This window comes from Pseudomonas hormoni (assembly GCF_018502625.1).
In the GTDB taxonomy this organism is placed as follows: domain Bacteria; phylum Pseudomonadota; class Gammaproteobacteria; order Pseudomonadales; family Pseudomonadaceae; genus Aquipseudomonas; species Aquipseudomonas hormoni.
This window is the reverse complement of record NZ_CP075566.1, coordinates 4311730-4426289: the sequence shown is the minus strand read 5'-3', so window position 1 is coordinate 4426289 and position 114560 is coordinate 4311730. Positions and strand designations below refer to the sequence as shown.

The window sequence follows — 114560 nt, the reverse complement described above, 5'->3', positions numbered from 1 at the left end:
CTCGACCCGGCTTTCCGCCTCGGTGCGAATGCCGCCGTTGGCCACCACCAGGGTTTCGCCATCGGGCATCCACGACACCTGATGCGGACCGATGCCGTGGGTGGAAATTTCGCCGCTGTGCACGAGGCGCTCGCCTTCAAACTTATACACACCGAGCAAGCCGCGACCTGGATCGGACGTGTCGTTTTCGGTCGCGTACAGCCATTCGCCGCTGTGGTGAATCACCGCGTGACCGTAGAAATGCCTGTTCGGTTGCGAGGCCACGGTTTGCAACAGCGTGCCGTCGCGCAGGTCGATCAGGTAGCTCTCGGTGCCTGGGCGACGGGCGACAAACAGCGCAATCGGCAGCGTCGGGTGATTGATGATGTCGTGGCAACGCTGACCGACCCGGGTGGCGAACACCTGTGTACCGTCCAGCCGATATCCGACGGCGTAATGCTTGCCGTCCGTATCGTCCCGCGCCGAGAGCAACAGCGGGCTCTTGTCCTTTTGCTTGAACAGCGTCCAGCCGCCCAGTGTCACTGCTCCCAGCAGCAAACTACCTAACGTCAGAGCCTGTCGTCGCAGCATGGCACTCGCCCTCATCAGTCACCGTCGTTGGCGTTGAAGCCCAGTTGGATGCCCAGCGCCTTGGCCAGCTCGCCTTCGTGCAGGCGATGGACGACGTTGAGGCTGTCGTAGATGTCGTTGAGCTGCTGGCGACCGGCATCGTCGTTGAGCATTTCGGTCAACGAGCGCTGGTTGCTGGCGAACAGTTTCAGGGACGCTGCATAAGCGGCGTCGATCTTGTCGGCCAACGGTTTCTGCTCGCTCGGCAACAAACCGCGCAAGCCTTTGTTGTCGACACCTTCCCAGACCGTTTTGGCGGCGGCGAGGCTGGCTTCGAGGCCGGTCAGGGAAGACTGGCTGCGCCATGCATCGGCCTGGAACGGTTGCGGCACGCCTTTGGTCTGGCGGCCCATCGGCGTACCGAGTTTTTTCTTCAGGCTGTCCAGGGCGGTGACTTGCACGCGCAGCAGATCGGCGATGGCTTCGTGGGAATCGGCGTAGCGCTGGTTCGGAAATTTGCTCATCTGCGCGAGCATGCCGTCGGTGTTGTTCCAGCTTTTCAGAATGTCTTCGGCCAACAGTTTCTGGCGCTCGCCAATCGCTTTCAGCAGCGGGCAGTACTTGGCTTTTTGCGCGTCGTTGGCCACGTCCGGCTTGCTGTCGAACAGGATGTATTCGTAGGCGGAGAGACCTTGAACCACAACACTGGATTTGGCCAGGGCGGCAGCATCGATCTGCGGCTGGGCGTCGACCAATTGCTCGACCTGACGGCCGACAAGGTTTTTCTTGTCCGGCCAGAACTGCACCTGCCAGGCGCGATTGCCTTCGGCCAGCGGACCGATCAGCAGCGGCTGCAGCTCGGCCCAGGCTTTCTGCGCGTGCAGGAAGTCGGCGCGGGCGGTGTCGAGGTTTTCCTTGCCTTCGCAGTAGGCCAGGGCGCTGACAGCCAGTTGGCGGTCGGCTTCGACCCAGCGCGTGTAGGTCGGCAGGATTACCGACTTGGCGATGGCTGCCGACGTGACAGCCTGCGGGTCCTGCGGTGAGCAGGCGCCGAGGGCGAGTGCGGCAAGGCTGGTGAATAACAACTTGGGACGGAACATGTCGGGCTCCCGATTCTTTATAAGTGTTTAAAGAGAATTCAAAAACGCCAGCAACGCTGCGCGCTGCTCGGCGTTGAAAGACAAAACCTGTTGCTGCGCGGCCTGCGCCTCGCCGCCATGCCAGAGCACGGCTTCGAGCAGATTGCGGGCGCGGCCGTCATGCAGGAATTGGGTGTGGCCACTGACCGCCTGCGTCAGGCCGATGCCCCACAACGGCGGGGTGCGCCAGTCGCGGCCACTGGCCTGGAATTCGCTGCGGTTGTCGGCCAGTCCGTCGCCCATGTCGTGCAGCAGCAGATCGCTGTAGGGGCGAATCACTTGATTGGCCAGTTCAGGTTCTGCCGCGTTGGCGGCGGTGGTGTATTTCGGCGTGTGACAGGACTGGCAGCCAGCCTGGAAAAACAGAGTCTTGCCGGCCAACACTTCAGGCGTGCCGACATCGCGGCGGGCGGGTACGGCCAGGTTGCGGCTGTAGAACAGCACCAGACGCAAAATGTTGTCGCTGACTTCCGGTTCGCCGTCCGGGCCGTTGCCGCTTGGGGCCTGCTTGCAGGCGGTTTGAGCGTCGGTGCAGTCATCTATCGGTCGCAGGCTGGTCGTGAGGCCCATGTCACCCGAAAACGCGTGAACGTTTTGTTGATTGAGGTTCGGCTGCCCGGCCTTCCAGCCAAATCGTCCGAGGACGGTTTTCTGTTGGGCGTCATCCCAGACCCGGTTCGGGCGTCCGGCGATGCCGTTTTTATCCTTTGCCTGAGCCTCGGCATTGGCCAGGATCGCCTCATCGGGGATGGCTTCAAGCAGGCCGAGGCCAATCATCGGCGGGGCGACACGGGCCGAAAAACGGGTATCAGGGTGCATCGGACCGTAGCCCAGCTGGGTGATGTTCAGGCTGGGTTTGCGCAATTCGATCTCGGTGCCGTCCTTGAAGCGGACCGGCACTGGCGTGTAGTCGACCCGCACCTTGCCTTCCGGAAGCACACCGGGGATGGCCATGTCCTGGAATTGCCCGCCGTAGACCGGCTCGGGGACGACACCGAGCTGTTCGATGATTTTGGCGTAGGCCGGGGCATCGGCTATCGACAGACGCACCAGCATCGACACGGCGTTCTGCGCATCAGGCGTGGGCGGGTGACCGCGGCCGTCCTTGATGTGGCAGTTCTGGCAGGCGTTGGTGTTGAACAACGGGCCGAGGCCGTCCCGGGCGGTGGTGGTCGACGGGGCGATCACCCAGGGGTTGCGGAAGAAACTGTTGCCGACGCTGAAGTCCACACGCCGGGAGGGCGGCAGGTTGGCGGAGGGCAGGGAAAAGGCATTCTGATCGGTCTTGCGCACGGTCGCGGCGCCGCCGGACCGGGCTTCACCGGGTTCGGCTTCGGTAAAACGCGGGGCGTCATCGCAGGCACTCAGGCCCAGGGCCAGAAACAGTGCGGACAAGCGAAGAGGCAGCGAGGGCATCAGACATCCTGCAAGACGAGCAAAACAAGGGCGCAAAGTCTAACAGGGCAGTGGGGATTGAATAAGAGGAATTATCGTTTGGTTGATGTGGGGCAGGGTTTCCCGCAAACCGCGATCACCTGTAGGAGCAAAGCTTGCTCGCGAAAGCGGTGTATCAGTCACCACTATCGTTGAATGTGACGTCGCCTTCGCGGGCAAGCCCCGCTCCTACAGGTTCAGCGCAAGTCCCTGTAGGAGCCGAGCTTGCTCGCGATAGCGGTCTTGCATTCAGCATCTATGTTGGCTGACACGGCCTCATCGCGGGCAAGCCTTGCTCCTACAAAGGCGGTGTGTGGTAGGCATAAAAAAGGCGACCCGCAGGTCGCCTCTTCAGTCACTCAGCCAGCGTTGATCAGAACTCGTGATCAGCGTTGTCCGGGTTCAGGTCGCTGATGCCCAGTTTGCCAGCGGCGGCTTCGATCGAACCGGTCTGTTTGACCAGGGAAGCGATAGCATCACGGACGATCTGGTTGCCGGCAGTGTTGCCGGCGGCGATCAGCTGGTCGTAGTGCTCACCCTTGTTCGCGTGATCGACGATGACCTGCATCTTGGCTTCGGTCGCAGCCAGGTCGGCCTTCAGCGCGGTGTCGGCAGCCGGGTCGGCCTTGGCCACCAGGGACGACAGGCTGGCGCCGGTCATTTTGGTGCCGTCGACACGGGTGTATTCGCCCAGGTACACGTTACGAACGCCTTTGGCATCGTAGAACTGCGAGTTGTGGGTGTTGTCGCTGAAGCAGTCGTGTTCGTCTTCCGGGGAGTTGGCTTCCAGGGAAACCTTCATGCGCTCGCCCGCCAGTTCGCCCAGGGACAGGCTGCCCATGCCGAACAGCATTTTGCGCAGGCCGGATTCAGCTGGTTCCGCTTCCAGGGTGGCGCGGTAGTTGTCGGCCACGTTCGGCTTCCAGTTACCGACCATCTCTTCCAGGTCGCTGACCAGCAGCTGGGTCACAGACTTCAGGTAGGCGCGGCGACGATCGTTGTGACCGCCAGTGGCGCCTTTGCCTTCCAGGTAATCGGAGGCTGGACGGTTGCCGGCGCCAGGGCCGGTGCCGTTCAGGTCCTGGCCCCAGAGCAGGAATTCGATGGCGTGGTAACCGGTGGCAACGTTGGCCTCGGCACCGCCCAGCTCGTTCAGGCTGGCAAGTTTTTCCGGGGTGATGTCTTTGACGTCGATCTTGTCTTCGCCGACCTGAACCTGAGTGTTGGCGATGATGTTGGCCGTGGCACCCGGGTTACCCAGTGCGTGCTCGTAGGATTTGTCGACGTAGTCGATCAGGCCTTCGTCCAGTGGCCAGGCGTTCACCTGACCTTCCCAGTCGTCGATGATCGTGTTGCCGAAGCGGAACACTTCGCTCTGCAGGTAAGGAACGCGAGCAGCGATCCAGGCCGCCTTGGCGGCTTTCAGGGTGTCGGCGTTCGGCTTGGCGAGGAAGGCGTCGACGGCGGTTTGCAGGGTCTTCGCAGTGGATTCGGCATCGCTGTAAACGGCGAAAACCATGTCGGCATAGTGTGCGACAACGGCTTTGGCAGCGGCTTCATCGACTTTACTGGCGGCAGCAGGCGCCACAGCCGGGGCTGTGGTCGTAGCGGCTGGAGTAGGCGCTGGAGCGGCAGCTTTGTCTTTGCCTTCGCCACAACCGGCGAGGGAAATAGCGATGGCCAACAGACTGGCGGTAGCCAGAGGCATACGAATCATGGCGAACATCCTGCTTCGAGAGGGGGTGGAATGGCGCAGCAAGGCGCAAAACTGCGACATAATGCAAATCTTTCGCATTATGTGTAAAGGGTTGTAGCTGGAAATATTTCTTATTCACACGATGGTTGGCTGGCGCAACCTTGTGGCGAGGGAGCTTGCTCCCGCTCGACTGCGCAGCAGTCGCAATCAGATCGACTGGGTTTTTCTGTCAGAACCGTGGGTGCAGGGTTTGGGGCGGCTTCGCCACCCAGCGGGAGCAAGCTCCCTCGCCACAGATTCAGAGGATTGCTGCGTTACTGCGCTGGGCCTGTTTCAGGTAGGCGCCGAGTTCTCGCGCCGGCAGCGGTTTACTGTAGAAGTAGCCCTGACCTTCATGGCAGCCTTCAGAGATGATGTAGGCCTCTTGTTCGATGGTTTCCACGCCTTCGGCAATGACCTGCATGCCCAGGCTCTTGCCCAACTGAATGATGGCCCGAACGATAGTCGCATCGTCGTCGTCATCGAGCAGGTCCTGAACGAAGCTCTTGTCGATCTTGATCTTGTCCAGCGGCAGGCTTTTCAGATAACTGAGCGATGAGTATCCGGTGCCGAAGTCGTCGATGGCGATCAGCGCGCCGGAGCGACGCAGGCTCAGCAGGTGCTGGGCGGCGGTGCTTATATCTTCCATCAGGCCGGTTTCGGTGACTTCCAGTTCCAGGCTGCGGGGTGGCAGGCGGTACATCTGCAGCAGGTTGTTGACCACTCGCGGCAGTTCGGCGTGGTGCAGTTGGACGGTGGACAGGTTCACGGCCATGCGCAGGTCGGTGAAACCCTGGTCATGCCAGTCGCGCAATTGTTTGCAGGCCTGATCCAGCACCCACTCGCCGATGGCAATGATGGTGCCGTTCTGCTCGGCCAGCGGGATGAACAGGTCCGGCGGCACCAGCCCATGCTCGGGATGCTGCCAGCGAATCAATGCTTCGACGCCGACTACCCGATGATCGCGGTAGCTGATCTGCGGTTGGTAGACAAGGTAGAACTGGTCGCGGGCCAGGGCGTCGCGCAGGTCTTTTTCCAACTCGCGACGGCGACGCATTTCAGTGTCGACGCTGGCGATATAGAACTGGTAACGATTGCGCGAGCGAGTCTTGGCCAGGGTCATGGTCTGCTCGGCCTTTTGCAGCAACTTCTCGGTGCTGTCACCGTCCTCGGGGAACAGGGTGATGCCAATGGTGGCGCGCAGGCGAATTTCCTGATGATCGAGGGCGAACGCCGCTTCGAGGTCATCGAGAATGCTCTGGGCCAGTTCGGCCGCTTCGTAGGGTTGTTCGATATCGGCCTGAACCAGGGCGAACTGGTCGCCGCCAAGACGGGCGAGGGCACCGAGGCGACCACTGTGGGCGCGCAGGCGATCGGCCAGGGCCAGCAGCAACTGGTCGCCGGTCTGATAGCTAAATTGTTCGTTGATGCCCTTGAAGTCATCGAGGCCGACACATAGCACCGCGACCCGTCGTTGCAACTTGCCAGCGTCGACGAGAATCTTGTCCAGTTGTTGCTGCAATTGCTGGCGGTTCGGCAGACCGGTGAGGAAGTCGTACTGGGCCATGCGCAGCAGGCTGTTTTCCGCTTCGTGGCGCAGGTGCGTATTGCGTTCGATGGATTCGAGCAACTGGTTGGCGGTGTTGATCCAGATGCCCAATTCGTTTTTTTCGTGGCCCCTGAGCTGCGGAATCTTGTGCTCGCTCGGGCGGTCCGGGTTGATTTCGGTGAGGTGCTCAATGATCCGCGACAACGGTTTGGTCAGCAGCCAGTGATAGACCAGATACAGCACCAGCCCCATGGCGAGGGCCCGCAATACGCCGGAAATGAAGATGATCACCGAACTGACGATAAATCCTTGCCCGTAGGTGGCGGTGTCGAGGGTGATGCTCAGGTCGCCGTAATACTCGCTGTATGGACCGCGACCCACCAGTTGAGTGGTGAAGGTGCGTTCCTTGCCCAGGATCAGGTCGGTCAGCCAGCGACTGCTGGATTGCTGCAAGTCACGGGATTTTTGCGCGAGCATGGCTTCATTGGGATGACCGATGGAGGCCTGGCGCACAGCGTCGTCCTGGAACAGGCCTTCAATCACCTGCATGCCCATCTCCCGGTCCAGGCTGTAGACGGCCTGGGTCGAGGGGTCACGGAACATGTCGAGGATGCGCTGGGCATCGCTGGCCACGGCCTGGCGTGTTTTATAGGCATCGAAAACGATCTGCGCGCAGCTCAAGACCACGCCGACGATCAATGCCGACAGGAGCACGACCCGGAGCAACTTTACCGACAAGCTGTTCTTGAGTTCCAGCTTCAAAGAGTCATTCCTTGTTCCGTGCAGGTAGCATCAAGTTGCCATGAGTATTGGCAATCCCGTGATGGCAGTCAAAGGGACAATCAAACACAGGGGAATTTGCCTGTGGGTTGGCCGAAATGCTGTTGCCTGGAGTATTTGCCCTATTTGTACTGTGTCGGTAGTCGAGTCCTTCAACTTGAGGGGAGGGTGGAGATATTTTCCATTGGGTTGATGTTAGACGGCTATGGCGGTGGGGCAAGGGGGTGAAGGCTGGTTTCATTGTGGGAAATCGGCCTGGTTTCTGCGGACGTACACCGTTCAATTGTGGGAGCGAGCCTGCTCGCGAAAGCGGCCTGACAGCAAACTCGATTTTGTGAATGTCCCCTGACCCTGTGGGAGCGTGGCTTGCCCGCGATGGCGGCCTGATAGCCGACCATTTTGTATCGGGTGTACATATCCATTTCTGCGGTAACGGCCACTTACGGTTTCGCCCTTACGGCGAGTCACTTTTGACAAACGCCCGGAATGCCGGCCCAGCCAAAAGTAACCAAAAAGTCTTGCCCCAGCGTCCGGCCCCTCGCTCCGGTCCTGCTCCGTGGGCCCGCCGCCATCGGCCATCCATGGCCGGGGGCGGCTAGCCCGGCATCCATGCCGGGCTGCCCACTGCGCAGAACCTCCACTCGGCCTCCCGAAGGGGCGGGCAGATCAAAATCAAAAGCGCAAGGCGAGCTAACGCTCGGCCTCGTGGTTTGGTTGGTGGTATGCCGATCCGCTCTTGTAGGAGCCGAGCTTGCTCGCGAAGGCGGCCTGACAGCCGACCGTTTTTTTGCTGATACCCTTGGATCCTGTGGGAGCTGGCCTGCCAGCGATGGCGGCCTGACTGCCGACAGATATTCTTCGGTTGTACTCGAATTCTGTAGGGTTTCTAGAACCCATAAAAAAACCCGGCAAAAGCCGGGTTTTTTATCTGGCGTCGAGCTTAAGCGGTGAAGGTTTTGCCTTCGAACTGCTCAGCCACGAATTTCCAGTTGACCAGGTTCCAGAACGCTTCTACGTACTTCGGACGCAGGTTGCGGTAGTCGATGTAGTAAGCGTGTTCCCAGACGTCGCAGGTCAGCAGCGGGGTGTCGCCGCTGGTCAGCGGGTTGCCGGCGCCGATGGTGCTGGCCAGGGCCAGGGAACCGTCAGCCTTTTTCACCAGCCAGCCCCAACCGGAACCGAAGGTGCCGATGGAGGTTTTGCTGAATTCTTCTTTGAACTTGTCGAACGAACCGAAGGAAGCATTGATCGCTTCAGCCAGTTTGCCGGTTGGTTGACCGCCGGCGTTTGGCGCCAGGCAGTTCCAGTAGAAAGTGTGGTTCCAGACTTGAGCGGCGTTGTTGAAGATACCGCCCGAGGAAGATTTGACGATCTCTTCCAGTGTCTTGCCTTCGAACTCGGTGCCTGGCACCAGGTTGTTCAGGTTCACGACGTAGGTGTTGTGGTGCTTGTCGTGGTGGTATTCCAGGGTTTCCTTGGAAATGTGCGGCTGCAGGGCATCGTGTGCGTAAGGCAGCGGCGGCAATTCGAAAGCCATGATGATTCTCCTAATCAGGTCAGTTGCGGTGGTCGCAAGGCCGATCACGGGCGGCCAGACAAGCGCCGGGGAGTTTGTACTCTTTGCGGCGCATCGAACCGGATCATAGCACCGGGGGTGCGGCATAACCACGCAACAACTGTGTGGAATAGAGGTTCCAGAGCCTTTTGGAATAATCAGGAGACGACTAATTGAAACGCGACTGTAAACATCATGATTGCCACCAACAGATCAAGGATTCGCCAGGTACTTGGCCGAGCCAGCCACGGCGCCAGCCATGCGGCGCCCAGCGCCAGGGTGAAAAACCACAGCAAAGACGCACTGGCCGCGCCCACGACATAAGCACCAGGCTCGGTTTGTTGGGCACCGAGGGAGCCGATCAGCAACACCGTATCCAGATAAACGTGCGGGTTGAGCAATGTCACCGCCAAAGCGCTGAGCATCACCGCGCGCAGTGACCGTACCGTCTGGTTTTCACCCTGTTGCAGGCTTTGCTTCGAACAGGCTCGACGCAGCGCCTGGCTGCCATACCACAGCAAAAACGCCGCACCACCCCAACGGGCAATGGCCAGCAATGTCGGATTTTGCGCCAGCACGGTTGCCAGACCGAACACGCCGGCAGCCACCAGCAACGCATCGCAGGTCACGCAGAGCGCCGCCACCGGCAGGTGATGTTCCCGCCGCAGGCTCTGGGCCAGCACAAACGCGTTCTGAGTGCCGATCGCCATGATCAGCCCCGCGGCCACCAACAGGCCGTTTACATAGCTTTGCCACATAGGTTTTTACTCCGCGTTCGCTGCCAGATCCCGCAGCACTTGCAGGGCGCGTTCGGCATCGGTCTGGCCGACGAATAAATGGTCGTGGTAATAACCGGCGATGACGTTGCAGCTGATGCCGGCCTGACCCAATGCCGTGGCGAAGGCGGCGGTCAGGCCGACGGCTTCCAGCGCCGAATGCACATTCAGCGTGATCCAGGCGGCAACGTAGTCGAAGCTGAAACCTGCTCGTTCAGCGTGGGAACGTTCCAGAATCACCGTCAGGCCTTCCTGCTCGCGAAAACTGCCTACGATCTCAAGACCCGGCGGCAATTGGCCGTCGCGCAACGTGCAGAACACATACTCGCCGGCGTTGAGTTGCGGGCTCATGCTTCGTAGAAGCGTTGCCAATGAAGTTTCGCCAGCCATGTCGATGTTCCTTGTTCAAGAGTTCTTGCTGGCCATTCTCCGTCCACAAGCGGTATAAGAAAAACCAATCATGCTGATCGCTCATTAGGAAAACTGATGTTCGACTATAAATTGCTTTCTGCGTTGGCCGCGGTGGTCGAACAGGCCGGTTTTGAACGGGCCGCCCAAGTACTCGGCTTGTCACAATCGGCGATCTCCCAGCGCATCAAACTGTTGGAAGCGCGGGTCGGCCAGCCGGTGCTGGTGCGGATGACGCCGCCGGCGCCGACTGAAATCGGCCGACGTTTGCTCAACCATGTGCAGCAGGTGCGCTTGCTGGAACGGGACCTGCAAAGCCTGGTTCCGGCGCTGGATGAAGAAGGCCTGCCGGAACGTCTGCGCATCGCCCTGAATGCCGACAGCCTCGCCACGTGGTGGGCCGCAGCCGTCAGTGATTTCTGCGCCGAGCAATACTTGCTGCTGGATCTGGTCGTTGAAGACCAAACGGTTGGCCTCAAACGCATGCGCGCTGGCGAAGTGGCTGCGTGCATTTGCGCCAGCGAGCGTCCGGTCGCCGGCGCACGCAGCGTGTTACTGGGTGCCATGCGTTATCGAGCGCTGGCCAGTCCGGCATTCATCGCGCGGCATTTTCCTGAAGGCGTGCGCGCTGACCTGCTGGCGAAAACCCCGGCGCTGGTCTTTGGCCCGGACGATTTCCTACAACATCGTTACCTCGCGTCCCTCGGCGTAGACGGCGGTTTCGAACACCATTTGTGCCCGTCATCCGAAGGCTTCATTCGCCTGACCGAAGCCGGTCTCGGCTGGGGGCTGGTGCCTGAGTTGCAGGTGCGCGAGCAACTTGAGCGCGGGGTTTTGCGCGAGCTTTTGCCAGATAAGCCCATCGATGTGCCGCTGTACTGGCATCATTGGCGCAATGGCGGTCAGTTGCTGGGGTTGCTGACCGATCAATTAGTGCGTTCGTCGAAGCAATGGCTGGTGCCGTGGGACTGACCGGCAGCGTCAAGACCTCACGCACTACGCAAAACGAAATATTCGGAGCACTACATGAAGATTCTGGTCACCGGCGCAAGCGGCTTCATCGGCGGACGCTTTGCGCGTTTCGCCCTGGAGCAGGGCCTGGACGTGCGGGTCAACGGTCGCCGGGCCGAAAGCGTCGAACACCTGGTACGCCGTGGCGCCGAGTTCATTCAGGGCGACTTGAGCGACCCGGAACTGGCGCGCAACCTGTGTTCCGACGTCGAAGCCGTGGTGCATTGCGCCGGGGCTGTCGGTGTGTGGGGACGTTATCAGGACTTTCATCAGGGCAACGTGCAGGTCACCGAAAACATCGTCGAAGCCTGCCTGAAACAGCGTGTCCGACGGCTGGTGCACTTGTCCTCGCCGTCGATCTACTTCGATGGCCGCGATCACCTCGGGTTGACCGAAGAACAGGTCCCCAAGCGCTTCAAACATCCCTACGCCGCGACCAAATACCTGGCCGAGCAAAAGGTCTTCGGTGCCCAGGAATTCGGCCTCGAAACCCTGGCCCTGCGCCCGCGCTTCGTGACCGGTGCGGGCGACATGAGCATCTTCCCGCGTCTGCTGAAGATGCAACGCAAGGGGCGGCTGGCCATCGTCGGCAACGGTTTGAACAAAGTCGATTTCACCAGCGTACAAAACCTCAACGAAGCGTTGCTCAGCAGTTTGCTGGCCGGCGGATCGGCGTTGGGCAAGGCCTACAACATCAGCAACGGAACGCCGATTCCGTTGTGGGACGTGGTCAATTACGTGATGCGCAAGATGGATGTCCCACAAGTGACCCGCTACCGTTCCTACGGCCTGGCCTACACCGTGGCGGCGCTCAACGAGGGCGTGTGCAAGCTGTGGCCGGGTCGTCCCGAGCCAACCCTGTCGCGCCTGGGCATGCAGGTGATGAACAAAAATTTCACCCTGGACATCAGCCGCGCGCGGCATTATCTGGACTACGATCCGAAAGTCAGTCTCTGGACTGCCCTCGATGAATTCTGCGGCTGGTGGAAGGCTCAGGACATTCGCTGACACACAGGCAGTCCCGATACTGAACCGAGTCCGGGAATCAAGGGTCAATCGATGGGGCTGACAGGTTTATACTTCGCCGCATCAAGCCATCACCGCGTTCCACAAAGGTTGACTCAATGTCCATGCGTAACGATGCCAACGACGACTTCGACGATGTACCGAGCCTGCGTGCCGACAGCCTCGACGACGATGATTTTGTGCCCACCGCCCGCACCGCCGTGCATTCGCGCACCCCGCCGGTGGTCAAGGTCAAGGCTGCCAGCACCGGCCCGTTGTGGGCACTGGTCGGCGCCTTGTTTTTTGCGTTCGCCGGCCTTGCCTGGTGGAGCTTTCAGCAGATATCGCTGATGGAACAGCAACTGGTGGCGACCCAGGAAAGTTTCGCGCGCATCAGTGAGGATGCGGCGGGGCGCTTGCAGGACATTTCCGGCAAGGTCGTCGCCAGCCAGACCAACGTCACCAGCGACAGCGAAGCGCTGAAACTGCAGATCAAGCAGCTGGAAAGCAAGCTCCAGGATCAGAGCAAGCAGCAGCAAGGCGTTGTCGGCCAGACCTCAGACCTGGATAAGCGCCTGGCGCAAATGACCGCGCAAACCACCGATCTGGACAAGCGCCTGGCGCAAGCCACCGCCCAGAACACCGAGCACCAGACCGCCAACACGCAATTGCAGGCCCAGGTCAAAGCCTTGAGCGGCGAACTGGCCGCGCTGAAGAGCGCCCCGGCGGACACTGACAAATTCGACGCACAGCTGAAAAGCCTCGGCGCCGACATCGTCGCACTGAAGAAACAAGGCAACCCGAGCGCCGCCATCGAGCGTCTGGAACAAGACATGATCGTGCTCAAAAGCGAGCAGGACAACCGCCCGGCCGCCGGGCCAGCCTCGTCCAACACCGCCGAGTTCGACGCTTTCCGTGCTTCGGTCACACGCAACATCAACACCCTGCAGGCGCAGATTCAGAATTTGCAGCAGCAGTTGCGTACCCGAGCGCAATAGCCCGGCACGCGAATACTTGTGGCGAGGGAGCTTGCTCCCACTGGGTGGCGAAGCCGCCCCAAAGCCATCCACCGCGGATTTTCAGATAATCCGTGGTGCCTGATTTGCGTCTGCTGCGCCCGGACGCGGATCGGCCGGCGGGAGCGAGCTCCCCCGCCACAAAAACCTCAGCTCCCCAACCCTCACACCGTTCCCTGAATGTTCGTACATATCCCCAAGCCGTCTACGCTCTTGAAACACTGACAAGAACGAGGGATGCGCAATGGGGTTTTTGCACAGGTTGGCCCTGCTGGGCGGGATGCTGTTGTTGTGTCTGGGCCAGGCTCAAGCTGCCGGAACCGAGAAGGATGACAGCCAGGCCGCCATCGCCTTGCTGGAAAAAGCCCTGGCCTACTACCACGATAACGGTGACAAGGCATTCGCGGCCTTCAGCCGCCAGGGCGAGTTTGTCGACAAGGATCGCTACGTGTTTGTGCTCGACACCAAAGGCGTGATGCTCGCCAGCGGCGGGCCGTCTTCGGCGTTGATCGGGCGTGATGTGTCTGACGTGCTCGGGCCGGATTTGCAGAAAGCCTTCAAGGATGCGTTGAAAGTACCGGAAGGCAATGGCATCCAGCAGGCGGAATATCGCTGGCAGAACTGGTCAGACGGCAAGGTCGAGCGCAAGCATGTGTTCTACCAACGGATCGGTCAGCGGATTCTGGCAGTGGGTTATTACCTGCCACGGGCGTCGGCGGAACAGGCGATGGCGTTGCTGAACAAAGCGGCAACTGACCTGGCCAAGGATGAGAAGGGCACGCTCACTGCCATCAACTCACTCAAGGGCGGTTATTTGCAGGATGACCTGTATGTGTTCGTCGTCGACCTGGACACCCAGCGTTATGTCGCCCACGGCACCAACCTGCGGCTGATCAATACCGATTTCGGCAAGATCAAGGACCCAGAAGGCAAGCCGGTGGGTGAGCCGATTCTGGCGCTGATGGCCAAACAGGATTACGGCGAATACGAATATCGGTGGAAAAACCCGGTGACCGGCAAGGTCGAGGACAAGCATGCGTACCTGAAAAAGGTCGGGCATTTTCTGGTGGCTGTCGGGTATTACAGCCCTTGATTCTCTATCGCATGGGATGACGCTTTCGCGGGCAAGCCTCGCTCCTACAGGATTGCACTGTACTAGTAGGAGCAAGGCTTGCCCGCGAAAACCGTTATGCGGTCGTTCTACCGAACCTTGTCTTCCCGCCCCCGCAACACCTGGTTCGGCATGGCAATTGCCGCCGCCAACCCCAGCAGCGACACCGTCGCACTGACCATCAGCAAATGCCGGAAGGTCAGCAGCAGCTCTGCGCGCAAGGCGTTTTGCGCATCCCCCGCTGCGGCGTTCAATCCGTCCAGCAAGACATTCCCCGAGCTGCCCTCGGCAGTCAGCGTCGAGCCGGCCAGATGGGCGAAACTCGAGTCTTGCAGCAACGCCAGCAACAGCGCCGACATCAACGCCACACCCACCGCACCGCCCAGGGAGCGGAACAGGTTGGTGGTGCTGGTCGCGACGCCGATGTCCCGTTGTTCCACTGAATTCTGTGTCCCGACCAATGACGTCGGGAATTGCATGCCAGAGGCGATACCGCTGAGCACCATGAACAGACTGCTGAGCACCATTGCCTGGGGCGGGCTGAACGCCATGCCGAGAATCGAGATCGGCATCAGGATGGCACCGGTGAGGATCATCGGTTTGTAGCGCCCGGTCACCGAGGTCCGGCGCCCGGCGAAATACGCTCCGATCGGCAAACCCATGGCCAGTGGCAACAGATGCAGCGCGGCACTGTCGGCACCGGCGCCCGTCACGCTCTGGAAGCGCAAAGGCATCAGCACAATCAGCGAGATCGCCTGGAAACTGGTGAAGAAAATCGTGCACCAGCACAGGATCGCGTTGCGGTTGGCGAACAGGTGCATGGGCAGCAACGGCTCCCGCGCACGGCGCTCATGCCGGACGAACACTGCCAGGACGACCACCGCACAGCCCAGCAATCCCAGCACTTCAGCGCTACGCCACGAATGGCCCTGGCCGACCTGAGTGATACCGAGCAACAAGGCCGTCAGACCGATGATCATCAACAGCGTGCCGAGGTAATCGATGATCGGCTTGCGCTGCGGCACGGGCAGCCCCACCAGCGTGCGATTGGCCACCAGCCACGCGCCCAGACCCAGTGGCAGATTGATCAGAAACACCCAGCGCCACGACAGGTATTCGGTCATGTAACCGCCGAGCACCGGGCCGGCCACGCTGGCCACCGCGTACATGCTGCTGAAGTAACCTTGATAGCGACCCCGTTCGCGAGGCGGCACGATGTCGCCGATGATTGCCTGGCTGACCGAAATCATCCCGCCGGCCCCAATGCCCTGGACAATCCTCGCCAGCACCAGCTGCTCCATGCTTTGCGCCATGCCGCAGAAGAACGAAGCCAGCGTGAATAGCCCCATGCCGAACAGCATCAACTTGCGCCGACCGTAGAGGTCGCCCAGTTTGCCGTAGATCGGCACCGCCACGGTCATCGCCACCATATAGCCGGATATCACCCAGGCCAGCAGGCTGACGTCCTTGAACTGCGCGGAAATGGCCGGCATCGATACGGCGACGATGGTCTGGTCGAGCGCGCCGAGAAAGATCGCCAGCATCAGGGCGATCAACACGCTGCGAATGGCCGGTTTGGGCGTTTCAGGCTGGTTGAGATTGGTCACGGGAGAACCTGCGAGCAGTAAAGGTCCCGCAAGAGGCAAGGGCGAGCGGGGATGCTCGCCAGTGTAAGTCGGTAGGAGGCTATTCGATAGCCTCATAAGGAAGCCCGACGTAATTTTCTGCAATGGTTTTTCGACCCGCCTCAGAGCCGACGAAGTAGTCCAGCTCCGACTCACTGATGCGCTGGCTGAACCCATCGTGATCGTCAAAGCGATGCAACATCGAGGTCATCCACCAGGAAAACCGCTCGGCTTTCCAGACCCGGCGCAGGCAGACCTCGGAGTATTTTTCCAGCAAGTTGACACGACCTTCGCGATAAACCTTCAGCAGGATATTGAACAACGTGCTGACGTCGCTGGCCGCCAGGTTCAGGCCTTTGGCACCGGTGGGCGGCACGATGTGCGCGGCGTCGCCGACCAGAAACATCCGCCCGTATTGCATCGGTTCGACCACGAAACTACGCAGCGGCGCGATGCTTTTTTCGATGGACGGCCCGGTCACCAGCGACTCGGCCAGCGCAGTCGGCAAACGGGATTTGAGCTCATCCCAGAAACGTTGATCGGACCAGTCCTCGACCTGATCCGAGGCAGGGACTTGCAGGTAGTAACGGGTTCGGGTCGCCGAGCGCATGCTGCACAGGGCAAAACCGCGCGCGTGACGGGCGTAGACCAGTTCATCGTGAACCGGTGGCGTGTCGGCGAGAATCCCCAGCCATCCGAACGGATAAACCCGCTCGAACACCTTCAGGCTCTCGGCGGGAATCGATTGACGCGCCACCCCATGGAAACCGTCGCAACCGGCGATGTAGTCACAATCGAGCCGCCAGGTTTCGCCGTCCTTTTCAAACGTCACGAAGGCTTCATCGGTTTTCATGCCGTGGGGTACAACGTTGCCGGCTTCGTAAATCGTCTGCGCGCCGGCCTCCCGACGAGCGGCCATCAAGTCACGGGTGACCTCGGTCTGTCCGTAGATCATCACGGTTTTGCCCCCGGTCAGGGCGTGCAGATCAATGTGCACCCGACGCCCGTCGAGGGCCAGTTCGAAACCGCCGTGGACCAACCCTTTGGCGTCCATGCGCTGGCCGACGCCGGCCTGACGCAGCAGCTCTACCATGCCTTGTTCGAGCACACCGGCACGGATTCGGCCGAGCACATAGTCCGGGGTCTGGCGTTCGAGGATAAGGGTGTCGATACCGGCGTTGTGCAGCAATTGGCCGAGCAGCAATCCGGAGGGCCCGGCACCGATGATGGCGATTTGGGTCTTCAGCGTTTTCATTGTTTTTATGACTCGCAAGCTCCACGCGACCAGAGTCGGTGAATTATTTTTATGGATCGAGTGCTTGCATTTTTCACTTGCGGGTCTGTCAATTGAAGGTGAAAACTGAGCCGATAGCTGTACATTCTGCCAATCGGTGCGATTATCGCCCGCCACCTTCCGAGGCCTGGATTGACGTTATGAACAAGCCTGACCTGCCTTCGATACCGGTGTTCAAGCTTTACGGTGAAAGCCTGGACTGGCCGACCCCGGACTTGTTGCACTGCGAAACCATTTCCAAACGCAGCCGCGAACATCAGTGGGAAATCAAACCCCATCGCCACGCCGATTTGTGCCAGTTGCTCTTCGTATTCAAAGGTCAGGCAGAGCTTGAAATCGAAGGCAAACGCACGCAACTGAGCGAACCGGCGATGCTGGTTCTGCCGCCGTTATCGGTGCACGGTTATCGTTTTTCCGAGGATGTCGAAGGGTTTGTCGTGACCCTGGCCGCGCCGCTGGTCGCCCACCTTCAGGCGCAACTGGGCAATTCGGTGAATGCCCTGGCCCAGGCCGAAAGTTATCCGGCCGGCAATGACGGTGAGTACCTCAACAGTTTGTTTTCCGCGTTGCAAAACGAATACACCGGCCATCAACCGGCCCGGGAAATGCTCATGCATTCGCTGGTCAGCGTGATCATGGTGTGGGTCAGCCGTCAGGCGCTTCAACGTCGCTCCGCGAGTCAACGTCCGCAGCGTGCGCGGGAATACCTAAACGGGTATATCCAGCTGGTGGAAGAGACGTATCGCCAACACGTCAAGGTCGAGGACCTGGCGCATCGGCTGGGGATTTCTGTGTCGCACCTCAACGGCACCTGCCGTGAACTGGCGGGGCAACCGGCGTTGCAGATCATGCACGAGCGGCAATTGCTGGAGGCCAAGCGTTTGCTGACCTACACCAGCATGACCATTTACGAAATGTCTGATGTGTTGGGTTTTTCCGATCCGACCAACTTCACGCGTCTGTTCCGACGCCGGGTGGGGATCTCGCCCAAGGCTTTTCGCGACCGCTTGAAGGCCGATCAGGACAACGAGGCCTGATCCCCTTCGTTACCGAAGGGCGTTGAGGGTCGCGTTGTGGGGGATGCAGCGCTCGAAGTTGCAGCTCGCGTATTCACGGGGCAGTTGCCGTAACTGCTCGACGCGCCAAGCCGCCGTGCCATACAGCGCCAGCGTGGCCGCGCAGGTGATGAAAATCGCGAGGTATCTTCTTGTTTTGATGTTCATGGCGTTGACCTCTGAACGAATACCCTTCGGTACTACTTTCAGCATAGGTCAGCGGCAGTGAGTTGCCAGTCACGTGTTCTGTGCATGTAGCCCGATATTCAGAACATTGATATCCCTGTGGGAGCGGGCTTGCTCGCGATAGAGGTGTGTCAGTCAACACCATTATTGGATGATCCACCGCTATCGCGAGCAGGCTCGCTCCCACAGGGTGATCGGGTTACAGGCCGATATCCCACTCTGGTTCTTCGGGGAATCTGAGCACCAGAAAATCCAGCAGGCTGCGCAGCGCCGCAGGCATGTGCTTGCGTGAGGCATACACCGCGTAGATGTTCATCCGGCGCGGTTCGGCCTGGGGCAACAGACGGATCAGTTCACCGCTGTGGATATGCACTCCAGCCTGATAAGTCGGCAGCATCGCCACTCCGGCACCGGCCATCGTCGCGCGCAGCAGCGTACTGGCTTCATTGGCGCTGATGTTGCCCTGCACCGGCACCGAGACCGGTTCACCGTCCTGCTCGAAATGCCACAGGCTTTTGCCGAAATAGGAGTGCGTCAGGCAGTTGTGCTGGCTCAGGTCTTCGACCTGCGTCGGTGCCGGGTGCTCGTCCAGATAAGCGGGGGCGGCGCAGATCACCGAGCGGCAGACCGTCAGCCGGCGCGCAATCAGGTTCGGGTCCAGGTCGTTGCTGGTGCGAATCGCCAGATCGATGCGCTCATCCACCAGGTTTACCGTGCGGTCGAGCATTTGCAGGTCGATGCTGACGCCGGAGTAACGCTTGACGTAGGCCGCCATGGCATCGGCCAATTGTGCCTGGCCGAACGAGGTGCTGACGCTGATCCGCAGCAGGCCACGCGGTGCATCGTCCGGCTCGCTGACGGCAGCCTGCATGTCCGAAGACAGGTCGAGCATCTGCCGACACCGTGGCAGGGTCTCGCTGCCGGCGGCAGTCAGGCTCAACTTGCGCGTGGTGCGGTGCATCAGGCGTGCGCCGACCCAGTCTTCCAGCTCCGCCAGATACCGCGAAACCACCGGCCGTGACAGCTCCAGGTGATCGGCGGCGGCCGACTGGCTGCCGAGGTCGACCACCGTGACGAACACCCGCATTGCTTGTAGACGATCCATGATTTGCCCGATTTCAGAAACAAACTATGTTCCAGCATCGCATTTTTTGTACTGAGTCGTGCAACTAAGCTCTGCTCCATCGCCAAGCATGGCACTCGGACAACGGAGCAACAGATGATCGGTTTCACTTCCCTCAAACGCATTTTGCTGGCCACCGCCACCCTCGGCTTCGCGGCTAACGCGGCGGCAGCGACGTTGACGCTGGATGTCTACAACCCGGGCGACAAGGCGATCTTCCCGGTGACCTCGGTGTTGGTCAGCGGCGAGAAAGACGCGATCCTGGTGGACGCGCAGTTCGGCAAATCCCAGGCCGAGCAGGTGGTTGAAAAAATCCGCGCCAGTGGCAAGCAACTGACCACCATTTACATCAGCCACGGTGACCCGGATTACTACTTCGGCCTCGACACCCTGACCGCTGCGTTCCCCCACGCCAAAGTGCTCGCCTCGCAACCGACGGTGGATCACATCAAGAAAACCGTCGACGGCAAACTGGCGTTCTGGGGCCCGAAAATGGGCGCCGATGTACCGGCCAGAACCATTGTGCCGGGCGTGCTTCAGGGAGACAGCCTGATGCTCGAAGGGCAGAAGTTGCAGGTGGTGGGGCTTGAGGGCAAGCAACCGGATCGCACCTTTGTGTGGATCCCGTCGATCAAGGCAGTGGTGGGTGGCGTGGTCGTCGCGGAAAACATTCACGTGTGGATGGCCGACACCCAAACCGCGCAGTCCCACACCGACTGGCTGGCTACGCTGCACAGCATTGAAACCCTGAAACCGAACACTATCGTGCCGGGTCATTACCTGGGCAAGAGCGCGCGCTCCCTGGCCGCGGTGAAATTCACCGCGGATTACATCAAGGCTTTCGACGAAGAAACCGCCAAGGCCAAAGACTCTACGGCGTTGATTGCCGCAATGAAAAAACGCTACTCGACCCTGGGCGAAGAAAGCTCGCTGGAGCTGAGCGCGAAAGTCGCCAAGGGTGAGATGAAGTGGTAACCCGCCATACCTGAAACTGAAGCAGCTTTTGTGGCGAGGGAGCTTGCTCCCGCTGGAGTGCGAAGCGCTCCCCGGCATTGTGTCAGGCTCACCGCATTGGCAGGTTTACGACTGCTTCGCAGCCGAGCGGGAGCAAGCTCCCTCGCCACAAAAGCACCTTTGCCACGTAAACCCGATTACCTCAGATACACCCAAGCCAACTGGAGAACATCATGAGCAAAATCGCAATCATCGGTGCCACCGGCCGTGCCGGCAGCCAACTGCTGGAAGAAGCCCTGCGTCGCGGTCACAGCGTTACAGCCATCGCTCGCGAAACCTCGAAGATCGGCCAGCGTGCCGGGGTGGTCAGCAAGAACGTTGACGCTCTTGATGCCGAAGCGCTGCAAGCGGCGGTCGCGGGTCATGACGTGGTGATCAGTGCCGCGCACTTCACGACCCTTCCTGCCAGCGCCGTCATCGGGCCGGTAAAACGGGCCGGGGTGAAACGTCTGCTGGTGGTCGGCGGTGCCGGTTCGCTGTTGCTGCCGGACGGTACTCGCGTTATCGACAGCAAAGGTTTCCCTGAAGAGTACAAAACCGAGGCCAGTGCCGGAGCTCAATTCCTGGAAAACCTGCGTCAGGAAAAGGATCTGGACTGGACTTTCCTGTCGCCGTCGGCGGAGTTTGTCGAAGGTGAGCGCACGGGTTCGTTTCGGATCGGCAAGGATGATTTGCTGGTGAGCAGTGAAGGGCGGAGCTGGATTACCTTCGCCGACTATGCGATTGCGATGATCGATGAAGTGGAAGCGCCAAAGCATTCCCGTCAGCGGTTCACAGTCGGTTACTGATTAAACCGAACCCCTGTGGGAGCGACCCTCTGTGGCGAGGGAGCTTGCTCCCGCTCGGCTGCGAAGCAGTCGCAAAATCTGAGAATGCGATGTGGCTGACACACTGCAGGGGAGCGCTTCGCACTCCAGCGGGAGCAAGCTCCCTCGCCACACAGGCTCACTCCCACAGGGTTTCGGGGCTCAACGCGATTGAGCCTGCTCCACCAACCACCCCATCAATTCGCGCAACTTCGGCGAAGGCGCCGGTTTCTCCGGGAACACCAGGTAATACGCCAACCCCGTTTTCACCTTCAATTCAAACGGCATGACCAGCCGCCCGGCACTCAGGTCGTCGCCAATCAATGACCAATCGCCGATCGCCACACCGGTCCCTTGGGACGCCATCGACATCGCCAGGTCCAGGGTCTCGAAATGCTGGCCTTTGCTGACGTTGCTCAATTGAAGATCCGCCGCTTTCAACCAGGCATTCCAGTCGCGCTCATCCCGCGTCGGGTGCAGCAACAAGTGCTGTTGCAGATCCGCTGGCGTCTGCAACGCCATCGGCCCGTCCAGCATCGGCCGTGAACACACCGGCGTCAGTTGCTCATCGAACAGCAGATAAGACGTCAACGCACTGTCCGGCGGTGCGCCATACATCACCGCCGCGTCGAATTGCTCGCGATGGAAATCCACGCCGTGCTTGACCGTGGTGGTCAATTCCACCGGCACATCCGGGCGCTCTCGTTGCCACTGCAAAAGACGCGGCAACAACCAGCGCATCACACAAGTCGGCGCCTTGAGTTGCAGGGTTTCGCGCTTCTCGCCGATCTGCTCCACCGCCTCGTCGATCAAGCCGAAAATCTGCTGCACCCGTGGCAGCCACTCCCGTCCTTCGGCCGTCAGGTCCAGCCCTCGAGCCTGGCGAATGAACAGCTCATAACCCAGATGCTCCTCCAGCCCGGCGATCTGCCGACTCACCGCGCCCTGGGTGATGAACAGCTGTTCGGCCGCACGGGTGAAGTTGCAGCACTGCGCGGTGATCAGAAAAGTGTGCAACGCCGGCAGGGGAGGCAATTGTTTCATTGGGATCCAAGGTATGACGTGAAGACATGGCTAGTATGACTTTTTATCCATTGTTGCGGCTACGTGTCGCCCGTTCCAATGAGGTCATCCCTGGACCTGCCCGCTCATCATAAACACTGCGCAGGCCCGGCGTCTCAAACGAACAAAAAGGGCAAAAGACATGGCGACGTGCGGCGAAGTATTGGTCAAGTTACTCGAAGATTACGGGGTTGAGCAGGTGTTCGGCATTCCCGGGGTTCACACCGTGGAGCTGTATCGCGGGCTGGCCCGTTCGAGCATCAACCACGTTACTCCGCGTCACGAACAGGGCGCCGGTTTCATGGCCGACGGTTATGCACGCACCAGCGGCAAACCGGGTGTGTGCTTCATCATCACCGGTCCTGGCATGACCAACATCACCACCGCCATGGGCCAGGCCTACGCTGATTCGATTCCGATGCTGGTGATCTCCAGCGTGCAATCGCGCAGCCAGTTGGGCGGCGGTCGCGGCAAGCTGCACGAACTGCCGAACCAGAGCGCCTTGGTCGGCGGCGTGGCAGCGTTCTCCCACACCCTGATGTCGGCGTCCGAATTGCCGGGCGTATTGGCTCGCGCCTTCGCCCTGTTCCAGGCCGGTCGCCCGCGTCCTGTGCACATTGAAATTCCGCTGGACGTGCTGGTCGAAGAGGCCGATGACCTGCTCGCCAGCCTGCCGGTCAACATCGACCGTGCCGGTGCTTCGCCAAGCGCGATCAGCCGCATGACCGACCTGCTCGCCGGCGCCAAGCGCCCGCTGATTCTCGCCGGTGGCGGTGCCATCGATGCCGCCGCTGAGTTGACTGAACTGGCCGAACTGCTCGACGCGCCGGTGGCCCTGACCATCAACGCCAAAGGCATGCTCGAATCCAACCATCCGTTGCTGATCGGCTCGACCCAAAGCCTTGTCGCGACCCGCGCCCTTGTGGCTGAAGCTGACGTAGTGCTGGCGATCGGCACCGAACTGGCAGAAACCGACTATGACGTCACCTTCGCCGGCGGTTTCGAGATTCCCGGCGTGCTGCTGCGCGTGGACATCGACCCTGACCAGACCGTGCGCAACTACCCGCCGAAAGTCGCCCTGGTGGCCGATTCGCGCAACGCTGCCCAAGCCTTGTTGAGCGCGCTGTCCCACAAGTCGCTGGCCGAGCGCCGCAACGATTGGGGCCAGGTCCGTGCCGCACGTCTGCGTGAAGACCTCGCCGCCACCTGGGACGCGCCGACCCTGGCCCAGACCCGCTTCCTCGAAACCGTTCTGCACGAATTGCCGGACGCCGTGTTTGTCGGCGATTCGACCCAACCGGTGTACACCGGCAACCTGACCTTCAACCCGGAACGCCCGCGCCGCTGGTTCAACTCGTCCACCGGTTACGGCACCCTCGGTTACGCCTTGCCGGCAGCGATTGGCGCCTGGCTCGGTGGCAGCATTGAAAACGGCGCACGTCCTCCGGTGGTGTGCCTGATCGGTGATGGCGGCCTGCAATTCACCCTGCCGGAACTGGCCAGCGCCGTTGAAGCGCGCACGCCGGTGATCGTCCTGCTGTGGAATAACCAGGGCTACGAAGAGATCAAGAAATACATGGTCAACCGCGCCATCGAACCGGTCGGCGTGGACATCTACACCCCGGACTTCATCGGTGTCGCCAAGGCGCTGGGCTGCGCGGCTGAAGCGGTCGACGGTGTTGATCAGTTGCGCAGTGCGCTGCGCTGCGCCACCGATCGCCAAGGGCCAACCCTGATTGAAATCGATCAGACCCAGTGGATGAAGGCGGTGTCGAAATGACGTTTCCTACCACCCTCGATGGTCTGTTCATTGACGGAAAATGGTCGGCCGGCAGCGAACATCTGCGCGTGATCAACCCGGCCACCGAAGCGCTGCTGACCACCGTGAATGGCGGCGATGCAAACGCCGTCGATCAAGCCGTGAACGCAGCGACCGAAGCCTTCAAGGCCTGGTCGCAAACCACCGGTGCCGAGCGTGGCGCGATCCTGCGCAGGATCGCCGTCGGCGTGCAGGCCGGTCGTGAGCAGTTGATGCAGTTGCAGTCGAGCAACAACGGCAAACCGCTGTTCGAAGCCGCCATCGACGTTGATGACGTGATCGCTACCTTCGAGTACTACGCCGGTCTGGCCGAAGGGCTCGATGCGAAACAGGACAGCGCAGTCGAGCTGCCCACCGATGACTTCAGCGCCCGTGTGCGCCGTGAGCCGTGTGGTGTGGTCGGCCTGATCGTGCCGTGGAATTTCCCGATGGTTACTACCGCCTGGAAACTCGCCCCGGCCCTGGCCGCCGGTTGCTGCGTGGTGCTCAAACCTTCCGAAGTGACGCCACTGCCGGAGCTGGAACTGGCGGCGATCATCGCCGAGGCCGGTTTGCCCAAAGGCGTGTTCAACCTGGTCTGCGGCACTGGCCTGGCCGTCGGTGCGCCGATGTCAGCCGACCCGCGCATCGCCAAGATTTCCTTCACCGGCAGCAACGCAGTCGGTGTGCAAGTGATGCAACGCGCCGCCGAAACCGTGAAGGGCGTGAGCCTCGAACTGGGTGGCAAATCTTCGTTGCTAGTGCTCAAGGACGCCGACATCGCGTTGGCGGTGGAAGTGGCCTGCGGCGGTGGTTTCTTCAACGCCGGGCAAATGTGTTCGGCCACCAGCCGTGTGCTGGTCGCCGATGAACTGGCCGACGAATTCCTCCTGCGCCTGAAGGCCCGCGCCGAAGCCATTCGCGTCGCCGACCCGTTCGACCCGAACGTGGAAATGGGCGCGCTGGTCAATCAGGCGCAATACCAACGGGTGCTCGGCCACATCGATCGCGGTTTGAGTGCCGGCGCCAAGCTGATTTGCGGCGGCAATCGTCCTGTAGATCTGCCGCGCGGATATTTTTTGCAGCCGACGATTTTCACCGAAGTGCCCCTCGACAGTGCGTTGTGGTGTGAAGAGATTTTCGGCCCGGTGATCTGCGTGCGCAGTTTTGCCTCCGAAGCCGAAGCGATTGCCCTGGCCAACGACAGTCAGTTCGGTCTGGTGGCCAGCGTGGTGACGCGCGACGCCGAGGCGGCCGATCGGGTCGCCAACGCTTTGCAGGCGGGGCTTGTGTGGATCAACGCGCCGCAAGTGATCTTCCCGCAGACCGCCTGGGGTGGTTACAAGCAGAGCAGCATCGGCCGCGAATTGGGGCCGTGGGGCTTGCAGGCTTTCCAGGAAATCAAACACGTGATTCGCGCCGTCTGACGGCACGAAAAAGGTGAGCGCATGCCTCGTATCGAGGCATGCGCTGGTGTCATGGCTTCGATGAGTTTTTATCGATAGTCAGGTGTTTTGCACGACCTCAGGATGAACTCACTGGTTCAGCCAAGCCCCCGAAAATACGAGGGATAACGCTGATCCGGCCGCGCGGATGCAACAGTTTCGACCTGCCTTATACCTACAAAAACAAAGGGAGTCCGTAATGGGCGAGCATGATCTAAACAGACGTCAATTCATCAAAACCGTGGGCGTGGCCTCGGTGGCAGCGGCGGCCATGAGCTTGCCCTTCGTCAAGGCCAATGCCAGCGACACTCGATTCCAGGGCAAGACCCTGCGTTTGCTGACCTGGTCCGATGACACCGGCCTGGCAGCGCTGCGCAACATCGCAGCCACCTTCGAAGACAAGTACGGCTGCAAGGTTATCGCTGACCGCACCGGCAGTACCTCGGAAATGGTCGCCAAACTGAAAGCCGGCGGTGATCGTCCGCAGTACGACGTCATCACCCTGGCGGGTGTCGGCGCCGAAGGTCTGGCCGCCGCCAACCTGCTGGAAAAACCCAACCTCAACCGCATTCCCAACCTGGTGGATGTACCGGAGAAATACCGCACCGGCGCCAATGGCCACGGGATCGGATACCTGCTCTGGTGCAACAGCCTGGTCTACAGCACCCGCACCATCAAGGAAGCGCCGGACAGTTACGCCGCCCTTTGGGACGCGGAGCTGTCGCCGAACATCTTCCTGCCGCCGCCGAACTGGACCGAGGCCATGGACCTGATCATCATCGCCGCCAAACTGGCCGGTGGTGACGAGCACAACATCGAGCCGGGCTTCAAGAAACTCGCCGAGCTGAAGGATCGTGTGGTGACCCTGGGTGAAAACCCGAACCAGATCGCCGAGCTGTTCCGCACCGGCTCCCTGGACATGGGTGGCCTGTACGCCCCGGCCTTCTTCCCGAAACAGATCCGCGATCCGGCCTACGGCCTGGGCGCTACCTTCGGCATGAAGGAAGGTTTCTATACCGACCTGATGCTGTCGGTGATGCCGAAGAATCGTCCGGGCGATACCGACCTGACCTACGCGTTCATCAACCACTCTCTGGACCCGCTGGTGCAGGGCAAGATGGCTGAAGACATCTACAACGGCCCGGTCAACGCCAAGGCGATCATCTCCGCCGAAGCGCGCAAGAGCCCGTACATCCTCACGCCTGAGCAGATTGCCGAGAAGGCGATCATGCACGACAACGCCTTCCTGGCCACCGTGCATGACCAATGGATTCGTCGTTACACGGAAATCTTTTCTTCCTGATTTTTGAGGTCTGAAGATCGATTGTGGCGAGGGAGCTTGCTCCCGCTCGGCTGCGTAGCAGCCGCAAAACCTGACACCGCGTTGTATCTGAACGGACGCGGTGAATGATCAGGGCCGCTTCGCGACCCAGCGGGAGCAAGCTCCCTCGCCACAGGTTTTTGCCTTATCTCAGTCTTGCTGCTTTCCATTGACGAGACCCTTGCTATGGAACACCAACCTCTGACTCATCCGGTCGTTACCGCTCCGGCGCGCGCCCATCGGGGTGTTTCGCCGACGACGCGTGCCTGGTTTTTCCTCTCGCCGTCGATGCTGTTTCTGGGCGTGCTGATTGCCGCCAGCTTGCTGGTGCTGCGCATGAGCGTGGGCACCAAAGGTGCGGAATGGACCGGGTTCAGCCTGGCCAGCTACGCCCAGTTGCTGGAACCGTATTACCTCAAATCCTTGCTGCTGACCTTGCGCCTGGCGCTGATCAGCGCAGTCATCGCCGTGGTGCTGGCGATCCCTGTGGCCTACACCATGTCGCGCCTGACTTCACCGTTCGTGCGCCGAATCTTCCTCGCCGCTGTGCTGTTGCCATTGCTGGTCAACCTGCTGCTGCAAAGCTACGGCTGGCTGGTGATTCTCGGCCCGGGCGGCATGCTCAATCAGGCGTTGATGGGCCTGGGTCTGATCAAGCGACCGATCATGCTGCTGTACAACCAGAACGGTGTGCTGATGGGCCTGGTGCAAACCGCGTTCCCGTTGGCCGTGTTGCCGATTGCCAGCGCCATGCGCGGCGTCGCCCGTACGTACGAAGAGGCCGCCGCCACCCTCGGCGCCAGTCGTTTTCAGGTGTTCCGTCAGGTGGTGTTGCCGATGAGTTTTCCGGGGATCATTACCGGCGCGACGTTGGTATTCGCCTACAACGCCAGCAGTTTCGTGGTGCCTCTGCTGCTCGGTGGCCGGCGCGTGCCGATGCTGGCGGTGATGGTCCATGACCAGATCGCCCCGCTGATGAACTGGCCCGCCGCATCCGCCGCCGGTGTGGTGCTGATCGTCACCACGCTCGCGATCATGACCTTGTCCGAATACATCACCGGCCGTCGTCGCCGCATGCTGGAGGCTTCGCAATGAGCGCTGTGATCAAGAAGCGTCATTCACTGTTGCCGGGTGATACCGGCAAGTTCGCCGGCATTCTCTCGGGCTTCATTCTGCTGCTGGCGGTGCTGCCGATCCTGACCATGATCGTCATGTCGTTCAGCGGTGCGTCGAACCTCGACTTCCCGCCGAGCAGCTACAGCCTGCAATGGTACAAGGCCGCCTGGCACACCTTTGTATCCCCGGATTCCAGCGATGTGCTGAGCCTCGGCAAAGCCATGACCACCAGCCTGATGGTCGCGTGCCTGACCATGGTCTTCGCCACAATCATCGCGGTGCCGGCGGCCTACGCGCTGACCCGTTGCGAGTTCCGCGGCAAAGCCGTGGCGTTGCAACTGATGTCGCTGCCGCTGGTGTTTCCGATGGTGGTGTTGGGCCTGGCCTTGCTGCTGGTGTTCGACAGCCTGCCGTTCCAGATGACCACCTCGCGTCTGGTGATTGCCCACGTGATTCTGGCGCTGCCCTTCGTGGTGAAAAACTGCACCGCGGCGATGCTTTCCATCGGCAGCGAAGTCGAAGAGGCCGCGCAAATGCTCGGCGCCTCACCGCTGCGAGCGATTGTCGATGTGGTGGTGCCGTTGATGAAGTCGGGGATTCTGGCGGGGATGCTGCTGGCGTTCATCGTTTCGTTCAACGAATTCACCGTGACCTACTTCCTCTACACCATCGACGTGATGACCGTGCCGATCTGGATGTACAGCCGCACCGTGTCGTCGCTCGACCCCACCGTATTTTCGTTTGCCGTGCTGATCGTGCTGATCGACTTCGTCCTGATCTGGGCGCTGGAGAAGCTGGTCGGTGAAGGTGGCGTTTCGTTCTAGCTTCTGCCTGGAGGTGCCTGCGCTCGATCATGCTGCGTTAAAAGTCAGCTCAGAATGCTCATTGACTAAAGTCAACTCCGCTTCTTCGCAGACTTTTGCCTTGCCTGATCATCGCTCGGCGACCTCCAGCCAAAATCCTGATTCTTGAGGTGATTCATATGTCTGGTCTGATTCTGGAAAACGTCGAGAAACATTACGGCTCGGCCTGCGCGGTAAAGGATGTGAACCTGCATTTGCCGGAAGGCAAACTGGTGTGTTTCCTCGGCCCGTCCGGTTGCGGCAAAACCACGCTGCTGCGAATGATTGCCGGGCTTGAAACCCTGACCGGCGGCGAGATTCGCCTGGACGGTGAAGACATCGGTCACACGCCGGCGCATCAGCGCAATTTCGGCATGGTGTTTCAATCCCTGGCGCTGTTCCCGCACATGACCGTGGGGGAGAACATCGCTTATCCGCTGAAACTGCGCGGGGTCAGCAAGGCTGATCAGCAGGCGCGGGTGGTGGAATTGCTGGAACTGATTCAGTTGCAGGAAATGATTGATCGCCCGGTGGCGAAATTGTCTGGCGGCCAGCGCCAGCGTGTGGCGATTGCCCGGGCGATTGCCAACCACCCGAAAATCCTTCTGCTGGATGAACCGCTGTCGGCGCTGGACGCCAAGCTGCGCGAGTCGATGCAGGTGGAAATCCGTCAACTGCAACAGCGCCTGAACATCACCACCATCATGGTGACCCACGACCAGCGTGAGGCCATGACCATGGCCGATATCGTCGTGGTGCTGGGTGAGCATCGCGTGCAGCAGGTCGGCACGCCGATCGAGATTTATCGTCATCCGGCGAACGAATTCGTCGCGGACTTCATCGGCTCGGGCAACATCTTCCCGGCCACGGCGCTGGGCAACGGCAAGGTGGGCTTGCCCGGTGGCGATTCGCTGGAAGTGCCAATCTGCAGCAGCATTGTGGTCGGCGAGAAGGTGAAAATGCTGATCCGCCCTGAAGACCTGCAACTGTCGCACCCGCAAGCGACGGCGGGGAATCGGTTGCTGGGCAAGGTGACGTTCGTGCGGGATATCGGTGCGACGATCGAGACGACCGTGGAGTGTTCGGGCGTGTCGTTTACGGCGTTGAGCACACCGTGTCAGGGGTTTGGGTTGAGCATTGGCAACCCGGTGTCGGTGACATTGCCGGCCGAAGCTTGCCGAGTGCTCGGCGCCTGAAAACACCACCGTACCTGTAGGAGCGAGGCTTGCCCGCGAAAAACGATAACGCGGTCATTCAGATAGACCGCGATGACCCCTTCGCGGGCAAGCCTCGCTCCTACAGGGTTTGTGTGAATCCTGTTACACGGTCAACCGCAACCGCGCCAAATCCCGCAACGGCGGCGCCCCGAACAACCGGCTGTACTCCCGGCTGAACTGCGACGGGCTTTCATACCCGACACGATACCCCGCCGCCGACGCTTCCAGCCCTTCCGCCAGCATCAACCGCCGCGCTTCCTGCAAGCGCAACTGCTTCTGATACTGCAACGGACTCATCGCCGTCATGGCCTTGAACCGGTGATGCAGCGTCGACACGCTCAAATTCACTTCCTTGGCCAAATCATCGATGCGCAGCGGCTGCTCGTAATTGCCGTTGAGCCACTTGATCGCCTGGCTGATGCGGTGGCTCTGGCTGTTGGCGATGGCAATTTCGTACAACCGATAGCCCTGCTGACTGCGCAACAACCGATAGAGAATCTCCCGACGAATCAACGGTGCGAGCATGGCGATGTCTTTCGGTGTGTCCAGCAGTCGCGCCAGGCGCAGCACCGCGTCGAGCATCGCCGTGTCGATTCGTTCGACATACAAACCGCGACCGGTAGGGCGGGTCGGCACGCCGAGCGGGCCGGCGTCGGCAATCAGCGCGGTGATTTCCGCCGGGTCGATGTCCAGCCGTACCGAGAGGATCGGTTCTTCCGACGTGACGTTCACGATCCGCCCGCTCAGGGGCATGGAAACCGACACCACCAGATAATTCAGCGGATCGTAATTGAAGAATTCGTCGGCCAGCCTGACCTCTTTGCGCCCCTGCGCCATGATGCACAACGCCGGTTGCGCCAGCACCGGCGCGAAGTCATGGGACTTGCTGTGTTTGCCCAAAAACAGAGAGCCGACGGCGGTCGCATAATTGCCATCCTCCGTGGTGTTGCGACGAATGATGGCCGCCAGTTCTGCGCGCTGTTTCTCCATGTCGGCGTCCAGCGGGGCTTGAAAGTGATCGAGCGACGACATGCAGGGCATCCTCGGCGAAGCAGTGGGAATGAGCTGAGCTTAAATTTGTGCAAGGCGCAGCGGTAGACACATCCTGCGAAAAGCTTGCCTGATTCTGCACGGGGTTGCGCAGGCGGGTGGCTCTGGCTGCTTAGCGCAGGGAAAACTTGCTCGAACCTCGTGTTTCAGCCCCGTGACAGGTTTTACACATTGTTACAGGTGCTGAAGGCAGCTTCGCAGGATTGTGCAACAAGCCGGCAGGAATCGACTAACGGGGCAGCGTGCGGGCGCTTAACCTTGGATCCTGTCGCAGCCCGTCCCACGGCTGCCACTCGAGTACCTGGGAGGGTTGAACATGTCTACGCAGATCCCCGTCAGTCATATGGCCTTTGTCCGCGCCCGCGCCGGGCGTTCGGCGGAACTCGGTGCGCGTCTCAGCGCCTTGATCGAACCGTCGCGCACTGCGCCAGGCTGCCTGAGTTTTTCCCTGCAGCATTCGCAATGCGATCCCGAATTGTGGCTGGTGTCCGGTTTCTGGACCCATCAGCAAGCCATGACTGCCTATTTCAGCACCCCGGCCATGGAGGTTTTCGCCGAGCTGGTGCAGGAACTGGTGGTCAACAGCCTGGATTTTCATACCTTCAAAGAGGTGTCGGCCGTCCAGGCGCTGGGCCAGACCCAGTCCTGGGTACACAAAATGGCGGGTTGAGGGTTTAATGGCTCGACTTTCCATCAGCCAGGATCCGCGACATGGCACGCAAAGCCTTTGAAACCTTCGAAGCCGTATCCGCCGTAGTCCCCCGCGAGGGCGGTTACTACGCGGCGATTGCCACCAAAGCCATCGGTGGCTCGGGCGCACCGCGCTTCAACAAATTGCTGGAAGAACAAACCTTCAAGACCGCCAAAGAAGCGGACGAGGCTGCCGCCCTGCAACTGACGCACCTCAAGGGCGTCGGCGAAGACGGCGAACTGATCTGGTAATTACTTGACCGCTCCCGGGCGGAACATCTTGAACAATGCCTCAGGCCCCAGCTGAAAATAGTCCGCTGGCCCGCCGCCGCGCAGAATCGGTTCTGCCGCGGCGGTGTCGTACACGCCATCTTTCAACAGCCACTTGGCAATGTGCACGGCCACCACTTCGCCGAGAATCAGCCAGCTCGGCACCACATTGCCGTCGGCGCGTTGCAACTGGATGATCTGCGTGACCTTGCACTCGAAGGACACCGGGCTTTCGGCAACCCGTGGCACCTGAATGACTTTCGACGCCACAGGCGTCAGCCCGGACAATTCGAACTCGTTGACCTCCGGCCCGACCATCGCGCAGCTCTGGTTCATCTGATCGGCCAGTGGCCGGGTCGCCAGGTTCCAGGCGAATTCGCCGGTCTGCTCGATATTGTTCAGGCTGTCTTTGCGCCCGACGCTGGAAAACCCGATGATCGGCGGAATGTAGTTGAACGCGTTGAAGAAACTGTACGGCGCCAGGTTCAGGCGGCCGTTGGCATCCTGCGAAGAAATCCAGCCGATGGGGCGCGGGCCGACGATGGCGTTGAACGGGTCATGCGGCAGGCCGTGGCCGTTGGCGGGTTCGTAGTAGTGGATGTCGTCGGGCATGGAGGGATTCCTGAGCTGAATTCTGGATGCGCCAATAGTGCAAGGACGACCACCTAATTTCCAGTCGCCGCTATCCCTGTAGGAGCGAGGCTTGCCCGCGAAGGCGGCCTGAAGTTCAACATCGTGGTTGACTGACACACCGCCTTCGCGGGCAAGCCTCGCTCCTACAGGTTTTGTGTCTATTCAAAAGAAAAGGGGCAGACCTGCGAAGGTCTGCCCCTGTTTTTGTTGCGCTGGCGGACTCAGTCCGTCTCGATCCGCGAATGCTTGCGGGTGTCTTTCATGGTGATGTACACCAGCAACGACACGGCAATGCACGCGGTGACATACCAGTAGTAACCGGTTTCCATGCCGATGCTCTTGAACCACAGCGCGATGTATTCAGCGGTGCCGCCGAAGATCGACACGGTCAGCGCATATGGCAAGCCAACGCCCAGTGCGCGGATTTCAGTCGGGAACAGCTCGGCTTTTACTACCGCGTTGATCGAGGTGTAGCCGCTGACGATGATCAGCGCCGCCATGATCAGGAAGAACGCGCCCCACCACGACTGGATGGTGTGCAGGGTGGTCAGGATCGGCACGGTGAACAGCGTGCCGAGGATACCGAAGGCAATCAGGATCGGCCTGCGGCCGACTTTATCCGACAGCCCGCCGATGATCGGTTGCAGGCACATGAACAGGAACAACGTGGCAGCGGAAATGGTGGTGGAGTCGGAGATGCTCATGCCGACGGTGTTCACCAGGTATTTCTGCATGTACGTGGTGTAGGTGTAGAACGCCAGGGTGCCGCCCATGGTCAGGCCGACCACGGTCATCAGTTCCTTGGGGTGGCGCATCAAGGTGCGCATCGCGCTTTCTTTTTTCTCTTTCTTGACCTTGGTGAACGACTCGGTCTCTTCCATGCCACGACGCAGGTACAGCGCGACCACGGCACACAGTGCGCCGATGGCGAACGGGATGCGCCAGCCCCAGGCATACAGCTCTTCGGTGGTCAGGAAGTTTTGCAGCACGATCAGCACGCCCAGAGCGATGAGCTGGCCGGAGATCAGGGTCACGTACTGGAAGCTGGAGAAGAAACCGCGACGGTCCTTGGTCGCCATCTCGCTGAGGTAGGTGGCCGAGGTGCCGTACTCGCCACCGACCGACAGGCCTTGCAGCAGACGAGCGAAAATCAGCAGGATCGGCGCGCCGATGCCAATGGTTTCATAACCCGGGCTCAGGGCGATCACCAGCGAGCCGAAACACATCAGGTACACCGAAGCCATGAGCGCTTTCTTGCGACCAGCCTTGTCGGCGTAGAGGCCCATCAGCCAGCCACCGATCGGGCGCATCAGGAAGCCCACGGCGAAGATCGCGGCGGTGTTCAGCAGTTGGGCGGTGGTGTCGCCTTTGGGGAAAAAGGCCTTGGCGAAGTACAGGGAGAAGGCGGCGTAGACGTACCAGTCGTACCACTCGACCATGTTGCCGACCGAGCCGCTGAAAATCGATTTGATGCGACTGGCGGTGGTTCTTTCTTTAGCCGGCACGGCAGCCGACCCAAGGGGCAGGGCGTTGGAGTTATCCATTGAAGGATCCTTCGTTTAATTGTTTTTGTGGAGCGCGTTAAAACGCAGCCTGCGGGGGCTATAGCAGGAGGTGTGCCAATCGAGAGAGGGCCGGTTTAGAGGGGGGAGGGGTATTTTTTGAGCGGAAATCCGCTTATTGGAAATTGAGGGTGAGCGGATAATCGCTTATCTGGCTTGTGCGTTTGTATTGTTTGTACCGGCCCCTTCGCGGGCAAGCCTCGCTCCTACAGGATTTGTGTCGTTTGCAATGTTTCCGAGCGACTGGAAACCTGTAGGAGCGAGGCTTGCCCGCGAAGAGGCCCGTCCAAACGCTACAAAAACATCTCTCTGCTCAACCCATGCCGCTGCATCTTTTCATTGAACGTACGACGCGGCAGTTGCAGCTCTTCAAGCACTGCCTTCACATCGCCCTTGTGTCGGGTCAACGCCGCGCGCAGGCAATGCGCTTCAAACGCTTCCTGCTGCGCTGCCAGCGACTGCCCCGGATCGACGCCCGCAGGTGCGGGCTCACCCAGCCCCAACACCTGCCGCTCGGCCACATTCGCCAGTTCACGCACATTGCCCGGCCAGTCGTGGCTCAGCAAATGGCTCAACTGCGGGCCGCTCAGCGGCGGGAATGTGCGCCCCAATCGTTCGGCAGCGCTTTGCGCAAACGACTCGAACAGCAACGGAATGTCTTCACGCCGCTCACGCAACGGCGGCAAGCGCAACTCGGCGACGTTCAGCCGATAGGCCAGATCCTCGCGAAAACGCCCGGCCCGCGCCTCATCCAGCAGATCGGGTTTGGTCGCAGCGATGATCCGCAAGTCCACGCGAATGCTCTGATTGGAACCCAACCGCTCAAGCTTCTGTTCCTGCAACACCCGCAACAATTTCACCTGCTGGGCCAGCGGCATGCTTTCGATTTCATCGAGAAACAGCGTGCCGCCATCGGCGTATTCGAGCTTGCCGATGCGTTTGCCCTGAGCGCCGGTGAACGCGCCGCTCTCGTGACCGAACAGCTCGGCCTCGAACAACTGTTCGGGAATCGCCGCGCAATTGAGCGCGACAAACGGCTTGCCGGCGCGCGGCCCGAAATCGTGCAGGCAACGGGCAACCAGCTCCTTGCCGCTGCCGGTTTCACCACGGATCAACACGTTGACCGGCAACGCCGCCAGGTCCAGCACTTGCCGACGTAGGGTCTGCAGGCCACGGGACACACCGAGCAGCGTCGCGTCGAGTTTGGCGCGGTTGTCGGCCTGCTCATGCAAGGCGCGGTTTTCCAGCACCAGTCGGCGCTTGTCCAGCGCACGGCGCAGGCTGCCAAGCAGGGTTTCAGGGCTGAAAGGTTTTTCGAGAAAGTCGTAGGCGCCATCGCGCATCGCATCGACGGCCATCGGCACGTCGCCATGGCCGGTCAGCAGAATCACCGGCAAGTCGGCATCACGGCGCTGAACTTCGGCCAGCAGTTCCAGCCCGGTCATGCCGGGCATGCGCACGTCGCTGAGGATCACGCCGGGGTAATGCGCTGGCAGTCGCGCCAGGCATTCATCGGCGCGGCTGAACAGTTGCACCTCGAAACCCGACAGGCTCAGCCATTGTTCGACGGCGCTGCGGATGCTGCTTTCGTCGTCGACCACCATCACTGAATTCAGCATACGCCAGGCGCCTCTGGGTCGATGGGCAGGGTGAGTGTGAACACCGCGCCGTTGTCGTGATTGTCGGCGCTCAGGCGTCCGCCCGATTCGTGAACAATGGCAAAGGATACGGCCAGACCGATGCCCAGGCCATCGCCCACCGGTTTGGTGGTGAAAAACGGATCGAAGACTTTCGCCAGGTTTTCTTCGGCGATGCCACTGCCGTTGTCGATGACGCTCAGGCGCCACAGTTGTTCGTCGGCTTCGAGGCGAATTTCCAGGCGTCTGCAGGGTTTATCCTGCATCGCATCCAGTGCATTGCGCAGCAAATTGATCAGCACCTGTTCCAGACGAATCGCATCGCCGCGCACCCACGCCGGGCGCGTCAGGTGCAGCACCGTGCTGACCTGTTCATCGCGCAGGCGAGTGTCGAGCAGCTCAAGCGATTGGTCCACCACCGCCGCCAGGTCCAGACGCTCGCGCAAGCCACTGGGGCTTTTGCGGGCGAAGGTTTTCAGGTGGCCGGTGAGGGCGGCCATGCGCGTCAGCATGTCGTCCACCGGTTTCAGTGCCTTGTAGGCGTCGTCGACCCGGCCGTGATCGAGCAACAGCCGCAGCGTCGCAAGCTGCATGCGCTGGGCGGTCAACGGTTGATTGATTTCATGGGCCAGCGCCGCCGACATCTGGCCGAGGGCCGCGAGTTTGGCCGATTGCACCAGACCGTCCTGCGCCGTGCGTAAATCGCGAGTGCGTTCCTCCACCAGTTGTTCAAGTTCTTCGCGACTGCGCTGGCGCATTTTCGCCAGACGCCAGCGCTGGTTGAGAAACAGCAGCAGAAACACCAGCGTCAGCCACAGGCCGGCAGCGGCGAGTGCGGCGTTGCGACTGTCTTCGAACGCCACCTGCGGGCGGCGCAGCAGGTGCAGTGTCCAGTCTTCGGTGGTCAGCGGCAGGGATTCCCACAGGTAATCCGTTTTGCCATCCGGGCCATCGACCCGCGCGAGCTCACTGTTGTCGTCGAAGCGGCGCAGCGATTGATAGTCCAGCAGCGTCAGCGGTTGCTTGTCGTATTGGCGGGTGGCCTTGAGCTCGACGTGATCGCTGTCGCTCAGTGGTTTCAATTGGCGATAGCGCCAGCCCGGCTGATTGGCGATGAAGATGATTCCGCGTGCATCGCTGACCAGCAGCGTATCGCTGCCCTGACGCCATTCGCGTTCCAGTTCCGGAAACTCGAGTTTCACCACCATCGCGCCGAGAAACTGCCCGTCGTCACCCGTGACGGCGCTGGACAGGAAGTAACCGGGAATCCCGCTGGTCACTCCCACCGCATAAAAGCGCCCGGTGCCGTGGGTTCGGGTCTGGCTGAAGTAGGGACGAAAACCGTAGTTGTGGCCAACGTAACTGCTGGGCAAACGCCAGTTGCTCGCCGCCACGGCGAGGCCGGTGTGATCGAGCAGTTCCAGGGTCGAGGATTGCGCGGCACCGTTGATCTTTTCCAGTTTGCGATTCAGCACGTCCTGTTGCTCAGGCGTCACCGGACCGTTAAGCGCCGAACGCAACTCCGGGTCCAGCGCCAGCACGGCAGGCAGGGCGCGGTAACGTTCGATCAGGGTGTGCAGGGACGTGGCGTACAAGCCCAGTTGCTGATTGGCGCGGGCCGCGTCCTCCACCAGGGCCTGACGCTCTGCGTGGCGGATGGCCCAGGTGGCGGCGAGGGCTGCACCGGCGAGGATAAGAAAGGTGTACAGCGTCAGGCGCAGGGTGCGAGAAGACTCAGACATGCCGGGCATTACACAATGTTTACGGAGGGGCCGCACCATAACATGGGCTTCCCCATTCCTTGTAGGAGCGAGGCTTGCCCGCGAAGGACTCGAGACCGACGCGTTTAATCAGGATAAACGCGTAATCGTTCACGTCCTTCGTCGGAACGCCGCCCGGAGCAAGCTTCGCTCCTACGGGAGGGATGCGTGGCAATAAAAAAGGCGACAGGAGCATGACCACTGTCGCCTTTTCTTTGTCAGCCGAAGCGCTTACTGCACTTCTACCGCCAGGCTTTCACTGATCTTTTTCTGCCAGATGGCAGGACCGGTGATGTGTACCGATTCACCCTTGCTATCAACGGCAACGGTGACCGGCATGTCTTTCACGTCGAACTCGTAGATCGCTTCCATGCCCAGTTCGGCGAATGCCACCACACGGGATTTCTTGATCGCTTGCGCCACCAGGTAAGCCGCGCCGCCGACGGCCATCAGGTAAACGGCCTTGTGGTCCTTGATCGCGTCGATTGCGGTCGGGCCGCGCTCGGATTTGCCGATCATGCCCAGCAGGCCGGTTTGCTCGAGGATCTGACGGGTGAACTTGTCCATCCGCGTGGCGGTGGTCGGACCGGCAGGGCCCACCACTTCTTCGCGCACCGGATCAACCGGGCCGACGTAGTAGATGAAGCGACCTTTGAGGTCTACCGGCAGGGTTTCACCCTTGTTCAGCATCTCGACCATGCGCTTGTGCGCGGCGTCGCGGCCGGTGAGCATCTTGCCGTTGAGCAGGACGGTTTCGCCCGGCTTCCAGCTCTGCACGTCTTCCGGGGTCAGGGTGTCGAGGTTGACGCGACGGGCCGACGGACCGGCTTCCCAGACGATTTCCGGGTAGGCGTCCAGCGGTGGCGCTTCCAGCGAAGCCGGGCCGGAACCGTCGAGCACGAAGTGTGCGTGACGGGTGGCGGCGCAGTTCGGGATCATGCACACCGGCAACGAAGCGGCGTGGGTCGGGTAATCCATGATCTTCACGTCGAGCACGGTGGTCAGGCCACCGAGGCCCTGGGCGCCGATGCCCAGTTGGTTGACCTTTTCGAACAGCTCCAGGCGCATCTCTTCGATACGGTTGGACGGGCCGCGCTTTTTCAGCTCGTGAATGTCGATGGACTCCATCAACACTTCCTTGGCCATGACCGCGGCTTTCTCGGCGGTGCCGCCGATGCCGATGCCAAGCATGCCCGGTGGGCACCAGCCGGCGCCCATGGTCGGAACGGTCTTCAACACCCAGTCGACGATCGAGTCGGACGGGTTGAGCATGGCCATTTTCGACTTGTTCTCGGAACCGCCGCCCTTGGCCGCCACGTCCACTTCCACGGTGTTACCCGGAACGATGGAGTAGTGGATAACGGCCGGGGTGTTGTCCTTGGTGTTTTTACGAGCGCCCGCCGGGTCGGCGAGGATCGAGGCACGCAGGACGTTTTCCGGCAGGTTGTAAGCCTGGCGCACGCCTTCGTTGATCATGTCGTCCAGGCCCATGGTGGCACCATCCCAACGTACGTCCATACCCACGCGGACAAACACGGTGACGATGCCGGTGTCCTGGCAGATCGGGCGGTGGCCGGTGGCGCACATGCGCGAGTTGATCAGGATTTGCGCCATCGAGTCACGGGCCGCTGGCGATTCTTCGCGCAGGTAGGCTTCGTGCATCGCCTGGATGAAATCAACGGGGTGGTAATAGGAAATGAACTGCAGGGCGTCGGCAACGCTCTGAATCAGGTCGTCTTGCTTGATCACGGTCATGAGTCGCGCTCCTCTAAAAGACGGGAACATTCAATAAGGTGCTTGCAGCTTGGGTGCATCGGTCGGTTGCAAGCACCTTTCAAGGCACGCCGGGCATGCTGGCGCGACGCTAAAAAGGCGCGGCAGTATAACGCGCCTCGCAGGCGGGCACACGCGCCGGCAGTCAATCGTTGGTCGCATACCGCCCACATCCGAACATTTGGAGGTGAAGGTCTTTTGTGGCGAGGGAGCCTGCTCCCGTTCGGCTGCGTAACAGTCGCAATAGATTCAACTGAAAGAGTGCAAGGGGCCGCTTCGCTGCCCAGCGGGAGCAAGCTCCCTCGCCACAGGATTCTTGCAAGATTGGGTCATGGCATTGACGCCAGTTTTATGCTTTGAAAATTGAATGGTCATTTGTCAGACACGCCACTAAAGTGGCATTCGGTCTGTAGAGTAGGACACTCGGTCAGCCTCCTTTCGCACGGTGAGTCAACGATTGACCCATAACGCCATCCAGCGCCTTTTGCTCAAACGTTTTGCCCTCGCAGCCGGCACCTACGCCCTGGCTTTACTGCTGCTGTGGCTGGCGTTTTTCACCGGCCATTACGATGAACCCCTGGCCAATGTCGCCGTCGGCAGCGCGCTGGTGGTCATCAGCCAGGCGACGTTGTTTGCGGTGTTTTACAGCGGCTGGAACCTGCGGTTTTCCGACCCCAGCCTGACCGAAGCGCAAGTATTGCTGGGGCTGGGTTGGCAAACCTGGCTGGTCGCCAATCTGGATGAGGCCCGTGGCGCGTTTCTGGTGTTCTACGTGCTGATTCTGCTGTTCGGGCTGTTTCATCTGTCGCGCCGGGCCTTTGTGCGGTGCGCGTTGCTGGTGTTTTTCAGTTTCAGCGCGATTACGCTGTGGGAGGGCTACCACTTCCAGTTGGCCGACCCGGCGCTGGCCGCGTTGCAGGTGTGCGTGCTGTTTATTGTGCTGGTCTGGCTGGAGCTTTACGCCCGCTACGTCCAGGCCTCACGCCTGCGGATGCGCCAGCGCCGTTTCGCCTTGCAGGCGCATCAGGACACCCTGCGCGGAATGATGCGCCAGCTCGAAGACCTGGTCGCCACCGACGAGTTGACCGGGCTGTTCAACCGTCGGCATTTCCTGCGCCTGGCCTCACGCGAACTCAACGCCATGGAGCTCGGCGTGGTGCATGGCCTGGCGCTGATCGACCTCGACCATTTCAAACGCATCAACGATGTGCACGGCCACGCTGCCGGCGATCAGGTGCTGCAAGCGTTTGCCGGTGTGGCCAGCGCCTGTCTGCGTGAGGGGGACGTGCTGGCCCGTTATGGCGGCGAAGAGTTCGTGGTGCTGCTGCCCGATTGCGGCCCTGAACGCCTGACGTCCTGCTGTGAGCGGTTGCGCATTGCCTTCACCGACGTCGAGTTGATCGGCCTGAAAGTGGGCAACCTCAGTCTGTCGGCGGGCATGACCCTGCTGGAGCTGGGTGACGATCTCGACGATGCCTTGCAGCGTGCCGATCAGGCGCTCTATCGCGCCAAACGCGACGGCCGCAATCGTTGCGCGGCGGCGTGGGAGAACGTCGATGCCTGAGTTGCGTGTCGGCGATCGTCAATGGTCGGTGGCGCCTGGCAGCAACCTGCTTGATGCGTTGAATCAAAACGGTGTGTCCGTTCCTTACAGCTGTCGCGCCGGCAGTTGTCATGCGTGTCTGGTGCAATGTACGCAAGGATTGCCGAGCGACAGCCGGCCCGATGCCCTGAGCGCAGAGCAGCGTCAGCAAGGCTGGCGCCTGGCGTGCCAGTGCCAGGTGGTCGAGGATTTGCAGGTGCATGCCTTCGACCCGCAAGAGGACGGGCGTCCGGCCGAGGTCGCCGCCGTCGATTGGTTGAGCAGCAGTGTTTTGCGTCTGCGCCTGACGCCACAACGCCCGTTGCGTTACAGCGCCGGACAGCATCTGGTGTTGTGGGCCGGGAACGTGGCGCGGCCTTATTCCTTGGCCAGCCTGCCGGAAGAAGACCGCTTTCTGGAGTTCCATCTCGACTGTCGCCAACCCGGCGAATTCAGTGATGCCGCGCGTCAGTTGAAAATCGGCGATCCGCTGCGTCTCGGCGAATTGCGCGGCGGGGCCCTGCATTACGATCCGGACTGGCACACCCGGCCACTCTGGCTGATGGCCGCCGGCACCGGGCTGGGCCCGTTGTTTGGCGTCTTGCGCGAAGCCCTGCGTCAGGATCACCAGGGCGCCATCCGCGTGATTCACCTCGCCCATGACGCCGATGAGCATTATCTGGCCAAACCTTTGCAGGCCATGGCCGCCAGCCGCCCGAACCTCAGCATCGAACTGTGGACACCGACCGAGTTGCCCGCGGCTTTGGCGCAACTGCGGCTTGTTTCGCGACAAACCCAGGCCTTACTCTGCGGATCCCCCGACAGCGTCGATGCCTTTGCCCGGCGGCTGTACCTGGCGGGACTGCCGCGCAATCAACTGCTGGCCGACGTCTTCCTGCCTCGCGGTTGAGCGCTGATTTTGTGGCGAGCGAGCTTGCTCGCGCAGGGCTGCGCAGTGGCCCCAAAATTTTGTGGACGCTGCGCACTCAAGTGGGAGCAAGCACCCTCGCCACAGTTGATACCCTCAGATCAGGACACGCCATGACCGATGCCATCCAGATTGAACGCGAACGCGGCCTGCTGACCCTGCGCCTGAACCGCCCCGACAAGAAAAACGCCCTGACCCGCGCCATGTACAGCCATCTGGCCGAAGCGCTGAAACAGGCTGACACCGATCCCGAAATCAATGCCGTGCTGATCACCGGTTCTGCCGAGTGCTTCACCGCCGGCAACGATATCGCCGACTTCCTGCAGCAACCACCGAGCAACCTGGATAGCCCGGTGTTTCAGTTCATGCTGACCTTGCTTGAATGCCGCAAACCGGTGATCGCCGCGGTGGCGGGTGCGGCGGTGGGCATCGGCACGACGATGCTGCTGCATTGCGACCTGGTGTATGTCAGCCGTGATGCCCGGTTGCGCATGCCCTTCGTCAATCTCGGCTTATGCCCGGAGTTCGGTTCCAGCCTGCTCCTGCCTCGATTGCTCGGGCATGCCAAAGCGGCGGAATTGTTGCTGCTCGGCGAAGGTTTTAGCGGTGAACAAGCCGCCGAGTGGGGCATTGCGACCGAGGCCTTGGGCAGTGGCGAAGCGGCGTTGGCCAAGGCGCGGGAGATGGCGCTGCGGTTTGAGTCGCTGCCACCGGAAGCGGTTCGCATCAGCAAGCAATTGATGAAAGCGCCGGACCGGGAACTGCTGCGCAAAGTGATCGAAGAGGAGGGCGCGTTGTTCACCCAACGGCTGCGTTCGCCGGAAGCGGTGGCGGCGTTGTCGGGGTTTATCAACCGACATTGAGTTTTCGCTGGATGGACGGGCCTCTTCGCGGGCAAGCCCCACATGGACCGGTGTTGTTCACAAATCATGTGACCACCACAAAAACCTGTGGGAGCGGGCTTGCCCGCGAAGGCGTCAGTCCAGGCAACACATCTTCCGGATCAGAAACCAAAAAGCCCCGCCATTCACATGGCAGGGCTTTCTTTTTTCAGCAACCGGTCACTCAGACCTGCGGATCGCCAACGTGCAGGATTTTCATCCCGTTGGTGCCGCCGGTGGTGTGGTAGCTGTCGCCCTTGGTCAGGATGACCCAGTCGCCTTTCTCCACGACGCCGCGCTTGACCAGTTCGTCGATCGCCTTCTGGCTGACTTCGTGTGGCTCCAGCGAGGCCGGGTCGAACGGAATGGTGTACACGCCGCGGAACATCGCCGCGCGGGCCTGGGCTTCGCGGTGTGGTGTGAACGCGTAGATCGGCACCGAAGATCGGATGCGCGACATGATCAACGGCGTGTAGCCACTTTCGGTCAAGGCAATGATCGCCTTCACGCCCGGGAAGTGGTTGGCGGTGTACATGGCCGCCAGGGCGATGCTCTGGTCGCAGCTTTCGAAGACCTTGCCGATGCGGTGGCTGGAGGTCTTGCTGGTCGGGTGCTTTTCAGCGCCTACGCAGATACGCGCCATGGCCTGGACGGCTTCCAGCGGATACAGACCGGCAGCACTTTCGGCCGAGAGCATCACGGCGTCAGTGTAGTCGAGCACGGCGTTGGCTACGTCGGACACTTCGGCGCGGGTCGGCATCGGGTTCTGGATCATCGACTCCATCATCTGGGTCGCGACGATCACTGCCTTGTTGTGGCGGCGTGCGTGCAGAATGATTTTCTTCTGGATGCCCACCAGCTCGGCATCGCCGATTTCCACACCGAGGTCGCCACGGGCAACCATGACAGCGTCGGAAGCCTCGATCAGCGCATCGAGGGTGTCGTCGTCAGCCACGGCTTCGGCGCGTTCGATCTTCGCCACCAGCCAGGCAGTGCCGCCGGCTTCGTCGCGCAGTTGACGGGCGTAGTTCATGTCGGCGGCATCGCGCGGGAAGGACACGGCGAGGTAGTCGACTTCCATCTCGGCAGCGAGCTTGATGTCGGCCTTGTCTTTCTCGGTCAGGGCTGGAGCGGTCAGGCCACCGCCGCGACGGTTGATGCCTTTGTGGTCGGACAGCGGGCCGCCGATGATCACGGTGCAATTCAGTTCGGTGGCGGTGGCGGTATCGACGCGCATCACCACGCGGCCGTCGTCGAGCAGCAACTCGTCGCCCACGCCGCAATCTTTTACCAGGTCCGGGTAGTCGATGCCGACCACTTGCTGGTTGCCTTCGGTCAGAGGATGGCTGGTGGAGAAGGTGAATTGATCACCGATCTTCAGCTCGATCTTCTTGTTGGCGAATTTGGCGATACGGATTTTCGGGCCTTGCAGGTCACCCAGCAGGGCAACGAAGCGGCCGTGCTTGGCAGCGAGGTCACGCACCAGCTTCGCGCGAGCCTTGTGCTCGTCGGGGGTACCGTGGGAGAAGTTCAGGCGGGCGACGTCCAGGCCAGCCAGAATCAGCTGTTCGAGAACTTCCGGCGAGTTACTGGCCGGGCCAAGGGTAGCGACGATTTTGGTGCGACGGACGGACATGCATAGACTCCTGAGTTCAAGCGCTGAGTGAGGCTACTATGGTCTTCGGGTGTAGTCATTGTTCATGTGCACTACTTATTCGTTTATATCTTTAAACGAACAATCTTGAAGATTTTGCGCCACGGGTCGATACATAGCTCAAGACAGGAGAACCCCCATGCGATTCGTGCTCATAGCCATTCTTGCCCTCAGTGTTGTGGGCTGCACCCGTTTTTCGATGAACCATCATTTGAATAATGCCTACAGCGCCTATGACCGTGGCAATTGCGAGCAGGTGACGCTCGAACTGTCCAAAGTCGAACGCGCCAGCCGCGCGCGGTCTTATGTGTGGCCGGAAGTGTCGATGCTGCGCGGGTTGTGTCTGGAGCGGCAGAAACTGTTTGTCGATGCGGCGCAAACCTACCAGTTCATTATCGCCTCCTACCCGCAAAGCGAGTACGCCTACCGCGCCCGCGCCCGGTTGGAAACCTTGCAGTCGCTGGGTCATTACCCGCTGCGCAGCACCGCCGCCGTGGTTCGCCCGACCCGGTTCTGATTGCACTCAACGGCTGGCTCACTGACGGTGGTGAGCTATAGTCGATAAACCGGTTTAGAGCCTTGCTGTTAAACCGACGTAACACCTGTGACCGGCAGGAGTAAGCGACAGCGGTTCCACGGACTGTCGCACCGGGATCGGGGAGAGCGCGCCCATTGCCTAGGTCTTACTTGATAAAGGCAGGCCCGTTCCGAAGCATTAGTGCGGTCCTGCTTAAGGGCCTTGCTGGGCGAATTGCGCATGTTCACTGACCGCCGGATCGAGCGGCATCAACTGCCGTATTTTCTGAAAGTGTTCAACAGCGTCACCGATAAACCGATTGGCTTCCTGGGCAATGTCTCTGAAGACGGGCTGATGCTCATCAGTCAGTTGCCAATCATGATCGGCGCCGATTTCGATTTGCGCCTGAAAATCCCCATGGCCGACGGCTGCCAGCAGGTGATCGACCTCAACGGCTGCTGCCTGTGGTGCCATGAAGACGCCACCCCCCACCATTACGACGCCGGGTTCAGCCTGCAACGGGTACCGCCGGAGTATGGGCAATTGGTGGAGGCGCTGAAGCAGTACTTCAGCTTTCAGCCGTTGCCGGCGTCTGCTTGACGACAGCGTTGTTTGATCTGACGCCTACGCGAGCAGTTCAAACCTGCGTCACCGCCACTAAAACACCCCGGCCTTCTTCCATTCCAGGTACCGCGTCACCAGCGCGGCGCCCAGTTCATGAGTACTTGCATCCAGTACCGGCACGCCATGGGCATTCAGCCGTTCATGAAGTTCGGCCCGTGCGTTCAAGAAGTCCACCGTCCCGCAATAGACCAGCGCTTCGGACAAGGTTTGCACGGTTGTCTGACGCAGGCTGTCGAGTACGTTCTCACGCAGGCTCGCGACCAGCACCCGATGCTGCTTGCTCAGGCGTTTGACGGCTGTGAGCAATTCTTCATCGTCTTCGTCCCGCAGGTTGGTCACCAGCACCACCAGCGAGCGGCGTTTTTGCCGGACCAGCAGTTGAGTCGCCGCCGCTTGATAGTCGGCGCTGCGTTGGGTGCTGTTCAGGTCGTAGACCGTGTTGAGCAATACGTTGAGTTGCCCGGCACCTTTCACGGGTGCGAGATAGCGCGGTTGCTCGACGGCAAAGGTGCTGAGCCCCACCGCATCACCTTGGCGCAGAGCAATGTAGCTCAGTAACAGACAGGCATTGAGCGCGTGATCGAAATGCGCCAGTTCCCCATCCTGGCTGCGCATGCGTCGACCGCAGTCGAGCATGAAAATGATTTGCTGGTCGCGTTCGTCCTGGTACTCCCGGGCAATCGGTGTGCGCTGGCGGGCGGTGGCTTTCCAGTCGATCTGGCGCAAGCTGTCGCCTTCGCGAAATTCCCGTAGCTGGTGAAACTCCAGGCCCAGGCCGCGTCGTTGCCGCTGGCGCACGCCGAGCTGGCTGAGCCAATTGTCCACGGCCAGCAGTTGGCCGCCGTAGAGGCGGGCGAAGTCAGGGTACACGCGGGTGTGGTCGGGCACGTTTGGCAGGCGTTTGTCGGACCACAGGCCCAACGGGCTCGGCAGGTTGATTTCGCAGTGTTCAAAGGTGAAGTGGCCGCGCTTGAGTGGACGCAGGCGATAGCCGGTCCGGGTGTGCCTGTCCGGCTGAAGCTCGACTGACAAGGGGAGGTTTTCGAAGGTCAGGCCGTCGGGCACGTGGTCGAAAATCCGGATAGTCAGTGGCTGGGGAAAGTCGTGTTCAACCTCCAGTTGCACTTCGCTCCAACGGCCGAGCGCCAGGCTGCCGGGCATTTGTCTTGTTATTCGGGGCGAGGGCAAGCGTTTAAGGCGGACCGCATCGAGTATTGCCAGGGCCAGTAGCGCCAGCAGCAACCCCCAGTTGATCGACAACAGCGTTGATGGAACGGCGATATCCAGCGCCCGCAATGCACCGAGCACGATGCCAATGGCCAGCAGCAGTGCCAACCAGATCAGGAGCAGGCGCGAGGGTTTCATCTGCGCACACCTTTTGTGGCCAAAGTGCTTTTTGTGGCGAGGGAGCTTGCTCCCGTCGGCCGATCCGCGCCCGGGCGTAGCAGTCGTAAAACAGGTGGGCGCGGTTCGCCTGACATTGCGCGTCGCCCGGTTTTGGGGCTGCTGCGCAACCCGGCGGGAGCAAGCTCCCTCGCCACAGGGTTTGCGTTGAACAGGGATGTGATCACAAGCGCGGCGCCGGTACTTGATCGAGCAATTGCTGCAGCACGTGATCGACCTCCAGCCCTTCGATATCCAGCTCCGGCGCGATGCGTACACGATGGCGCAACACCGCCAGCGCGCAGCCCTTTATGTCATCCGGAATCACGAATTCGCCGCCGCGCAGCAAGGCGCGCGCCCGAGCGCAGCGCACCAGTGCAATGGAGGCCCGAGGCCCGGCGCCGAGGGTCAGGCCGGGCCAGCTACGGGTGGTGCGCGCCAGGCGTACGGCGTAATCGAGGACCTGGTCGTCCAGCGGCAAATCGCTGGCGATGCGTTGCAAGGCCAGCACGTCCTTGGCTTGCAACACGGTGCGCAGCGGTTGCACGTCGAGCATGTCGGCCCGGGTCGAGCGGCTGACCTGGCGCACCATGTCCAACTCCTGATCGGCGTCGGGGTAGTCCATGCGCACCTTGAGCATGAAGCGGTCCAGCTCGGCTTCCGGCAGGGGATACGTGCCTTCCTGTTCGATGGGGTTTTGTGTGGCGAGCACCATGAACGGCTGCGCGATGGGCAGGGCACGGCCTTCGAGAGTGACCTGGCGTTCCTGCATCGCCTCAAGCAACGCGGCCTGGGTTTTCGCGGGGGCGCGGTTGATTTCGTCGGCGAGCAGCAAGTTGGTGAACAACGGACCTTTGCGCAGTTTGAATTGCTCGGTCTGCAGGTCGTACACCGCGTGCCCGGTGACATCGCTGGGCATCAGGTCCGGGGTGAACTGGATGCGCGCGAATTCGCCGCCGAAGCAGCGGGCGAGGGCGCGGACCAACAAGGTTTTGCCCAGCCCCGGCACGCCTTCGAGCAGCACATGGCCGCCGGCAATCAGCGCGGTGAGTACATCGTCGATCACCGTGTTCTGGCCGATGACGGCTTTTTGCAATTCAGCTCTTACCGCTTGGGCCAACTGACTGGCGCGCTGGCGTTGCTGCGCGGCGTGGCTCGGTGCGCTGGGCTCGATCTGTTCACTCATAAGGCGTTCCTCAAGGTTTGCAGGTGGGCGACCTGACGACTGAATTCAACGCTGGACAGCCGTTGCTTCGGTCGCGGGCTCATGGCCTGGCTGATAGCGCGTGTGGGTTGGCCGGTCAGGCGTGCGAGCACCAGCCATTGTTCGGCGACGCCGAGTTGTTCGAAACCGGGATGACGGCGCCGCACCCGGCGCAGGATGTCGTGCTGCAAGGCTTGCAACAGGCTGGCTTGACCGGTGCGGCGCCACATGAAATCGGCGCTGGCGCGCAGGTGCTCGTGGAGTTGCCGACGGGCTTTAGGGGCGGGTTCGATCAACGGGCCATGGCGCACGCCGACATGCCAGAGACCCAGGCCGATCAGGGCGATGAGGGCAACCAGCGCCTGTGGGAAATAGCGCAGTAACAAGGTCAGCACGCTGTCGTGGTCGGTGTTGAACAGCAGGGTCACGTTCGTGTCCGCGGTCAGGTACCACAGCAGCCAGGCGTTGTCGTACTGGTCGATGGCCGGGGTTTTCCACAGGTCGGCGTCGGTGACGACGATGATCGAACCGAGCCCGTGGTTCAGTTGCATCATGTGCGTGGCCTTGCCGCTGTTGGCCCAGGCTTGCGCGAGATTTTTCGGGTCTTCGAGATGGAACGCGGTATCGAAGGTGGCATAGGCCGGCGCGTCTTCGTCCTCAAGGTACAGCTTGGTCAGTTTGGGGTAGGGATCCTTGCCGATGTCGGGCGGCGGGTCCTTGAGGTCTTTGCTCAATGACTGGTGCACCTGGACCCGGTCGAGCAACAGGTCATTGCTCTGGCCCAGTTTTTCATTCCACAACGACTCGGCGATGAATAAAAGACGTCCTCCGGCGCGTGTCCAGTTCAGCACTTGATCGATCTGGCGCGGGGTCATGCCGGAGCGGTCGCCGAGCAACAACAGGCTGCGTTGCCGAGGCTCCAGCGTGGGCAGGATGTCCAGGCTGTTGGCATGGCTAACGGTCAGGCCCTGTTTGCGCAGGAAATGTTCAGCGGCCAGATAAGGGTTGGCCTGGGCTTCGGGCGACGGGCCGTGATCGATGTCTGCCTGATAGGGCGTCGCCCTGGCGTAGAGATAAAGACTCAACGCGCCCAACAGCACGGCGATAAGCACCCCGGCGACCAGCCACAATCGCCGGTTCAAGGCGTAGCCCCCGGACCGAACAAGGTCCGCCAGCCGTCACACAGTTCCTGTTGCAAATGCGCCGCTGGCAGGCGATGCCCGTAGGCCATGTTCTGCCAGTGCCCGGTCAGGTTTTTGCTGAAGGCCAACAGGGCGGGTTGTTGCAGTTGTTCGACGCGCTGCAGCACCTGGCCTTCGGTGTCGGCGGGTTTCAGCGCCATGTTGTAATCGTGCAGTAAGTGGCTGAGCAAGGCGCGATAGAGCAACCCGAGCGCCTCGCGAGGGTTGGATTGCCAGAGACTTTCGGCGCTGGCGGCAATGTCGTGGGGCAGGGTTTCGCGGCTCAGTTCCAGGCCGAAAGCTTGCTGCGGTAACGGCCGCGCGACTTTACCCTTCAACGCCGGTCGACGACTGACGAAAGCCTGCAACCACTCCCGGTAACGCCAGATCAACACACCGATCGCGCCGATGACTGCGCCCCACAGCACCACTTCAATCAAGGTCGCCAATGCGCCGAAGCGCTGGTTATCAAGCAACTTGAGCAGGGCCTTCAGCCATTCGGGTTCTTCGTCATCGTCCGGGGTCTTGGCGGCGGGTTTGTCCTCTCCAAAGCGATAGCGCGTGACCGTTTCCTTGTTCTTGAACGGGGGCTGATCGAGGATCGCCTTGATGCTGTCACGGGACGCCTGACTGGTCAGTGGCTGGTCCAGCAGACGCGGACTGTCAGGGGAAATGGCCGGCTCGGCGGCCCAGACGTTTTGCCCGGTTGGCGCCAGTAGAAAAGCCGCCAGCAGCAGGGTGAGGGCTGCTCCGCTCAAGTGTTGGCGCAGGCGGCGGAACACCAGTTCGATGTCCCAGGCTTCCAGCACCGTGCGCCGGTTCAGATAGAGGCTGAAGCCGCAGGCCACGTAGATCGGTTCCCACACCACCAGCACCAACACGTAAAACCCGTTGGTCAGGTGCTCCAGCCAGCGCCAGTCCTGTGTGGCGGCGGACAGCAATGTCTGCCAGCTCCAGTCGAGTTCGACTTGTGGCGGCAGAAGCAGGTAGAACAGCACCATCAGGCCGATCCACAGCGCACTTTCCAGATGCACGCCGATGATGGTCAGCCAACGCGCCGCCCCTCCGTCGCGTTGCAACAACACCTGCAAACGCTGTTGTCGTGCCAGACCACTCAAGCCTTCGAGTTGCACCACCGGCAACAGGAAACTGCGACTCAGGCTCAAGCGGCGCCAGGTCAGGCTGGCCAGCAATTGTGGCTTGAGCAGGCGTGGCCATTGGCGCAGCGCCTGTTTCAGTGTGGGCGTTTCACCGAACATCGCTTTGGACAGGATGTACAGCGGCAGGCGCTCGAACGCCGGTTTCAGCCACCAGAAGATAAACGCGGCGAGGGAGGGGGAATCCCACAACAGCAAGGTGAGCAGGGCGAAAACCGGCAAGGTCACGATGGCCCAACTGGTCATCAGCAGGCGTCGGTGCCGCTGGCTCAGCAGCACGCCCAGGTCCATGGCTTCCCAGGTGGTTCGAGGGCGGATCACCACGGTCGCGTCACTCAGGCGCATGGCGGGTCCGTCCGGCAAACAGCAGATACATCGCTACCAAAAACCACAGCGTCGCGCCGACCAGATACTTGGTCATCGGTGCAGGGCCGGTCAAGGACGACCAGTAGGCTTCGATAAACGCCGCGATCAACAGAAACAGCATGACCCCGCAAATCAGCAGCACACTTTTGCGCGCCGCCACACGCAAGGCTTCGGCGCGGGGCAGTCGTCCCGGTGCAATCAAGGCCCAGCCCAGTTGCAGGCCAGCGGCACCCGCCAGGGCAATGGCGCTGAGTTCGAAGGCGCCGTGGCCGATCACGAACGACCAGAAGGTTTGTCCGTAGCCGATCTGAGTCAGGTGCCCGGCCACCGCGCCGATCATCAAACCGTTGAAGAACAGGAAAAACGCGCTGCCCAGGCCAAACAGCAAACCGCTGGCAAAGGTCTGAAAGGCAATGCCGATGTTGTGCATGATGTAGAAACCGAACATCACCCAGTCTTCACTGGCCGCCCGTTCCGCCGAGCGCCCAAGGTGGCCGGCGACAGGGTCGTACATACCTTGCATTTCGCTGACCTGTTCGGCCGGGATCAGGTTGTAGACCAGGTCCGGGAACAGATACACCAACAATGCAAAGCCGATCAGGCTGCCAAAAAACATCAGGCTGGCGGCAAGCACGAAACGCCACTGCTCACGTACCAGTCGCGGGAAATCCGCCAGGATGAAACCCAGCGCGTTGGCACCCAGTCGGCTGCGATGCTGATAAAGCTGTTGGTGCCCGCGCAGGACCTGTTGCTGCAACGAGTCGATCAGAAAACTGCTGTAGCCGCGTTCCTGGGCAAGCGCCAAATGCTGGCAGAGCCTTCGATAATCTTTCGGGAAACTGGCGATCCGTGAGGTGTCCTTGTTCCGTTCCAGCCTGTCGAGCAAAAGGGAAAATTGCGCCCATTCAGCCTTGTGGCGATTCTCGAAAAGACTTTGCTTCATGCGGGGCCCAACAAGCCGCGGGCGATGCCGTTGAGTTCCGCCACGGCGCGTGGCGCTGAAACCTTCAACGGTTGCGCGAGGATGGACGCGAGTTCCGTGACCCGCGCTTCGGAGAGTTCGCCCTGGCGTTCGGCAAACCCGAGGATGGCGCGTTGCTCGGGCAGCGTCAGGGCAAACGACGGACGCCGTGGCTCGGCGTCAGGCAGTTGCGGCCGGGTGATCGGTTGTTCGCGGTAGATCACCAGCGTGCCGGCGGCCAGGTCGCCGAGGCGTTTGAAGCTGGGGTGTTGCAGGCAACTGATGACGCCGAGGAAATAGCCGAACGGCAACAGGTCGACAAAGCGCAGCAGGTTGCGCAACAACGAAGCGGACCAGCCGATTGGCGTACCGTCGTCCTGCACCACACGCAGGCCCATCCATTGCTTGCCCGGCGAGCGCCCCTGATTGAGCACCTCGAACAGCACCATGTACCACCAGCTCACTACGAACAGCAGGATCGAGCCCAGCCCGGCGCCGAGTTTTCCCAGAAACGCGAGGACAATAAACAGCAGACCCAGAATCAACCCGCGCAGTCCGAGGTCGATGGAGAACGCCAGCGCACGCACCATCAGCCCCGCCGGGCGCAGTGGCAAGTCGATGCCTTCCGGCGTTTCAACCTGATACCGCGTATCCAGTGGCGGGGACAGCGTCGCTTTCCTTGGCAGTGCTGTGGTCTCGAGCATGGGCAACCTGATGATGTGGCCTGATCGGGATTCTCTGTGCGGCCGATGCTAGCAGCCTCTTGGGGGGAAACGACATAACTATGTATTGCACGGTGCGTGGCCAGAGGTGGTTGAATGCAAGATTGCTGGCCGGGGCGGGATGCAAACGCCTAGACTTCGCCGATCTTCAGTTCAGGAATAGCCCGTGACCTCGATCTTCTGGTACGACTATGAAACCACCGGCATCAACCCCCGATGCGACCGTCCGCTGCAAGTGGCGGGCCTTCGCACGGATTTCGATCTCAATGTCATAGACGAGCCGGTCAATCTTTACTGCCAGCCCAGTGAGGACATCCTGCCGCATCCGGCGGCCTGCGCGATCACTGGCATCACACCAGGCCAATTGAGCGGGCACGGTTTGAGCGAAGCCGATTTCATGACCCGAGTGCACGCCCAACTGGCGGCACCGGGCACCTGTGGCGCGGGGTACAACACCTTGCGTTTCGATGACGAGATGACTCGTTACAGCCTGTATCGCAATTTTTTCGACCCCTATGCCCGCGAATGGCAGGGCGGCAACAGCCGTTGGGACCTGATCGATGTGGTGCGTGCGGCGTATGCCTTGCGTCCGGATGGCCTCGTCTGGCCCAAGGATGACGAGGGGCGGGTAACGCTCAAACTCGAACGCCTGACCGCCGCCAACGGCATCGATCACGGCAATGCTCACGAAGCGCTGTCGGACGTTCGCGCAACCATCGCGCTGGCCCGTCTGATTCGGGAAAAACAGCCAAAGCTGTACGACTGGCTGTTTCAGTTGCGCGGTAAACAAAAGGTGATGGATCAGATTCGGCTGTTGCAGCCGATGGTGCACATTTCCGGGCGCTTTTCGGCGGCACGCAGTTATGTCGGCGTGGTGCTGCCGCTGGCCTGGCACCCGCGCAACAAGAATGCATTGATTGTCTGCGACCTGCACCTGGATCCCCAGGGCTTGCTTGATCTGGACGCCGACGCCTTGCGCCAACGCTTGTATACCCGACGCGATGATCTGGCCGAGGGCGAATTGCCGGTGCCGCTCAAGCTTATCCACATCAACAAATGCCCAGTGGTCGCGCCCCTGTCGGTACTTCGTCCCGTTGATCAGCAACGCCTGGGGCTGGACATGGCGTTATATCAGGAGCGCACGCTGCGGCTAAGTGACGCACAGCAAGTTTGGCGAAATAAAGTTCAGGCCATTTATGCCAGCGAGGATTTCACCCAGAGCCAGGACCCCGAGCAACAGTTATACGATGGTTTTTTTGGTGATCGGGACCGGCGTCTTTGTGAGCAAGTCCGAGCGGCTGATCCGGCGCAATTAGCAAAGGAACAATGGCCTTTCGATGATGAACGTTTACCCGAATTATTGTTTCGATATCGAGCGCGTAACTTTCCCGATACGTTGAATTTCGAAGAGCAAGAGCGTTGGCGAATATTCTGTCAGCAACGTTTGTCAGATCCCGAGTGGGGAGCGCCCAATACGCTGGAGACTTTTGCAGAGGCCGCAGCCCAATTGAACATTACGGCGACATCGTTCCAGCAAGGGGTGCTCAACGAGTGGAACAATTATGTCCAGGTATTGCGCAAACGTTTGAATCTTTGAAAATGATAAATACCCGGCACTGAATGCCAGGCATAAAAAAACGCCAGCGTTTGCTGGCGTTCTTTTTTTGCAGCGAAAAGCGTTGCGGCTTAGCCCAGCAGGGTAGCCCAGCCTTCAACCACGTCACCGCCCCACTTGGCTTTCCACTCTTTCAGAGTTTTGTGGTTGCCACCTTTGGTTTCGATGACTTCGCCGTTGTGCGGGTTTTTGTATTGTTTAACTTTGCGAGCACGCTTGGTGCCAGTAGTTTTTACTGCGCCGCCACGTGGTGCCTTGGTTTTGGATTCTGGATCCAGCAACGCGATGATGTCACGCAGGGACTTGGAGTATTCGCCCATCAGGGTGCGCAGTTTGCCTTCGAATTCCAGCTCGGTTTGCAGTTTGTCGTCTTGGGACAGGTTCTTCAAACGGGCTTGCAGCTCTTTGATAGCTTCTTCGGTGGCACGATATTCGTTGATCAAGGACATGGGGACTACCTTATGTTAGGGCGCTGGATGGCAGGGGACAGTGCGGCAATAATAGTCATGGTGTTTCATCAAGTAAACATTAAACCGGAGTTTATTTAAATTAGTTGTCGTGAATAGGGCACATGCGGGATGTGCAGTTAAATAGTGTGACGCAGGTATCACAGATATTCACAATTGAGTACTTGAAGATTGGCAACAAGAGCACCATTGCGCGGGTGAGGGGGCGCTTTCAACGCTTGTGTCAGCCGCCCTCGTGCAATGCAAGGTGTCATCTATACTGCAGTTTTTCCGCGCAGTCGCTAGAATGGCGGCCTTTGCGAAGTTCTGGAGTTTCCCCCCCATGCGCACTTTTCGGCTGGTGATTGCTTGCCCGGACCGCGTCGGCATCGTTGCTAAAGTCAGTAACTTTCTGGCGTCACATAACGGCTGGATCACTGAAGCGAGCCATCACTCGGATAATCTCAGTGGCTGGTTCTTCATGCGTCACGAAATTCGAGCCGATTCGCTGCCTTTTGGTATCGAGGCCTTCCGCGAAGCGTTCGCGCCGATTGCCGAAGAGTTCTCGATGAACTGGCGCATTACCGATACCGCGCAGAAAAAACGCGTGGTATTGATGGCCAGCCGCGAGTCTCATTGCCTGGCCGACTTGCTGCACCGCTGGCACAGCGATGAACTGGACTGCGAAATCTCCTGCGTGATTTCCAACCATGACGATTTGCGTAGCATGGTCGAGTGGCACGGTATTCCTTACTACCACGTGCCGGTCAATCCACAGGATAAAGAACCGGCGTTCGCCGAAGTCTCGCGCCTGGTCAAACAGCACGAAGCCGAAGTGGTGGTACTTGCCCGTTACATGCAGATCCTGCCACCCGAGTTGTGCAGTGAATATGCGCACAAGGTCATCAACATTCACCACAGCTTCCTGCCGTCGTTCGTCGGCGCCAAGCCCTATCACCAGGCTTCCCTGCGTGGGGTGAAGCTGATCGGTGCGACGTGCCACTACGTCACTGAAGAGCTGGACGCCGGCCCGATCATCGAGCAGGACGTGGTGCGTGTCAGCCACAGTGACAGCATCGAAGACATGGTGCGTTTCGGGCGTGATGTCGAGAAGATGGTGCTGGCTCGTGGTCTGCGTTATCACCTGGAAGATCGGGTGCTGGTGCATGGCAACAAGACTGTAGTGTTCTGATACCCGCACGGCACGGTTGAAATTCGAAGGGCCTGGGCGTTCAATCGCTCAGGCCCTTCGCCGTTTCTGCACTGAGGATTTGACCATGGCTGATCCACTGGACAAAGCCACCTCCAAAGCCCCCGCCACATTGGGGGAGGGGTGTTTGAGCCGCTACGATCCGGATGACTTGAGCCCTGAAGATGGGACGGAGTTTCCGGGGGCGGTGGAGTTGTGGGAGGAGTTGCATCCGGATTCTGACCCTGAAGGAACTGGATTGCCGGTGAAGCGGCCTTGAGGTTTGGCGCGGGGCCGCTTTGATTGTGTACATATCCGTTTTTGCGGTAACGGCTGCTATTGGTTCCGCTCTTACAGCGGGTTACTTGGAGAAGCGCCAAGTAACCAAGCGCTTTTGCCCCTTTCGTTCGGCCCTTCGCTTAGGCTCAGGGTGCCCTCGCTCCGGCCCTGCTCCGTGGGCCCGCCGCCATCGGCCATCCATGGCCGGGGGCGGCTACCGCGGCATCCCTGCCGCGGTGCCCACTACGCAGAACCGGAACTAAGCCTCTCGATATAGGTTGTCCGTTCCTTTCCTCTTCCATCCTTCGGTGTCTGGAAGTCAGTTTTAATCAAGGAAGGAACATGCACCTGTGGGCTACGAATATGCCTCTCAAGCACGCGATGATTACCTCCTCACCTTCGAGCCCACAGGTGTGCTTGCGCCCTCTAACGAATCCTCAGGGAAAGCCCGACACGGCTCTCTATATCGCTTTCGCTGGACGTAAGCATGCATGTCCCTGCATGTACTTTAGCGCCTGTGGAGGTTGTTGATGGAAACGCTCCTGTCTCAGAAATTTACTGCTTATATCGGAATAGATTGGGCAGATACCAAGCACGACGTGTGTTTGCAGGTCGGTGGGGAAACCCAGCGGCACTTCTCTGTCATCGATCACACGCCCCAATCGATTGATCGTTGGGCAAAATCGATGTTTGAGCGCTACGGCGCTCCGATTGCGATTGCTCTTGAACTCAACAAGGGTCCGTTGGTGGCAGCCCTGCAAAAATACGAGTTCTTCTGCCTGTTTCCGATTAATCCGAGCACCTTGGCCAGACACCGTAAAACCTTTGTCGGCAGCGGTGCCAAGGATGATCCGAGCGATGCTCAATGGGCGCTTGAGCTGTTGCTCACTCATCCCCTACGATTTCCCCAGTTGATGCCGCAAAGTCCAGCCATGCGTATTTTGGCCAGCCTGACAGAACATCGACGTGCACTGGTTGATGAGCGAGTGAAGGTCAGCAACCGCTTGATCTGCACGCTCAAACAGTATTATCCATTGGCCCTGGAGCTGTTTGGCAATCATGACACCGTGGTGTTCTGTGACTTTCTAATGCGCTGGCCCACGCTTGAGCACATCAAGCGTTCTCGCCAGAGTACTTTTCTCAAGTTCTTTAATGAGCACAACGCTCGTCATGCTCAACTCAATCAAACGCGCTGGGAAATCATCACCAAAGCGATGCCTTTGACGCAGGATCCGGGGGTGATACGTCCTTCGCAGCTGTACGCGACAGCCTTGGCGTCGCAACTCAAAGGGCTCATTTCCACCATCAAGGATTTTGATCGCGAGATCGAAGAAACGGCCAACACCTTGGCCGATTACCCGATCTTTAAGGCGCTCCCTGGCGCCGGCCAGCATCTTGCGCCGCGCCTGATGGTGGCTTTTGGTGAACAACGTGATCGATTTAGCGACGCCAATGCGATGCAGCGATATGCCGGGATCGCACCGGTTACACAGCGCAGTGGGAAGAAAAAAGTGGTGCATTGGCGCTACCAATGCTCAACGTTCTTGCGCCAGACTTTTGTCGAATGGGCCGCTCACAGCATCACTCAATCAACGTGGGCCGAGGCTTACTATCGGCAGCAGCGGGCAAAAGGATGCTCATACCAAGCGGCGCTGAGAGCACTTGCTTTTAAGTGGATCAGAATCGTCTATCAGTGCTGGAAAACCAGCACTGTCTATGACGAGATGGCTTACTTGCAGGCTTTAACGCGGCGCAGATCAACGTTGGTAGAGGCGCCGATGGAGGTAGTCACAGGTTGACGGACAGGCTCAGGGCGTGAGGGGGCGACCACCGCCAATGCAACCGAGGCGGCCTACCGGCCGGCCTGTCGTTTGAAGCGTTCGCGTTCCCCTGTGGGAGCTGGCTTGCCAGCGATGGTCGTTAACGATGATGCGTGCTGTCTGAATGAATGCGGTGTCTGGACGTTCATCGCTGGCAAGCCAGCTCCCACAGGGAGTGTTGGCGGGCATGACATGGGTGTTCACCCCGATGATCCTGACGGACTTCAGGTCGGCTATCAGGCCGCCTCGCTTTGGCTGTTGATCTGGCTTTTGATCTTGATCTGCCCCGTCGGAAGGCCGAGCGCAGGTTCTGCGCAGTGGGCAACCCGGCAGGGATGCCGGGTTAGCCGCCCCCGGCCATGGATGGCCGATGGCGGCGGGCCCACGGAGCAGGACCGGAGCGAGGGCATGGCGAGCCTAAGCGAGCCACCGTACGTCAGGGGCGCAGGCGCTTGGTTACTTGGCGCCGGGCGGCGTTCCGTTTTTCCAAGTAACCCGCCGTAAGGGCGGAACCAATAGCCGCCGTTACCGCAGAAATGGATATGTACACAACAAAAAACACCCCCTAGGCCTGCCTAAACCTCATCAACTTCTTCAACAACGGCCGCCCAAGCATCAACAAAAACACCGGTCCCCCAACCACCAGATAAAAGTAATAAGTCACCGCCCGCCAAATCAGAATCGCTGCCGCCGCAGTGGATTTTCCCACCATGGGCGCCAGCAGCGCGGCCGAGGTCAATTCCGCCGCCCCTGCGCCACCCGGCAACAGACTGAATTGCCCCGCGCTCAGCGAAAGCATCTGAATCAGAAAACTCCAGGCCCACTGCAAATCCGCACCGAGCCCTCGCAGCGCCAGATACAACACGCTATAGCGCAGTACCCAATGCACACAGGTCAGGACAAACACCTTGATCAACGTCTGAACGGGCAACTTCAGCGTGTCAGTAAACGCCGCCAGAAAATGCAGGAGTTTTCGCGCCCAACGTATTCGCGTGCTGCCTTTGACATTCAAGCGCACGAGCAAACGCCCACTCAGCCGAATCAGCAGCCGATGGTAGCGCGCGATCACCACGCAACTGAGCAACCCGCCGAACATCGAAATGGCGCTGACCGTCAGCAGCCACTCCATGCGTTCGCTGAGGTGCTGGAACAACGCATAAATCAGAATCCCGCTTAACGCGCAGAGAAAGAACAGCAGATCGCTCAGTTGATCCATGGCGAAAACCGCGCTACCCCGTGCCGGGCGCACGCCGTTGCGTGCCAGCAGCGCCATGATCGTCAGCGGTCCGCCGCTGCCGCCCGGTGTAGCGCAGTAGGCGAACTCGGCCGCCATCACCACACCAAGGCTTTTGACCGGGCTGACCTTGTCGCGCTGATCACCCAGCAACAGACGCAAACGCATCGTGTTCACCACCCAGCACAGCAGGATCATGCCGAACATGATCAACAGCCAGTTCAATGGAAAGCTCTGCAGTCGCGACCAGGTCTGGTTACCGCCCAGTAACAGAGGAATCAGCACCGCAGCGAGCAGCGCGACAAACAACAGAATTGCACGGCTCATGCGGCGCGACCGGCACGGTCGTTGTACTGCGCCAGCCACCGCGCCTTGGTCAACGGCACGCGGCCCTCGGCGAGCAGGCGCTTGAGGGTTTGCAGCCAATAATTGCGTGAGAAGGGATGACGCATGTCCACCGGGTGCAAGCCCAGGCGAATCACCGGCGCTTGACGCCAGCGGTGTTCACGCTGATCGCTGACCAGCTTCGACACGCCCCGACGCCAGGCACTGCGTGCACTCCAGACCAGACCCGGCGCATCGACCGGGGTGAAATCGGGCAGGCGATAGAGATGCTGCGGATCGCTGGTGTAACTCAGGGGTAGCTGGCGCAACGCCTGGCGTGTCCCTTCGCTCATCAGCCAGGCCGGGGCGACGAAACCCTCCAGCGGCCAATGGTAGCGACGGAACATGTCAATGCCGGCACGCAGGCGTGCGAGGGCGGCGTCCTGAGACAGGCTGTAAAACTCGCCTTCGTGGGTGTAGATGCGGCGCATAAACCAGTCTCGCGGTGTGTGAGGCGGCGGGCTTTCATCGCAATGAAAATAGCCGTGCAGCGCCAGTTCGTCACCTCGGGCGACACGGCTGGTGAGCATCCGCCGAAATCCCGGATGGGCCTCCAGATCGTTGTGCCTATGGAAATCCGGCACCACCAGCCAGGTCATCGGCACCTCGCCCAAGGCGTCGATGGCTTCGACAAAGGGTTGGTAATCGGCCCAGGTTTGTGGCGCGACGTCGTGCAACACCAATAGCAGGCCGGGCGCGTTCATGGGTTCAGCCATTGGCGATCCGCGGCCATTGGCTGCCGAGGACGGCGTGATAATGGCCCAGCAGGCTGTTGACCACCGTGTCCCAGGAATAACGTTGCTCGACATGACTGCGGGCCTGTTGACCTAAAACGGCACTGCCCGAACCGAACAGTTCCCGTACGGCGTTGGCCATCGCCATCGAGTTGTTCGGCGCGCAAAGCAGGCCGCAGTCTGCGTTGATGATTTCCTGAAAGGCCCCGGCTGCAACGGCCACCACCGGAATGCCGCAGGCCATGGCTTCGAGAATCACCAGGCCGAAGGTTTCCTGATCGCCGGCGTGTACCAGCGCGTCGGCACTGGCCATCAGTCTTGCGACTTGTGTCGACGGGCAGAACTCATCGACCACTGTCACGTTATCCGGCACCGCCGCCGGCATCGACGAACCCACCAATAGCAGGTGATAGCGGCGGCCCAGGCGTTTCATGCAGTCGAGCAGCACCGGCAGGTTTTTTTCCTTGGAGCCGCGTCCGGCAAAAATCAGCAGATGGGTATTTTCATCGATACCCAGTTCTGCGCGCAGGCCCGGGTCTCGGGCATCGGGATGGAAGGTGTGCAGGTCGACACCCAGCGGTTGTACGAAAACGTTCTTCACGTCGAGGCTGATCAGTTTGTCGGCCATGATCCGGCTCGGCGCCAGCACCCGGTCGAAATTACCGTAGAGCTTGCTGACATAGGCCTCGACATTGGTGGTGACCCAGTTGCCCATGCGGTTGCTGACCAGCAGCGGCAGGTCCGAGTGATAAAAGCCGATCACCGGCACATCGAGTTGCCGCCGGGCGTCGAGCGCCGCCCAGGCCGTGAGGTACGGATCGCCGACTTCAATCAGATCGGGCTGCAAATCCTGCAGGACATTGCGCCAGGGCGCGAGACGGAGAGGGAAACGGTAGCCCTTGCCGAAGGGCAGGGCGGGGGCCGGAACCGTGTAAACGCCATCCTGTTCACTCAGGTGTGACCCAGGGATCAGCAGACTGTGGCGAATGCCCGGCTTACTCCCCAGGCGACGGTGTTTAGCATCCAGATACGTGCGCACGCCACCGCTGGCAGGGGCGTAGAACATGGTGATGTCAGCGATATGCACGATTAGCATTCCTCCGGTCCGTTGTTCTCCCTTGGTTGACCTTTATGAAGGATAGATGTTCGGTTGGGGTTTTGTGGCGGGGATGTTGGCGAGGTTTATGCGGTTTGTTACAGACCGCCTTCGCGGGCAAGCCTCGCTCCTACAGGTTTACGCAGTCCTTGTAGGAGCGAGGCTTGCCCGCGAAGGGGCCGGTTCAGGCACTAGATACGGAAACTGCCTACCAACTGCTTAAGACGCGCCGCCTGCTGCTCCAGGTCCGAACACGCCCGCAATGTCGATTGCAGGTTTTCCACGCCTTCCTGGTTCAGCGTGTTGATCTCGGTGATGTCGACATTGATCGACTCGACCACCGCCGTCTGTTCCTCGGTCGCCGTGGCCACCGACTGGTTCATCCCGTCAATCTCGCCAATGCGCAGGGTCACGCTGTTCAGACGCTCGCCCGCCAGGTTGGCGATTTCCACGCTGTCCTGGCTGTGACGCTGACTGTCGCTCATGGTGCTGACGGATTCGCGGGCGCCGACTTGCAGCTCCTCGATCATGGTCTGCACCTGCTGCGCCGATTCCTGTGTGCGGTGCGCCAGGTTGCGTACCTCATCGGCCACCACGGCAAAACCACGCCCGGCTTCACCGGCACGGGCGGCCTCGATAGCGGCGTTGAGCGCCAGCAGGTTGGTTTGCTGGGAAATGCTGGTGATCACTTCGAGAATCTGACCGATGTTCACGGTTTTGCTGTTCAGCGATTCGATGTTGGTGCTGGAGGCGCTGAGCATGCTCGACAGTTGGTTCATCGCGACAATGCTGCGATCCACCACTTGCTGGCCGTCTTCGGCCAGGCTGCGGGCATCGCTGGCCTGACTCGAGGCCTGTGCGGCGTTGCGCGCAATTTCCTGGGCTGCGGCACCGAGCTGGTTGATGGCGGCGGCGACGCTGCTGGTACGCGAAGCTTGCTGGTCGGAGTTGTACATCGACGAGTTGGAAGCCGCGACCACACGCAGTGCCACTTCGTTGACCTGGCCGGTGGCCGAGGACACTTCGCGGATCGAACCGTGAATGCGCTCCACGAAACGGTTGAACGCGGTGCCGAGGCTGCCGAATTCGTCGTTGTTCTGGATAGTCAGGCGTTTGGTCAGGTCGCCTTCGCCGTCGGCGATGTCGGCCATGGCGCGGGTCATGACGTGCAGCGGCTGGATCAGGATGCGGATCAACATACCCAGCAGGGCGATGATGATCGCGACCGCGATGACGGTCGCAACGACCGCCGAGGCGCGGAATTCGCTGAGCTTCGCGAAGGCTTTGTCCTTATCCACCGACAGACCGATGTACCAGTTGACGGAAGACAGGCCTTTGATCGGGGTGAAGGTGACGATGCGGGTTTTGCCATCGGCTTCTATTTCACTGAAATCGCTGCTGATGCGCGGTGTATTTTTCGGATACGCCTCGGTCAGGGGTTTCATCACCAGCGCTTTGTCCGGGTGCACCAGAATCTTGCCGTCGGCGCTGACCAGGAACGCATAACCCATACCGCCGAAGTCCAGCGCATTCAGGCTGTCAGCGATCACTTGCAGGCTCAGGTCGCCGCCGACCACGCCGATGTTCTGACCGTCCTTGAGGACGCTATTGACGATGGAGATGACCAGTTGGCCGGAGGCCAGATCGATGTAGGGTTCGGTCAGTGCCGAGCCGCTGGTGCTTTGGGCACTTTTGTACCAGGGACGGGCGCGAGGGTCATAGCCATCCGGCATTTTGCTGTCCGGGCGAATGAGGAAGGTGCCATCCTTGTTGCCCAGATAGGCGCCCATGAAGGTCGACGTCACCGCCTTCTGCTCCAGCAACTTGGAGACGTTGCCGGTGTCAGCGTTCAGCGCGACGTTTTGTGAAAGGTTTTCGATCAGCAGACTGCGGCCGGTCAGCCAGGTCTGGATATTGTTGGCAGTCACACTGCCCATTTCTTGCAGATAGTTGTCCAGGTCCTTGCTAATGGCGTTGCGCTGTAGATAGTCGTTGTACAGCGTGAACGAGGCGAACGCGGCAATGACGATGAGGGCGGCGGCAAGCAGGATTTTATGGCTGAAGCGCAGGTTTTTGTTCATGGCTTGGGTTCCGCTAAGGTCTTAATGCCCAAGGCGTGCTTTTATAAAGAAACGCACAGTGGGCGGTCATGAAAACAAGCTGATATTTCCGTCCTCTCCTTAGGGGGATAACCGATGCTTTTCAGTCTTTTGTATCGACCGCGCAGGATCAAAGATTAACCAAAGGTGACCAAATGCCTGATTCATCGCAACTCGTTATCGGTGCCGATCTCACGGGGCAACCGATCGCCCAGGCCATGCGCCTGGCGAACCGTCACGGTCTGGTCGCGGGCGCTACCGGGACCGGCAAGACCGTCACTTTGCAACGGCTGGCCGAAGCGTTCAGTGATGCCGGCGTGGCCGTGTTTGCCGCGGATATCAAAGGTGACCTGTGCGGTCTCGGCGCGGCCGGCAACCCTCAAGGCAAAATTGCCGAGCGCATCGCCGGGATGCCCTGGCTGAACCACACGCCACAGGCCTATCCGGTCACCTTGTGGGACATTCACGGTCAGTCCGGTCATCCATTGCGCACCACCTTGAGCGAAATGGGACCGTTATTGATTGGCGCCTTGCTGGAGCTGACCGACAGTCAACAGTCGGCGTTGTACGCGGCGTTCAAGGTCGCGGACCGCGAAGGCTTGCTGCTGCTGGATTTGAAAGACCTCAAGGCACTGCTCAATCACCTGCGTGACCACCCCGAATTGCTGGGGGACGACGCCGCGCTGATGACCACGGGGTCGAGTCAGGCGCTGTTGCGACGTCTGGCGATTCTGGAACAACAGGGCGCCGAAGCGCTGTTCGGCGAGCCGGCGCTGCAACTTGAAGACATTTTGCAGCCAACCGCCGAGGGTCGCGGGCGTATCCATTTACTGGATGCCAGTCGTCTGGTGCACGAGGCGCCCAAGGTCTACGCGACGTTCCTCTTGTGGCTACTGGCCGAACTGTTCGAGCAACTGCCGGAACGCGGCGATGCCGACAAACCGCTGCTGGCGCTGTTTTTCGACGAAGCACATCTATTGTTTGCCGATACACCCAAGGCGTTGCAGGAACGTCTGGAGCAAGTGGTGCGGCTGATTCGCTCGAAAGGCGTGGGCGTGTATTTCGTCACCCAGTCGCCGGGCGACTTGCCGGATGACGTGCTGGCTCAACTTGGCCTGCGCGTCCAGCATGGCTTGCGCGCGTTCACGGCCAAGGAGCAGAAATCCCTTCGGGCCGTGGCCGAAGGCTTTCGCCCGAACCCCGCATTCGACGCCTTGTCGGTGTTGACTGAACTGGGGATTGGCGAAGCGTTGGTCGGCACGTTGCAGGACAAAGGCACGCCGGAAATGGTCCAGCGCGTCCTGGTCGCACCGCCGCAATCGCGGATCGGGCCGCTAACCGAGACTGAACGCACGGTGCTGATCGCCGGCTCGCCGTTCAAGGGGCGGTACGACAAACCGGTTGATCGTGAATCGGCCTATGAAGTGTTGATGGGACGTAAAGGGTTGGCGCCAGAGCCCGAAGCGGCGCCGGGCAAACCTGCAGCGGAGGAACCGAGCTTCACTGACAAGGCCGGGGAGTTCCTCGGCACGGCGGCAGGGCAGGCACTGAAATCGGCGATGCGACAGGCGGCCAATCAGTTGGGGCGGCAGTTGGTGCGCGGGTTGATGGGTTCGTTGCTCGGCGGTAGCAAACGTCGCTGAAAGTCATTGAATATGCACAATCCCTGTAGGAGCGAGGCTTGCCCGCGAAGAGGCCCTTGAGGCCGCTAAAAGCTTCGAGGGCAAGCCTCGCTCCTACAAGGGGCGTTTGTGAATTCTTCAGTCTTTGGGTTTGGCGTGAGCCGCCAGTCGCTCCAGCGCCGCCCGCAGATTCGGATCACTGATCCCCTCAGCCGTCGCCTGAATGGTCGCGCCCGCATCGCTGGACAAACTGATGGTATGCCCGGCCGCCCCTTGCTGAACGGTCGGTGGTTGCACCTTGAACAGAATCCGGGTCAGGCTGGCGAATTCATCGAACATCTGTAACTGCCGTTGCAGACGCTTCTGTTGATAACGCAGACGAGTTGCCCAGTGACCATCGGTGACAATCAGCAACAAACTGCCTTCGCGCCACGAGGCCACATGGCAATGCTCGCGGGCAGCGGGCTGCAATTGGCTTTCCAGCAGACGTTGTAAATGACCCAGGCGTTGAGCATGGCCAAAAATGGCTTTCAGCGGTTTGGCTTCGCGAAGCAGAACGGCGGGTGCTCTGGCCGTAAGAGGGCGAAATGCCATGATCAGACACCTGAAGTAACAGAGCCGCCATGGTAGCAGAAAGCACTGGATGCACCCGACCCATTGCTTTGCGCGCGCTTTACCCATTAAATCAACAAGTAACTTCTGCCGTAACTGGCTTGAAGTTCAGCAAAAAGCCCTTATTTTAAGTGAGCCCCGTTACAACGCAGTGCATGCATCGTGGAATAACGCCACTTTCCTCACCATCGTTTCCGGGTAGAATGCTCGTTCGCATGCGGCCATGAGGGCTGCACGGGCGACTCACGGGGCCGCCCTCCATCCCTTTAGTGTGGAAGATCCTGCCGATATGTTTGCGCCTTTGTTAAAGAAACTTTTTGGAAGCAAGAACGAGCGTGAAGTCAAACGCATGCTCAAGACGGTGCAACTCGTCAATGCCTTCGAAGAGCAAATGGTGGCCCTTTCGGACGATCAATTGCGTGCCAAGACAGATGAGTTCAAGGCCCGCATCGCCAAAGGGGAAACCCTCGACAAGCTGCTGCCAGAAGCCTTTGCGGTCGCCCGCGAAGCCGGCAAGCGCGTCATGGGTATGCGCCACTTCGATGTCCAGCTGATCGGCGGCATGACCTTGCATGAAGGCATGATCGCGGAAATGCGTACCGGTGAAGGCAAGACCCTGGTGGCCACACTGGGCGTTTACCTCAATGCGCTGTCCGGCAAGGGCGTGCACGTTGTGACGGTGAACGACTACCTGGCCCGCCGTGACGCCAACTGGATGCGTCCGCTGTACGAATTCCTCGGCATGACGGTCGGGGTGGTCACGCCATTCCAGCCGCCGGAAGAGAAACGTCAGGCCTACGCCGCCGACATCACTTACGGCACCAACAACGAATTCGGTTTCGACTACCTGCGCGACAACATGGCGTTCAGCATGGAAGAAAAATTCCAGCGCGAACTCAACTTTGCCGTGATCGACGAAGTCGACTCCATCCTCATCGACGAAGCCCGTACCCCGCTGATCATTTCCGGTCAGGCCGAGGACAGCTCCAAGCTGTACATCGAGATCAACAAACTGATCCCGCAGCTGCAATTGCACGTCGAAGAAGTCGAGGGCGAAGTCACCAAGGCCGGCCATTACACCGTTGACGAGAAGACCCGCCAGGTCGAACTCAACGAAGCCGGTCACCAGTTCATCGAAGACATGCTCACCCGTGTCGGCCTGTTGGCTGAAGGCGAGAGCCTGTATTCGGCGCACAACCTTGGTCTGCTGACCCACGTTTATGCCGGCCTGCGCGCTCACAAGCTGTTCAATCGCAACGTCGAATACATCGTGCAGGACGGTCAGGTTGTCCTGGTCGACGAACACACCGGTCGTACCATGCCGGGTCGCCGTTTGTCCGAAGGCCTGCACCAGGCCATCGAAGCCAAGGAAAACCTGAACATCCAGGCCGAAAGCCAGACACTGGCGTCGACCACGTTCCAGAACTACTTCCGTCTGTACAACAAGCTGTCCGGCATGACCGGTACCGCGGACACCGAAGCGTTCGAATTCCACCAGATCTATGGCCTGCAGGTCATGGTCATCCCGCCGAACAAGCCTTTGGCGCGTAAAGACTACAACGACCTGGTGTTCCTGACCGCCGAAGAGAAATACGCGGCGATCATCAACGACATCAAGGAATGCATGACTCACGGCCGTCCGGTGCTGGTGGGTACTGCCACCATCGAAACCTCCGAACACATGTCTGCGTTGCTGCAGAAGGAAGGTATCGAGCACAAGGTCCTGAACGCCAAGTTCCACGAAAAAGAAGCCGAGATCATTGCCCAGGCCGGTCGCCCAGGCGCACTGACCATCGCCACCAACATGGCCGGTCGTGGTACCGACATCCTGTTGGGCGGTAACTGGGAAGTGGAAGTCGCGTCCCTGGAAGATCCAACGCCGGAGCAGATTGCCCAGATCAAGGCCGACTGGCAGAAACGCCACCAGCAAGTGCTGGAGTCGGGTGGCTTGCAGGTGATCGCGTCCGAACGTCACGAATCGCGCCGTATCGACAACCAGTTGCGTGGTCGTGCGGGTCGTCAGGGTGACGCCGGTTCCAGCCGTTTCTACCTGTCGCTGGAAGACAGCCTGATGCGCATCTTCGCCTCTGACCGGGTGAAGAACTTCATGAAGGCATTGGGCATGCAGTCCGGTGAAGCGATCGAGCACCGCATGGTGACCAACGCCATCGAGAAGGCCCAGCGCAAGGTTGAAGGTCGCAACTTCGACATCCGCAAGCAACTGCTCGAGTTCGACGACGTCAACAACGAACAGCGTAAAGTGATCTATCACATGCGTAACACGTTGCTGGCCGCCGACAACATCGGTGAAACCATCGCCGACTTCCGTCAGGACGTGCTCAATGCGACCGTCAGCGCACACATTCCACCGCAATCGCTGCCTGAGCAGTGGGACGTGGCCGGTCTGGAAGCGGCGTTGCAGAGCGACTTCGGTGTGGCACTGCCGATCCAGCAATGGCTCGACGAAGACGATCACCTGTACGAAGAAACCCTGCGCGAGAAGCTGATGCAGGAGCTGATTGCGGCGTACAACGAGAAAGAAGACCAGGCCGGCGCCGATGCGTTGCGCACCTTCGAGAAGCAAATCGTTCTGCGCGTTCTGGACGACCTGTGGAAAGACCACCTGTCGACCATGGACCACCTGCGTCATGGCATCCACTTGCGTGGCTACGCCCAGAAGAACCCGAAGCAAGAGTACAAGCGCGAGTCGTTCACGCTGTTCTCCGAGCTGCTGGATTCGATCAAGCGCGACTCGATCCGTGTGCTGTCGCACGTTCAGGTTCGCCGCGAAGACCCGATCGAAGAAGAGCAACGCCTGCGTCAGGAGGCCGAAGCACTGGCAGCGCGCATGCAGTTCCTGCACGACGAAGCACCTGGTCTCGAGCAACCGGAACTGCTCGGTGAAGAGGTCGATGTAGCCCTCGCCACCGCACCGGTTCGCAATGAACAGAAGCTGGGCCGTAACGAACTGTGCTATTGCGGTTCGGGCAAGAAATTCAAGCATTGCCACGGGCAGATCCAGTAAAACCCGTTTCATACGCTGAAATACCCGCGCCGCGACCGGCATCAGCCGTCGCGGCGTTTTGCCATTTACACCACCGTTCTTCCTGAAAGCGGTGCTGACATCATTTATTAAGGAGCGCATTCATGGCTGTTGGTCTTGGTCCTTTGCCAACGTTGCACCCGGTTGCCGGTTTTGAACTCGGTATCGCCTCGGCCGGCATCAAGCGCCCTGGGCGCAAGGATGTCGTGGTCATGCGCTGCGCCGAAGGTTCCACGGTGGCTGGCGTGTTTACCCTGAACGCCTTTTGCGCAGCTCCGGTGATTCTGGCCAAGCAGCGCGTGCAAGGTCCGGTGCGTTACCTGCTGACCAACACCGGCAATGCCAACGCCGGCACCGGCGAACCCGGCCTGGCCGCCGCCGAGCGCACCTGCGCCAAACTGGCTGAATTGACCGGCGTCGATGCCAGCCTGGTGCTGCCGTACTCCACCGGTGTGATCGGCGAGCCGCTGCCGGTCGAGAAGATCGAAGGCGCGCTGCAAGCCGCCCTCGACGACCTGTCGGTGAACAATTGGGAAGCGGCCGCCACCGGCATCATGACCACCGACACGCTGCCGAAGGGCGCGAGCCGCCAGTTCCAGCATGACGGCGTGACCATCACTGTCACCGGTATCAGCAAAGGCGCGGGCATGATCCGTCCGAACATGGCCACCATGCTCGGCTACATCGCCACCGACGCCAAAGTCTCCCGCGATGTATTGCAGAACCTGTTGCTGGACGGCGCCAACAAGTCGTTCAACCGCATCACCATCGACGGCGACACCTCGACCAACGACTGCTGCATGCTGATCGCCACCGGTCAGGCGGCACTGCCGGAAATCACTTCCGCGAGCGGTGAGTTGTTCGCCAAGTTGAAGCAGGCCGTGTTCGAAGTGTGCATGGACGTGGCCCAGGCCATCGTTCGCGACGGCGAAGGCGCGACCAAGTTCGTCACCGTTGAAGTCAACGGCGGCGGCAATCACCAGGAATGCCTGGACGTCGGTTACACCGTGGCGCACTCGCCGTTGATCAAGACTGCATTGTTCGCGTCCGACCCTAACTGGGGCCGCATCCTCGCCGCCGTCGGCCGTGCCGGTGTGCCGGACCTGGACGTGAGCAAGATTGACGTGTTCCTCGGCGATGTGTGCATCGCCAGCCGTGGCGCCCGCGCATCGACCTACACCGAAGCCCAGGGTGCGGCGGTGATGCAGCAGGAAGAGATCACCATCCGTATCGAACTGGGTCGCGGTGACTGCAGCGAAACCATCTGGACCACCGACCTGTCCCACGAATACGTGAAGATCAACGCCGAGTACCGCACTTAAGTTAGATCGCATTCGCGGGCAAGCCTCGCTCCTACAGGATCGATGTCGTTCAGAAAATTCGCGAACGACTTGTTCCTTGTAGGAGCGAGGCTTGCCCGCGAAGGCGGCCGACCAGACACTAAAGCTTCTGGCCTGTTCCACTTACCAAAAGGCGCCCGAACATGAGCCTCCACCTGATCATCGGCGACAAACTGCTTTCCTCCTGGTCCCTGCGCGGCGCACTGGCCCTCGATCTGGCCGGCGCCCCTTACACCGAAGAGCTCATCAAGCTGAACCAGCCGGACACCCGTGAACGTCTGCTCAAGCATTCGCCGACCGGTAAAGTCCCGCTGTTGAAAACCGCACACGGCACCATCGCCGATTCCCTGGCGATTGCCGAGTACCTGGCCGAACAATTCCCTGACGCCGGCCTCTGGCCCAAAGACGTCGCCGCCCGCGCCCAGGCACGTTCGGCGTGCGCGCAGATGCATGCCGGGTTCTTCGCCATGCGTGGCAACATGCCGTTCGACCTGAGCCGCGACGCACCGCTGTCACCGGCCCCGGCTGACGTCCAGGCGGACATCGAGCGCATGCTGGCGTTGTGGGCCGAGTGCCGCGCAGTCGCGACCGAAACCGGTCCGTTCCTGTTTGGCAGCGCGACCCTCGCCGATGCCTTCTTTGCACCCATTGCCGTACGCCTGCGCACCTATCAGGTGAAATTGCCGGCGGCGGATGAGGCCTACGTCGAAACGATCTACCAATGGCCAGCCTTCAAGGCGTGGCAAAAGGCGGGTCTGGAGGAGATCGGGCAGTGAAACGAGTACACGTAGCCGCCGCCGTTATCCGTGATAGCAGCGGCAAAATTCTCATCGCACGCCGTGCCGATACTCAGCATCAAGGCGGTTTGTGGGAGTTTCCCGGTGGCAAGGTCGAGGCTGATGAGTCAGTCGAAACCGCGCTGGCTCGCGAACTTCACGAAGAGTTGGGGATTGTGGTCAGCGCGGCACGTCCGTTGATCAAGGTCCGCCATGACTATCCGGACAAGCAAGTGTTGCTGGATGTCTGGGAAGTCTCGAATTTCACCGGCGAACCTCACGGCGCCGAAGGCCAGCCTTTGGAGTGGGTAGCGCCGCGTGATCTGCCGGGCTACGAATTTCCGGCAGCCAACCAGCCGATCGTTGCCGCCGCACGGTTGCCTGCGCAGTATCTGATCACTCCTGAAGATCTGGAAACGCCGGCACTGCTGCGCGGTATCCAGAAAGCTATCGCCGGCGGGATCAAGTTGATCCAGCTGCGGGCGCCCAACGGCTACGACCCGAAGTACCGCGATCTGGCGGTGGATGCGGCGGGGCTGTGTGCCGGCAAGGCGCAGTTGATGATCAAGGGGCCGTTCGAGTGGCTGGGCGATTTCCCGTCGGCCGGTTGGCACATCACCTCGGCACAACTGCGCAAACACGCGGCTGCCGGCCGTCCGCTGCCGGCGTCGCGCTGGTTGGCGGCGTCCTGCCATAACGCTGAAGAACTGGCGTTGGCGGAGCAGATGGGCGTGGACTTTGTGACCCTGTCGCCGGTGCAGCCGACCTTGACGCACCCGGGGGCTCAGCCGTTGGGTTGGGAACAGGCTTCGGCGTTGATCGAGGGGTTCAGCAAACCGGTGTTTTTGCTCGGTGGTGTTGGGCCGGCGGAGCAGCAAAAGGCTTGGGCGGCGGGCGCTCAGGGTGTGGCGGGGATTCGAGCGTTCTGGCCTGATTCTTTGGTGTAGCTACTGGCCTCTTCGCGGGCAAGCCTCGCTCCTACAGGATTCAGGTGAACCTGTAGGAGCAAGGCTTGCCCGCGAAGGCGTCCTTGTGGAAATCAGCTAAACCTCAGGCTTCGCCGCCGGCTGCCAAAGAATCTCCGCAATCCCCTGCCGCTTCGCAATCAACCGCGCCACCACAAACAACAAATCCGACAACCGATTGATATACGCCAACCCAACCCCGGCCAACGGCTCAATCGCATTCAACTGCTGACACCGCCGCTCGGCACTGCGCGCCAGACTTCTGCACACATGAGCCTGGGCAATCAGCGCGGAACCCCCCGGCAGAATGAAGTTCTCCAGCGGCCCCAGCTCTTCATTCCACACATCGATCGCCGCTTCCAGGCGTTCAATTTCTGCCGCGTTCAGCGCCTGATACACCGGCATCGCCAACTCACCGCCCAGATCGAACAGCCGATGCTGACAAGGCGCCAACACCTCGATCACTTCGTTCAACCCTGGAAATTGGCCAACTTCCGCTTCCAGCCCGGCCAGCAACACACCGACCTGACTGTTCAGCGTATCGACTTCACCAATGGCCTCGATCCGAGGATGGTCCTTGGGCACGCGGCGGCCGTCGCCCAGTCCGGTTTCGCCTTTGTCGCCGGTGCGGGTGTAAATCTTCGACAAGCGAAAGCCCATGGTTACCTCGATAGCTGATTGAGTTCTTGAGAGACAAGCGGGGTGCTCGCCAATGGCAGGCGCAAGGTGAAACACGTGCCCTGGCCCAGCGTCGATTGCACTTCCATCTGACCCTTGTGGTTGTTGGTGATGATGAAATACGACACCGACAGGCCAAGCCCGGTGCCCTGACCGATTTCCTTGGTCGTAAAGAACGGCTCGAAGGTGCGTTTGCGCACGCTCTCGCTCATGCCGATGCCGTTGTCCTCGACCTGGATTTCCGCCCACGGCGGATTGAGTTTGGTACGCAGGATGATCCGCCCGGGCTCACGGTCATCTTCGCGCTGGTGAATGGCTTGCGCGGCGTTTTTCAGCAGGTTGAGCAGCACTTGTTCGAGTTCGTTGGCGGTGCCGGGCACTGGGCCTAGCGCCGGATCGAACTGGCGAATGATCGCCTGGCCCTTGAAGTCGAAGCCGATCGCCAGGTCGAAATCGTTGCCGGCGATTTCCACGGCCTGATCGATCAGCGCCGGCAGATCGCACGGGGCCATTTGCCGGGTACTGCGGCGGCTGAAACTGAGCATGTGCGTAACGATCTTCGCTGCCCGGGCGCCGGCCTGCTGGATGCCGTCGAGCAACTGCGGCACTTCCCGTGCTTTCAGGTACTCGTTGACCGTGTCCAGTTCAATGCCGATTTGCTCGGCTTGCTCGAGGTTCTTCGGCAGATCGGGGGACAAGCGCCGGCGAATGTTCTGCACGTTGTGCAGGATCGCGCCCAGCGGGTTGTTGATCTCATGGGCCATGCCGGCGGCGAGGCCACCGACCGAGAGCATTTTTTCCGACTGCACCATCATTTCTTCCAGGGACAGGCGCTGGGTGATGTCGTCGATCCGGATGACCACACCGCGCCCGGCGCCGCCCATCAGCGGGTAAAAGGTCAGGGCGTAGTGCTTGGGTTCGTCATCCTTAAACCAGGTCACGCGCTCAATCTTCGCCACTGTGTGTTGCTCGACGGTCTGTTTGAGCTGCGGCAGAAACGGCTTGAGTGGTTCGAAGGCGAGGAAGATCGGCTGATTCAGCGCTTCGTCCAGCCGCGTGCCGGAAAGGGCGCTGGCCTCCTGATTCCATTGCGTCACGTAGAGCTGCTCGTCGAGGGCGATCAGCGCCGAGGGCATGGAGTCGATGATGCTGTTGAGGTAGTTCTGGAACCCGGTGAGTTTCTTCTCGATCTTGCTGCGCACCTGGACTTCGAGTTCCAGTTTGCGATTGGTGTGACGGGTTTCTTCGGCCAGCCCCTGAGCCTGATCGTAAGCCGCCTGGGAGTCGTCCCGCGCGCGTTTGAGTTGCTGCTCCCGCGCCTCGATCCGCGAGAGCATGGTGTTGAAGGCCTCGGCCAGACTGCCGATTTCGTCGTGATTGCCGCGGGAAGCGCGCAGGGCGTAGTTCTCTTCCCGGGTCACTTGCCGGGACAGCTCTTCCAGCTGATGGATCGGCCGGGTAATCAGGCGTTTGATCTGCCGGGCGATCACCAGCCACAACAGCACACTGAAGATCAGGATGCCGAGGCTGGCGGTCAACGTCCCGGTGTAGAAGGCCATCGGCAATTCGCTGCTGGCGACCAGTAACAAGTGGCCGGGCGCGGTGCCGGGGCGGGGCAGGGTGATCACCTGATTGCTGCGAAATTCGGTGGCTTGCCAGGATTCGATGTGGCGGAAGCGCTCCGGCAGGTTCAGATGATCGCCATGTTGCAGCTGCGCCAGCCGTTCACCCTTGCCGTCGTACAAGGCCGCTGCGCGTAACGGTGAATAACTGTTGAGTTCATCGAGCAGGCGTTGCGCGCTTTGTGGCGATGCCAGTGCTTCGGACACCAGGCTCGGGTTGGACACCAGCCGGCCGATGGTCTGCAAGGCTTGGGGCGCCATGCTTTCCTGGGAAATGTAGTACGCGGCGCTGATGAAGGTCAGGTTGGCGACCAGCAGAACGGTGGTCAACAGCACCAGCAGGGCGGCCAGCAGTTTCTGGCCGACCGGAAGGTTTTCAAGGCGCTGGCGCAATGGCATCAGTTTTATCGCTGAAAAGGAACAAGTGGCCAGCGTAGCCGCTGCTCAGTCGCTGGGCAATCCAAGGCTGTGCAGATGGGTGATCAGCCGCTGTTGCAACTGGTTGAGGTGCGGAAGGTTCAGCTGATGGCGCGAGGCAACTTTGCAGACGTAGCCCAACAGGTAGCTGATTTCGGTTCGGCGCCGATTCGCGACGTCCTGATACATCGAGGAGAAATTCGCCGCGGTGGCGTGAATCACCCGCTCGACTTCCTGCTGGAGGTGCTCGGCCGCTGCCGGCTGGCCGCAACGCTCAAGCACCTCGGTCAGTTCGCCGCAGAGCGTGGCCACTTCGCAATGATGGTCCTGCAAGCCGCCGTTGCGGCAATCGTGCAGCACCGTCAGCGGATTGATCGCACAGTTGAGCGCGAGTTTTCGCCACAACCTGGTGAGGATGTCGGTGCTCCATTCGTGGGGAATGCCGGCGGCGCCCACGTCATCCAGCAGGATCGGCGCCACAGGATGACCGGCATCCCCCAGCCAGGTGTAACCGTGGCCGGCGAACACCACGCGCCAGTCGCCATCGCGAAACGCGCCCTCGGTGCTCGACGCATAGATACAGCGTGCCTGTGGAACCTGCGCGGCGACAGCGTCCTGACTGCCGAGGCCGTTCTGGAGCAATATCAATTCGGCGTCGGGCGCCAGACGCGGCGCCAGTTGGGCCACGGCCTGCTCGGCATCGTAGGCTTTGCAGGCCACCAGCAGGCGGTTGATCGGCTCGTCGCTGTCGGCAGTCTCGCCCGGTATGTCCCAGGTTGTTGCTTCGCCGTGCTCCACCAGCGTCAGCCCGCCCGCCGCCTGATAAGCCTGTAAACGCGCCGCATCCCGCACAATCAGCCTGACCGGCACCCCGGCCCGCGCCAGACGCGTGGCCCATAAGGTGCCGAGGCTGCCGGCGCCCAGAACATGCCAGGTGGTGGACATCAGCTTTTTGCTCTGTTTGAGGCGCGCATCGGAGGCTCGCAGTGAATGATGGGAAAGACCCGTTATAATCAGCGCGGATTTTAACCGCAAGCCAGGCGTGCTCCATCTTGATCGAGCGCGCCCTTTATTGGAGAGATTACATGCCGTCGTTCGACGTGGTATCCGAACTGGACAAACACGAAGTCACCAACGCGGTCGAGAACGCCGTCAAGGAACTCGATCGTCGTTATGACCTGAAAGGCAAAGGCACCTTCGAGTTCAAGGAAAAGGACCTGACCGTCAACCTGACCGCTGAAGCCGATTTCCAGCTCGAAGCGATGATTGAGATCCTCAAGCTGGCGCTGGTCAAGCGCAAAATCGACGTGCAGTGCCTTGAAGTCAAGGACGCCTATGCATCGGGCAAGCTGATGAAGCAGGAAGCTGTCCTCAAGGAAGGCATCGACAAAGAGCTGGCGAAAAAAATCGTCGCTCACGTCAAGGACGCCAAGTTGAAGGTTCAAGCGGCCATTCAGGGCGAGCAAGTGCGCATCACCGGCAAGAAACGTGACGATTTGCAGGAAGCCATCGCGGCCCTGCGCGCCAAGACCTTCGACATGCCTCTGCAGTTCAATAACTTCCGCGACTGACTGGTCAGGCGGGAACCTCTCGGCGTTTTCGGCGTCCGAGGCCCCAGTAACGGCAGAAACGATTGGACCCGCAAGGGCCAGTCTTTCTGCCGTTCATTTTTTCGCGTGCCGGGTAGCCGGAAATCAGGAGAACGTAGATGGACTTGAATGCTGAAGTGGACAACCTGGTCAAGGCATCCCAAGCCTGGATTCCGATGATCATGGAATACGGCAGCCGCGTGCTGCTGGCGATTATCACCCTGGCCATCGGCTGGTGGCTGATCAACAAAGTGACGCAGAAACTGGGCGGTCTGATCGCGCTGCGTAACGCCGACCTGGCGCTGCAAGGGTTCATCAGCAGCCTGGCGAACATTATTCTCAAGGTTTTGCTGATCGTCAGCGTGGCCTCGATGATCGGCGTGGAAACGACTTCCTTCGTCGCAGCGATCGGTGCGGCGGGTCTGGCCATAGGTCTGGCATTGCAGGGCAGCCTGGCGAACTTCGCCGGTGGCGTGCTGATTCTACTGTTCCGTCCGTTCCGTATTGGTGACTGGATCGAAGCGCAAGGGGTGGCCGGTACGGTCGACAGCATTCAGATCTTCCACACCGTGCTGCGTACAGGCGATAACAAAACCATCATCGTGCCTAACGGCAATTTGTCGAACGGCATCATCACCAACACTAACCGTCAGCCAACCCGCAAGGTTGTGTTTGATGTGGGTGTTGATTACGAGGCGGACCTGCAGAAAGCTCGTCAAGTGTTGCTGGATCTGGCCAAGGATGAGCGCATCCTGGCTGAACCCGTTCCGCAAGCAGTCATTTCTACCCTGGGCGACAGTTCGATTACTGTTTCCCTGCGGGTGTGGGTGAAGACGGCGGATTACTGGGATGTGATGTTCATGTTTAACGAACAGTCCCGGGACCGGTTGAAAACGGCCGGCATCGATATCCCGTTTCCACAGCGGGTGATTCGAGTGGTTCAGGAATCTGCAGTGCAGTAAGCAACAAACGGCAACAAAAAAGGCCCATCCGAAGATGGGCCTTTTATTTTGTTACCGCAAACTAACTGGATGCGATTACAAGATCGACAGCGGGTAGTCAACGATCACACGGAACTCTTTCACGTCGCCTTCACCTTCGTCGGCGTTAGCAAAGTGCCAAGCTTGACGGAAGCGGACGGACAGATCTTTTGCCGGGCCAGACTGAACAACGTACTTGGCTTCAAAGTTGGTTTCGTTGTGCTTGCCATTGTCACCGTACAGGCCGGTGTAAGCGCTGCCTGCTGGAGTGTTGGTGCCGTCGATGTCCCAACCTTTCACGTAACGGGTCATGAAGCTCAGACCAGGAACGCCGTACTCAGCCATTTTCAGATCGTAACGGATCTGGGCAGACTTCTCGCCAGGGGCGTTGAAGTCAGAGTACTGGATGGAGTTGGCGAGGAAGATCGAGTCGCCGCCGCGGTTGTTCTTGCCGATACCGACGTAGTCGAATGGGGTATCGCCATTAACCTTTTGGAAGGCCAGGGTGATGGTGTGTGCTTTCAGGAACGACAGAGCAGTGGCCAGCGAGTACGCGGTGTTGCTGATGTCACCAGCTTTCGAATCACCGGTATCGGTGGTGCGGTAGATGTTGAAGTCAGTGTTCAGCGACGTGTCACCACCAAACGGAGTGGTGAGGTTAATGTTGGCGTAGTACTGGTTCCAGATGTCTTCCAGCTTGGCGCCATACAGCGATGCGGAAAGGTTATCGGTAATGCCGTACTTGCCACCGAAATAGTCGATGCTGTTGGCTTTCACGCCGGCGTAGTTTGCCCACAGGTCGCCGTCACGGGCGTTTTTGTCCTGGCTGGAACCCGAGTAGAAGTGACCGGCTTCGAGGTCAAGGTCTTTGACTTCGCTGCTCTGCAGTTGGAAACCGCTGGCAACTTGAGGAAGGATACGGGAACCGCCAACAGCAAACACTGGAGCAGTGCTCGGCGACATGTCGCCGAATTTCAGCTCGGTTTTGGAGATGCGGAATTTAACCGCCGCGCCAGCTTTACCCTGGCTGTCGTTGACGTCGCGGCCACCGTTGGCGTTGACGGTGTCGCTACGGCTCATGTTGCCCGAACCGGAAGTGCCATCGCCGCCATCCAGTTTGATGGCCAGGTAACCGAACGCATCAACGCCGACACCGATGAGACCTTGGGTGTAACCGGAGTTGTAGGTGCCCCAAAGACCTTGGGTCCAGTCTTTGACGTCGCGGGCGCCATCTTTGTTGTCACGGTTGAAGTAGTAGTTGCGAACCAGCAAGTTCAGCGAGCTGTCTTCAACAAAACCTTTGGCTTCAGCCTGGTCACTTACGAAAGGTGCGGCCATAGCCACTTGAGTACTGGCTGCTGCTGCAACTGCCAGTGCGATCATGCTCCACTTCATCACGCGCATCGTGATTTGCTCCTTTGGTTTTAGAAGAGTACTGCCGTCCCACCTGATTTATTATCTGGGCGGCTCTTTCTTTTTGTGTCGGCGCAAACTTATATCACGCCGACCATGTTGGCGATACTTGCGCATCTAACCTTTCAGCTTCTTTACGACCCTGTCGCAATTGGCTTGGTAGATGTCGCAAATTTACAGCCCCAATGCAATAGGAATGACAACTTTAACGCTGTTTTCCAGGGCTTGAGCATCGGTAAAAAGAGTCCTTGGTGAAACGTGTGAATCTCCATCGGGCAACCCTGCCACTGTTTTTATTGCCTTGAAGGCTTCCACTTCCAGCGGACGCTTTGAAGGCGATGTGAGTGTGAATGCAACAAGCGTGCACAAATCAGCAATTCGCTGTTTTTTTTTCTGAACGCCTGCCTGTTACCGTAAAAACCTCATAAAACCGGGGGTTACAAGCACCTTTTGATGGGGCTTGACGCCATGGTTTGCATCGTGTTGCACCTCCCTGGCCGACTGCGTGACAACCAAAAACGTTACCGGTTCACCCCGTCAGTGAGTACTTGGCGGATGCCCGACGCACTGAGCGTAGACGCACTGTGCGGTTTTGGTGCAAAAAATCTTAATCACTGTACTGAATTCATACAGTGGTGCCTGTTGCGAAACGTGAACAGGCCTTGGTTTATTGGTCACTTCAGTGTTTTTTGCGTGGCTGGCGGTTCTGTAATGGTGCGCTCGCGCAAAAAATGTCTCATGTCGGAGCGCTCTGATGGGTGATGGCTGCGCTTCGACAGTCGTACGTCGTGAAGCCAGCGACGTTCGCAGGTATGCTGCCTTCCTGTCGCTTGGTGCGCCGTCTCTCGGGATGGGGGCTAAGCTGAAAATGATGAGTAGCCGGGAGTGCGCGCAGTGTTCGCTTTAGATCCACGACTTCAACAAGACACGTTACCGATCGGGGATTTCCCGCTCAGCCGGTTGCTGTTGTCCAATGATTCGAACTACCCGTGGTTCATCCTGGTACCGCGTCGCGACGATATCAGCGAGATATTTCAGTTGGATGTTGCCGATCAGCGGCAGCTGTGGCAGGAAACGACCGCGCTGGCGGAAATGCTCAAGGACTCGTTCGACGCGGACAAGTTGAATGTCGCGGCCCTGGGTAACGTTGTCAGTCAGTTGCATATGCATGTGATTGTGCGCAAACACGAGGATGCCGCCTGGCCCGCGCCGGTGTGGGGCAAGCACCCGGCCAAACCGTACACGGCGGAGCAGATCGCGGTCATTCGCGAGCGGCTGCGTCTGGTGTTGACCGAAGACTTCACGTTTCTGGAGGGTTGAATCATGAGCCTGGAAGAACGCGTTACCGATCTGGAGAGCCAGCTGGCGTTTCAGGATGACACCATCCAGGCATTGAGCGATGTGCTGGCGACGCAGCAGCGCGCAGTGGAGCGTCTGCAACTGCAAATGGCTGCCCTGCTCAAGCGGCAGGAGGAAATGGCCGGTCAGTTCGAAACCTTTGAAGAAGAAGCGCCACCGCCGCACTACTAGCTTTTGTTTCAAAGCCTTTTGTTAGACAAAAGGCAATAAAAAACCGCGAACAGCCAGGCTGCTCGCGGTTTTTTTTAGCCTTGAATCAGCGCCGCGGCAGCGCGGCGATCACGTCTTCGGCTTGCAGGCCCTTGTCACGATTCATGACGGAGAATTCCACGCGCTGGCCTTCGACCAGAACGCGATGGCCTTCGCCACGGATGGCCCGGAAATGCACGAAAATATCATCGCCGGAATCTCGGGAAATGAAGCCGAAGCCTTTGGAGGTGTTGAACCACTTTACGGTGCCGGTATCGCGGTTGCTCATGTCGTAGCTTGGCGAAGCGGTGGCCGGTGAGGATTTGTAGAAACTGATGGCCAGGTGCAGAAGAACGGCGATCAGGGCAGCCACCAGGCTGAACAGAACGGCAGGTTGACCGGCGATGACAGGCATCGGCGCGAGCAGCGTCAGCGTTTGCAGAACGACAGTCAGAACCAGCAGGGCGCTGACCAGGTTTTGCAGTTGATGACGCGGACCTTTGTTCCAGTATGGAATGACAGGTGCGAGGGTAAGGTTGAGCAGGCCGAAGAAGGCCAGGTACAGCGCATCGGGTTGTTGCAGGTAAGGAACAGCTTCGGATCGCAGGCTAGGGATGAAGGACAGCAGCAGGGCTGCTGCGCCCATTAGCAGGTGGACGATTTTCAACATTTTGATTAACTCACGTTAAGACGGATCGCAAGGAAGAGCTGATGGGGCGCGGTTCGCTTCAGAACTATAAGAGGCGTTGGGCACGCACCCGGTATCAGCCTATGCGCAGCGCCCCGAAAAAATAGGCGCCAGCGACACACTGTCTATTTAACAGCAAAGCTTGCAGCTACTCAAATCAGGGAGTCCAGCGGTGCATTGGGGGCGATTTGTCGCAGGTCTCGGGGGCAATCCGGGCTGCGGTTGCGCGACAGGCTTGCTAGAGTGGTCCTGCACCTGTCGGATGAAATTCATCACCTTTAGGGGAAAAACATGGCAATCGATATCGGTATCAGTGAAGAGGACCGCAAGTCCATCGTCGACGGACTTTCGCGTCTGCTGTCGGACACTTATGTACTTTATTTGAAAACCCATAACTTCCACTGGAATGTCACCGGTCCCATGTTTCGGACCTTGCACCTGATGTTCGAGGAGCAATATAACGAGTTGGCCCTGGCGGTCGATTCGATTGCCGAACGAATTCGTGCACTTGGCTTTCCTGCTCCGGGCGCCTATTCGATTTATGCGCGCCTTTCTTCCATCAAGGAAGAAGCGGGTGTGCCCAGTGCGGAAGACATGATCAAGCAACTGGTCGAAGGGCAGGAAGCTGTCACGCGGACTGCACGCGGGATCTTTCCCTTGCTCGACAAAGTCAGCGACGAGCCAACGGCGGACTTGCTGACCCAGCGCATGCAGGTTCACGAGAAAACCGCGTGGATGCTGCGTTCATTGCTGGACCAGTAACGCTGCCCGTGCGCGGATGACGCTACCCGGTGTTGTTCGCGCCCTGTTTTTCGAAGCCTGTTCGTTGAATGATCTTGCACCCGATCGTGTAGGACATTGTCCCGACTAGGACGGTCTCCATGATCCGCCTTCAGTTGTTGGCTTATCCTACGTCGATGGTCATAAAGTCATCTGGATATAACTTTGCGCCTGCGCTTTTATAAGACCCGCAACATGGCTCTTATAGAAACCAGGGATGGCAAAGGAGTGTCAACGGATGGTTTATGAAAGCAGGTTAAACGAGGGGAGGCTGGGTCCGTTCAAGGAAGTAAGGATCGATCCGTTTGTCAGTGAATTCGACATGGGACTGGCTCGGCCATTATCCCGCTCGGTACGTTTGAATGGCTTTGCCACCTGCTTGCGACTTGAACAGGTTTATTGGGATATCTTGAGGGAAATGGCAAGGATCAATTGCTGCTCGGTCAGTGCCCTGCTGTCCCATGTGGATCGCGAAGTGCATCTGCGGCACGGCGGGGTGAAGAACTTCAGCGGGTTGGTGCGGGTTGTCTGCGTTGTGCACAGCTTGAAGGAGGGGAGTTGCGTCGTCATGGCGTAGCCGTGGCGGCGGAATGCGTCGAGTGTCGGTCTGTGCAGTCTTACGGCTGCACAGGCTGCATTTAATGGATATAATCCCGCTCTTTGCCGCAAAACCCAGCGTGTGCGGTAGCAATCTGATCGCCGAGACAACCCCCATGCCGATGTACGACTATCAATGTGCTTCCTGTGGTCATCAGTTGGAAGCCATTCAAAAGATCAGCGCAGCACCGCTGGTCGACTGCCCTGCCTGCCAGGCGCCAGAGCTCAAGAAGATGCTGTCCATGCCGGGCTTCCGCCTCAGCGGCACCGGCTGGTACGAAACCGATTTCAAGACCGGTTCCAAGAAGAATCTGGCCGGCGGCGACAAAGCCGACTAGGGTCTGGAACCTGAGTTGAACGACACGTGCGAGCTCTTGCAGTGCAAGGCCTCCAACCGAATTTCGAATTACGAGAAGTGAAAACACGACCATGATGCGCAGCCATTATTGCGGCCAACTGAACGAAAGCCTGGAAGGCCAGGAAATTACCCTTTGCGGATGGGTTCACCGTCGCCGTGACCACGGTGGGGTGATTTTCCTCGATATCCGTGATCGTGACGGTCTGGCCCAGGTGGTGTTCGACCCGGACCGCGCCGAGAGCTTCGCCGCCGCCGACCGCGTGCGCAGCGAGTACGTCGTGAAGATCACCGGCAAGGTTCGCCTGCGTCCGGCCGGTGCCACGAACGCCAACATGGCCTCGGGCATGATCGAAGTCCTGGGCTACGAGCTGGAAGTGCTGAACGAGTCGGAAACCCCGCCGTTCCCACTGAACGAGTTCTCCGACGTCGGTGAAGAAACCCGCCTGCGTTATCGCTTCCTTGATCTGCGTCGCCCGGAAATGGCCGAGAAGCTGCGTCTGCGTTCGCGCATGACTACCAGCATCCGCCGCTACCTGGACGAAAACGGCTTCCTCGACGTCGAGACGCCGATCCTGACCCGTGCCACGCCTGAAGGCGCACGTGACTACCTGGTGCCGAGCCGTACTCACGCCGGTTCGTTCTTCGCCCTGCCGCAATCGCCGCAGCTGTTCAAGCAATTGCTGATGGTGGCCGGCTTCGACCGTTACTACCAGATCGCCAAATGCTTCCGCGACGAAGACCTGCGTGCCGACCGTCAGCCTGAATTCACCCAGATCGACATCGAAACCAGCTTCCTCGATGAAAAAGACATCATGGGCCTCACCGAAGGCATGATCCGCAACCTGTTCAAGGAAGTGCTGGACCTGGAATTCGGCGACTTCCCGCACATGACCTTCGAAGAAGCCATGCGTCGTTACGGTTCCGACAAGCCGGACCTGCGTAACCCGCTGGAACTGGTGGACGTTGCCGACCAGCTGAAAGAAGTCGACTTCAAGGTCTTCAGCGGTCCTGCCAACGATCCGAAATGCCGTGTTGCCGCCTTGCGCGTTCCTGGCGCGGCGAGCATGCCGCGCAAGCAGATCGACGACTACACCAAGTTCGTCGGCATCTACGGTGCGAAGGGCCTGGCGTACATCAAGGTCAACGAGCGCGCCAAAGGCGTTGAAGGTCTGCAGTCGCCAATCGTCAAGAACATCCCTGAAGCCAACCTCAACGTGATCCTCGATCGCGTGGGTGCGGTCGATGGCGACATCGTGTTCTTCGGCGCCGACAAGGCCAAGATCGTCAGCGAAGCCCTGGGCGCGTTGCGGATCAAGGTCGGCAACGACCTGGACCTGCTGACCTGCAAGTGGGCGCCAATGTGGGTCGTCGACTTCCCGATGTTCGAAGAGAACGACGACGGCAGCTTCACTGCCTTGCACCACCCGTTCACCGCGCCGAAATGCACCCCGGAAGAACTGGAAGCCAACCCGGCGACCGCGCTGTCCCGTGCCTACGACATGGTTCTGAACGGTACCGAGCTGGGTGGCGGTTCGATCCGTATCCACCGCAAGGAAATGCAGCAGACCGTATTCCGCCTGTTGGGTATCAATGAAGCGGAACAGGAAGAGAAATTCGGCTTCCTGCTCGACGCCCTGAAATACGGCGCGCCGCCGCACGGTGGCCTGGCCTTCGGTCTGGACCGTCTGGTGATGCTGATGACCGGCGCCCAGTCGATCCGTGAAGTGATCGCTTTCCCGAAAACCCAGAGCGCGGCTGACGTCATGACTCAGGCTCCGGGTGCTGTAGATGCCAAGGCATTGCGCGAACTGCACATTCGTCTGCGCGAAACGCCAAAGGCTGAGTAAGGCTGACCGCAAAGGCGCATCCTTCCCGGATGCGCCTTTTCTTTAGGTCGAGATTTTTGTATTGCTGGCTGGCGCATCGTGCACAGCGGGCAACGTTTCAAAGAGAATTCGGAGCGAGTTATGGCGGGTCATTCCAAGTGGGCGAACATCAAGCACCGCAAAGAACGTCAGGATGCCAAGAAGGGCAAGATTTTCACCAAGTGGATTCGTGAACTGACCGTTGCGGCCCGTCAGGGCGGCGGTGATCCGGGCTCCAACCCGCGTCTGCGTCTGGCCCTGGACAAGGCGCTGGGTGCGAACATGAGCCGCGACATCATCGATCGCGCGGTGGCCCGCGGTGCCGGTGCCGCCGACACCGACGACATGGTCGAACTGAGCTACGAAGGCTACGGCCCGGGTGGCGTGGCGGTGATGGTCGAGTGCATGACCGACAACCGTAACCGCACCGCAGCAGCTGTTCGCCATGCGTTCAGCAAGTGCGGGGGCAACCTGGGTACCGACGGTTCGGTGGCCTATCTGTTCGAGCGCAAGGGGCAGATTTCCTTCGCGCCGGGCGTTGATGAAGACGCCTTGATCGAAGCGGCCATGGAAGCCGACGCCGATGACGTGGTCACCCACGAAGACGGTTCCATCGACGTGTTCACCTCGTTCGCCGGTTTCTACTCTGTGCGTAACGCACTGGAAGCGGCCGGTTTCAAAGGTGATGATGCGGAAATCGTCATGCTGCCGACCACCAGCGCCGAACTGGACCTGGAAGGTGCCGAGAAAGTCCTCAAGCTGATCGACATGCTTGAAGATCTGGATGATGTGCAGAACGTCTATTCCAACGCCGACATCCCAGAGTCAGTCGCCGCACAGCTTTGACAGGCACGACTAAGATCTAATGTGGGAGCTGGCTTGCCTGCGATGGCGTCGTGTCAGGCTACATCATTGTTTGATGTGCCTACGCCATCGCAGGCAAGCCAGCTCCCACATTTGTTATTCGCTGTATTGAAAATGGTGCTCTTACCTTAACCGCAGGCGTTATGACTTTAATTCTTGGCATCGACCCCGGTTCGCGCATCACCGGTTACGGCGTGGTACGTGATACCGGGCGTGGCTGCGTGTACGTGGCGTCGGGCTGCATTCGCACCGGTTCCGGCGAACTGCATGAGCGGTTGCAAATCGTTTATCGCGGCGTGCGGGAAGTCATCCAGACCTACGGCCCGGTCACCATGGGTATCGAAAAGGTCTTCATGGCACGCAACGCCGACTCTGCGTTGAAACTCGGCCAGGCCCGCGGCGCGGCAATCGTTGCCGGTGCCGAAGAAAACCTGGAAATCGCTGAATACACCGCCACCCAGGTCAAGCAGGCCGTGACCGGGACCGGCGCAGCCAATAAAGAGCAGGTGCAGATGATGGTCATGCACATGCTGAAACTGATCAGCAAGCCGCAAATCGATGCCTCGGACGCCCTGGCGATTGCCATATGCCATGCTCACACCCGTTCCAGCCTGCTGCCACATGGCTTGGGCACGGCACGCAGTCGTGGCGGGCGCCTGCGTCTCTGATAGCATCAGCAGTCATTTTTTACGGAATGAGGGTTTTGCGCCTGTGTTGTCGGCGCAAAACCCTTGTTCTGTCAGTCGCCAGCACCGGTCTGGCCAACGCTCAAGGATCTGAAACGTGATTGGACGCTTGCGCGGCACACTGGCTGAGAAACAGCCGCCGCACCTGATTCTGGATGTAAACGGTCTGGGGTATGAGCTGGAAGTGCCCATGACCACGCTGTATCGCTTGCCGTCGGTCGGTGAACCGCTGACGCTGCACACCCATTTGGTCGTACGCGAAGACGCGCAGTTACTCTATGGTTTCGCCAGCAAGCGTGAGCGAGACTTTTTTCGTGAGTTGATCCGTCTCAATGGTGTGGGGCCGAAACTGGCGCTGGCCTTGATGTCGAGCCTGGAAGTCGATGAGCTGGTACGTTGCGTGCAATCCCAGGACACCTCGGCGCTGACCAAGGTGCCTGGCGTGGGCAAGAAAACGGCCGAGCGTTTGCTGGTGGAACTCAAGGATCGCTTCAAGGCCTGGGAAACCGTGCCGGCGATGTTTGCCCTGGTGCCAAACCAGCCGGGTGGGCCAGATGCGCCGCATCCGGTCGCGACCGCCGAAAATGATGCGGTCAGCGCGCTGATCTCCCTGGGCTACAAGCCGCAGGAAGCCAGCAAGGCGATTTCCGCGATCAAGGAGAAAGGTTTGAGCAGTGAAGACATGATTCGTCGTGCCCTGAAGGGAATGATCTAAGTGATTGAAGCTGATCGTCTGATAGCCGCCACGCCTGGCCCTCGCGACCGCGAGGAAGTCCAGGACCGGGCGATTCGTCCTGTCAGTCTGGCCGAATACATTGGTCAGCCGACCGTTCGCGAGCAAATGGAGCTGTTCATCCAGGCTGCCCGTGGGCGTAACGAATCCCTGGACCACACGCTGATCTTCGGCCCGCCTGGCCTGGGTAAAACCACCCTGGCCAACATCATCGCCCAGGAGATGGGCGTGTCGATCAAAAGCACCTCCGGCCCGGTCCTTGAGCGTCCCGGTGACCTGGCTGCACTGCTGACCAACCTTGAGCCTCACGACGTGCTGTTCATCGACGAAATCCATCGGCTGTCGCCGATTGTCGAAGAAGTGCTGTACCCGGCCATGGAAGATTTCCAGCTCGACATCATGATTGGCGAAGGGCCGGCTGCGCGTTCGATCAAACTGGATTTGCCGCCGTTCACGCTGGTGGGGGCGACCACCCGCGCCGGCATGCTGACCAATCCGTTGCGCGACCGTTTCGGGATCGTCCAGCGTCTCGAGTTTTACAGCACGGCTGATCTGGCAACGATTGTCAGCCGCTCGGCAACCATTCTCGGCTTGCCACTGGACCCGGAAGGCGCCTTCGAAATCGCTCGCCGTGCCCGTGGTACGCCGCGAATTGCCAACCGTTTGTTGCGTCGGGTGCGTGATTTCGCTGAAGTTCGCGCCAAGGGCCACATCACCAAGCCGATTGCCGATCTTGCCTTGAATCTGCTGGATGTCGATGAGCGTGGCTTCGACCACCAGGATCGACGTCTGCTGTTGACCATGATCGAGAAGTTCGACGGTGGACCGGTCGGCGTCGACAGTCTGGCCGCCGCGATCAGCGAGGAGCGACACACCATCGAAGACGTGCTGGAGCCGTACCTGATCCAGCAGGGCTACATCATGCGCACACCGCGGGGGCGAGTGGTCACTCGGCATGCCTATCTGCATTTTGGTTTAAATATTCCGTCACGATTGGGCGAGATGCCCGTGGTAGACGAGTTCCTCGATGCCGTGGACGATTAATTAACATTTGCGGGCAGAATTTTCGGGCATTGTGCTGTCCTAGGACCGTACTTTCGCGAGAAAGCCGTGAATCAATGAAAAACAGTTGCCTGGCCGGATTGGCAACCTGAGGAGTAAGCACTAGAGTATGCGCGCGCAAAACGGGCTTGAGCCGTTCGCACATCGTTGTCGCGTTTATTACGAGGACACCGATGCGGGCGGCATCGTGTATTACGTTAATTACCTCAAGTTTATGGAACGGGCTCGAACCGAGCGGCTCCGGGAGCTGGGCTTTGCCCAATCCCAGCTGGCAGGAGAGGACCTGTTGTTTGTCGTGCATTCCAGCGAAGCGCGTTATCACGCGCCGGCGCGACTGGACGACGAACTCCTGGTAAGCGCTGAAGTAATCGAATTGAACCGTGTCAGCCTGCGCTTCAAACAGCAGGTCAGGCGAGCCACGGATAATGCGCTGCTCTGCGAAGGGCAGTTTTTGGTGGCCTGTGTGCGCACTGAAAGTTTAAAACCCCGGGCCATTCCCGAAGCTCTACGTGCGGCCTTTGCCGACGTGAGCGGCGCGGGTACACACTCAAAGCAGGAGATAAAGCGTGGAAGCTAACGTCGTCGACCATTCCTCCATGTGGAGCCTGGTCAGCAATGCCAGTATCGTGGTGCAACTGGTAATGCTGATCCTGGTAGCCGCATCGGTGACCTCATGGATCATGATCTTTCAGCGCAGCAACTTGCTGCGCGCCGGTCGACGTGCCCTGGAGAGCTTTGAAGAGCGCTTCTGGTCGGGCATCGACCTGTCCAAGCTCTACCGTCAGGCCGGCAGCAACCCTGATCCGGATTCGGGCGTAGAGCAGATCTTCCGTGCCGGTTTCAAGGAATTCTCCCGTCTGCGCCAGCAGCCAGGCGTTGACCCGGAAGCGGTCATGGAAGGCGTTGCCCGTGCCATGCGCGTAGCCATTTCCCGCGAAGAAGAAAAGCTCGAGCAGAGCCTGCCGTTCCTCGCAACCGTCGGTTCCGTCAGCCCTTACATCGGTCTGTTCGGTACGGTCTGGGGCATCATGAACTCCTTCCGTGGTCTGGCGACTGCCCAGCAAGCGACCCTCGCCACTGTGGCTCCAGGTATCGCCGAGGCACTGATTGCCACCGCGATCGGTCTGTTCGCAGCCATCCCGGCCGTTATCGCTTACAACCGTTTTGCCGCTCGCAGCGAAACGCTGATCAGCCGTTACTACACCTTCGCCGATGAATTCCAGGCGATCCTGCACCGCAAAGTGCACACCAGCGAAGAATAAGCAGGTAATTTCCAATGGCTTTAATCGCTCGAGCTCGCAAAAAGCGCAAGCCGGTCGCCGAGATGAACGTGGTGCCTTACATCGACGTGATGCTGGTACTGCTGGTCATCTTCATGGTGACCGCGCCGATGCTCAATCAGGGCGTGAAAGTTGATCTGCCCAAGGTTTCCAGCGAAGCCTTGCCGCAGGACAACAACACCCAGGTCCTGACCATTTCGATCAAGGCTGACAAGACCTACTACTGGAACCTTGGCAGCGAAGTCGACACGCAAAAGCAGCAGGACAAGGCAATGACCTTGCCGCAAATGACTGACGCCGTGACCAAGATCATTCGCGCCGGTACTGAAGGCGGCAAGCGTACCCAGGTGTTCATCCGCGGCGACAAGACCGTTGATTACGGTTCCGTCATGGGCGCGATGGGCGGGTTGCAGAAAGCCGGAGTCGGTAACGTTGGCTTGATTACCGAGGCGCCCTGATGCAGCAACAGCGAGAGCCAACAGCCTCGGAAAGCTACTTCTGGCCTAGTGTCTGGGCGATTGTCTTGCACGTGCTGGTTTTCGGCATGCTGTTCGTCAGTTTTGCCTTCACACCGGAACTGCCGCCAGCCAAGCCGATTGTCCAGGCAACGCTGTACCAACTGAAGTCGAAAAGTCAGGCGACCACCCAGACCAATCAGAAGATTGCGGGTGAGGCGAAGAAATCCGCCGCGCGCCAGACCGAAGTCGAACAGATGGAGCAGAAGTTGATCGAGCAGGAAGCGATCAAAGCCGCGGAACAAAAGAAGGAAGACGCGGCTCAAAAAGCCGAAGAATCCAAGAAGGCCGACGAGACCAAGAAAGCGGAAGAGGCTAAAAAGGCTGATGAAGCCAAAAAAGCCGATGAAGCGAAAAAGACCGCCGAAGCCAAAAAGGCCGAAGAGAAACAATTGGCTGATATAGCCAAGAAGAAATCTGAAGAAGAAGCCAAGAAAGCGGCTGAAGAAGAGGCCAAGAAAGCGGCCGCGGAAGAAGCCAAGAAGAAGATCGTCGAAGACGCGAAGAAGAAAGCCGCGGAAGACGCCAAGAAGAAATCTGAAGCTGAAGAGGCGAAAAAGAAAGTCGCCGAAGATGCGAAGAAGAAAGCTGCTGCCGATGCTGCGAAGAAGAAATCGCAGGAAGCGGCACGTAAATCCGCCGAAGAGAAGAAGGCTCAGGCCTTGGCAGATTTGCTTTCCGACACGCCGCAGCGCCAGCAGGCCTTGGCGGATGAGCAGGGTGACGAAGTCGCCGGCAGTTTCGATGACCTGATTCGTGTGCGTGCAGCAGAGGGCTGGACTCGTCCACCTTCGGCACGTAAAGGCATGACGGTCGTGCTGCAAATCGGCATGTTGCCGGACGGTACGGTGACTTCGGTCAGCGTGTCCAAGTCCAGTGGCGATGCTCCTTTTGACGCTTCGGCTGTAGCGGCAGTCAAGAATATTGGACGTTTGGTAGAAATGCAGGGAATGAAGTCGAGTGATTTCGCTCCATATCGTTCATTCAAGATGACATTCACACCTGAGGATTTAGCCCAGTGAGAAACCTTCTTCGAGGAATGCTTGTCGTTATCTGCTGCATGGCAGGGATAGCGGCGGCAGATGAAAAAAACATTCTGGTTACCAGCGGCAGCGATCGGGCTACCCCGATCGCCGTTGTACCGTTCGGCAACCAGGGCGGTAGCGTGCTGCCGGACGACATGGCCGAAATCATCGGTAACGACCTGCGCAACTCGGGTTACTACTCGCCGATTCCAAAGCAGAACATGATCAGCCAGCCGAGCCAGGCCAGCGAAATCATCTACCGTGACTTCAAGGCGCTGGGTGCCCAGTACGTCATGGTCGGCAGCATTGCTCCGGCGGGCGGCCGCCTGCAGGTTCAATACGCTTTGTTCAACGTCGCCACCGAACAGCAAGTGCTGACCGGCAGCGTGTCGGGCAGCGTTGATCAACTGCGCGACATGTCGCACTACATTGCGGACCAGTCGTTCGAAAAACTCACCGGTATCAAAGGTGCGTTCTCGACTCGTCTGCTGTACGTGACTGCAGAGCGTTTCTCCGAGAAGAACACGCGCTACACGCTGCAACGTTCGGATTATGACGGTGCTCGCGCTGTAACCCTGCTGCAGTCGCGCGAGCCGATCCTGTCGCCGCGTTTCGCACCGGATGGCAAGCGCATCGCTTATGTGTCGTTCGAGCAGAAGCGTCCGCGTATTTTCATGCAGAACATCGACACCGGTCGCCGTGAGCAGATCACCAACTTCGAAGGCCTGAATGGCGCACCAGCCTGGTCGCCGGATGGCAATCGCCTGGCGTTCGTGCTGTCGAAAGACGGTAACCCGGACATTTACGTGATGAACCTGGGTTCGCGTCAGATCACTCGTGTCACCAACGGTCCCGGCATCAACACCGAACCGTTCTGGGGCAAGGATGGTTCGACCCTTTACTTCACTTCAGACCGTGGCGGCAAGCCACAGATCTACAAATCCAGCGTTAGCGGCGGCGGTGCGGAGCGTGTGACCTTTATCGGTAACTACAACGCCAACCCTAAACTTTCGGCTGATGAAAAGACCCTGGTGATGATTCACCGCCAGGATGGCTTCACTAATTTCAAGGTGGCGGCCCAGGATTTGCAGCGCGGAAGCGTAAAAATCCTCACTGATAGCACTCTGGACGAGTCGCCTACTGTTGCGCCCAACGGCACCATGGTAATCTACGCCACCCGCCAGCAGGGCCGGGGAGTCTTGATGCTCGTGTCCATTAATGGACGCGTAAGGCTCCCGCTTCCTACCGCACAAGGCGAAGTCAGAGAACCTTCCTGGTCCCCTTACCTGAACTGACGCGGCGCTACACGTTTTACTTAACACACTGGGGTTCATTAGGAGTTTCACGATGGAAATGCTGAAGTTTGGTAAATTTGCTGCGCTGGCTCTGGCCATGGCTGTAGCTGTAGGTTGCTCGTCCAAAGGCGGCGACAACGCCGGTGAAGGCGCTGTTGATCCAAACGCTGGTTACGGCGCTAACACTGGTGCTGTTGATGGCTCCCTGAGCGAAGAAGCTGCTCTGCGCGCAATCACCACCTTCTACTTCGAATACGACAGCTCGGACCTGAAGCCAGAAGCCATGCGCGCTCTGGACGTTCACGCCAAAGACCTGAAAGCAAACGGCGCTCGCGTTGTTCTGGAAGGCAACACCGACGAACGTGGTACTCGTGAGTACAACATGGCACTGGGCGAGCGTCGTGCGAAAGCCGTTCAACGCTACCTGGTACTGCAAGGTGTTTCCCCAGCTCAGCTGGAACTGGTTTCCTACGGCGAAGAGCGTCCAGTTGCTACCGGCAACGACGAGCAGTCCTGGGCTCAAAACCGTCGCGTCGAACTGCGTAAGTAATTCGTCATGCGAACGTGCCGTCGTGCTGTAACTGTTTTGGCTCTCAGCCTCGCACCGCTTGCGGTGTGGGCTGCGGTTCCTGTGGTCGATAACGACTCCGGCTATAACAATAGCGGGAGTACTTATCCGCCTGCGGGTTACGGTACGAACGGCGCCTATGCCGGGGGAGGGGTTTCGGCCCCTGTCTCGGCACAGGGCGAGCTGTTCAACCAACTGCAATCGATGCAGGAGCAGATCTCGCGCCAACAAGGCATCATCGAAGTTCTGCAAAATGATGTAGCGCGCATGAAACAGGAAAACCTGGAGCGATATCAGGATCTTGATCGGCGCATAGGAACCGGCGTTGCACCAGCCGCGACTCCTGAGAATTCTTCCACCGGAGGCGATTTGAACGCCCCCGGTGCAGCAGCTGGCGCAGGTGCAGGGGCGGCAGCCGCTCAAGCCCCGGCCGCGGGTAGCGAACCGGCGGATCCGGCGAAGGAAAAACTGTATTACGATGCAGCCTTCGACCTGATCAAGGCCAAGGATTTCGACAAGGCCAGCCAGGCTTTTGCCGCTTTCCTGCGCAAGTACCCGAACAGCCAGTACGCGGGCAACGCCCAGTACTGGTTGGGCGAAGTGAACCTGGCCAAAGGCGATCTGCAAGGTGCAGGTCAGGCATTTGCCAAGGTGTCGCAGCTGTATCCAAAGCACAACAAAGTGCCTGACTCGCTGTACAAGCTGGCTGATGTAGAACGCCGCCTCGGTCATCCCGACAAGGTCAAAGGCATTCTGCAGCAGGTAGTGTCCCAATATCCGGGCACTTCCGCCGCTCAGCTGGCCCAACGCGATCTGCAGCGCATGTAAGCCTGCTTGACCCGTTTCGAAGAAACCCGCGCTTGTCGCGGGTTTTTTCGTTAGAATTCACGCCCTTTTTATGAAACACGCTTTTTGGGATCTGCGCATTGGCGGGGGTTCCTTGAAGTGCCTGACGGAGGCGGACAGCCTGTTTAGCTGTTACGCCCGTGGCGACTATGCAAGACACATTGAGAATCACCGAAGTTTTTTACTCGTTGCAGGGTGAAACGCGGACTGCCGGGCTGCCCACTGTTTTTGTGCGCCTGACCGGTTGTCCACTGCGTTGCCAATACTGCGACAGCGCCTATGCGTTCACTGGCGGCACCGTCCGCACGCTCGACGATATCCTCGAGCAAGTGGCCGGTTTCCGCCCGCGTTATGTGTGTGTCACCGGCGGCGAGCCGCTGGCACAACCCAACGCCATCCCATTGCTCAAGCAGTTGTGCGACGCCGGTTACGAAGTGTCACTGGAAACAAGTGGTGCGCTTGATATCTCGGCGGTAGATTCACGGGTCAGTCGCGTTGTCGATCTGAAAACCCCGGGTTCGAAGGAAGCGCATCGCAACCGCTACGAGAACATCGAACTGCTCACGCCCAACGATCAGGTGAAATTTGTCATCTGTTCGCGGGAAGACTATGACTGGGCCGTATCGAAGCTGATTCAGTACGGTCTGGACCAGCGTGCCGGCGAAGTACTGTTCTCGCCAAGCCACCATGACCTGAATGCTCGGGATCTGGCGGATTGGGTGGTGGCGGACAACCTGCCAGTGCGCCTGCAATTGCAGCTGCATAAATATCTTTGGAATGACGAGCCGGGGCGCTGATATGACGGAACAACTGAACACTGCTGAAAAACGTGCGGTCATTTTGCTTTCCGGCGGCCTGGATTCGGCCACTGTCGTCGCCATGGCCCGTGCTGAAGGCTACAGCTGCTACACCATGAGTTTCGACTACGGTCAGCGGTCACATGCCGAATTGCACGCCGCTGAGCGTGTTGCCCGGGATTTGGGTGTAGTCGAACACAAGGTGATCGGTCTGAACCTGAACGGCATCGGTGGCTCGGCACTGACCGACGCCAGCATCGACGTGCCGGAGGAAGCAGGCGAAGGTATTCCGGTGACTTACGTGCCGGCGCGCAACACGGTGTTTCTGTCCCTCGCGCTGGGTTGGGCCGAAGTGCTGGGCGCGCGTGACATCTTCATCGGCGTGAACGCCGTCGATTACTCCGGTTACCCGGATTGTCGTCCCGAGTTCATCGAGTCCTTCGAGCGCATGGCCAACCTGGCGACCAAGGCCGGTGTAGAAGGCAATGGTTTCCGCATCCAGGCGCCGCTGCAAAACATGAGCAAGGCGCAGATCGTCCAGGCGGGCGTGAAGCTGGGTGTCAATTACGGGCTGACCGTTTCCTGCTATCAAGCCGACGATAATGGCCGTGCATGCGGCAAATGCGACAGCTGCAGACTGCGTGCTGAAGGCTTCGCAGCGGCCGGAATCGGCGACCCAACACCTTATTTTTGATTTATTTCAAATTAGGTGTTGAATAGTCCTTAAAAATCAGTATTATACGCGCCACCACACAGCGGGTCGTTAGCTCAGTTGGTAGAGCAGTTGGCTTTTAACCAATTGGTCGTAGGTTCGAATCCCACACGACCCACCATTTTTGTAGCAGTTTTAAAAGTCTGGAAGGCCCACGCAAGTGAGGATTTCCGGATTTTTTTTTGCCCGCGAAAAAATCCTGCGCGATCCAGGCGTAGGTACGTAGCTTGCAATCAGCATCGCATTTGTTCAATTCCGCGTTCGGACGCGATTGGCCATGGTAGGGCCGGTTTCGATGTGCATATTCAGTATTTCATGCCCATCTGACATACTGTCGTAAAGTGGAAGTGGCACAGGATATAAAAAGTTGAAAACTCGGATCGGTGCCTCTCCAGCGGTCGTGTAGTCGATAGAGGTATCAATTTTTTAGCCATGGTTTTCAGTGCGACTCCGAAAACCTACTGAGCCATCGCCATAACTTACCCAGTCGGAGCATGCATGAGCACTGAGAAAATACATTTCAATCGTCCATACATGACAGGTAAAGAGCTGTATTACATCGCAGAGGCAAAGTTTGGAAATATGCTGGCTGGAGATGGTTCTTTCACCAAACGCTGTCATCAATGGATTGAACAAAGCACAGGTTGTAATACGGCGCTCCTTACACACTCCTGCACGGCCGCGCTTGAAATGGCCGCGTTATTGCTGGATATTCAGCCTGGCGATGAAGTGATTCTGCCTTCATATACCTTTGTTTCAACCGCCAATGCCTTTGTGTTGCGTGGGGCTATTCCTGTATTCGTGGATATTCGTACAGATACATTGAACCTAGATGAAAAGCTGATTGAGGCTGCCATTACTCCACGTACCAAGGCCATTGTTCCGGTTCATTATGCTGGGGTGTCCTGTGAGATGGACACGATTATGCATATCGCACGTAATCATGGTTTAAAGGTGGTAGAAGATGCTGCTCAGGGGGTGATGTCCAGCTATAAGGGGCGTGCGCTCGGGAGTATTGGCGATATCGGTGCATTCAGCTTTCATGAAACTAAGAATGTCATATCAGGCGAGGGGGGAGCGCTTCTAGTAAATGATCCGCAACTTTCTTTGCGCGCTGAAATCATCCGTGAAAAAGGTACGGATCGAAGTCGTTTCTTTAGAGGCCAGGTAGATAAGTACACTTGGCAAGAAGTCGGTTCTTCATTTTTGCCTGGGGAGTTGATCGCGGCATTTCTATGGGCGCAACTGGAAGAGGCCAGTAGCATCACTGATAAACGCTTGACCATTTGGGACTATTACCATGCCGCTCTTGCCCCTTTGGAAGAAAAGGGGCTATTGCGTCGGCCGTTTGTGCCTGATGATTGTCAGCATAATGCGCACATGTACTATGTGTTACTGGCTCCAGGAGTTGATCGCCAATCTGTGCTGGAAGGATTGAAGCGTAATAATATATCGGCGGTATTTCATTACGTTCCTCTTCATTCGTCGCCGGGTGGTCAACGCTATGGAAGAGTTCATGGTTCGATGGAAGTTACCGATACGCTTTCTGAGTGCTTATTGCGGCTGCCTCTTTGGGTCGGTCTGACGGCGGAACAGCAAGATCAAGTCGTGGATGTTTTGGCTCGGGCTATTGGTTGATTGGTGTTTTTATCGGAAAAAACTGCACTGTAGTTTGTTGGTGTAAGGGGCGGTTCATGGTGCTTATGCCAATAATGAGGGTGCAGTGAGGCAATATTTTGGCCGCGATAGCCATTAAGCAGGCGCGTCGGCACCTCCTGCGCCCGGCTGGTGGAGTAGTCGAAAAGGATCACAGGTTTTTCGGGGGGGGGGCGGTTTGCACCCACATCCAGGACTGACTGCTTGGCTCCCGATCAGGCTCTTTCAACACCTGCACGCGGGTTTCATCGCAGTGGATGATGCGGCTTTCCAGCAACTGGTCGCGCATTAAATTCAGCAGCGGCTGCGAGTGTTCGCCGCACTGGATAACCCAGTGGGCCAAGGTCTGACGCGGGATATCGATGCCATGGTGGCCCAGTACTTTTTCGAAACGATGAAGCAGTAAACCGTCCACGTATTTGGTGGTCAGCAGCATCGCCAGCACGCTTGGGCTGGCCATTCTTTTTTCAATCAACTGAGCGGGCTTGTCCGCAGTGACCGGTGCCGTTTCACAGGCACGGCAACTGTAGATCTTACGAGCGTGTTTGATCACACGGATTTGCATCGGCACGATTTCAAGTTGCTCGCTGACCTCCTCGCCGATGGCGTGTTTGCGGCAGCCGCAGGCACAGGTCAGTTCATGCTCGGGCAGTTCGTGATGACTTCGATGCGAGGGAGATCGGCCGGCAGCGGCTCGCGCTTGCCACGCCGTTGGGGCGGCGCAACAACTTCTTCTTCAGAGGCGTCATCGATGGGCTCTACGACGCTTTCCGCCTCATTGAACAGGGCCGACTGCGGCGTTGCCGGATCAGCCGTTTGCTCGGACTTGCGTCCAAACAGGCGTTGATGCAGCAGTGCGTTTTCTTCTTCGAGAAAACCGACTCTGGACTGCATCTTCGCAGAGATAGACTTTTTCGACTTTGGCATCGGCTCGCATCATGGTGGGCTGGCTCCTGAGGGAATCGGGAGCAAAGCATCCGGGATCAGCTAAGCGCTTTGAATGTGGAGTTCATGGAGCGCTTACGTATAATCCGGGCATGACTTTCGTGCCCGACGCTGATCGGGCATAGACGATTGAGGTCTGGAGCTGCCAGAATTACGAACACGGAAAAAATGAGACAAAAATGAACGTTCTTCCCCCCGGTACTATTTTGCAGCTCATGTATTTGAAGGATCGTCTCAGGCAGCTTGAGCCGGGGACATTCGTTGAAATCGGTGCTGGGGCGGGGAATATCTCCGCATTGCTTTTGTCCATGGGTTGGACTGGCAAGGCTTATGATCTTGAGTCAAGTACTGTGTCTGCCTTAAGAAGCAGGTTCTCCGTCGAAATTCAAAACGGCCAGTACCAGGCTGTTAACGAAGACTGGCTCAGCTCTGATACTGTAGGAGCTTACGATCTGGTTATCTCGTGTATGGTGATGGAGCATTTTGATGACAAGGGTGAGCGGGCATTTATCCAGCGAGGCAAGGATAGTCTAAATGAAAATGGAGTAATGATAACTATCGTTCCTGGGTCTTTGAAGCACTGGGGGATAGAGGATGAGATAGCGGGTCATTATCGACGGTATACGAAAGAAGCTGTATCAAAGACTCTCGCAGATGAGGGGATGAACGTAGTTCATACTGCTGGTCTCACGTTTCCGGTTTCCAATATCCTTTACCCTTTGTCTAATTATTTAGTGAGGCGCAGCGAGGCCAAGAAGCTGTCGTTGTCTATGGTCGAGCGAACGAAGCAATCAGGAATACGGAATGTTGGAATGAAAACAACTTTTCCCAAAGCGCTTGGATTGCTACTTAATCAGCGAGTCCTTTATCCACTCCATATACTTCAGAAAATATTCAGCGGGTCAAGCAGTGCTATGGTGCTTTACTGCGAAGCTCGACCAGAATCCCGTAGGTAGATTCTTAAATTGCTACCCTCTGGCATGTCTCTGGAGATTGCTAATAACGAGCGTTCTCTGTTGTGTGATTAAGCGGGTGTATTCACATTGAGTCTTGGTCTATCCTTTCTGCGGAGTATTTTTGTTTTAGGGTTTTTGAAGAGATTCTAATGTTTTGGTCATTTGTAGTTTCTTTTTTGTAAGTTGGCTGGTTCTATCGAGTTGAAAAATAATCAGTCACAGATTTTGGTTCGGTATAGTTGAAACCTAATATTTGCTTTTCTATGTCGTCAAGGTTTTCTGGGTTTAAGTTTGCTGGGATGTTAATTTGTTGTTTGAAATATGGAATTGTAAATACGTGATTGATAGCGCGTCGCTCTATGGGCGTGGAGTTAAAGCCGCCGGAATGAAATGTCATGCAGTCCAGTATGATGAATGATCCTGCTTTTGCTGATATCTGAATCGCATTATTTTTAATGTAGCTTGGAGATGGAAATTCCTCTGACTTGTGTGATGCAGGCAATACGTAGGTGGCTCCATTGCTCGTGGTGAAATCGTCGATGCAAAACAGTGCGTTGATAGCTAGTGGCGAGCTCGAAACAAAATGTTGGTACGGTAAGTCCCGGTGCCATGCTCCTTGATTGTAGTCTTTGTTGGGGGGGTTAATTAGGCAGTTCTGTTGATTGAGTATAAATTTACCTTTGATGAGTCGGCCTACAATGGTCATTAGATCTCTGTTTAGTGCAAGGCCAAGAAAGGCACTATCACCATAGAACATTGGCGCTCGAATGGTGTGGTATTCGTCAAGCTTCTTAAGGAATTCAGCTCCAAACGTGTCTATGTAAAGTTCGCGTGTTTTTTGGAAGCTGACGCGTAGCCCGTCCAACTGCTCTTCTGAAAGTCCTGCCTCAAAAATAGCATATCCGACATTTTGTACTTGCTCTACAACCTCGTCAGCGTGTGTCGTTGTAACGACCCTCTCCAGTATTCCATAGGCCGACTGCGGAGGATTATTTTTGGTGGTCATCGTTAATGCCTTTTGTGCTATAAACTTGACGAATGATTGTATAGGGTCTTTGTTTGATTTCGATAAAAATTTTTGATATGTAAATTCCTTGAATGCCAATAAAGAAAATTATTAGTCCGGAGAACAGCCAGATGGAGCACACAATGGAGGTGTATCCGCTGGGTATTGTGGAAACTATTAGGTATTTCAAGGTTAGTAAAGAAATAAATGCAATTGCGGTTGTGGATATAATGAGTCCAGAGTAAAACGTAAAAACCAGTGGCAAACTGCTGAAAGAGGTTACTGCGTTGACCAAGTGGCTTATTTTTTTTCCGAGAGAATAAGTGGTAGGGCTGGTTGAATGTTTTTTTATTTCCAGTGGGGTCTGTTTAAAGCCAGTAATAACCCATAAGCCACCGATGTTCAGTTCTCTTTCTTTATGTAAGAGAAGGGCATTCACATATCGTCTGGACATCAGGCGGGCTGTTACAATGTTGTCTGGTTGTTCAATTCCAGTTAGTGCGCGGAAAAGCCGGTAAAAAAGTGAGCCCGAAAACTGCTCGCAGAATCCGCCTTTACGCTTGGCTTGGACTCCATAGACAACATCGCAATCCTCGTCAGTCAAGACTGCTTGAAATTTTGAAAGCCACTCAGGCTCTTCTTCGAGGTCGCTATCGATCAAGAAGACTTGGTCGCCCGTCGCGTACGCCAAGCCGGTCATCATGGCTTTGTGGTGCCCAAAATTGCGCGAGAGGTCCAGCACAACGAGGTGTTTGTCTTTGGCTGACAGATTGGCGGCTATTTCAAGGCTAGCATCGGGTGATCCGTCATTGACCAGGATGATTTCGTAATTATCACCTGCGTGCTTTTCGGCGACGCGCTTAGCGCGCTGGTAAAACTCCTCAACGTGAGGTGCTGACTGGTACAGCGTGGCGACGATAGAAAATTTCATTACTAAAGCGTCTCGATCGATAAATCGCACATCTTACCCTACCTGCATTTCTGCTCAAAAAAAATTGATTTGAGGCAATGGAATCTATGCAGAGGTTCAAGTGGCTTGATAATTATGTAGTGGTTAATGGACCGTTTGATACTGCGTCCAGAGTCATCACGAGTCAGGCGCTGATACGGGTGCTGGTACTAGGTGAGCATTTAGGTGCCAAATTTCGGCGTGGTTGCATTAGTAATTGCTCAGGACTTCCTGTGCTGCTGCGTGCAAGAGCCGGCGGGATCACGCTCACATTTTTGCATCGACACGCCACGTTTGAGAAAAAAACGAGCGTAAAGGGTGACGTTCCCCACCTCACAGATTAAGATGCCAGTTTCCTGGCAATTGGTGAAGTAGCGTGCTTAGATTTTTCAGGGGTTTCTCTATTTCTCAACGGTTAACGAATTGCATATTGGTTCCCGCCTTCGCGGTGTGGATAAAGAATAAGATTATCACTGGAGAAGAGGTTTGAAAAAAGTCGCCATTCTCCAATCCAACTATATTCCATGGAAAGGCTACTTCGACATGATTTCGTCAGTGGATGAATTCATCCTCTATGACGATATGCAATACACTCGGCGAGACTGGAGAAACCGTAACCAGATTAAAACTCCGCAAGGTGTTCAGTGGTTGACGGTTCCGGTGTTGGTAAAGGGAAAGTATCATCAGAAGATCCGAGAGACTGAGATTGACGGTGTAGACTGGGCTGCTGTTCACTGGAGATCATTGGTTCAAAATTATAGCCGGGCTCGCTATTTCTGTGAAATTGCTGAATGGTTAGAGCCACTATACCTCGGTCAGTCCTACACCCATCTATCACAACTCAATCGAGTTCTGATAGAAGCTGTTTGCAATTACCTTGGTATCCAGACTGTCATTACTAGTTCTTGGGACTATACGCTGCGTGAAGGAAAGACCGAGCGACTAGCTGATCTTTGCGCGCAGGCGGGTGGAACTGAATATATATCCGGACCCTCTGCTCGGGGGTACATCGAAGAAAATATATTCAATGATATGGGTATAAGTTTGAGTTGGTTCGACTATAGTGGGTATTCTGAGTATCCGCAGCTATGGGGTGAATTCGCTCATGGAGTTACCATTCTTGATGTGTTGTTCAATTGCGGTCATGACGCACATCGTTATATGAAGCACCTAAGGTTATGACCTTCGCCCACCCTGTTGGCTGCTTTTGCGGGGGGGGGGGGCGATAGGCGGTATGACTGTTAGTCGGAAGGTTTTTAACTGGTATTGGTATTTTGATATTAAGTCTGTTTCTTTCGGTGCTTTTTTATTCGCTCGAAGGTGGTTCAGGAAGCAAAGTCCCCATACATGATCGAGAGGCAGATATATGCATGACCCGAAGACTGAGCTGCTGAGTGAGGTTGCAAGCTATTACTCAGAGAAAATCACGCAATTTGGCGAGACTCCACGTGGTGTAGATTGGAATGGAGAAGAGGGCCAAGCCTTGCGCTTCGAGCAACTGTGCAAGGTCATCACGGAGCCTGGGCCATTTTCGCTAAACGACTTGGGTTGTGGATATGGAGCACTCCTCGATTTCTTGGCAGATAAACATCCATCGCTCTCTTATTTGGGAGTCGATGTTTCTGAACATATGGTGCAGGCTGCAGCGCAACGTCATCAGCATCATCAGAATTCAAGATTTATCACGGCTTCGGAACCTGATTCCATCGCAGATTACGGAGTAGCCAGCGGAATTTTTAACGTTCGACTGGGGCGCACTGACGGAGAATGGCTGAAGTATCTTGAAGACACGCTTGATGTACTCGATCGCACCTGTCGTCGTGGCTTCGCCTTCAATTGTTTGACCTCCTATTCTGACGAAGATAAAAAGCGCGACTATCTCTACTATGCTGATCCGTGTTTATTGTTTGATTTTTGCAAAAAACGATATTCCAGGCAGGTCGCGCTGCTCCATGACTATGGCCTCTATGAGTTCACCATTCTCGTAAGGAAGATGTAATGAAAAAAAAATTAGTGATATTCGGGGTGGGTGATATAGCACAGCTGGCCCACTTTTACTTCACTACGGATTCAAATTATGAAGTAGTAGCTTTTACGGTTGACGCAGAATATATCGAGAGCTCAACATTCTGCGAGTTACCAGTCGTTCCGTTTGATGCAGTAAAAACACAGTATCCTCCCGAGGCTAACGACTTTTTTGTTGCATTGAGCTATTCAAAGCTTAATGCAGTTCGCAAAGAGAAATATCTGTCGGCGAGAGCGTTGGGTTATCGTCTGGCTAGTTTCATTAGTTCTCGCTCAACGATTTTAAATAACGCCCAAATAGGCGAGAATTGTTTTATTTTGGAAGATAATACAATTCAGCCCTTCGTCACTATCGGTAACAACATTACGTTGTGGAGTGGTAATCATATCGGCCATCACTCAAAGATAAATGATCATGCTTTCATTGCGTCGCACGTTGTGATCTCTGGCGGTGTCACCATTGGAGAACAGTGTTTTATTGGAGTAAATGCAACACTACGGGATCATATTAATATCGGTGCTAGATGTGTTGTTGGTGCGGGAACGTTGTTGCTAGCTGATGCAGAAGAAAACGGTGTTTATATTGGTGCGGCAACTGAGCGTTCAAAAGTCCCAAGCACAAGATTGAGGACTCTATGAGCGCGGTATGGAGAAAGCTCGGGAGACTTTACGTCCCAGCTGTGGAGGGGAGGCACCCCAAGCTTTTATCTCACGCCGCTAATCCATTACCGATCCATTTAGATGGTGACACTTATCGGGTCTTTTATAGTGGGCGGGACTGTGATAATCGTTCTTCTGTTGGTGCTGTCGATATTGATATAGTTCAGCGCGAGATTATCAAGGAGCATTACCAACCTTTTTTTGAGCATGGCCCAAAGGGCAGTTTTTTCGCGGACGGGGTTAGCATAGGGAATTGTTATGTTGCTGGTAATATGCGCTACATGCTGTTCATGGGATGGCAATCTCCATCCGACCAGCATTGGCGGGGAGACGTTGGTCGGTTAATTGTCGATGATAACTTGACGTTGCGGTTAGATTCCGAGGTGCCTTTTATGGGCGTTGACGCTACCGATGCGCTAAGCCTGTCCTATCCTTGGGTGCACCAATGTGACGACGGTGAATACGCTATGTGGTACGGGTCGACCAAAACTTGGGATGGCGGGAATGGCGAGATGATTCACGTTATTAACTCGGCAACATCATCTGACGGGCATTTCTGGCGTCGTAAAGGTTTAGCTGTTCCGTATGTGATAGGTATCGCCCAAGCATATTCGAGGCCAACCGTTGCGAAAAATTCCCGGAATGGCTTTGATATGTGGTTCTCTTACCGCAGTGGTAACGGTGAAAAATATCGGATTGGTTTTGCCACAACCGAGGCTAGTGGTGGTTGGCGTCTGGATTTGAATGCGGCAGGTATTGATGTCAGTGATGAAGGTTGGGATTCAGAAATGATCGAATACCCATTCGTCTTCGATCATAAAGGAGAGCGCTACATGCTTTATAATGGGAATGGTTATGGTCGAAGCGGTTTCGGTCTGGCTATCCTGGAGCACAATTGATGCTGAGAGCAAGGTGGCTGCTTTTATATGGTCGGAACCTAACTGTTTGAGTGAGGTGAATGAGTTTTTTGCTATTATTTAATTCGATCTAAAGCCACAACAGAAAACCTCTACTCCCTATATTTATTTTATGGCTGTTTTCTGTAGCTTGCGTTTCACTGGAAAAATTGGGTAAATACTGTGTATTTGAAATCATGGCTGACGCAAAGCACCTTAGTGCAATTAATTAAATATGGGGCTATTGGTGTTGCTAGTAACGTATTGGGGTACTTGATTTACTTGTTTGTCACCTATTGTGGTATTCCCCCACTATTGGCGATGACGCTACTTTATAGTGTCGGTGCGATTGTCGGTTTTGTGGGGAATCGGCATTTGACTTTTAGTTATTCTGGAAGCCCCCTTGCCTCTGGATTTAGATACGTACTAGTACACATGGTGGGGTACTTTTTAAATCTAACGTTATTACTTGTGTTTGTTGAGCATTTAGGCTATCCACATCAAATTGTTCAAGCTGTTGCCATTTTTATCGTTGCAGCATTCCTATTTGTCGCCTTCAAATTTTTTGTATTCAGGAGCTATCCGGAATGACCTCCACACGTACTCCATTTCCTGCTACAGCATTTGCTACTCTTGCCGCCGCGGAAGCGAATCATTGGTGGTTTCGTGCCAGAAATCGCGTGCTTCTTTGGGTTTTGGCAAAGCAAGTTGGAAAATTCAATACCTTTCTAGAGGTTGGCTGCGGCACAGCGTTCGTTTTGGAAGGGATTCACAAGGCTTACCCGAACGCCGAGCTTCACGGGTCTGAGTATTTCGAAGAAGGGCTTGTACACGCCAGGGAGCGATTGCCGTCGGCGACATTCACTCAACTGGATGCAACAGTAATGTCTGAAGTGTCTCGCTATGATGTTATTGGAACTTTTGATGTTATTGAGCACATCGAACAAGATCAGTTGGTACTTAATAACTTGGCTCGTGCATTGAAACAAGGGGGGGCACTATTGATTTCGGTTCCTCAACATCGCTGGCTATGGTCAGAGGTTGATCAGTATGCTTGCCACGTCCGGCGATATACTCGCTCGGAATTGATAGGGAAAGTGGAGGTGGCAGGGCTTCGGATAAAATATGTGACGTCCTTTGTAAGTTTTTTAGTTCCTTTAATGTGGTTGTCACGAATGAAAAAACATAAAGGGGAATATGATCCTATGATCGAGTTTCAAATTCCTGGCTGGTTGAACAAAGGCTTGGAGTTGGTGATGAAGACTGAGCTAGCATTGTTGAAGTTTGGTGTGACTTTGCCTGTAGGAGGCTCGCTTCTGCTTGTCGCGGAAAAAGTTTAGGCGTGTTGTTATTTCTAGCAGGAGGATTTGAGCGGAAGGCTAAAGATTATCCGCTGTGGAAGGAGAGTGATCATTGGATGATTACCATTCTGTGACAAAGTGGTTATTCGATTGATTGTCGCGGTAACTCGGTAAGCGATCCATGAACCCACATTCAAAGCCGTCCTCTGATCGCCGATGCTGTGCTCTCGAATTTTTCAGGAGCCCGCCTGCCATGATGCGACCCGACGCCAAAGTCGAAAAGGTGTACCTCTACCCCAAGCCCGTGGACTTCCGAAAATCCATCGACGGCTTGGGCGCCCTGGTCGAGCTGGATATCAAAGTCGCCGTATTCGATCCTGTCTTTTTTGTTTTTCTGAATCGCCACCATAACCGAGTGAAAATCCTCTACTGGGAGCGCAACGGCTTCTGCCTTTGGCTCAAACGTCTCGAGTCTGAACGGTTCAAAACATCGCCCGATGCCTGCCAGTGGCGTCTTCGGTTGAGGGTTACGAAGCCCTGTTGCCGTGGAACTGCTCGCCGGCATCGCCTAGCTGAGCGCTCTGCCCATCTTGAAGTGGGTGGGGTTTATGGAGCGCTAACGTTGGATATCGCATTCAGGTTGAAATGGTCTTTTGTCTCCCAGGGATATTCTGTAGCCTTGCGCAGCTTCAACGCTGTCCGTGCCTGATGAATACTCACTTTCCCGGCGGTACCCCCTGAAGGGTCCGGAGCCGGGTGTATACTCGACTTTCGCGCGAATGCGCCTGCAGGTCTTGCGAACATGACGCAGATTTCCGAACGCCTTCTGGTTCAAGCCCACCTCGACGCCAAGCAGCCCAAGCCGCTGACAGCCGAGGAAGAGGCCTATTACCGTGCTGCCATCGCCGCCGAGCTCAAGGCTCAGGACGCGGTACTGGTTGCCCACTTTTATTGTGATCCGGTCATTCAAGCCCTGGCTGAAGAAACCGGTGGCTGTGTCTCCGACTCGCTGGAGATGGCCCGCTTCGGCAATGCTCACCCGGCCAAGACCGTGGTGGTCGCCGGCGTAAAGTTCATGGGCGAAACCGCCAAAATCCTCAACCCTGAAAAACGCGTGCTGATGCCGACCCTGGAAGCGACCTGTTCGCTGGACCTGGGTTGCCCGGTTGACGAGTTTTCGGCGTTCTGCGATCAGCACCCGGAACGTACCGTCGTGGTGTATGCCAATACCTCGGCGGCAGTCAAAGCCCGGGCGGACTGGGTTGTGACTTCAAGCTGTGCGCTGGAGATCGTCGAAAGCCTGATGGATAACGGCGAGACGATCATCTGGGGCCCGGACAAGCATTTGGGCACCTACATCCAGCGCAAGACCGGTGCCGACATGCTGCTATGGGACGGTGCCTGCATCGTTCACGAAGAGTTCAAGTCCAAGCAGCTTGAAGACATGAAGGCGCTGTATCCGGATGCGGCGATTCTGGTGCATCCGGAATCGCCGACTTCGGTGATCGAACTGGCGGACGCCGTCGGTTCCACCAGTCAATTGATCGCCGCAGCGCAGAGCCTGCCGAACAAGACGCTGATCGTCGCCACCGACCGCGGCATCTTCTACAAGATGCAGCAGTTGTGCCCGGACAAGGTCTTCATCGAGGCGCCAACGGCGGGTAACGGCGCGGCGTGCCGCAGTTGCGCACATTGCCCGTGGATGGCGATGAATACGCTTGAGCGCGTGCTGAAGAGCTTGAAAGAAGGGACGAACGAGATCTTTGTTGATCCGGCGCTGATCCCGCAGGCAATTCGGCCGTTGAAGCGGATGCTCGACTTCACGCAAGCAGCGAGGATGAAGCTGGCGGGCAACGCCTGATACTTACTGTGGCGAGAGCTGTTGTGGCGAGGGAGCTCGCTCCCGTTCGGTTGCGCAGCAGCCGTATTTGGGGGCGCTTCGCACCCCAGCGGGAGCAAGCTCCCTCGCCACAGTGATTTGCATAGCCTGTGTTATTTGGTCTTCTTCGGAATCCGCACAAGCTGGGTATTGGAGTACATGTCATGCCAGCTGCGTTTCTGTTTATCAAACAGCGACCAGAAGAACCCCAGCCCGACGCAGAGCAAGGACGCGATCGACACCACAAAGCGCAGCAGCGCCTGCCACAGGCTGATGGACGAGCCGTCGGCGTTCTGCACACGAATGCACCACACCTGCATGCCCAGTGTTTGGCCGGACCAGGTCCAGAACTTGGCGAAAAAGCCGAACAGCACGAACAACAACACCGTCGACAGCAACGGATCACCGTCCAGCGCGCCGGCTTCGGTCAGGGTACGCATTTTGTCTTTACCGATGATCGCCATCTGGATCATCTTGTAAACGCCGCTGGTGACGATCAGCAGGGCGGTGCACAACAGGAAGTCATAGAACATCGCTGCCAGGCGACGACCGAGGGTCGCGGCGGGAAAGTCGCCCTGTGGTTTGAGCAGGTGTTTCGACATGGCAGGGATCCCGGCGGAAAAAAGAAGCCATTTTACGGATTTACGCGCACAAAAAAGCCCCTGATGTCAGCATCAGGGGCTTTTTCGTAACAGAAGGTTAGGCTTCTGCTTGTACTTCGTCAGCCTGCATGCCTTTCTGGCCTTGCACGGCAATGAAGGTCACTTTCTGGCCTTCTTTCAGGCTCTTGAAGCCGTTGCCCTGAATAGCGCGGAAATGCACGAACAGATCCGGACCGCTTTCTGGAGTGATAAAACCAAAACCTTTCTCGTCGTTAAACCACTTGACGGTACCGCTCTGACGTTGGGACATTTCTTATTTCCTTTGACGCAAAAATTAATGACAGTCTCCTTCTCATGAAAGAGTACTGGGGCTGGTTGCAGGAGAGTAAGAAGACGTCGAACGGGATGTAGCTAACTTGTAGGCTACTGCCCAGGTCACGATTCCAAGCGACCCATGCAAACACAGTGATCAAACTCTACGCCAACTACGGGAGAAAAAACAAGCCCTGTGAGAGGCCCGGTTTTGCTCGCGTTGGTGGCATTCGCGCGCCAACTAGCGCTGGCTTATGCGATAGAGCTGTTCAATTGTTTTCGATCGTTATAAGTAAAGTTCATAAATGAAGCTTACAGTCAAAGTCATGCACTGTTTTATGGCGGTTGCGTTACACATTAGTGCACTGTTAACGCAACCGCGTTACTTATAGAAACAGTCAATCAGCCACGATAGTAGCGTTGTGGAACAAATGGCATTTTGCTTACAAGCAGAGGCACCTTTTTCCCACGAACGATCGCGAACACCGGTGTATCGATGGCGATGTAGGCGCTGTCGAGGTAACCCATGGCCAAGGGGCCGCCCAGGGTCGGGCCGAACCCGCCGCTGCACACGGTGCCGATGATGTCGCCCGCTTCATTGACGATTTCTGCACCCTCGCGCACCGGAGTGCGTTCCTGCGGCAACAGGCCTACGCGCTTGCGGCTGACACCGGCTTGTTGCTGGGTGAACACGGTTTCAGCGCCAGGGAAGCCGCCAGCCCGTGCGCCATCGGCACGACGAGGCTTGGAGATGGCCCACAACAGGCTGGCTTCGATCGGGGTGGTCTCGGTGTTCATGTCGTGGCCGTAGAGGCACAGACCCGCTTCCAGGCGCAGTGAGTCGCGGGCGCCGAGGCCGATGGCTGCCACTTCCGGTTCGGCCAGGAGGGCGCGAGCCAGGGCTTCGGCGCTGGCGGCCGGCACGGAGATTTCGAAACCGTCTTCACCGGTGTAGCCGGAGCGGCTGACAAAGCAGTCCACACCCAGCAATTTCACACGGGCGAACTGCATGAAGGTCATCTTCGCTACTTCCGGCGCCAGGCGCGCGAGCACGGTGACTGCCGCCGGACCTTGCAGGGCCAGCAATGCGCGCTCTTCAAATAGCGGCTCGATGGTGCACTGATCACCGATGTGCTGACGCAGGTGCGCCAGGTCCTGATCCTTGCAGGCCGCGTTGACCACCAGGAACAGTTCGTCGTTACCAAGGTTGGCGACCATCAGGTCATCGAGGATGCCGCCGGTCTCGTTGGTGAACATGGCGTAGCGCTGCATGCCCACCGGCAGGTCGATGATGTCCACCGGCACCAGGGTTTCCAGGGCCTTGGCGGCATTGGCGCCGGTCAGGCGGATCTGGCCCATGTGCGAGACATCGAACAGCCCGGCCTGATCACGGGTGTGCTGGTGCTCTTTCATCACGCCCAGCGGGTATTGCACCGGCATGTCGTAGCCGGCAAACGGCACCATGCGGGCGCCGAGTTCGATGTGCAGTGCGTGCAACGGGGTTTTCAACAGTTGTTCGGTGGACATATCCAGCTCCTGAAAAAGTGTGCAGATGCAGTGAGCGCGCATCAGCACTCGATAATGTTGACCGCCAAACCGCCACGGGCGGTTTCCTTGTATTTGCTTTTCATGTCGGCGCCGGTCTGGCGCATGGTGCGGATGACTTTGTCGAGGGAGACGAAATGTTGACCGTCGCCGCGCAGGGCCATGCGCACCGCATTGATGGCTTTCACCGAACCCATGGCGTTGCGTTCGATGCATGGCACCTGCACCAGCCCGCCGATCGGGTCGCAGGTCAGGCCGAGGTTGTGTTCCATGCCGATTTCGGCGGCGTTTTCCACTTGCTGCACGGTGCCGCCCAGTACTTCGCACAAGGCGCCTGCCGCCATCGAGCAGGCCACGCCGACCTCACCCTGACAGCCGACTTCGGCGCCGGAGATCGAGGCGTTTTCCTTGTAGAGAATGCCGATGGCGGCGGCCGTCAGCAGAAAACGTACGACACCGTCTTCGTTGGCGCCGGGGATGAAGCGCATGTAGTAATGCAAAACCGCCGGGACGATGCCCGCTGCACCGTTGGTGGGCGCGGTGACCACGCGTCCGCCGTTGGCGTTTTCCTCATTGACTGCCAGAGCGTACAGATTGACCCAGTCCAGCACCGACAGCGGATCGCGCAACGACGATTCCGGGTTCTTGCACAGTTGCCGATGCAGCGCTGCCGCTCGACGTTTGACCTTCAAACCACCCGGCAGGATGCCTTCGTTCCTGCAACCGGCGTCGACGCAATCCTGCATCACTTGCCAGATCTTCAGCAGGCCGGCGCGGGTTTCCGCTTCCGGGCGCCAGGCACTTTCGTTGGTCAGCATCACCTGGCTGATCGACAAGCCATAGGTGGTGCAATGACCGAGCAGGTCCTTGGCGCTTTTGAACGGGAAGGTCAGTGGTGTGGCGTCTTCGACGATGCGGTCGGCGCCGGCGGCGTCTTCATCGACCACGAAACCGCCGCCGACCGAGTAGTACTCGCGGCTGCGGATTTGTATGCCCGCCGCATCGAAGGCGCGAAAGATCATGCCGTTGGGGTGATAGGCCAGCGGTTTGCGGATCATCGCCAGGTGTTCTTTCTCGTTGAACGCAATGCTGTGTTCGCCGAGCAGGTTCAAGCGACCGTTGCCGCGGATGTCTTGCAGACGGGCGGCGACGGTTTCGGTGTTCACGGTGTCCGGGTGTTCGCCTTCCAGGCCGAGCAACACAGCCTTGTCACTGCCGTGTCCTTTGCCGGTGGCGCCAAGTGAGCCGTAGAGCTCGACTTTGACGCAGGTGGTGGCGGCCAGCAGCCCTTCACGGCGCAAACCTTCGGCGAAACGCGCAGCGGCGCGCATCGGGCCGACGGTGTGGGAGCTGGAGGGGCCGATGCCAATCTTGAACAGGTCGAACACGCTTAACGACATGGTTGTTCTCCGGTTTCTTGTTATAGGAATTGGCGGAAATCTTACTGACTGGTCACGATCCTGTGGGAGCTGGCTTGCCAGCGATAGCGGTGTGTCAGGCAAAGGCAGTGTCGACTGATGCACCGCTATCGCTGGCAAGCCAGCTCCCACAGGGTTATGTGGTGTTCTTGAAATCGGGGGCATATGAGTGCCCCCTCATTGGTTTAAGCGTAGCTTTCGATCGACGGGCAGGCGCAAACCAGGTTGCGATCGCCGAAGACGTTGTCGACGCGGCCGACCGGCGGCCAGTACTTGCCTTCGATCAGCGACGCGACCGGATACACCGCTTGCTCGCGGCTGTACGGGTGCGTCCACTCGCCAACGATTTCCGCTGCGGTGTGCGGAGCGTTTTTCAGTGGGTTGTCATCCTTGTCCAGCGTGCCGTTTTCCACTGCGCGGATTTCTTCGCGGATGCGGATCATGGCGTCGCAGAAGCGGTCCAGTTCTTCCTTGGATTCGCTTTCGGTCGGCTCGATCATCAGCGTGCCAGCCACCGGGAACGACATGGTCGGGGCGTGGAAACCGAAGTCGATCAGGCGCTTGGCGACGTCATCGACGCTGATGCCGCTGCTGTCTTTCAATGGACGCAGGTCGAGGATGCATTCGTGCGCCACCAGGCCGTTGCTGCCGGTATAGAGGACTGGATAGTGCTCTTCGAGGCGACGGGAAATGTAGTTGGCATTCAGGATCGCCAGCTGCGAAGCACGCTTGAGACCCGCGCCACCCATCATCCGAATGTACATCCAGGTGATCGGCAGGATGCTCGCGCTGCCGAACGGTGCCGCGCAGACCGCGCCTTCCTTGCGTTCCATCTGGGCGTGGCCCGGCAGGAACGGGGTCAGGTGCGACTTGACGCCAATCGGGCCGACGCCCGGGCCGCCACCGCCGTGCGGGATGCAGAAGGTTTTGTGCAGGTTCAGGTGCGACACGTCGCCGCCGAACTTGCCCGGTGCGCAGAGGCCGACCATCGCGTTCATGTTGGCGCCGTCGATGTAAACCTGGCCGCCGTTGTCATGAATGATGCCGCAGATTTCGCGGATGCCTTCTTCGAACACGCCGTGGGTCGATGGGTAGGTGATCATCAGCGCGGCGAGGTGTTCGCGGTGCTCGATGGCCTTGGCGCGCAGGTCTTCGATGTCAACGTTGCCGCGAGCATCGCAAGCCGTCACGACCACACGCATGCCAGCCATGTTGGCGGTGGCCGGGTTAGTGCCGTGTGCGGACGACGGGATCAGGCAGATGTCGCGACGGTCTTCACCGCGGCTCTGGTGATAGGCGCGAATCGCCAGCAGGCCGGCGTATTCACCTTGCGAGCCTGCGTTCGGTTGCAGGGAGATCGAGTCGTAACCGGTAGCGGCACAGAGCATCGCTTCCAGTTCATCGGTCAGTTGCTGATAACCGGCGCTTTGCTCGGCCGGGGCGAACGGGTGCAAGGCACCGAATTCAGCCCAGGTCACCGGGATCATTTCGCTGGCGGCGTTGAGTTTCATGGTGCACGAACCCAGCGGGATCATGGTGCGATCCAGGGCCAGATCCTTGTCGGCGAGCTTGCGCAGGTAGCGCATCAGCTCGGTTTCCGAGTGGTAACGGTTGAACACCGGGTGGCTGAGGATCGGCGATTGGCGAACCAGAGCGGCCGGGATGGTGCTGACCACTGCAGCGGCGAGGGCGGCGAAGTCTGGCAGTGCCTTGCCGTCGGCAAGCAGAGCCCACAGCGTTTCGACGTCGGCTTGCGAAGTGGTTTCGTCAAGGGACAGGCCCAGACGCTCGCCATCAACTACGCGCAGGTTGATCTTCTGCGCACGCGCCTTGTCGTGCAGTTTGGCGGTGTCAGCGCCGGTTTTCAGGGTCAGGGTGTCGAAAAAGCTGGCTTGTTCGACGGTCAGGCCCAGTGCGCTCAAGCCTTTGGCGAGGATCGCGGTCAGGTGATGAATGCGGTTGGCAATCTGCGTCAGGCCTTTCGGACCGTGATACACGGCGTACATGCTGGCGATGTTGGCCAACAGAACCTGCGCGGTGCAGATGTTGCTGGTGGCTTTCTCGCGGCGGATATGTTGCTCGCGGGTCTGCATGGCCAGGCGCAGGGCCGGCTTGCCGAAACGGTCCACAGAGACGCCGACCAGACGGCCCGGCATGTCGCGCTTGAATGCATCTTTGGTAGAGAAGTACGCCGCGTGCGGGCCACCGAAGCCCAGCGGAACGCCGAAACGTTGGGCGCTGCCGATGGCCACGTCGGCGCCGAATTCGCCCGGCGGGGTCAGCACGGTCAGGGCCAGCAGGTCAGCGGCAACCGCCACCAGTGCGTTGGCGGCGTGGAAACGTTCGGTCAGTTCGCGGTAGTCAAACAGATCACCGTTGCTCGCCGGGTATTGCAGCAGGGCGCCGAAGAACGGCGTTACGTCAGTCAGTTCAAGCTCGTCGCCGACGACGACGTCGATGCCCAGCGGCTCGGCACGGGTGCGCAGTACGTCGAGGGTTTGCGGGTGGCAATGCACCGATGCAAAGAACGCGTGGCTGCCCTTGTTCTTGCTCAGGCGTTTGCAGAAGGTCATGGCTTCGGCAGCGGCGGTGGCTTCATCCAGCAGCGAGGCGTTGGCGATCGGCAGGCCAGTGAGGTCGCTGATCAGGGTCTGGAAGTTCAGCAGCGCTTCGAGACGACCCTGGGAAATTTCTGGCTGGTACGGGGTGTACGCGGTGTACCAGGCCGGGTTTTCCAGCAGGTTGCGCAGGATCGGCGACGGCGTGTGCGTGCCGTAGTAGCCCTGGCCGATGTAAGTCTTGAACAGTTGGTTCTTGGCGGCGATACCTTTGATCAACGCCAGGGCGTCGGCTTCGCTCAGGCCGTCGTCCATACCGAGGACGCTGGTGCCTTTGATGCTTTCCGGAATGACGCTGGCGCTCAGGGCTTCCAGGGAGTCGAAACCGAGGCTGTTGAGCATCGCTTGCTCATCGCCGGAACGCGGGCCGATGTGGCGCGCGATAAATTCGTTGGCGGTGGTCAGATTGATTTGAGTCATGTCAGCGCTCCTCAGGCTTCGGCGTTGGCTTTGATCAGACGGTCGTAGGCGTCCTGATCCAGCAGTTTGGCGACAGCCGAGGCGTCGGTTGGCTGGAAGCGGAAGAACCAGCCTTCGCCCATCGGATCTTCGTTGACCAGTTCCGGGCTGCTGTCCAGCGCCGGGTTCACTTCCAGCACTTCACCGTCCAGTGGCATGTACACGCCGCTGGCGGCTTTTACCGATTCCACGGTGGCGGCTTCTGCGCCTTTGGCGTAGGACTGCAGCTCAGGCAGTTGTACGAAAACCACGTCGCCCAGGGCGTTCTGCGCGAAAGCGGTGATGCCGACGGTGACGGTGCCGTCAGCTTCGGTGCGCAGCCATTCGTGATCTTCAGTAAAACGCAACTCGCTCATGGAAACTCCTAAGGGGGCCAGACTCGTCTGGTGGACGCGATTGAATGCTTGGGCAAAAGCCCTTCTTTATAAGTGGCTACTAAGCAAGATCGCGGCCAATGTTAATAAGTCCTTATAAATCAGTGTTTTGAGTGTTTATGAGGGGCGAGCGAATTGAATGCCTGTAGCGAAATCGCTACAGCCTGAAGCGAAGAAAAAAGCGTAATGGGATCAAAGCCTTGCACAGCGGTGATCGGGAGAGGGTGTAGCGATATCGTTCCGCTGTAGCGCTTTCAGTACAGGTGGAGGTCGTTTTTAA

Annotated in this window: 104 protein-coding genes, 1 tRNA gene and 3 pseudogenes (1 of these 108 running past the window's edge); 61 read left to right on the top strand and 47 right to left on the bottom strand. The window is 58.6% G+C overall.

The window, feature by feature from the left end; all coding sequences use genetic code 11:
• From KJF94_RS20625 to KJF94_RS20590, 8 genes are all read right to left on the bottom strand, one after another.
• Positions 1–570: the 5' portion of a DUF1513 domain-containing protein gene (locus KJF94_RS20625; RefSeq protein ID WP_214378356.1), read on the bottom strand. It extends 528 nt beyond the left edge of the window; the window shows 570 of its 1098 coding nt (coding positions 1–570); the start codon lies at positions 568–570; its stop codon lies off the left edge, out of view.
• Positions 571–584: 14 nt separating this feature from the next.
• Positions 585–1649, bottom strand: a complete 1065-nt coding sequence (locus KJF94_RS20620) for an imelysin family protein (protein WP_214378354.1) — start codon at positions 1647–1649, stop codon at positions 585–587.
• 27 nt (positions 1650–1676) lie between these two features.
• Positions 1677–3104, bottom strand: a complete 1428-nt coding sequence (locus KJF94_RS20615) for a di-heme oxidoreductase family protein (protein WP_214378352.1) — start codon at positions 3102–3104, stop codon at positions 1677–1679.
• 391 nt (positions 3105–3495) lie between these two features.
• A complete protein-coding gene (locus KJF94_RS20610) occupies positions 3496–4839 on the bottom strand; it encodes an imelysin family protein (RefSeq protein ID WP_214378350.1) in 1344 nt (447 codons plus the stop codon).
• A 277-nt stretch (positions 4840–5116) separates the two neighbouring features.
• Positions 5117–7168 (bottom strand): putative bifunctional diguanylate cyclase/phosphodiesterase, encoded by a 2052-nt coding sequence (locus KJF94_RS20605; RefSeq protein ID WP_214378348.1) that lies wholly within the window; start codon positions 7166–7168, stop codon positions 5117–5119.
• A gap of 958 nt (positions 7169–8126) precedes the next feature.
• Positions 8127–8723, bottom strand: a complete 597-nt coding sequence (locus KJF94_RS20600; protein ID WP_214378346.1) for a superoxide dismutase — start codon at positions 8721–8723, stop codon at positions 8127–8129.
• Positions 8724–8899: 176 nt separating this feature from the next.
• Positions 8900–9499 (bottom strand): LysE/ArgO family amino acid transporter, encoded by a 600-nt coding sequence (locus KJF94_RS20595; RefSeq protein WP_214378344.1) that lies wholly within the window; start codon positions 9497–9499, stop codon positions 8900–8902.
• 6 nt (positions 9500–9505) lie between these two features.
• Complete coding sequence (locus KJF94_RS20590; protein ID WP_214378342.1) at positions 9506–9907, bottom strand: ACT domain-containing protein; 402 nt, start codon at positions 9905–9907, stop codon at positions 9506–9508.
• 96 nt (positions 9908–10003) lie between these two features.
• On the opposite strand from KJF94_RS20590, the gene KJF94_RS20585 reads away from it, so the two are divergent.
• From KJF94_RS20585 to KJF94_RS20570, 4 genes are all read left to right on the top strand, one after another.
• Positions 10004–10897, top strand: coding sequence for a LysR family transcriptional regulator ArgP (locus KJF94_RS20585; protein WP_214378340.1), 894 nt, complete (start codon positions 10004–10006; stop codon positions 10895–10897).
• A gap of 54 nt (positions 10898–10951) precedes the next feature.
• A complete protein-coding gene (locus KJF94_RS20580; protein WP_214378338.1) occupies positions 10952–11944 on the top strand; it encodes an NAD-dependent epimerase/dehydratase family protein in 993 nt (330 codons plus the stop codon).
• A 116-nt stretch (positions 11945–12060) separates the two neighbouring features.
• Positions 12061–12939, top strand: coding sequence for an ATPase (locus KJF94_RS20575; protein WP_214378336.1), 879 nt, complete (start codon positions 12061–12063; stop codon positions 12937–12939).
• A gap of 262 nt (positions 12940–13201) precedes the next feature.
• Positions 13202–14050 carry a cache domain-containing protein gene (locus tag KJF94_RS20570; RefSeq protein ID WP_214378334.1) on the top strand — a complete coding sequence of 283 codons (849 nt, stop codon included), beginning with the start codon at positions 13202–13204 and terminating at the stop codon, positions 14048–14050.
• A 107-nt stretch (positions 14051–14157) separates the two neighbouring features.
• Here the strand turns inward: KJF94_RS20570 and KJF94_RS20565 are convergent, their stop codons facing one another.
• Positions 14158–15675 carry an MDR family MFS transporter gene (locus KJF94_RS20565; protein ID WP_214378332.1) on the bottom strand — a complete coding sequence of 506 codons (1518 nt, stop codon included), beginning with the start codon at positions 15673–15675 and terminating at the stop codon, positions 14158–14160.
• 79 nt (positions 15676–15754) lie between these two features.
• Entirely contained in the window at positions 15755–16939 is a 1185-nt protein-coding gene (pobA, locus tag KJF94_RS20560; RefSeq protein WP_214384918.1) for a 4-hydroxybenzoate 3-monooxygenase, read from the bottom strand.
• Positions 16940–17127: 188 nt separating this feature from the next.
• On the opposite strand from pobA, the gene KJF94_RS20555 reads away from it, so the two are divergent.
• Positions 17128–18024, top strand: coding sequence for a helix-turn-helix domain-containing protein (locus KJF94_RS20555; RefSeq protein ID WP_214378330.1), 897 nt, complete (start codon positions 17128–17130; stop codon positions 18022–18024).
• A gap of 9 nt (positions 18025–18033) precedes the next feature.
• Here the strand turns inward: KJF94_RS20555 and KJF94_RS20550 are convergent, their stop codons facing one another.
• On the bottom strand, positions 18034–18210 hold the full coding sequence (locus KJF94_RS20550) for a hypothetical protein (RefSeq protein WP_017340530.1): 177 nt from the start codon (positions 18208–18210) through the stop codon (positions 18034–18036).
• Between the two features lie 217 nt (positions 18211–18427).
• Positions 18428–19333 carry a LysR family transcriptional regulator gene (locus KJF94_RS20545; RefSeq protein ID WP_214378328.1) on the bottom strand — a complete coding sequence of 302 codons (906 nt, stop codon included), beginning with the start codon at positions 19331–19333 and terminating at the stop codon, positions 18428–18430.
• A gap of 114 nt (positions 19334–19447) precedes the next feature.
• Between KJF94_RS20545 and KJF94_RS20540 the strand changes: the two genes are divergently transcribed.
• Both KJF94_RS20540 and KJF94_RS20535 read left to right on the top strand, forming a co-directional pair.
• Complete coding sequence (locus KJF94_RS20540; protein WP_214378326.1) at positions 19448–20326, top strand: MBL fold metallo-hydrolase; 879 nt, start codon at positions 19448–19450, stop codon at positions 20324–20326.
• Positions 20327–20538: 212 nt separating this feature from the next.
• A complete protein-coding gene (locus KJF94_RS20535) occupies positions 20539–21153 on the top strand; it encodes an NAD(P)-dependent oxidoreductase (RefSeq protein ID WP_214378324.1) in 615 nt (204 codons plus the stop codon).
• A gap of 180 nt (positions 21154–21333) precedes the next feature.
• On the opposite strand, the gene KJF94_RS20530 is transcribed toward KJF94_RS20535, so the two are convergent.
• Entirely contained in the window at positions 21334–22215 is an 882-nt protein-coding gene (locus tag KJF94_RS20530; protein WP_214378322.1) for a LysR substrate-binding domain-containing protein, read from the bottom strand.
• 160 nt (positions 22216–22375) lie between these two features.
• Between KJF94_RS20530 and KJF94_RS20525 the strand changes: the two genes are divergently transcribed.
• The 6 genes from KJF94_RS20525 to KJF94_RS20500 all read left to right on the top strand — a co-directional run bounded on the left by KJF94_RS20525 (position 22376) and on the right by KJF94_RS20500 (position 29951).
• The gene (locus KJF94_RS20525) at positions 22376–24013 is read left to right on the top strand and encodes a 5-guanidino-2-oxopentanoate decarboxylase (protein WP_214378320.1); all 1638 of its coding nucleotides are present in this window, start codon (positions 22376–22378) and stop codon (positions 24011–24013) included.
• Positions 24010–25458, top strand: coding sequence for an aldehyde dehydrogenase family protein (locus tag KJF94_RS20520; RefSeq protein ID WP_214378318.1), 1449 nt, complete (start codon positions 24010–24012; stop codon positions 25456–25458). Before KJF94_RS20525 ends, KJF94_RS20520 begins: the two co-directional genes overlap by 4 nt.
• A gap of 217 nt (positions 25459–25675) precedes the next feature.
• The gene (locus KJF94_RS20515; RefSeq protein ID WP_214378316.1) at positions 25676–26779 is read left to right on the top strand and encodes an extracellular solute-binding protein; all 1104 of its coding nucleotides are present in this window, start codon (positions 25676–25678) and stop codon (positions 26777–26779) included.
• A 204-nt stretch (positions 26780–26983) separates the two neighbouring features.
• On the top strand, positions 26984–27892 hold the full coding sequence (locus tag KJF94_RS20510; RefSeq protein WP_214378314.1) for an ABC transporter permease: 909 nt from the start codon (positions 26984–26986) through the stop codon (positions 27890–27892).
• Positions 27889–28737 carry an ABC transporter permease gene (locus tag KJF94_RS20505; protein WP_084318872.1) on the top strand — a complete coding sequence of 283 codons (849 nt, stop codon included), beginning with the start codon at positions 27889–27891 and terminating at the stop codon, positions 28735–28737. Before KJF94_RS20510 ends, KJF94_RS20505 begins: the two co-directional genes overlap by 4 nt.
• Positions 28738–28895: 158 nt before the next feature.
• A complete protein-coding gene (locus tag KJF94_RS20500; protein ID WP_214378312.1) occupies positions 28896–29951 on the top strand; it encodes an ABC transporter ATP-binding protein in 1056 nt (351 codons plus the stop codon).
• A 123-nt stretch (positions 29952–30074) separates the two neighbouring features.
• On the opposite strand, the gene KJF94_RS20495 is transcribed toward KJF94_RS20500, so the two are convergent.
• Positions 30075–31004, bottom strand: a complete 930-nt coding sequence (locus KJF94_RS20495; protein ID WP_214378310.1) for an AraC family transcriptional regulator — start codon at positions 31002–31004, stop codon at positions 30075–30077.
• A gap of 334 nt (positions 31005–31338) precedes the next feature.
• Here KJF94_RS20495 and KJF94_RS20490 point away from each other — a divergent pair, with 334 nt between their 5' ends.
• The gene (locus tag KJF94_RS20490) at positions 31339–31692 is read left to right on the top strand and encodes a putative quinol monooxygenase (protein ID WP_214378308.1); all 354 of its coding nucleotides are present in this window, start codon (positions 31339–31341) and stop codon (positions 31690–31692) included.
• Between the two features lie 41 nt (positions 31693–31733).
• On the top strand, positions 31734–31964 hold the full coding sequence (locus KJF94_RS20485) for a hypothetical protein (protein ID WP_214378306.1): 231 nt from the start codon (positions 31734–31736) through the stop codon (positions 31962–31964).
• Here the strand turns inward: KJF94_RS20485 and KJF94_RS20480 are convergent, their stop codons facing one another.
• The 5 genes from KJF94_RS20480 to KJF94_RS20460 form a co-directional block, all read right to left on the bottom strand.
• A complete protein-coding gene (locus KJF94_RS20480; protein ID WP_214378305.1) occupies positions 31965–32594 on the bottom strand; it encodes a flavin reductase family protein in 630 nt (209 codons plus the stop codon). It abuts the gene before it with no gap.
• Between the two features lie 242 nt (positions 32595–32836).
• On the bottom strand, positions 32837–34159 hold the full coding sequence (locus KJF94_RS20475; protein WP_214378303.1) for an MFS transporter: 1323 nt from the start codon (positions 34157–34159) through the stop codon (positions 32837–32839).
• Between the two features lie 311 nt (positions 34160–34470).
• The gene (locus tag KJF94_RS20470) at positions 34471–35796 is read right to left on the bottom strand and encodes a sigma-54-dependent transcriptional regulator (RefSeq protein ID WP_214378301.1); all 1326 of its coding nucleotides are present in this window, start codon (positions 35794–35796) and stop codon (positions 34471–34473) included.
• On the bottom strand, positions 35790–37556 hold the full coding sequence (locus KJF94_RS20465) for an ATP-binding protein (protein WP_214378299.1): 1767 nt from the start codon (positions 37554–37556) through the stop codon (positions 35790–35792). Before KJF94_RS20465 ends, KJF94_RS20470 begins: the two co-directional genes overlap by 7 nt.
• Positions 37557–37805: 249 nt before the next feature.
• A complete protein-coding gene (locus KJF94_RS20460; RefSeq protein ID WP_214378297.1) occupies positions 37806–39329 on the bottom strand; it encodes a fumarate hydratase in 1524 nt (507 codons plus the stop codon).
• Positions 39330–39804: 475 nt separating this feature from the next.
• Between KJF94_RS20460 and KJF94_RS20455 the strand changes: the two genes are divergently transcribed.
• The 3 genes from KJF94_RS20455 to KJF94_RS20445 all read left to right on the top strand — a co-directional run bounded on the left by KJF94_RS20455 (position 39805) and on the right by KJF94_RS20445 (position 42720).
• The gene (locus tag KJF94_RS20455; RefSeq protein ID WP_214378295.1) at positions 39805–40911 is read left to right on the top strand and encodes a GGDEF domain-containing protein; all 1107 of its coding nucleotides are present in this window, start codon (positions 39805–39807) and stop codon (positions 40909–40911) included.
• The gene (locus tag KJF94_RS20450) at positions 40904–41839 is read left to right on the top strand and encodes an iron-sulfur-binding ferredoxin reductase (RefSeq protein WP_214378293.1); all 936 of its coding nucleotides are present in this window, start codon (positions 40904–40906) and stop codon (positions 41837–41839) included. The genes KJF94_RS20455 and KJF94_RS20450 overlap by 8 nt, the downstream gene beginning before the upstream one ends.
• A gap of 131 nt (positions 41840–41970) precedes the next feature.
• On the top strand, positions 41971–42720 hold the full coding sequence (locus KJF94_RS20445) for an enoyl-CoA hydratase-related protein (RefSeq protein WP_214378291.1): 750 nt from the start codon (positions 41971–41973) through the stop codon (positions 42718–42720).
• A gap of 202 nt (positions 42721–42922) precedes the next feature.
• Here the strand turns inward: KJF94_RS20445 and pyk are convergent, their stop codons facing one another.
• Positions 42923–44374 (bottom strand): pyruvate kinase, encoded by a 1452-nt coding sequence (pyk, locus tag KJF94_RS20440; protein WP_214378289.1) that lies wholly within the window; start codon positions 44372–44374, stop codon positions 42923–42925.
• A gap of 157 nt (positions 44375–44531) precedes the next feature.
• On the opposite strand from pyk, the gene KJF94_RS20435 reads away from it, so the two are divergent.
• Together KJF94_RS20435 and KJF94_RS20430 are read left to right on the top strand one after the other, a co-directional pair.
• Positions 44532–44909 (top strand): tetratricopeptide repeat protein, encoded by a 378-nt coding sequence (locus KJF94_RS20435; RefSeq protein WP_214378287.1) that lies wholly within the window; start codon positions 44532–44534, stop codon positions 44907–44909.
• A gap of 240 nt (positions 44910–45149) precedes the next feature.
• The gene (locus KJF94_RS20430; protein WP_214378285.1) at positions 45150–45509 is read left to right on the top strand and encodes a PilZ domain-containing protein; all 360 of its coding nucleotides are present in this window, start codon (positions 45150–45152) and stop codon (positions 45507–45509) included.
• Between the two features lie 57 nt (positions 45510–45566).
• On the opposite strand, the gene KJF94_RS20425 is transcribed toward KJF94_RS20430, so the two are convergent.
• From KJF94_RS20425 to KJF94_RS20400, 6 genes are all read right to left on the bottom strand, one after another.
• The gene (locus tag KJF94_RS20425; protein WP_214378283.1) at positions 45567–46898 is read right to left on the bottom strand and encodes a DUF58 domain-containing protein; all 1332 of its coding nucleotides are present in this window, start codon (positions 46896–46898) and stop codon (positions 45567–45569) included.
• 202 nt (positions 46899–47100) lie between these two features.
• Complete coding sequence (locus KJF94_RS20420) at positions 47101–48102, bottom strand: AAA family ATPase (protein ID WP_214378281.1); 1002 nt, start codon at positions 48100–48102, stop codon at positions 47101–47103.
• Complete coding sequence (locus KJF94_RS20415) at positions 48099–49262, bottom strand: DUF4350 domain-containing protein (RefSeq protein WP_214378279.1); 1164 nt, start codon at positions 49260–49262, stop codon at positions 48099–48101. Before KJF94_RS20415 ends, KJF94_RS20420 begins: the two co-directional genes overlap by 4 nt.
• Positions 49259–50803: a DUF4129 domain-containing protein gene (locus KJF94_RS20410; RefSeq protein WP_214378277.1), complete on the bottom strand. Its 1545-nt coding sequence runs from the start codon at positions 50801–50803 to the stop codon at positions 49259–49261. The genes KJF94_RS20415 and KJF94_RS20410 overlap by 4 nt, the downstream gene beginning before the upstream one ends.
• Positions 50790–51767: a stage II sporulation protein M gene (locus KJF94_RS20405; RefSeq protein ID WP_214378275.1), complete on the bottom strand. Its 978-nt coding sequence runs from the start codon at positions 51765–51767 to the stop codon at positions 50790–50792. The genes KJF94_RS20410 and KJF94_RS20405 overlap by 14 nt, the downstream gene beginning before the upstream one ends.
• Complete coding sequence (locus tag KJF94_RS20400; RefSeq protein WP_214378273.1) at positions 51764–52489, bottom strand: RDD family protein; 726 nt, start codon at positions 52487–52489, stop codon at positions 51764–51766. Before KJF94_RS20400 ends, KJF94_RS20405 begins: the two co-directional genes overlap by 4 nt.
• A 184-nt stretch (positions 52490–52673) precedes the next feature.
• Here KJF94_RS20400 and sbcB point away from each other — a divergent pair, with 184 nt between their 5' ends.
• Positions 52674–54104, top strand: coding sequence for an exodeoxyribonuclease I (gene sbcB / locus KJF94_RS20395; protein WP_214378271.1), 1431 nt, complete (start codon positions 52674–52676; stop codon positions 54102–54104).
• Between the two features lie 89 nt (positions 54105–54193).
• On the opposite strand, the gene mvaT is transcribed toward sbcB, so the two are convergent.
• Complete coding sequence (gene mvaT / locus KJF94_RS20390) at positions 54194–54571, bottom strand: histone-like nucleoid-structuring protein MvaT (RefSeq protein WP_007933316.1); 378 nt, start codon at positions 54569–54571, stop codon at positions 54194–54196.
• A gap of 340 nt (positions 54572–54911) precedes the next feature.
• Between mvaT and purU the strand changes: the two genes are divergently transcribed.
• The 3 genes from purU to KJF94_RS20375 all read left to right on the top strand — a co-directional run bounded on the left by purU (position 54912) and on the right by KJF94_RS20375 (position 57835).
• Entirely contained in the window at positions 54912–55760 is an 849-nt protein-coding gene (purU, locus tag KJF94_RS20385; protein ID WP_017340494.1) for a formyltetrahydrofolate deformylase, read from the top strand.
• Between the two features lie 85 nt (positions 55761–55845).
• Positions 55846–56037 (top strand): hypothetical protein, encoded by a 192-nt coding sequence (locus tag KJF94_RS20380; protein WP_214378269.1) that lies wholly within the window; start codon positions 55846–55848, stop codon positions 56035–56037.
• Between the two features lie 529 nt (positions 56038–56566).
• Entirely contained in the window at positions 56567–57835 is a 1269-nt protein-coding gene (locus KJF94_RS20375; protein ID WP_214378268.1) for an IS110 family RNA-guided transposase, read from the top strand.
• Positions 57836–58421: 586 nt separating this feature from the next.
• Here the strand turns inward: KJF94_RS20375 and gpgF are convergent.
• The 5 genes and pseudogenes from gpgF to KJF94_RS30660 form a co-directional block, all read right to left on the bottom strand.
• Positions 58422–59417 carry a glucosaminyl phosphatidylglycerol flippase gene (gene gpgF / locus KJF94_RS20370; protein WP_214378266.1) on the bottom strand — a complete coding sequence of 332 codons (996 nt, stop codon included), beginning with the start codon at positions 59415–59417 and terminating at the stop codon, positions 58422–58424.
• Positions 59414–60190, bottom strand: coding sequence for an N-acetylglucosaminyl phosphatidylglycerol deacetylase (gene gpgD / locus KJF94_RS20365; RefSeq protein ID WP_214378264.1), 777 nt, complete (start codon positions 60188–60190; stop codon positions 59414–59416). Before gpgD ends, gpgF begins: the two co-directional genes overlap by 4 nt.
• Positions 60183–61304 carry an N-acetylglucosaminyl phosphatidylglycerol synthase gene (gene gpgS, locus KJF94_RS20360; RefSeq protein WP_214378262.1) on the bottom strand — a complete coding sequence of 374 codons (1122 nt, stop codon included), beginning with the start codon at positions 61302–61304 and terminating at the stop codon, positions 60183–60185. The genes gpgD and gpgS overlap by 8 nt, the downstream gene beginning before the upstream one ends.
• 191 nt (positions 61305–61495) lie before the next feature.
• The gene (locus KJF94_RS30665; RefSeq protein WP_430955024.1) at positions 61496–62260 is read right to left on the bottom strand and encodes a methyl-accepting chemotaxis protein; all 765 of its coding nucleotides are present in this window, start codon (positions 62258–62260) and stop codon (positions 61496–61498) included.
• A gap of 93 nt (positions 62261–62353) precedes the next feature.
• Positions 62354–63385, bottom strand: a pseudogene (locus KJF94_RS30660) (HAMP domain-containing protein); the annotation flags it as partial.
• A gap of 173 nt (positions 63386–63558) precedes the next feature.
• Here KJF94_RS30660 and KJF94_RS20350 point away from each other — a divergent pair.
• Entirely contained in the window at positions 63559–65046 is a 1488-nt protein-coding gene (locus tag KJF94_RS20350) for a helicase HerA-like domain-containing protein (protein ID WP_214378259.1), read from the top strand.
• Between the two features lie 117 nt (positions 65047–65163).
• Here KJF94_RS20350 and KJF94_RS20345 read toward each other — a convergent pair whose 3' ends face one another.
• Entirely contained in the window at positions 65164–65619 is a 456-nt protein-coding gene (locus tag KJF94_RS20345) for a DUF721 domain-containing protein (protein WP_017340487.1), read from the bottom strand.
• Between the two features lie 307 nt (positions 65620–65926).
• On the opposite strand from KJF94_RS20345, the gene secA reads away from it, so the two are divergent.
• The 4 genes from secA to KJF94_RS20325 all read left to right on the top strand — a co-directional run bounded on the left by secA (position 65927) and on the right by KJF94_RS20325 (position 71743).
• Positions 65927–68662, top strand: coding sequence for a preprotein translocase subunit SecA (secA, locus tag KJF94_RS20340; protein WP_214378257.1), 2736 nt, complete (start codon positions 65927–65929; stop codon positions 68660–68662).
• Positions 68663–68784: 122 nt separating this feature from the next.
• Positions 68785–70002: a bifunctional glutamate N-acetyltransferase/amino-acid acetyltransferase ArgJ gene (argJ, locus tag KJF94_RS20335; protein WP_214378255.1), complete on the top strand. Its 1218-nt coding sequence runs from the start codon at positions 68785–68787 to the stop codon at positions 70000–70002.
• A 161-nt stretch (positions 70003–70163) separates the two neighbouring features.
• Complete coding sequence (locus KJF94_RS20330) at positions 70164–70796, top strand: glutathione S-transferase family protein (RefSeq protein ID WP_214378253.1); 633 nt, start codon at positions 70164–70166, stop codon at positions 70794–70796.
• Positions 70793–71743, top strand: coding sequence for a Nudix family hydrolase (locus tag KJF94_RS20325; protein WP_214378251.1), 951 nt, complete (start codon positions 70793–70795; stop codon positions 71741–71743). Before KJF94_RS20330 ends, KJF94_RS20325 begins: the two co-directional genes overlap by 4 nt.
• Positions 71744–71839: 96 nt before the next feature.
• On the opposite strand, the gene KJF94_RS20320 is transcribed toward KJF94_RS20325, so the two are convergent.
• The 3 genes from KJF94_RS20320 to KJF94_RS20310 are packed head-to-tail and all read right to left on the bottom strand — an operon-like array spanning position 71840 to position 75423.
• Complete coding sequence (locus tag KJF94_RS20320) at positions 71840–72421, bottom strand: cob(I)yrinic acid a,c-diamide adenosyltransferase (protein ID WP_214378249.1); 582 nt, start codon at positions 72419–72421, stop codon at positions 71840–71842.
• Positions 72422–72423: 2 nt separating this feature from the next.
• Entirely contained in the window at positions 72424–74460 is a 2037-nt protein-coding gene (locus KJF94_RS20315; RefSeq protein WP_214378247.1) for a sensor histidine kinase, read from the bottom strand.
• Positions 74461–74505: 45 nt separating this feature from the next.
• Entirely contained in the window at positions 74506–75423 is a 918-nt protein-coding gene (locus KJF94_RS20310; RefSeq protein ID WP_214378245.1) for a putative 2-dehydropantoate 2-reductase, read from the bottom strand.
• Positions 75424–75563: 140 nt separating this feature from the next.
• Between KJF94_RS20310 and KJF94_RS20305 the strand changes: the two genes are divergently transcribed.
• Positions 75564–76049 (top strand): YajQ family cyclic di-GMP-binding protein, encoded by a 486-nt coding sequence (locus tag KJF94_RS20305; RefSeq protein ID WP_007906601.1) that lies wholly within the window; start codon positions 75564–75566, stop codon positions 76047–76049.
• Positions 76050–76186: 137 nt separating this feature from the next.
• Entirely contained in the window at positions 76187–77029 is an 843-nt protein-coding gene (locus KJF94_RS20300; protein WP_214378243.1) for a mechanosensitive ion channel family protein, read from the top strand.
• Positions 77030–77104: 75 nt separating this feature from the next.
• Here the strand turns inward: KJF94_RS20300 and KJF94_RS20295 are convergent, their stop codons facing one another.
• Entirely contained in the window at positions 77105–78451 is a 1347-nt protein-coding gene (locus KJF94_RS20295) for an OprD family porin (RefSeq protein WP_214378241.1), read from the bottom strand.
• Positions 78452–79354: 903 nt separating this feature from the next.
• On the opposite strand from KJF94_RS20295, the gene KJF94_RS20290 reads away from it, so the two are divergent.
• Both KJF94_RS20290 and KJF94_RS20285 read left to right on the top strand, forming a co-directional pair.
• Positions 79355–79780 (top strand): HIT domain-containing protein, encoded by a 426-nt coding sequence (locus KJF94_RS20290; protein ID WP_214378239.1) that lies wholly within the window; start codon positions 79355–79357, stop codon positions 79778–79780.
• 3 nt (positions 79781–79783) lie between these two features.
• Positions 79784–79990: a SlyX family protein gene (locus KJF94_RS20285; RefSeq protein ID WP_008029236.1), complete on the top strand. Its 207-nt coding sequence runs from the start codon at positions 79784–79786 to the stop codon at positions 79988–79990.
• A gap of 85 nt (positions 79991–80075) precedes the next feature.
• On the opposite strand, the gene KJF94_RS30400 is transcribed toward KJF94_RS20285, so the two are convergent.
• Positions 80076–80678 carry a cold-shock protein gene (locus KJF94_RS30400; RefSeq protein WP_017340476.1) on the bottom strand — a complete coding sequence of 201 codons (603 nt, stop codon included), beginning with the start codon at positions 80676–80678 and terminating at the stop codon, positions 80076–80078.
• Between the two features lie 309 nt (positions 80679–80987).
• Between KJF94_RS30400 and KJF94_RS20275 the strand changes: the two genes are divergently transcribed.
• The 19 genes from KJF94_RS20275 to rffA all read left to right on the top strand — a co-directional run bounded on the left by KJF94_RS20275 (position 80988) and on the right by rffA (position 96317).
• On the top strand, positions 80988–81458 hold the full coding sequence (locus KJF94_RS20275) for a Dps family protein (protein ID WP_214378237.1): 471 nt from the start codon (positions 80988–80990) through the stop codon (positions 81456–81458).
• 256 nt (positions 81459–81714) lie between these two features.
• Positions 81715–82053, top strand: a complete 339-nt coding sequence (locus KJF94_RS20270; RefSeq protein WP_214378235.1) for a ribbon-helix-helix domain-containing protein — start codon at positions 81715–81717, stop codon at positions 82051–82053.
• Between the two features lie 136 nt (positions 82054–82189).
• Positions 82190–82411: an FmdB family zinc ribbon protein gene (locus KJF94_RS20265; protein ID WP_010457489.1), complete on the top strand. Its 222-nt coding sequence runs from the start codon at positions 82190–82192 to the stop codon at positions 82409–82411.
• Positions 82412–82502: 91 nt separating this feature from the next.
• Positions 82503–84278, top strand: a complete 1776-nt coding sequence (gene aspS / locus KJF94_RS20260) for an aspartate--tRNA ligase (protein WP_214378233.1) — start codon at positions 82503–82505, stop codon at positions 84276–84278.
• Between the two features lie 120 nt (positions 84279–84398).
• Positions 84399–85142 (top strand): YebC/PmpR family DNA-binding transcriptional regulator, encoded by a 744-nt coding sequence (locus KJF94_RS20255; protein ID WP_214378231.1) that lies wholly within the window; start codon positions 84399–84401, stop codon positions 85140–85142.
• Between the two features lie 161 nt (positions 85143–85303).
• Positions 85304–85828 (top strand): crossover junction endodeoxyribonuclease RuvC, encoded by a 525-nt coding sequence (gene ruvC, locus KJF94_RS20250; protein ID WP_017340471.1) that lies wholly within the window; start codon positions 85304–85306, stop codon positions 85826–85828.
• 115 nt (positions 85829–85943) lie between these two features.
• Complete coding sequence (gene ruvA / locus KJF94_RS20245) at positions 85944–86561, top strand: Holliday junction branch migration protein RuvA (RefSeq protein WP_017340470.1); 618 nt, start codon at positions 85944–85946, stop codon at positions 86559–86561.
• Positions 86562–87623: a Holliday junction branch migration DNA helicase RuvB gene (ruvB, locus tag KJF94_RS20240; protein ID WP_214378229.1), complete on the top strand. Its 1062-nt coding sequence runs from the start codon at positions 86562–86564 to the stop codon at positions 87621–87623.
• Positions 87624–87750: 127 nt separating this feature from the next.
• Positions 87751–88218 carry a tol-pal system-associated acyl-CoA thioesterase gene (gene ybgC, locus KJF94_RS20235; protein ID WP_008027788.1) on the top strand — a complete coding sequence of 156 codons (468 nt, stop codon included), beginning with the start codon at positions 87751–87753 and terminating at the stop codon, positions 88216–88218.
• Positions 88208–88903: a protein TolQ gene (gene tolQ, locus KJF94_RS20230; protein ID WP_017340467.1), complete on the top strand. Its 696-nt coding sequence runs from the start codon at positions 88208–88210 to the stop codon at positions 88901–88903. Before ybgC ends, tolQ begins: the two co-directional genes overlap by 11 nt.
• 23 nt (positions 88904–88926) lie before the next feature.
• A complete protein-coding gene (gene tolR, locus KJF94_RS20225) occupies positions 88927–89379 on the top strand; it encodes a protein TolR (protein WP_162491085.1) in 453 nt (150 codons plus the stop codon).
• Positions 89379–90458 carry a cell envelope integrity protein TolA gene (gene tolA / locus KJF94_RS20220; RefSeq protein ID WP_214378227.1) on the top strand — a complete coding sequence of 360 codons (1080 nt, stop codon included), beginning with the start codon at positions 89379–89381 and terminating at the stop codon, positions 90456–90458. The genes tolR and tolA overlap by 1 nt, the downstream gene beginning before the upstream one ends.
• Positions 90459–90475: 17 nt before the next feature.
• The gene (gene tolB, locus KJF94_RS20215; RefSeq protein WP_191623732.1) at positions 90476–91756 is read left to right on the top strand and encodes a Tol-Pal system beta propeller repeat protein TolB; all 1281 of its coding nucleotides are present in this window, start codon (positions 90476–90478) and stop codon (positions 91754–91756) included.
• Positions 91757–91808: 52 nt separating this feature from the next.
• The gene (gene pal, locus KJF94_RS20210; protein WP_003178634.1) at positions 91809–92306 is read left to right on the top strand and encodes a peptidoglycan-associated lipoprotein Pal; all 498 of its coding nucleotides are present in this window, start codon (positions 91809–91811) and stop codon (positions 92304–92306) included.
• 6 nt (positions 92307–92312) lie between these two features.
• Positions 92313–93152: a tol-pal system protein YbgF gene (ybgF, locus tag KJF94_RS20205; protein WP_214378225.1), complete on the top strand. Its 840-nt coding sequence runs from the start codon at positions 92313–92315 to the stop codon at positions 93150–93152.
• A gap of 167 nt (positions 93153–93319) precedes the next feature.
• Positions 93320–93967: a 7-carboxy-7-deazaguanine synthase QueE gene (gene queE, locus KJF94_RS20200; protein WP_090188884.1), complete on the top strand. Its 648-nt coding sequence runs from the start codon at positions 93320–93322 to the stop codon at positions 93965–93967.
• A gap of 1 nt (position 93968) precedes the next feature.
• A complete protein-coding gene (queC, locus tag KJF94_RS20195; RefSeq protein ID WP_214378223.1) occupies positions 93969–94661 on the top strand; it encodes a 7-cyano-7-deazaguanine synthase QueC in 693 nt (230 codons plus the stop codon).
• A 63-nt stretch (positions 94662–94724) separates the two neighbouring features.
• Positions 94725–94800, top strand: a tRNA-Lys gene (locus KJF94_RS20190).
• Between the two features lie 377 nt (positions 94801–95177).
• Positions 95178–96317: a dTDP-4-amino-4,6-dideoxygalactose transaminase gene (gene rffA, locus KJF94_RS20185; protein ID WP_214378221.1), complete on the top strand. Its 1140-nt coding sequence runs from the start codon at positions 95178–95180 to the stop codon at positions 96315–96317.
• 101 nt (positions 96318–96418) lie between these two features.
• Here rffA and tnpC read toward each other — a convergent pair.
• A pseudogene (tnpC, locus tag KJF94_RS20180) lies at positions 96419–97229 on the bottom strand (IS66 family transposase); the annotation flags it as partial.
• A 230-nt stretch (positions 97230–97459) separates the two neighbouring features.
• Here tnpC and KJF94_RS20175 point away from each other — a divergent pair.
• Positions 97460–98236: a class I SAM-dependent methyltransferase gene (locus tag KJF94_RS20175; RefSeq protein ID WP_214378219.1), complete on the top strand. Its 777-nt coding sequence runs from the start codon at positions 97460–97462 to the stop codon at positions 98234–98236.
• A 193-nt stretch (positions 98237–98429) separates the two neighbouring features.
• Here the strand turns inward: KJF94_RS20175 and KJF94_RS20170 are convergent, their stop codons facing one another.
• Positions 98430–99242, bottom strand: a complete 813-nt coding sequence (locus KJF94_RS20170; RefSeq protein WP_214378217.1) for a phytanoyl-CoA dioxygenase family protein — start codon at positions 99240–99242, stop codon at positions 98430–98432.
• Positions 99226–100173, bottom strand: a complete 948-nt coding sequence (locus KJF94_RS20165) for a glycosyltransferase family 2 protein (RefSeq protein ID WP_214378215.1) — start codon at positions 100171–100173, stop codon at positions 99226–99228. The genes KJF94_RS20170 and KJF94_RS20165 overlap by 17 nt, the downstream gene beginning before the upstream one ends.
• Before the next feature lie 504 nt (positions 100174–100677).
• Between KJF94_RS20165 and KJF94_RS20160 the strand changes: the two genes are divergently transcribed.
• The 8 genes and pseudogenes from KJF94_RS20160 to nadA all read left to right on the top strand — a co-directional run bounded on the left by KJF94_RS20160 (position 100678) and on the right by nadA (position 106934).
• Positions 100678–101373, top strand: coding sequence for a WbqC family protein (locus KJF94_RS20160; protein WP_214378213.1), 696 nt, complete (start codon positions 100678–100680; stop codon positions 101371–101373).
• 184 nt (positions 101374–101557) lie between these two features.
• The gene (locus KJF94_RS20155) at positions 101558–102190 is read left to right on the top strand and encodes a class I SAM-dependent methyltransferase (protein WP_214378211.1); all 633 of its coding nucleotides are present in this window, start codon (positions 101558–101560) and stop codon (positions 102188–102190) included.
• Positions 102190–102855 (top strand): acetyltransferase, encoded by a 666-nt coding sequence (locus tag KJF94_RS20150; RefSeq protein WP_214378209.1) that lies wholly within the window; start codon positions 102190–102192, stop codon positions 102853–102855. Before KJF94_RS20155 ends, KJF94_RS20150 begins: the two co-directional genes overlap by 1 nt.
• Positions 102852–103775, top strand: coding sequence for a glycoside hydrolase family protein (locus KJF94_RS20145; protein WP_214378207.1), 924 nt, complete (start codon positions 102852–102854; stop codon positions 103773–103775). Before KJF94_RS20150 ends, KJF94_RS20145 begins: the two co-directional genes overlap by 4 nt.
• A 216-nt stretch (positions 103776–103991) precedes the next feature.
• The gene (locus KJF94_RS20140; protein WP_250548185.1) at positions 103992–104363 is read left to right on the top strand and encodes a GtrA family protein; all 372 of its coding nucleotides are present in this window, start codon (positions 103992–103994) and stop codon (positions 104361–104363) included.
• On the top strand, positions 104360–105112 hold the full coding sequence (locus tag KJF94_RS20135) for a class I SAM-dependent methyltransferase (RefSeq protein WP_214378205.1): 753 nt from the start codon (positions 104360–104362) through the stop codon (positions 105110–105112). The genes KJF94_RS20140 and KJF94_RS20135 overlap by 4 nt, the downstream gene beginning before the upstream one ends.
• Positions 105113–105254: 142 nt before the next feature.
• Positions 105255–105527, top strand: a pseudogene (tnpB, locus tag KJF94_RS30655) (IS66 family insertion sequence element accessory protein TnpB); the annotation flags it as partial.
• A 348-nt stretch (positions 105528–105875) separates the two neighbouring features.
• The gene (gene nadA / locus KJF94_RS20125; RefSeq protein ID WP_017340460.1) at positions 105876–106934 is read left to right on the top strand and encodes a quinolinate synthase NadA; all 1059 of its coding nucleotides are present in this window, start codon (positions 105876–105878) and stop codon (positions 106932–106934) included.
• 131 nt (positions 106935–107065) lie between these two features.
• Here nadA and KJF94_RS20120 read toward each other — a convergent pair whose 3' ends face one another.
• The 6 genes from KJF94_RS20120 to gcvH form a co-directional block, all read right to left on the bottom strand.
• A complete protein-coding gene (locus KJF94_RS20120; protein ID WP_214378204.1) occupies positions 107066–107554 on the bottom strand; it encodes an RDD family protein in 489 nt (162 codons plus the stop codon).
• A 97-nt stretch (positions 107555–107651) separates the two neighbouring features.
• The gene (locus KJF94_RS20115; RefSeq protein WP_007977299.1) at positions 107652–107864 is read right to left on the bottom strand and encodes a cold-shock protein; all 213 of its coding nucleotides are present in this window, start codon (positions 107862–107864) and stop codon (positions 107652–107654) included.
• A gap of 404 nt (positions 107865–108268) precedes the next feature.
• Positions 108269–109393 carry a glycine cleavage system aminomethyltransferase GcvT gene (gene gcvT / locus KJF94_RS20110; protein ID WP_214378202.1) on the bottom strand — a complete coding sequence of 375 codons (1125 nt, stop codon included), beginning with the start codon at positions 109391–109393 and terminating at the stop codon, positions 108269–108271.
• Positions 109394–109434: 41 nt separating this feature from the next.
• A complete protein-coding gene (locus KJF94_RS20105) occupies positions 109435–110811 on the bottom strand; it encodes an L-serine ammonia-lyase (protein WP_214378200.1) in 1377 nt (458 codons plus the stop codon).
• A 203-nt stretch (positions 110812–111014) separates the two neighbouring features.
• Positions 111015–113867 carry an aminomethyl-transferring glycine dehydrogenase gene (gcvP, locus tag KJF94_RS20100; protein ID WP_214378198.1) on the bottom strand — a complete coding sequence of 951 codons (2853 nt, stop codon included), beginning with the start codon at positions 113865–113867 and terminating at the stop codon, positions 111015–111017.
• A gap of 11 nt (positions 113868–113878) precedes the next feature.
• Positions 113879–114262, bottom strand: a complete 384-nt coding sequence (gcvH, locus tag KJF94_RS20095) for a glycine cleavage system protein GcvH (protein ID WP_214378196.1) — start codon at positions 114260–114262, stop codon at positions 113879–113881.
• Between the last annotated feature and the right edge of the window lie 298 nt (positions 114263–114560).

Excerpts from the sequence above, each read along its gene's own strand:
- KJF94_RS20620 (WP_214378354.1), bottom strand. The coding sequence starts at position 1,649 with ATGTTCCGTCCCAAGTTGTTATTCACCAGCCTTGCCGCACTCGCCCTC.
- KJF94_RS20615 (WP_214378352.1), bottom strand. The coding sequence starts at position 3,104 with ATGCCCTCGCTGCCTCTTCGCTTGTCCGCACTGTTTCTGGCCCTGGGC.
- KJF94_RS20610 (WP_214378350.1), bottom strand. The coding sequence starts at position 4,839 with ATGATTCGTATGCCTCTGGCTACCGCCAGTCTGTTGGCCATCGCTATT.
- KJF94_RS20600 (WP_214378346.1), bottom strand. The coding sequence starts at position 8,723 with ATGGCTTTCGAATTGCCGCCGCTGCCTTACGCACACGATGCCCTGCAG.
- KJF94_RS20595 (WP_214378344.1), bottom strand. The coding sequence starts at position 9,499 with ATGTGGCAAAGCTATGTAAACGGCCTGTTGGTGGCCGCGGGGCTGATC.
- KJF94_RS20590 (WP_214378342.1), bottom strand. The coding sequence starts at position 9,907 with ATGGCTGGCGAAACTTCATTGGCAACGCTTCTACGAAGCATGAGCCCG.
- KJF94_RS20585 (WP_214378340.1), top strand. The coding sequence starts at position 10,004 with ATGTTCGACTATAAATTGCTTTCTGCGTTGGCCGCGGTGGTCGAACAG.
- KJF94_RS20580 (WP_214378338.1), top strand. The coding sequence starts at position 10,952 with ATGAAGATTCTGGTCACCGGCGCAAGCGGCTTCATCGGCGGACGCTTT.
- KJF94_RS20575 (WP_214378336.1), top strand. The coding sequence starts at position 12,061 with ATGTCCATGCGTAACGATGCCAACGACGACTTCGACGATGTACCGAGC.
- KJF94_RS20570 (WP_214378334.1), top strand. The coding sequence starts at position 13,202 with ATGGGGTTTTTGCACAGGTTGGCCCTGCTGGGCGGGATGCTGTTGTTG.
- KJF94_RS20555 (WP_214378330.1), top strand. The coding sequence starts at position 17,128 with ATGAACAAGCCTGACCTGCCTTCGATACCGGTGTTCAAGCTTTACGGT.
- KJF94_RS20550 (WP_017340530.1), bottom strand. The coding sequence starts at position 18,210 with ATGAACATCAAAACAAGAAGATACCTCGCGATTTTCATCACCTGCGCG.
- KJF94_RS20545 (WP_214378328.1), bottom strand. The coding sequence starts at position 19,333 with ATGGATCGTCTACAAGCAATGCGGGTGTTCGTCACGGTGGTCGACCTC.
- KJF94_RS20540 (WP_214378326.1), top strand. The coding sequence starts at position 19,448 with ATGATCGGTTTCACTTCCCTCAAACGCATTTTGCTGGCCACCGCCACC.
- KJF94_RS20535 (WP_214378324.1), top strand. The coding sequence starts at position 20,539 with ATGAGCAAAATCGCAATCATCGGTGCCACCGGCCGTGCCGGCAGCCAA.
- KJF94_RS20530 (WP_214378322.1), bottom strand. The coding sequence starts at position 22,215 with ATGAAACAATTGCCTCCCCTGCCGGCGTTGCACACTTTTCTGATCACC.
- KJF94_RS20525 (WP_214378320.1), top strand. The coding sequence starts at position 22,376 with ATGGCGACGTGCGGCGAAGTATTGGTCAAGTTACTCGAAGATTACGGG.
- KJF94_RS20520 (WP_214378318.1), top strand. The coding sequence starts at position 24,010 with ATGACGTTTCCTACCACCCTCGATGGTCTGTTCATTGACGGAAAATGG.
- KJF94_RS20515 (WP_214378316.1), top strand. The coding sequence starts at position 25,676 with ATGGGCGAGCATGATCTAAACAGACGTCAATTCATCAAAACCGTGGGC.
- KJF94_RS20510 (WP_214378314.1), top strand. The coding sequence starts at position 26,984 with ATGGAACACCAACCTCTGACTCATCCGGTCGTTACCGCTCCGGCGCGC.
- KJF94_RS20505 (WP_084318872.1), top strand. The coding sequence starts at position 27,889 with ATGAGCGCTGTGATCAAGAAGCGTCATTCACTGTTGCCGGGTGATACC.
- KJF94_RS20500 (WP_214378312.1), top strand. The coding sequence starts at position 28,896 with ATGTCTGGTCTGATTCTGGAAAACGTCGAGAAACATTACGGCTCGGCC.
- KJF94_RS20495 (WP_214378310.1), bottom strand. The coding sequence starts at position 31,004 with ATGTCGTCGCTCGATCACTTTCAAGCCCCGCTGGACGCCGACATGGAG.
- KJF94_RS20490 (WP_214378308.1), top strand. The coding sequence starts at position 31,339 with ATGTCTACGCAGATCCCCGTCAGTCATATGGCCTTTGTCCGCGCCCGC.
- KJF94_RS20485 (WP_214378306.1), top strand. The coding sequence starts at position 31,734 with ATGGCACGCAAAGCCTTTGAAACCTTCGAAGCCGTATCCGCCGTAGTC.
- KJF94_RS20480 (WP_214378305.1), bottom strand. The coding sequence starts at position 32,594 with ATGCCCGACGACATCCACTACTACGAACCCGCCAACGGCCACGGCCTG.
- KJF94_RS20475 (WP_214378303.1), bottom strand. The coding sequence starts at position 34,159 with ATGGATAACTCCAACGCCCTGCCCCTTGGGTCGGCTGCCGTGCCGGCT.
- KJF94_RS20470 (WP_214378301.1), bottom strand. The coding sequence starts at position 35,796 with ATGCTGAATTCAGTGATGGTGGTCGACGACGAAAGCAGCATCCGCAGC.
- KJF94_RS20465 (WP_214378299.1), bottom strand. The coding sequence starts at position 37,556 with ATGTCTGAGTCTTCTCGCACCCTGCGCCTGACGCTGTACACCTTTCTT.
- KJF94_RS20460 (WP_214378297.1), bottom strand. The coding sequence starts at position 39,329 with ATGACCGTGATCAAGCAAGACGACCTGATTCAGAGCGTTGCCGACGCC.
- KJF94_RS20450 (WP_214378293.1), top strand. The coding sequence starts at position 40,904 with ATGCCTGAGTTGCGTGTCGGCGATCGTCAATGGTCGGTGGCGCCTGGC.
- KJF94_RS20445 (WP_214378291.1), top strand. The coding sequence starts at position 41,971 with ATGACCGATGCCATCCAGATTGAACGCGAACGCGGCCTGCTGACCCTG.
- pyk (WP_214378289.1), bottom strand. The coding sequence starts at position 44,374 with ATGTCCGTCCGTCGCACCAAAATCGTCGCTACCCTTGGCCCGGCCAGT.
- KJF94_RS20435 (WP_214378287.1), top strand. The coding sequence starts at position 44,532 with ATGCGATTCGTGCTCATAGCCATTCTTGCCCTCAGTGTTGTGGGCTGC.
- KJF94_RS20430 (WP_214378285.1), top strand. The coding sequence starts at position 45,150 with ATGTTCACTGACCGCCGGATCGAGCGGCATCAACTGCCGTATTTTCTG.
- KJF94_RS20425 (WP_214378283.1), bottom strand. The coding sequence starts at position 46,898 with ATGAAACCCTCGCGCCTGCTCCTGATCTGGTTGGCACTGCTGCTGGCC.
- KJF94_RS20420 (WP_214378281.1), bottom strand. The coding sequence starts at position 48,102 with ATGAGTGAACAGATCGAGCCCAGCGCACCGAGCCACGCCGCGCAGCAA.
- KJF94_RS20410 (WP_214378277.1), bottom strand. The coding sequence starts at position 50,803 with ATGCGCCTGAGTGACGCGACCGTGGTGATCCGCCCTCGAACCACCTGG.
- KJF94_RS20405 (WP_214378275.1), bottom strand. The coding sequence starts at position 51,767 with ATGAAGCAAAGTCTTTTCGAGAATCGCCACAAGGCTGAATGGGCGCAA.
- KJF94_RS20400 (WP_214378273.1), bottom strand. The coding sequence starts at position 52,489 with ATGCTCGAGACCACAGCACTGCCAAGGAAAGCGACGCTGTCCCCGCCA.
- mvaT (WP_007933316.1), bottom strand. The coding sequence starts at position 54,571 with ATGTCCTTGATCAACGAATATCGTGCCACCGAAGAAGCTATCAAAGAG.
- purU (WP_017340494.1), top strand. The coding sequence starts at position 54,912 with ATGCGCACTTTTCGGCTGGTGATTGCTTGCCCGGACCGCGTCGGCATC.
- KJF94_RS20380 (WP_214378269.1), top strand. The coding sequence starts at position 55,846 with ATGGCTGATCCACTGGACAAAGCCACCTCCAAAGCCCCCGCCACATTG.
- KJF94_RS20375 (WP_214378268.1), top strand. The coding sequence starts at position 56,567 with ATGGAAACGCTCCTGTCTCAGAAATTTACTGCTTATATCGGAATAGAT.
- gpgF (WP_214378266.1), bottom strand. The coding sequence starts at position 59,417 with ATGAGCCGTGCAATTCTGTTGTTTGTCGCGCTGCTCGCTGCGGTGCTG.
- gpgD (WP_214378264.1), bottom strand. The coding sequence starts at position 60,190 with ATGGCTGAACCCATGAACGCGCCCGGCCTGCTATTGGTGTTGCACGAC.
- gpgS (WP_214378262.1), bottom strand. The coding sequence starts at position 61,304 with ATGCTAATCGTGCATATCGCTGACATCACCATGTTCTACGCCCCTGCC.
- KJF94_RS30665 (WP_430955024.1), bottom strand. The coding sequence starts at position 62,260 with ATGTACAACTCCGACCAGCAAGCTTCGCGTACCAGCAGCGTCGCCGCC.
- KJF94_RS20350 (WP_214378259.1), top strand. The coding sequence starts at position 63,559 with ATGCCTGATTCATCGCAACTCGTTATCGGTGCCGATCTCACGGGGCAA.
- KJF94_RS20345 (WP_017340487.1), bottom strand. The coding sequence starts at position 65,619 with ATGGCATTTCGCCCTCTTACGGCCAGAGCACCCGCCGTTCTGCTTCGC.
- secA (WP_214378257.1), top strand. The coding sequence starts at position 65,927 with ATGTTTGCGCCTTTGTTAAAGAAACTTTTTGGAAGCAAGAACGAGCGT.
- argJ (WP_214378255.1), top strand. The coding sequence starts at position 68,785 with ATGGCTGTTGGTCTTGGTCCTTTGCCAACGTTGCACCCGGTTGCCGGT.
- KJF94_RS20330 (WP_214378253.1), top strand. The coding sequence starts at position 70,164 with ATGAGCCTCCACCTGATCATCGGCGACAAACTGCTTTCCTCCTGGTCC.
- KJF94_RS20320 (WP_214378249.1), bottom strand. The coding sequence starts at position 72,421 with ATGGGCTTTCGCTTGTCGAAGATTTACACCCGCACCGGCGACAAAGGC.
- KJF94_RS20315 (WP_214378247.1), bottom strand. The coding sequence starts at position 74,460 with ATGCCATTGCGCCAGCGCCTTGAAAACCTTCCGGTCGGCCAGAAACTG.
- KJF94_RS20310 (WP_214378245.1), bottom strand. The coding sequence starts at position 75,423 with ATGTCCACCACCTGGCATGTTCTGGGCGCCGGCAGCCTCGGCACCTTA.
- KJF94_RS20305 (WP_007906601.1), top strand. The coding sequence starts at position 75,564 with ATGCCGTCGTTCGACGTGGTATCCGAACTGGACAAACACGAAGTCACC.
- KJF94_RS20300 (WP_214378243.1), top strand. The coding sequence starts at position 76,187 with ATGGACTTGAATGCTGAAGTGGACAACCTGGTCAAGGCATCCCAAGCC.
- KJF94_RS20295 (WP_214378241.1), bottom strand. The coding sequence starts at position 78,451 with ATGCGCGTGATGAAGTGGAGCATGATCGCACTGGCAGTTGCAGCAGCA.
- KJF94_RS20285 (WP_008029236.1), top strand. The coding sequence starts at position 79,784 with ATGAGCCTGGAAGAACGCGTTACCGATCTGGAGAGCCAGCTGGCGTTT.
- KJF94_RS30400 (WP_017340476.1), bottom strand. The coding sequence starts at position 80,678 with ATGTTGAAAATCGTCCACCTGCTAATGGGCGCAGCAGCCCTGCTGCTG.
- KJF94_RS20275 (WP_214378237.1), top strand. The coding sequence starts at position 80,988 with ATGGCAATCGATATCGGTATCAGTGAAGAGGACCGCAAGTCCATCGTC.
- KJF94_RS20270 (WP_214378235.1), top strand. The coding sequence starts at position 81,715 with ATGGTTTATGAAAGCAGGTTAAACGAGGGGAGGCTGGGTCCGTTCAAG.
- KJF94_RS20265 (WP_010457489.1), top strand. The coding sequence starts at position 82,190 with ATGCCGATGTACGACTATCAATGTGCTTCCTGTGGTCATCAGTTGGAA.
- aspS (WP_214378233.1), top strand. The coding sequence starts at position 82,503 with ATGATGCGCAGCCATTATTGCGGCCAACTGAACGAAAGCCTGGAAGGC.
- KJF94_RS20255 (WP_214378231.1), top strand. The coding sequence starts at position 84,399 with ATGGCGGGTCATTCCAAGTGGGCGAACATCAAGCACCGCAAAGAACGT.
- ruvC (WP_017340471.1), top strand. The coding sequence starts at position 85,304 with ATGACTTTAATTCTTGGCATCGACCCCGGTTCGCGCATCACCGGTTAC.
- ybgC (WP_008027788.1), top strand. The coding sequence starts at position 87,751 with ATGCGCGCGCAAAACGGGCTTGAGCCGTTCGCACATCGTTGTCGCGTT.
- tolA (WP_214378227.1), top strand. The coding sequence starts at position 89,379 with ATGCAGCAACAGCGAGAGCCAACAGCCTCGGAAAGCTACTTCTGGCCT.
- tolB (WP_191623732.1), top strand. The coding sequence starts at position 90,476 with ATGCTTGTCGTTATCTGCTGCATGGCAGGGATAGCGGCGGCAGATGAA.
- pal (WP_003178634.1), top strand. The coding sequence starts at position 91,809 with ATGGAAATGCTGAAGTTTGGTAAATTTGCTGCGCTGGCTCTGGCCATG.
- ybgF (WP_214378225.1), top strand. The coding sequence starts at position 92,313 with ATGCGAACGTGCCGTCGTGCTGTAACTGTTTTGGCTCTCAGCCTCGCA.
- queE (WP_090188884.1), top strand. The coding sequence starts at position 93,320 with ATGCAAGACACATTGAGAATCACCGAAGTTTTTTACTCGTTGCAGGGT.
- queC (WP_214378223.1), top strand. The coding sequence starts at position 93,969 with ATGACGGAACAACTGAACACTGCTGAAAAACGTGCGGTCATTTTGCTT.
- rffA (WP_214378221.1), top strand. The coding sequence starts at position 95,178 with ATGAGCACTGAGAAAATACATTTCAATCGTCCATACATGACAGGTAAA.
- KJF94_RS20175 (WP_214378219.1), top strand. The coding sequence starts at position 97,460 with ATGAACGTTCTTCCCCCCGGTACTATTTTGCAGCTCATGTATTTGAAG.
- KJF94_RS20170 (WP_214378217.1), bottom strand. The coding sequence starts at position 99,242 with ATGACCACCAAAAATAATCCTCCGCAGTCGGCCTATGGAATACTGGAG.
- KJF94_RS20165 (WP_214378215.1), bottom strand. The coding sequence starts at position 100,173 with ATGAAATTTTCTATCGTCGCCACGCTGTACCAGTCAGCACCTCACGTT.
- KJF94_RS20155 (WP_214378211.1), top strand. The coding sequence starts at position 101,558 with ATGCATGACCCGAAGACTGAGCTGCTGAGTGAGGTTGCAAGCTATTAC.
- KJF94_RS20150 (WP_214378209.1), top strand. The coding sequence starts at position 102,190 with ATGAAAAAAAAATTAGTGATATTCGGGGTGGGTGATATAGCACAGCTG.
- KJF94_RS20145 (WP_214378207.1), top strand. The coding sequence starts at position 102,852 with ATGAGCGCGGTATGGAGAAAGCTCGGGAGACTTTACGTCCCAGCTGTG.
- KJF94_RS20135 (WP_214378205.1), top strand. The coding sequence starts at position 104,360 with ATGACCTCCACACGTACTCCATTTCCTGCTACAGCATTTGCTACTCTT.
- nadA (WP_017340460.1), top strand. The coding sequence starts at position 105,876 with ATGACGCAGATTTCCGAACGCCTTCTGGTTCAAGCCCACCTCGACGCC.
- KJF94_RS20120 (WP_214378204.1), bottom strand. The coding sequence starts at position 107,554 with ATGTCGAAACACCTGCTCAAACCACAGGGCGACTTTCCCGCCGCGACC.
- KJF94_RS20115 (WP_007977299.1), bottom strand. The coding sequence starts at position 107,864 with ATGTCCCAACGTCAGAGCGGTACCGTCAAGTGGTTTAACGACGAGAAA.
- gcvT (WP_214378202.1), bottom strand. The coding sequence starts at position 109,393 with ATGTCCACCGAACAACTGTTGAAAACCCCGTTGCACGCACTGCACATC.
- KJF94_RS20105 (WP_214378200.1), bottom strand. The coding sequence starts at position 110,811 with ATGTCGTTAAGCGTGTTCGACCTGTTCAAGATTGGCATCGGCCCCTCC.
- gcvP (WP_214378198.1), bottom strand. The coding sequence starts at position 113,867 with ATGACTCAAATCAATCTGACCACCGCCAACGAATTTATCGCGCGCCAC.
- gcvH (WP_214378196.1), bottom strand. The coding sequence starts at position 114,262 with ATGAGCGAGTTGCGTTTTACTGAAGATCACGAATGGCTGCGCACCGAA.